Source organism: Enterobacter cloacae complex sp. HYC042_NIDB (genome assembly GCF_056673315.1).
The window spans coordinates 3,890,664-4,006,006 of the sequence record NZ_CP109650.1 but is presented as its reverse complement, the minus strand read 5'-3'; the positions used below and the strand labels follow the sequence as shown (position 1 = coordinate 4,006,006).

At 57.5% G+C, this 115,343-nt stretch carries 103 protein-coding genes and 3 tRNA genes (2 of these 106 cut by a window edge); 70 read left to right on the top strand and 36 right to left on the bottom strand.

Features of this window, described 5'->3' with window-relative positions; genetic code table 11:
- On the top strand, positions 1–811 hold the 3' portion of the coding sequence (gene lplT, locus OKF39_RS19125) for a lysophospholipid transporter LplT (RefSeq protein ID WP_041908380.1). The gene continues 383 nt to the left of window position 1, outside the view; the window shows 811 of its 1,194 coding nt (coding positions 384–1,194); its start codon lies off the left edge, out of view; it ends in the stop codon at positions 809–811.
- A gap of 45 nt (positions 812–856) precedes the next feature.
- On the opposite strand, the gene OKF39_RS19120 is transcribed toward lplT, so the two are convergent.
- From OKF39_RS19120 to mutH, 3 genes are all read right to left on the bottom strand, one after another.
- Positions 857–1,897, bottom strand: coding sequence for an NADP(H)-dependent aldo-keto reductase (locus tag OKF39_RS19120; protein WP_028014287.1), 1,041 nt, complete (start codon positions 1,895–1,897; stop codon positions 857–859).
- 131 nt (positions 1,898–2,028) lie between these two features.
- Positions 2,029–2,247 carry a YgdI/YgdR family lipoprotein gene (locus OKF39_RS19115; RefSeq protein WP_014885085.1) on the bottom strand — a complete coding sequence of 73 codons (219 nt, stop codon included), beginning with the start codon at positions 2,245–2,247 and terminating at the stop codon, positions 2,029–2,031.
- A 128-nt stretch (positions 2,248–2,375) separates the two neighbouring features.
- Entirely contained in the window at positions 2,376–3,068 is a 693-nt protein-coding gene (gene mutH / locus OKF39_RS19110) for a DNA mismatch repair endonuclease MutH (RefSeq protein WP_028014286.1), read from the bottom strand.
- 683 nt (positions 3,069–3,751) lie between these two features.
- On the opposite strand from mutH, the gene rppH reads away from it, so the two are divergent.
- The 12 genes from rppH to recD all read left to right on the top strand — a co-directional run bounded on the left by rppH (position 3,752) and on the right by recD (position 22,205).
- Positions 3,752–4,282, top strand: coding sequence for an RNA pyrophosphohydrolase (gene rppH / locus OKF39_RS19105; RefSeq protein WP_097534618.1), 531 nt, complete (start codon positions 3,752–3,754; stop codon positions 4,280–4,282).
- Between the two features lie 12 nt (positions 4,283–4,294).
- The gene (gene ptsP / locus OKF39_RS19100; protein WP_479983259.1) at positions 4,295–6,541 is read left to right on the top strand and encodes a phosphoenolpyruvate--protein phosphotransferase; all 2,247 of its coding nucleotides are present in this window, start codon (positions 4,295–4,297) and stop codon (positions 6,539–6,541) included.
- Positions 6,542–6,733: 192 nt separating this feature from the next.
- Positions 6,734–7,609: a prolipoprotein diacylglyceryl transferase gene (lgt, locus tag OKF39_RS19095; RefSeq protein ID WP_028014284.1), complete on the top strand. Its 876-nt coding sequence runs from the start codon at positions 6,734–6,736 to the stop codon at positions 7,607–7,609.
- 6 nt (positions 7,610–7,615) lie between these two features.
- Positions 7,616–8,410: a thymidylate synthase gene (thyA, locus tag OKF39_RS19090; protein ID WP_047367463.1), complete on the top strand. Its 795-nt coding sequence runs from the start codon at positions 7,616–7,618 to the stop codon at positions 8,408–8,410.
- Between the two features lie 184 nt (positions 8,411–8,594).
- Complete coding sequence (locus OKF39_RS19085; protein ID WP_069732751.1) at positions 8,595–9,059, top strand: prepilin peptidase-dependent protein; 465 nt, start codon at positions 8,595–8,597, stop codon at positions 9,057–9,059.
- Positions 9,050–9,610: a prepilin peptidase-dependent protein gene (locus tag OKF39_RS19080; protein WP_479983258.1), complete on the top strand. Its 561-nt coding sequence runs from the start codon at positions 9,050–9,052 to the stop codon at positions 9,608–9,610. Before OKF39_RS19085 ends, OKF39_RS19080 begins: the two co-directional genes overlap by 10 nt.
- Entirely contained in the window at positions 9,607–10,008 is a 402-nt protein-coding gene (locus tag OKF39_RS19075; RefSeq protein WP_047367465.1) for a DUF2509 family protein, read from the top strand. Before OKF39_RS19080 ends, OKF39_RS19075 begins: the two co-directional genes overlap by 4 nt.
- Positions 9,993–10,316: a prepilin-type N-terminal cleavage/methylation domain-containing protein gene (locus OKF39_RS19070; RefSeq protein WP_048960720.1), complete on the top strand. Its 324-nt coding sequence runs from the start codon at positions 9,993–9,995 to the stop codon at positions 10,314–10,316. The genes OKF39_RS19075 and OKF39_RS19070 overlap by 16 nt, the downstream gene beginning before the upstream one ends.
- A 12-nt stretch (positions 10,317–10,328) precedes the next feature.
- Positions 10,329–13,703: an exodeoxyribonuclease V subunit gamma gene (gene recC / locus OKF39_RS19065; RefSeq protein WP_479983257.1), complete on the top strand. Its 3,375-nt coding sequence runs from the start codon at positions 10,329–10,331 to the stop codon at positions 13,701–13,703.
- A gap of 263 nt (positions 13,704–13,966) precedes the next feature.
- Positions 13,967–16,849, top strand: coding sequence for a pitrilysin (gene ptrA, locus OKF39_RS19060; protein WP_041908387.1), 2,883 nt, complete (start codon positions 13,967–13,969; stop codon positions 16,847–16,849).
- A complete protein-coding gene (gene recB / locus OKF39_RS19055; protein WP_479983256.1) occupies positions 16,846–20,388 on the top strand; it encodes an exodeoxyribonuclease V subunit beta in 3,543 nt (1,180 codons plus the stop codon). The genes ptrA and recB overlap by 4 nt, the downstream gene beginning before the upstream one ends.
- Positions 20,385–22,205, top strand: coding sequence for an exodeoxyribonuclease V subunit alpha (gene recD / locus OKF39_RS19050; RefSeq protein WP_045260899.1), 1,821 nt, complete (start codon positions 20,385–20,387; stop codon positions 22,203–22,205). Before recB ends, recD begins: the two co-directional genes overlap by 4 nt.
- A gap of 21 nt (positions 22,206–22,226) precedes the next feature.
- On the opposite strand, the gene argA is transcribed toward recD, so the two are convergent.
- A complete protein-coding gene (gene argA / locus OKF39_RS19045; RefSeq protein WP_014885072.1) occupies positions 22,227–23,558 on the bottom strand; it encodes an amino-acid N-acetyltransferase in 1,332 nt (443 codons plus the stop codon).
- 226 nt (positions 23,559–23,784) lie between these two features.
- On the opposite strand from argA, the gene amiC reads away from it, so the two are divergent.
- Positions 23,785–25,038: an N-acetylmuramoyl-L-alanine amidase AmiC gene (amiC, locus tag OKF39_RS19040; RefSeq protein WP_014885071.1), complete on the top strand. Its 1,254-nt coding sequence runs from the start codon at positions 23,785–23,787 to the stop codon at positions 25,036–25,038.
- A gap of 88 nt (positions 25,039–25,126) precedes the next feature.
- Here amiC and OKF39_RS19035 read toward each other — a convergent pair.
- From OKF39_RS19035 to OKF39_RS19025, 3 genes are all read right to left on the bottom strand, one after another.
- Positions 25,127–25,203, bottom strand: a tRNA-Met gene (locus tag OKF39_RS19035).
- A gap of 33 nt (positions 25,204–25,236) precedes the next feature.
- Positions 25,237–25,313: transfer RNA gene (locus OKF39_RS19030), tRNA-Met, on the bottom strand.
- A gap of 34 nt (positions 25,314–25,347) precedes the next feature.
- Positions 25,348–25,424: transfer RNA gene (locus OKF39_RS19025), tRNA-Met, on the bottom strand.
- A 209-nt stretch (positions 25,425–25,633) separates the two neighbouring features.
- Between OKF39_RS19025 and mltA the strand changes: the two genes are divergently transcribed.
- Both mltA and tcdA read left to right on the top strand, forming a co-directional pair.
- On the top strand, positions 25,634–26,731 hold the full coding sequence (mltA, locus tag OKF39_RS19020) for a murein transglycosylase A (RefSeq protein ID WP_028014275.1): 1,098 nt from the start codon (positions 25,634–25,636) through the stop codon (positions 26,729–26,731).
- A gap of 75 nt (positions 26,732–26,806) precedes the next feature.
- Positions 26,807–27,613: a tRNA cyclic N6-threonylcarbamoyladenosine(37) synthase TcdA gene (gene tcdA, locus OKF39_RS19015; protein WP_006811804.1), complete on the top strand. Its 807-nt coding sequence runs from the start codon at positions 26,807–26,809 to the stop codon at positions 27,611–27,613.
- Here the strand turns inward: tcdA and csdE are convergent.
- Both csdE and csdA read right to left on the bottom strand, forming a co-directional pair.
- Complete coding sequence (gene csdE, locus OKF39_RS19010) at positions 27,604–28,050, bottom strand: cysteine desulfurase sulfur acceptor subunit CsdE (RefSeq protein ID WP_248187023.1); 447 nt, start codon at positions 28,048–28,050, stop codon at positions 27,604–27,606. The genes tcdA and csdE overlap by 10 nt on opposite strands.
- Positions 28,050–29,255 carry a cysteine desulfurase CsdA gene (gene csdA, locus OKF39_RS19005; protein ID WP_248187025.1) on the bottom strand — a complete coding sequence of 402 codons (1,206 nt, stop codon included), beginning with the start codon at positions 29,253–29,255 and terminating at the stop codon, positions 28,050–28,052. The genes csdE and csdA overlap by 1 nt, the downstream gene beginning before the upstream one ends.
- A gap of 192 nt (positions 29,256–29,447) precedes the next feature.
- Between csdA and OKF39_RS19000 the strand changes: the two genes are divergently transcribed.
- The 4 genes from OKF39_RS19000 to rlmM all read left to right on the top strand — a co-directional run bounded on the left by OKF39_RS19000 (position 29,448) and on the right by rlmM (position 32,470).
- Positions 29,448–29,675, top strand: a complete 228-nt coding sequence (locus OKF39_RS19000) for a YgdI/YgdR family lipoprotein (protein WP_008499648.1) — start codon at positions 29,448–29,450, stop codon at positions 29,673–29,675.
- A gap of 349 nt (positions 29,676–30,024) precedes the next feature.
- On the top strand, positions 30,025–30,942 hold the full coding sequence (gene gcvA / locus OKF39_RS18995) for a glycine cleavage system transcriptional regulator GcvA (protein WP_014885066.1): 918 nt from the start codon (positions 30,025–30,027) through the stop codon (positions 30,940–30,942).
- Between the two features lie 39 nt (positions 30,943–30,981).
- A complete protein-coding gene (locus OKF39_RS18990; protein ID WP_028014272.1) occupies positions 30,982–31,377 on the top strand; it encodes a DUF423 domain-containing protein in 396 nt (131 codons plus the stop codon).
- Complete coding sequence (rlmM, locus tag OKF39_RS18985; protein ID WP_028014271.1) at positions 31,370–32,470, top strand: 23S rRNA (cytidine(2498)-2'-O)-methyltransferase RlmM; 1,101 nt, start codon at positions 31,370–31,372, stop codon at positions 32,468–32,470. Before OKF39_RS18990 ends, rlmM begins: the two co-directional genes overlap by 8 nt.
- Before the next feature lie 62 nt (positions 32,471–32,532).
- Here the strand turns inward: rlmM and xni are convergent, their stop codons facing one another.
- The 5 genes from xni to queF all read right to left on the bottom strand — a co-directional run bounded on the left by xni (position 32,533) and on the right by queF (position 38,965).
- A complete protein-coding gene (xni, locus tag OKF39_RS18980; RefSeq protein WP_028014270.1) occupies positions 32,533–33,288 on the bottom strand; it encodes a flap endonuclease Xni in 756 nt (251 codons plus the stop codon).
- 112 nt (positions 33,289–33,400) lie between these two features.
- Positions 33,401–34,768, bottom strand: coding sequence for an L-serine ammonia-lyase II (gene sdaB / locus OKF39_RS18975; protein ID WP_479983255.1), 1,368 nt, complete (start codon positions 34,766–34,768; stop codon positions 33,401–33,403).
- 65 nt (positions 34,769–34,833) lie between these two features.
- Entirely contained in the window at positions 34,834–36,129 is a 1,296-nt protein-coding gene (locus tag OKF39_RS18970; RefSeq protein ID WP_028014268.1) for an HAAAP family serine/threonine permease, read from the bottom strand.
- A gap of 514 nt (positions 36,130–36,643) precedes the next feature.
- Positions 36,644–38,008, bottom strand: a complete 1,365-nt coding sequence (gene ppnN, locus OKF39_RS18965) for a nucleotide 5'-monophosphate nucleosidase PpnN (RefSeq protein ID WP_023309027.1) — start codon at positions 38,006–38,008, stop codon at positions 36,644–36,646.
- 114 nt (positions 38,009–38,122) lie between these two features.
- Entirely contained in the window at positions 38,123–38,965 is an 843-nt protein-coding gene (queF, locus tag OKF39_RS18960) for an NADPH-dependent 7-cyano-7-deazaguanine reductase QueF (RefSeq protein ID WP_028014267.1), read from the bottom strand.
- A gap of 69 nt (positions 38,966–39,034) precedes the next feature.
- On the opposite strand from queF, the gene syd reads away from it, so the two are divergent.
- From syd to OKF39_RS18920, 8 genes are all read left to right on the top strand, one after another.
- Positions 39,035–39,580: a SecY-interacting protein gene (syd, locus tag OKF39_RS18955; RefSeq protein ID WP_063437504.1), complete on the top strand. Its 546-nt coding sequence runs from the start codon at positions 39,035–39,037 to the stop codon at positions 39,578–39,580.
- Between the two features lie 630 nt (positions 39,581–40,210).
- Positions 40,211–40,540, top strand: a complete 330-nt coding sequence (locus OKF39_RS18950; protein WP_028014265.1) for a YqcC family protein — start codon at positions 40,211–40,213, stop codon at positions 40,538–40,540.
- Positions 40,537–41,313, top strand: coding sequence for a tRNA pseudouridine(65) synthase TruC (gene truC / locus OKF39_RS18945; protein WP_028014264.1), 777 nt, complete (start codon positions 40,537–40,539; stop codon positions 41,311–41,313). The genes OKF39_RS18950 and truC overlap by 4 nt, the downstream gene beginning before the upstream one ends.
- 24 nt (positions 41,314–41,337) lie before the next feature.
- Positions 41,338–41,787, top strand: a complete 450-nt coding sequence (locus tag OKF39_RS18940; RefSeq protein WP_028014263.1) for a flavodoxin — start codon at positions 41,338–41,340, stop codon at positions 41,785–41,787.
- Between the two features lie 292 nt (positions 41,788–42,079).
- Complete coding sequence (gudP, locus tag OKF39_RS18935; RefSeq protein ID WP_041908405.1) at positions 42,080–43,435, top strand: galactarate/glucarate/glycerate transporter GudP; 1,356 nt, start codon at positions 42,080–42,082, stop codon at positions 43,433–43,435.
- Positions 43,435–44,775 (top strand): enolase C-terminal domain-like protein, encoded by a 1,341-nt coding sequence (locus tag OKF39_RS18930; protein WP_063155170.1) that lies wholly within the window; start codon positions 43,435–43,437, stop codon positions 44,773–44,775. The genes gudP and OKF39_RS18930 overlap by 1 nt, the downstream gene beginning before the upstream one ends.
- Positions 44,776–44,790: 15 nt before the next feature.
- Positions 44,791–46,128, top strand: coding sequence for a glucarate dehydratase (gudD, locus tag OKF39_RS18925; protein WP_219259964.1), 1,338 nt, complete (start codon positions 44,791–44,793; stop codon positions 46,126–46,128).
- 77 nt (positions 46,129–46,205) lie between these two features.
- Entirely contained in the window at positions 46,206–47,345 is a 1,140-nt protein-coding gene (locus tag OKF39_RS18920; protein WP_028014259.1) for a glycerate kinase, read from the top strand.
- 89 nt (positions 47,346–47,434) lie between these two features.
- On the opposite strand, the gene barA is transcribed toward OKF39_RS18920, so the two are convergent.
- Positions 47,435–50,194 carry a two-component sensor histidine kinase BarA gene (gene barA / locus OKF39_RS18915; protein WP_048998526.1) on the bottom strand — a complete coding sequence of 920 codons (2,760 nt, stop codon included), beginning with the start codon at positions 50,192–50,194 and terminating at the stop codon, positions 47,435–47,437.
- A gap of 57 nt (positions 50,195–50,251) precedes the next feature.
- Between barA and rlmD the strand changes: the two genes are divergently transcribed.
- The 5 genes from rlmD (at position 50,252) to eno (ending at position 57,932) form a co-directional block, all read left to right on the top strand.
- Positions 50,252–51,550 (top strand): 23S rRNA (uracil(1939)-C(5))-methyltransferase RlmD, encoded by a 1,299-nt coding sequence (gene rlmD / locus OKF39_RS18910; RefSeq protein ID WP_100170803.1) that lies wholly within the window; start codon positions 50,252–50,254, stop codon positions 51,548–51,550.
- Positions 51,551–51,601: 51 nt separating this feature from the next.
- Complete coding sequence (gene relA, locus OKF39_RS18905) at positions 51,602–53,833, top strand: GTP diphosphokinase (RefSeq protein WP_028014256.1); 2,232 nt, start codon at positions 51,602–51,604, stop codon at positions 53,831–53,833.
- Between the two features lie 66 nt (positions 53,834–53,899).
- Entirely contained in the window at positions 53,900–54,691 is a 792-nt protein-coding gene (mazG, locus tag OKF39_RS18900) for a nucleoside triphosphate pyrophosphohydrolase (RefSeq protein WP_045261274.1), read from the top strand.
- Between the two features lie 223 nt (positions 54,692–54,914).
- The gene (gene pyrG, locus OKF39_RS18895; protein WP_028014254.1) at positions 54,915–56,552 is read left to right on the top strand and encodes a glutamine hydrolyzing CTP synthase; all 1,638 of its coding nucleotides are present in this window, start codon (positions 54,915–54,917) and stop codon (positions 56,550–56,552) included.
- An 81-nt stretch (positions 56,553–56,633) separates the two neighbouring features.
- The gene (gene eno, locus OKF39_RS18890) at positions 56,634–57,932 is read left to right on the top strand and encodes a phosphopyruvate hydratase (RefSeq protein ID WP_006811784.1); all 1,299 of its coding nucleotides are present in this window, start codon (positions 56,634–56,636) and stop codon (positions 57,930–57,932) included.
- Positions 57,933–57,985: 53 nt separating this feature from the next.
- Here the strand turns inward: eno and OKF39_RS18885 are convergent, their stop codons facing one another.
- Together OKF39_RS18885 and OKF39_RS18880 are read right to left on the bottom strand one after the other, a co-directional pair.
- Positions 57,986–59,095, bottom strand: coding sequence for an SDR family oxidoreductase (locus OKF39_RS18885; protein ID WP_063155097.1), 1,110 nt, complete (start codon positions 59,093–59,095; stop codon positions 57,986–57,988).
- A 357-nt stretch (positions 59,096–59,452) separates the two neighbouring features.
- On the bottom strand, positions 59,453–60,277 hold the full coding sequence (locus OKF39_RS18880) for a MurR/RpiR family transcriptional regulator (RefSeq protein ID WP_028014252.1): 825 nt from the start codon (positions 60,275–60,277) through the stop codon (positions 59,453–59,455).
- Positions 60,278–60,442: 165 nt separating this feature from the next.
- On the opposite strand from OKF39_RS18880, the gene OKF39_RS18875 reads away from it, so the two are divergent.
- From OKF39_RS18875 to queE, 3 genes are read left to right on the top strand one after another with little or no spacing between them, the layout of a single operon-like run.
- The gene (locus OKF39_RS18875) at positions 60,443–62,002 is read left to right on the top strand and encodes a maltose/glucose-specific PTS transporter subunit IIC (RefSeq protein WP_069732761.1); all 1,560 of its coding nucleotides are present in this window, start codon (positions 60,443–60,445) and stop codon (positions 62,000–62,002) included.
- Positions 62,002–62,709, top strand: a complete 708-nt coding sequence (locus tag OKF39_RS18870) for an N-acetylmannosamine-6-phosphate 2-epimerase (protein WP_479983254.1) — start codon at positions 62,002–62,004, stop codon at positions 62,707–62,709. The genes OKF39_RS18875 and OKF39_RS18870 overlap by 1 nt, the downstream gene beginning before the upstream one ends.
- 54 nt (positions 62,710–62,763) lie before the next feature.
- Entirely contained in the window at positions 62,764–63,435 is a 672-nt protein-coding gene (queE, locus tag OKF39_RS18865) for a 7-carboxy-7-deazaguanine synthase QueE (RefSeq protein ID WP_028014249.1), read from the top strand.
- A 29-nt stretch (positions 63,436–63,464) separates the two neighbouring features.
- Here the strand turns inward: queE and queD are convergent, their stop codons facing one another.
- Positions 63,465–63,827, bottom strand: coding sequence for a 6-carboxytetrahydropterin synthase QueD (queD, locus tag OKF39_RS18860; RefSeq protein ID WP_003862700.1), 363 nt, complete (start codon positions 63,825–63,827; stop codon positions 63,465–63,467).
- A 306-nt stretch (positions 63,828–64,133) separates the two neighbouring features.
- On the opposite strand from queD, the gene cysJ reads away from it, so the two are divergent.
- From cysJ to cysH, 3 genes are read left to right on the top strand one after another with little or no spacing between them, the layout of a single operon-like run.
- Positions 64,134–65,939 (top strand): NADPH-dependent assimilatory sulfite reductase flavoprotein subunit, encoded by a 1,806-nt coding sequence (gene cysJ / locus OKF39_RS18855; RefSeq protein ID WP_041908421.1) that lies wholly within the window; start codon positions 64,134–64,136, stop codon positions 65,937–65,939.
- Positions 65,939–67,651 carry an assimilatory sulfite reductase (NADPH) hemoprotein subunit gene (cysI, locus tag OKF39_RS18850; protein ID WP_045261277.1) on the top strand — a complete coding sequence of 571 codons (1,713 nt, stop codon included), beginning with the start codon at positions 65,939–65,941 and terminating at the stop codon, positions 67,649–67,651. The genes cysJ and cysI overlap by 1 nt, the downstream gene beginning before the upstream one ends.
- 15 nt (positions 67,652–67,666) lie before the next feature.
- A complete protein-coding gene (gene cysH, locus OKF39_RS18845; protein WP_008499616.1) occupies positions 67,667–68,401 on the top strand; it encodes a phosphoadenosine phosphosulfate reductase in 735 nt (244 codons plus the stop codon).
- 44 nt (positions 68,402–68,445) lie between these two features.
- Here the strand turns inward: cysH and OKF39_RS18840 are convergent, their stop codons facing one another.
- On the bottom strand, positions 68,446–69,489 hold the full coding sequence (locus tag OKF39_RS18840; protein ID WP_028014245.1) for an aminopeptidase: 1,044 nt from the start codon (positions 69,487–69,489) through the stop codon (positions 68,446–68,448).
- 246 nt (positions 69,490–69,735) lie between these two features.
- Here OKF39_RS18840 and cysG point away from each other — a divergent pair, with 246 nt between their 5' ends.
- The 13 genes from cysG (at position 69,736) to rpoS (ending at position 80,728) form a co-directional block, all read left to right on the top strand.
- A complete protein-coding gene (gene cysG, locus OKF39_RS18835; RefSeq protein ID WP_479983819.1) occupies positions 69,736–71,085 on the top strand; it encodes a siroheme synthase CysG in 1,350 nt (449 codons plus the stop codon).
- Positions 71,086–71,094: 9 nt separating this feature from the next.
- Complete coding sequence (gene cysD / locus OKF39_RS18830; protein ID WP_008499613.1) at positions 71,095–72,003, top strand: sulfate adenylyltransferase subunit CysD; 909 nt, start codon at positions 71,095–71,097, stop codon at positions 72,001–72,003.
- A gap of 9 nt (positions 72,004–72,012) precedes the next feature.
- Positions 72,013–73,437, top strand: a complete 1,425-nt coding sequence (gene cysN, locus OKF39_RS18825) for a sulfate adenylyltransferase subunit CysN (RefSeq protein ID WP_479983253.1) — start codon at positions 72,013–72,015, stop codon at positions 73,435–73,437.
- A complete protein-coding gene (cysC, locus tag OKF39_RS18820; RefSeq protein ID WP_028014242.1) occupies positions 73,437–74,042 on the top strand; it encodes an adenylyl-sulfate kinase in 606 nt (201 codons plus the stop codon). Before cysN ends, cysC begins: the two co-directional genes overlap by 1 nt.
- A gap of 58 nt (positions 74,043–74,100) precedes the next feature.
- Positions 74,101–74,427, top strand: coding sequence for a DUF3561 family protein (locus OKF39_RS18815; RefSeq protein ID WP_028014241.1), 327 nt, complete (start codon positions 74,101–74,103; stop codon positions 74,425–74,427).
- Positions 74,428–74,506: 79 nt separating this feature from the next.
- On the top strand, positions 74,507–74,818 hold the full coding sequence (ftsB, locus tag OKF39_RS18810) for a cell division protein FtsB (protein WP_003862095.1): 312 nt from the start codon (positions 74,507–74,509) through the stop codon (positions 74,816–74,818).
- A 19-nt stretch (positions 74,819–74,837) separates the two neighbouring features.
- Entirely contained in the window at positions 74,838–75,548 is a 711-nt protein-coding gene (ispD, locus tag OKF39_RS18805) for a 2-C-methyl-D-erythritol 4-phosphate cytidylyltransferase (RefSeq protein WP_063155094.1), read from the top strand.
- On the top strand, positions 75,548–76,027 hold the full coding sequence (gene ispF / locus OKF39_RS18800; protein WP_006811766.1) for a 2-C-methyl-D-erythritol 2,4-cyclodiphosphate synthase: 480 nt from the start codon (positions 75,548–75,550) through the stop codon (positions 76,025–76,027). The genes ispD and ispF overlap by 1 nt, the downstream gene beginning before the upstream one ends.
- Entirely contained in the window at positions 76,024–77,073 is a 1,050-nt protein-coding gene (truD, locus tag OKF39_RS18795; RefSeq protein WP_479983252.1) for a tRNA pseudouridine(13) synthase TruD, read from the top strand. Before ispF ends, truD begins: the two co-directional genes overlap by 4 nt.
- Positions 77,054–77,815, top strand: coding sequence for a 5'/3'-nucleotidase SurE (gene surE, locus OKF39_RS18790; protein WP_041908434.1), 762 nt, complete (start codon positions 77,054–77,056; stop codon positions 77,813–77,815). Before truD ends, surE begins: the two co-directional genes overlap by 20 nt.
- Positions 77,809–78,435 carry a protein-L-isoaspartate(D-aspartate) O-methyltransferase gene (locus OKF39_RS18785; RefSeq protein WP_028014237.1) on the top strand — a complete coding sequence of 209 codons (627 nt, stop codon included), beginning with the start codon at positions 77,809–77,811 and terminating at the stop codon, positions 78,433–78,435. The genes surE and OKF39_RS18785 overlap by 7 nt, the downstream gene beginning before the upstream one ends.
- A gap of 116 nt (positions 78,436–78,551) precedes the next feature.
- Entirely contained in the window at positions 78,552–79,676 is a 1,125-nt protein-coding gene (gene nlpD, locus OKF39_RS18780; RefSeq protein WP_041908436.1) for a murein hydrolase activator NlpD, read from the top strand.
- Positions 79,677–79,735: 59 nt separating this feature from the next.
- Complete coding sequence (gene rpoS, locus OKF39_RS18775; RefSeq protein WP_013098493.1) at positions 79,736–80,728, top strand: RNA polymerase sigma factor RpoS; 993 nt, start codon at positions 79,736–79,738, stop codon at positions 80,726–80,728.
- Between the two features lie 52 nt (positions 80,729–80,780).
- Here the strand turns inward: rpoS and OKF39_RS18770 are convergent, their stop codons facing one another.
- Positions 80,781–81,158 (bottom strand): DUF4440 domain-containing protein, encoded by a 378-nt coding sequence (locus tag OKF39_RS18770; RefSeq protein ID WP_479983251.1) that lies wholly within the window; start codon positions 81,156–81,158, stop codon positions 80,781–80,783.
- Entirely contained in the window at positions 81,155–82,357 is a 1,203-nt protein-coding gene (locus OKF39_RS18765; RefSeq protein WP_248188807.1) for an MFS transporter, read from the bottom strand. Before OKF39_RS18765 ends, OKF39_RS18770 begins: the two co-directional genes overlap by 4 nt.
- Positions 82,358–82,465: 108 nt before the next feature.
- On the opposite strand from OKF39_RS18765, the gene OKF39_RS18760 reads away from it, so the two are divergent.
- Entirely contained in the window at positions 82,466–83,353 is an 888-nt protein-coding gene (locus OKF39_RS18760; RefSeq protein WP_236328040.1) for a LysR family transcriptional regulator, read from the top strand.
- Here OKF39_RS18760 and OKF39_RS18755 read toward each other — a convergent pair.
- The gene (locus tag OKF39_RS18755) at positions 83,350–83,757 is read right to left on the bottom strand and encodes a MarR family winged helix-turn-helix transcriptional regulator (protein WP_028014232.1); all 408 of its coding nucleotides are present in this window, start codon (positions 83,755–83,757) and stop codon (positions 83,350–83,352) included. The genes OKF39_RS18760 and OKF39_RS18755 overlap by 4 nt on opposite strands.
- Positions 83,758–83,930: 173 nt before the next feature.
- Between OKF39_RS18755 and OKF39_RS18750 the strand changes: the two genes are divergently transcribed.
- Genes OKF39_RS18750 through OKF39_RS18740 form a run of 3 tightly spaced genes read left to right on the top strand, consistent with a single transcriptional unit; the run spans position 83,931 to position 86,182 of the window.
- Positions 83,931–84,533: a non-oxidative hydroxyarylic acid decarboxylases subunit B gene (locus tag OKF39_RS18750; protein WP_479983250.1), complete on the top strand. Its 603-nt coding sequence runs from the start codon at positions 83,931–83,933 to the stop codon at positions 84,531–84,533.
- A complete protein-coding gene (locus OKF39_RS18745) occupies positions 84,523–85,950 on the top strand; it encodes a non-oxidative hydroxyarylic acid decarboxylases subunit C (RefSeq protein ID WP_041908445.1) in 1,428 nt (475 codons plus the stop codon). The genes OKF39_RS18750 and OKF39_RS18745 overlap by 11 nt, the downstream gene beginning before the upstream one ends.
- 10 nt (positions 85,951–85,960) lie before the next feature.
- A complete protein-coding gene (locus OKF39_RS18740; protein ID WP_479983249.1) occupies positions 85,961–86,182 on the top strand; it encodes a non-oxidative hydroxyarylic acid decarboxylases subunit D in 222 nt (73 codons plus the stop codon).
- 93 nt (positions 86,183–86,275) lie between these two features.
- Here OKF39_RS18740 and mutS read toward each other — a convergent pair whose 3' ends face one another.
- The gene (gene mutS, locus OKF39_RS18735) at positions 86,276–88,837 is read right to left on the bottom strand and encodes a DNA mismatch repair protein MutS (RefSeq protein ID WP_479983248.1); all 2,562 of its coding nucleotides are present in this window, start codon (positions 88,835–88,837) and stop codon (positions 86,276–86,278) included.
- A 113-nt stretch (positions 88,838–88,950) separates the two neighbouring features.
- On the bottom strand, positions 88,951–89,181 hold the full coding sequence (locus tag OKF39_RS18730) for a SymE family type I addiction module toxin (protein WP_041908449.1): 231 nt from the start codon (positions 89,179–89,181) through the stop codon (positions 88,951–88,953).
- Between the two features lie 175 nt (positions 89,182–89,356).
- Here OKF39_RS18730 and OKF39_RS18725 point away from each other — a divergent pair, with 175 nt between their 5' ends.
- The gene (locus tag OKF39_RS18725) at positions 89,357–89,701 is read left to right on the top strand and encodes a nitrous oxide-stimulated promoter family protein (protein ID WP_248071129.1); all 345 of its coding nucleotides are present in this window, start codon (positions 89,357–89,359) and stop codon (positions 89,699–89,701) included.
- A gap of 5 nt (positions 89,702–89,706) precedes the next feature.
- Here the strand turns inward: OKF39_RS18725 and OKF39_RS18720 are convergent, their stop codons facing one another.
- The 10 genes from OKF39_RS18720 to hypA form a co-directional block, all read right to left on the bottom strand.
- On the bottom strand, positions 89,707–90,927 hold the full coding sequence (locus OKF39_RS18720; protein ID WP_479983247.1) for an MDR family MFS transporter: 1,221 nt from the start codon (positions 90,925–90,927) through the stop codon (positions 89,707–89,709).
- 16 nt (positions 90,928–90,943) lie between these two features.
- Complete coding sequence (eitC, locus tag OKF39_RS18715) at positions 90,944–91,705, bottom strand: siderophore ABC transporter ATP-binding protein EitC (protein ID WP_479983246.1); 762 nt, start codon at positions 91,703–91,705, stop codon at positions 90,944–90,946.
- Positions 91,705–92,742, bottom strand: a complete 1,038-nt coding sequence (locus tag OKF39_RS18710) for a FecCD family ABC transporter permease (RefSeq protein ID WP_028014224.1) — start codon at positions 92,740–92,742, stop codon at positions 91,705–91,707. Before OKF39_RS18710 ends, eitC begins: the two co-directional genes overlap by 1 nt.
- On the bottom strand, positions 92,742–93,740 hold the full coding sequence (eitA, locus tag OKF39_RS18705) for a siderophore ABC transporter substrate-binding protein EitA (RefSeq protein WP_028014223.1): 999 nt from the start codon (positions 93,738–93,740) through the stop codon (positions 92,742–92,744). The genes OKF39_RS18710 and eitA overlap by 1 nt, the downstream gene beginning before the upstream one ends.
- Positions 93,741–93,891: 151 nt before the next feature.
- Entirely contained in the window at positions 93,892–95,964 is a 2,073-nt protein-coding gene (flhA, locus tag OKF39_RS18700; RefSeq protein ID WP_479983245.1) for a formate hydrogenlyase transcriptional activator FlhA, read from the bottom strand.
- Positions 95,965–96,027: 63 nt separating this feature from the next.
- Positions 96,028–97,038 (bottom strand): hydrogenase expression/formation protein HypE, encoded by a 1,011-nt coding sequence (gene hypE, locus OKF39_RS18695; RefSeq protein WP_479983244.1) that lies wholly within the window; start codon positions 97,036–97,038, stop codon positions 96,028–96,030.
- Entirely contained in the window at positions 97,035–98,156 is a 1,122-nt protein-coding gene (gene hypD, locus OKF39_RS18690) for a hydrogenase formation protein HypD (protein WP_048960097.1), read from the bottom strand. The genes hypE and hypD overlap by 4 nt, the downstream gene beginning before the upstream one ends.
- 3 nt (positions 98,157–98,159) lie before the next feature.
- On the bottom strand, positions 98,160–98,432 hold the full coding sequence (locus tag OKF39_RS18685) for a HypC/HybG/HupF family hydrogenase formation chaperone (protein WP_028014219.1): 273 nt from the start codon (positions 98,430–98,432) through the stop codon (positions 98,160–98,162).
- On the bottom strand, positions 98,423–99,286 hold the full coding sequence (hypB, locus tag OKF39_RS18680) for a hydrogenase nickel incorporation protein HypB (protein WP_479983243.1): 864 nt from the start codon (positions 99,284–99,286) through the stop codon (positions 98,423–98,425). The genes OKF39_RS18685 and hypB overlap by 10 nt, the downstream gene beginning before the upstream one ends.
- Before the next feature lie 3 nt (positions 99,287–99,289).
- Positions 99,290–99,640, bottom strand: coding sequence for a hydrogenase maturation nickel metallochaperone HypA (hypA, locus tag OKF39_RS18675; RefSeq protein WP_150144985.1), 351 nt, complete (start codon positions 99,638–99,640; stop codon positions 99,290–99,292).
- 211 nt (positions 99,641–99,851) lie between these two features.
- Between hypA and hycA the strand changes: the two genes are divergently transcribed.
- The 9 genes from hycA to hycI all read left to right on the top strand — a co-directional run bounded on the left by hycA (position 99,852) and on the right by hycI (position 107,633).
- Positions 99,852–100,316 (top strand): formate hydrogenlyase regulator HycA, encoded by a 465-nt coding sequence (hycA, locus tag OKF39_RS18670; protein ID WP_041908468.1) that lies wholly within the window; start codon positions 99,852–99,854, stop codon positions 100,314–100,316.
- 73 nt (positions 100,317–100,389) lie between these two features.
- Entirely contained in the window at positions 100,390–100,998 is a 609-nt protein-coding gene (locus OKF39_RS18665; RefSeq protein WP_150144984.1) for a 4Fe-4S dicluster domain-containing protein, read from the top strand.
- Complete coding sequence (gene hycC, locus OKF39_RS18660) at positions 100,995–102,809, top strand: formate hydrogenlyase subunit 3 (RefSeq protein WP_479983242.1); 1,815 nt, start codon at positions 100,995–100,997, stop codon at positions 102,807–102,809. Before OKF39_RS18665 ends, hycC begins: the two co-directional genes overlap by 4 nt.
- A gap of 1 nt (position 102,810) precedes the next feature.
- The gene (locus tag OKF39_RS18655; RefSeq protein WP_479983241.1) at positions 102,811–103,734 is read left to right on the top strand and encodes a respiratory chain complex I subunit 1 family protein; all 924 of its coding nucleotides are present in this window, start codon (positions 102,811–102,813) and stop codon (positions 103,732–103,734) included.
- A gap of 15 nt (positions 103,735–103,749) precedes the next feature.
- Positions 103,750–105,459 carry a formate hydrogenlyase subunit HycE gene (gene hycE, locus OKF39_RS18650; protein WP_041908476.1) on the top strand — a complete coding sequence of 570 codons (1,710 nt, stop codon included), beginning with the start codon at positions 103,750–103,752 and terminating at the stop codon, positions 105,457–105,459.
- A 9-nt stretch (positions 105,460–105,468) separates the two neighbouring features.
- A complete protein-coding gene (locus OKF39_RS18645; protein ID WP_041908477.1) occupies positions 105,469–106,011 on the top strand; it encodes a formate hydrogenlyase complex iron-sulfur subunit in 543 nt (180 codons plus the stop codon).
- Entirely contained in the window at positions 106,011–106,778 is a 768-nt protein-coding gene (locus OKF39_RS18640) for an NADH-quinone oxidoreductase subunit B family protein (RefSeq protein WP_028014210.1), read from the top strand. Before OKF39_RS18645 ends, OKF39_RS18640 begins: the two co-directional genes overlap by 1 nt.
- Complete coding sequence (locus OKF39_RS18635; protein ID WP_479983240.1) at positions 106,775–107,185, top strand: formate hydrogenlyase maturation HycH family protein; 411 nt, start codon at positions 106,775–106,777, stop codon at positions 107,183–107,185. The genes OKF39_RS18640 and OKF39_RS18635 overlap by 4 nt, the downstream gene beginning before the upstream one ends.
- The gene (hycI, locus tag OKF39_RS18630; protein WP_041908481.1) at positions 107,178–107,633 is read left to right on the top strand and encodes a hydrogenase maturation peptidase HycI; all 456 of its coding nucleotides are present in this window, start codon (positions 107,178–107,180) and stop codon (positions 107,631–107,633) included. The genes OKF39_RS18635 and hycI overlap by 8 nt, the downstream gene beginning before the upstream one ends.
- Positions 107,634–107,712: 79 nt before the next feature.
- On the opposite strand, the gene OKF39_RS18625 is transcribed toward hycI, so the two are convergent.
- Positions 107,713–109,137, bottom strand: a complete 1,425-nt coding sequence (locus OKF39_RS18625; RefSeq protein ID WP_045261255.1) for a 6-phospho-beta-glucosidase — start codon at positions 109,135–109,137, stop codon at positions 107,713–107,715.
- 18 nt (positions 109,138–109,155) lie between these two features.
- On the bottom strand, positions 109,156–110,607 hold the full coding sequence (ascF, locus tag OKF39_RS18620; RefSeq protein WP_479983239.1) for a PTS cellobiose/arbutin/salicin transporter subunit IIBC: 1,452 nt from the start codon (positions 110,605–110,607) through the stop codon (positions 109,156–109,158).
- A 213-nt stretch (positions 110,608–110,820) separates the two neighbouring features.
- On the opposite strand from ascF, the gene OKF39_RS18615 reads away from it, so the two are divergent.
- The 4 genes from OKF39_RS18615 to OKF39_RS18600 all read left to right on the top strand — a co-directional run.
- The gene (locus OKF39_RS18615; protein ID WP_032644912.1) at positions 110,821–111,834 is read left to right on the top strand and encodes a LacI family DNA-binding transcriptional regulator; all 1,014 of its coding nucleotides are present in this window, start codon (positions 110,821–110,823) and stop codon (positions 111,832–111,834) included.
- A gap of 133 nt (positions 111,835–111,967) precedes the next feature.
- Positions 111,968–112,513 carry an electron transport protein HydN gene (gene hydN / locus OKF39_RS18610; protein WP_008499565.1) on the top strand — a complete coding sequence of 182 codons (546 nt, stop codon included), beginning with the start codon at positions 111,968–111,970 and terminating at the stop codon, positions 112,511–112,513.
- Between the two features lie 6 nt (positions 112,514–112,519).
- Positions 112,520–114,736 carry a carbamoyltransferase HypF gene (gene hypF, locus OKF39_RS18605; protein WP_479983238.1) on the top strand — a complete coding sequence of 739 codons (2,217 nt, stop codon included), beginning with the start codon at positions 112,520–112,522 and terminating at the stop codon, positions 114,734–114,736.
- A 1-nt stretch (position 114,737) separates the two neighbouring features.
- On the top strand, positions 114,738–115,343 hold the 5' portion of the coding sequence (locus OKF39_RS18600; RefSeq protein ID WP_045261259.1) for a HoxN/HupN/NixA family nickel/cobalt transporter. Its footprint extends 417 nt past the window's final position; only the first 606 of its 1,023 coding nucleotides appear in the window; it begins with the start codon at positions 114,738–114,740; its stop codon lies beyond the right edge, outside the window.

Here is a 115,343-nt window from a genome sequence, read left to right as displayed (position 1 = left end):
CACGGGCGATAAACTGGTGAAAGCCAACGGCCTGATGGAGTCGTCAACGATTGCCGCTATCCTCCTCGGCTCCGTCGCGGGTGGCGTGCTGGCCGACTGGCATGTTCTGGCGGCCCTGGGCGTGTGTGCAGTGGTGTATGGTGGGGCGGTCGTGGCTAACCTGTTTATTCCGAAGCTGCCGGTGGCTCGCCCGGGCCAGTCCTGGCGCTTTAAACCAATGACCGGCAGTTTCTTTAACGCGTGCCGCGTGCTCTGGCGTAACGGGGAAACGCGTTTCTCCCTGATGGGAACCAGTATGTTCTGGGGGGCGGGCGTCACGCTGCGCTTCCTGCTGGTTCTGTGGGTACCGGTGGCGCTGGGGATTACGGACAATGCGACGCCGACCTATCTTAATGCGATGGTGGCGATCGGCATTGTGGCTGGGGCGGGCGCGGCGGCGAAGCTGGTGACGCTTGAAACGGTCGCACGCTGCATGCCAGCGGGGATCCTGATTGGCCTCGTGGTGCTTATTTTCTCGCTGCAACATGCGTTATTGCCCGCTTATGCTCTGTTGATCCTGATTGGTATTCTGGGGGGCTTCTTTGTGGTACCGCTGAATGCGTTACTCCAGGAGCGTGGCAAGCAGACCGTCGGGGCGGGGAATGCCATTGCGGTTCAAAATCTCGGTGAAAACCTGGCCATGCTGTTAATGCTGGGGCTCTACTCGCTGGCGGTAAAAGTGGGTGTCCCGGTGGTGGCGATTGGCGTTGGATTTGGTGGGCTGTTCGCGGCGGCGATTGCGGGATTGTGGATCTGGCAGCGTCGCCGTTAATAAGTAGCCGGGTGGCGGCTTCGCCTTACCCGGCAAAAGCATCAGCTACGGCGCAGGATAGGTATAAACCTGATGCACCGCTTCAATCTCCGCTAGCACCTCTTCACTCAGGTTCAGATGGAAACTCTCAATGTTAGTTTTCAGCTGTTCCATGGTCGTCGCGCCAAGCAGGGTACTGGCAACAAACGGCTGACGGCGCACGAAGGCCAGCGCCATCTGCGCCGGATCCAGGCCGTGGCGCTTCGCGATATCCACATAGGCAGCAACGGCTTTTTGCGTCTGCTCGCCGCTGTAGCGGGTAAAGCGGCTAAAGAGGGTATTACGCGCCCCGGCCGGTTTCGCACCGTTCAGGTATTTCCCCGTCAGGGTGCCGAAACCGAGGCATGAATAGGCGAGCAGTTCCACTTCCTCATATTGCGTCACTTCGGCCAGCCCCACCTCGTAGCTGCGGTTAAGCAGGCTGTACGGGTTCTGGATGGTGACGATGCGCGGCAGATCGTGTTTATCCGCCAGGTGCAGATAGCGCATTACGCCAAAGGCCGTTTCGTTGGACACGCCAATGTAGCGGATTTTTCCCGCGCGCTGGCATTCGGTCAGCGCCTCCAGCGTTTCCAGCAGCGTAACGGCGGGGGCGCTCTCGTTCCAGCTGTAGCCGAGCTTGCCAAAACAGTTGGTTGGACGCTGCGGCCAGTGGACCTGGTAAAGGTCGAGATAGTCGGTTTGCAGGCGCTTCAGGCTCGCGTCCAGCGCGGCGCGGATATTTTTGCGATCGAGGATCTGGTTTGGGCGGATCCCGGCATCGTTGTTTCGCGCGGGGCCACTCACTTTCGAGGCGATAACCAACTTTTCACGGTTACCGCGTTTTGCCAGCCAGTTACCGACATAGGTTTCGGTAAGTCCCTGCGTTTCAGGGCGTGGAGGCACAGGGTACATCTCTGCAACATCAATCAGGTTAATCCCCTGGCTGACGGCATAATCGAGTTGTGCATGGGCATCGGCTTCGCTGTTTTGTTCACCAAATGTCATCGTGCCCAACCCCAGTTGACTTATCTCCAGAGCGCTGTGGGGGATACGGTGATAATGCATAGCCGGCTTCCTTCAATAGACATGTAGACCGCGTCAGGAACCTCCCGACAAAGGAATATAAACATGGCAGAGGGGAAGCAAAAGGGGAAGAAAAAAATCAAAAAGGCCAGTAGGCTACTGACCTCCGACTGTTATCGCTCAATAATTTGCGAGACTTCGTCGCGATTGATCTGCATTTTATTGCCTGCCTGGTCGTGGTAGCTGACCAGACCGGTATCATCGTCGACTTCAGGTTTACCGTCAGTCAGGATCATCCGGCCGTCTTTCGTCGCCATGACGTAATCACTGCTGCAGCCCGAAACGGCAAACGCCAACCCGACTGCTGAAATTAACACCGCCCATTTTTTCATCGTTATCGTCCTCATCTGGCTCGTATCAAATCATAGTGTAGTATTAACCCGTTATAGCAACAGGGTGAAGCGGTAAAATCTTAAAAACCAGGCGATTATGTTTGTGAGCTCGCAAAATAAGTAAAAAACTATGTTTTAAGTAAGAAATGACGAGCAAGCAGCGCGCCGGTGAAATTTTTTTTGAGATAAAAGCCGCGCGGCAGCGTCAGTATGGGTTCGCCCATCGCGCCGATCGCCTCGGTAAGCGCTTTGCTGTTTGCCGCTTTCGGGCGCAGCTGTAACACTTCTCCGTGCCGGGCGGTAATTCGCTCGACCTGACCGAGCACAATCATGTCCATCAGTTCTTCCCAGTCCAGGCGCAACTGATGCTCCTCTTCTTCATCCGGGCTCCAGAGCAGCGGCGCGCCAACGCGGCGTTCAGCTAACGGGATCTGCCGTTCGCCTTCAACCGGAACCCAAAGCACGCGATTCAGCTTATGGCGCACGTGGCTGGTTTCCCACGTTACGCCGGTATTGCCGGTTAAGGGCGCAACGCAGACAAAGGTAGTCTCCAGGGGCCGACCCTGGCGGTCGATAGGAATAGTTTTTAACTCTACGCCAAGGGCCGCGAAATCTTGCTCTGGCTTGCTCCCGGCGCTTGCCCCCAGCCACAGCTCCAGAAGCATGCCGATCCAGCCCTTATCTCGTTTCAGATCCTTCGGGATCTGTAGCCCTGCCATCGCCGCCAGTTCGCCCAGCGAGAAGCCTGCAAGGCGCTGAGCCTGCTGTAGCAACTGGCTTTCGCTCGAAGGCGGTGAGAGCAAGGGTGAAAGCGGATGCATGACGATAACCTTTTGATTAAAAAATAAACGAAGAAACAGTCCCCTGTGGATAGAGTTTAACTTTTTCCGTACCAATATTCCATGTGCATGATTTATAGGTTTTTTTATGAATTTTTCACGGTTTCATCAGGGACGCAAAACGGGTTGTTCAAATCTGGTCACTGACAATAAACAGGATCTTACACCATGTTATCCACAGAAAAATGGGATAACTGGGCATAACCCTGACTACTGTTTCAATTTACAGCCTTGACGTGCGACGAAAATCCAAATTTCAGACAAATTGTGCCTAACTTATTGGCACAATCTGTGGATAAAACCGACGCTGTTCGATCTTTCATCAGCACGACGATCCCTACTGTGACGATCGTCACGCTATTCTGCATTTTGTTTGTCGATATGAATATAAAATAATGAAAAATATGGCTTTATGTTGAAGGCGAGAAATGGGAGGGCAGAGGCCATTTCAGGTTGTTCATCGGTAATCAGACACTTCTTCACAACTATATCCACAGAAAAGGTGAATAAAATTGCCCTCAAGACCGCACATCTGTTTATAACTCTGAGCTTATTTGTGAGTTATTCAAATGTTATTAGGTTGCAGGCCTGTAAGAGAGTGGTTTACCGCCTCACTGTAGTGTGAAACAATCATTCATATATAAGGTTTAGTTTGGGGTAGTCCGGTGATTGATGACGATGGCTACCGCCCGAACGTAGGAATAGTAATTTGTAATCGTCAGGGCCAGGTCATGTGGGCCCGTCGATATGGTCAGCACTCCTGGCAGTTCCCGCAAGGCGGGATCAATCCGGGAGAGTCCCCAGAACAAGCGATGTACCGGGAGCTTTTTGAAGAGGTCGGTTTAAGCCGAAAAGATGTTCGCATCCTTGCCTCGACCCGCAACTGGTTGCGTTACAAGTTACCGAAACGTTTGGTGCGTTGGGACACAAAGCCGGTTTGTATCGGCCAGAAACAGAAGTGGTTTCTTCTGCAGTTGATGGGCAACGATTCGGACATCAATATGCAAACCAGCAGTACGCCGGAGTTCGATGGCTGGCGCTGGGTGAGCTATTGGTATCCTGTTCGTCAGGTCGTGTCATTTAAGCGCGATGTTTACCGTAGGGTGATGAAAGAGTTTGCAAGTGTGGTGATGCAGCTTCAGGAGATCCCGCCTAAGCCGCAGAGCGCACCTGCCTGGCGACGTAAAAGAGGTTAAGCTACGCAAATCATGCTCACCCGCTTGCGAGAAATAGTCGAGAAGGTGGCCAGCGCTCCGCGCCTCAACGAGGCGCTGAATATTTTGGTCACTGACATCTGTCTTGCGATGGAGACCGAGGTCTGTTCGGTGTATCTGGCCGACCACGATCGGCGCTGCTATTACCTGATGGCGACCCGCGGTTTGAAAAAGCCGCGGGGGCGCACCGTAACGCTCGCATTTGATGAAGGTATCGTCGGTCTGGTTGGGCGGCTGGCTGAACCTATCAACCTTGCCGACGCGCAAAAACACCCCAGCTTTAAATACATCCCTTCCGTAAAAGAAGAACGCTTCCGCGCGTTTCTGGGTGTGCCGATTATTCAGCGTCGTCAGCTACTCGGTGTGCTGGTCGTCCAGCAGCGCGAGCTGCGTCAGTATGATGAAAGCGAAGAGTCCTTCCTCGTCACGCTGGCGACACAGATGGCGGCGATCCTCTCTCAGTCTCAGCTTGCTGCGCTCTTTGGTCAGTACCGCCATACGCGCATTCGCGCCCTTCCGGCATCGCCAGGGGTGGCGATTGCGGAAGGCTGGATGGACGCCACGCTGCCATTGATGGAGCAGGTCTACGAAGCCTCTACGCTTGATGAAGCGCTGGAGCGCGAGCGTCTTACTGCCGCGCTGGAAGAGGCGGCCAATGAGTTCCGTCGCTACAGCAAGCGCTTTGCCGCTGGTGCGCAAAAAGAGACGGCGGCCATCTTCGACCTCTACTCGCACCTGCTTTCCGACGCGCGTCTGCGCCGTGAGCTTTTTGCTGAGGTTGATAAAGGCGCAGTCGCGGAGTGGGCGGTTAAAAAGGTCATCGAAAAATTTGCCGAGCAGTTCGCTGACCTGACCGACGGTTATCTGAAAGAGCGGGCGGGAGATCTCCGCGCGCTGGGACAGCGCCTGCTGTTCCACCTTGATGATACCATTCAGGGGCCGAATGCCTGGCCAAAACGGTTTGTGCTGGTGGCCGATGAACTTTCGGCAACAACACTGGCCGAGCTGCCGCAGGACAGACTCGCCGGGGTTGTCGTACGTGATGGTGCAGCGAACTCCCATGCCGCCATTATGGTGCGCGCGCTCGGTATCCCTACCGTTATGGGGGCGGATATTCAGCCATCGGTGCTGCACCGCCGCACGCTGGTGGTTGATGGTTACCGCGGTGAACTGCTGGTCGATCCTGAGCCGGTTCTGCTCCAGGAATATCAGCGTCTCATCAGCGAAGAGAATGAATTAAGCAAGCTGGCGGAAGATGACGTTAACCTGCCCGCGCAGCTGAAAAGCGGAGAGCGGATCAAAGTCATGCTCAACGCCGGCTTAAGCCCCGAGCACGAAGAGAAGCTTGGCAGCCGCATCGACGGGATCGGTTTATACCGCACTGAAATCCCCTTCATGCTGCAGAGCGGTTTCCCCTCCGAAGAGGAGCAGGTGGCGCAGTATCAGGGGATGTTGCAGATGTTCAACGACAAGCCTGTCACCCTGCGAACCCTGGATGTCGGTGCGGATAAACAGCTGCCGTATATGCCCATCAGCGAAGAGAACCCGTGTCTGGGCTGGCGCGGGATCCGCATTACGCTCGATCAGCCGGAGATCTTCCTGATCCAGGTGCGCGCGATGCTGCGCGCCAACGCCGCGACGGGCAATCTCAGTATCCTGCTGCCGATGGTCACCAGCATAGATGAAATCGACGAAGCGCGGCGCCTGATCGAACGTGCTGGTCGTGAAGTGGAAGAGATGATTGGCTATGCGATCCCGAAACCACGGATCGGCGTCATGCTCGAAGTGCCATCTATGGTCTTTATGCTGCCGCAACTGGCAAATCGCGTTGATTTTATCTCGGTTGGTACCAACGACCTGACGCAATATATTCTGGCCGTCGACCGGAACAACACCCGCGTCGCCAGTATCTACGATAGCCTGCACCCGGCGATCATTCGCGCGCTGGCGATGATCGCCCGTGAGGCTGAACAGTACGGTATTGATCTCCGCCTGTGCGGTGAAATGGCCGGAGACTCGATGTGCGTCGCGATCCTGATTGGTCTGGGGTATCGTCATCTGTCAATGAACGGCCGCGCAGTAGCGCGCGTGAAGTATTTGTTGCGGCATATCGACATCAATGATGCCCGCGAGCTGGCTGAGCGCAGCCTTGAGGCGCAGCTGGCCGCAGAGGTTCGTCACCAGGTGGCGGCATTTATGGAGCGGCGCGGTATGGGCGGCCTGATCCGCGGTGGTCGCTAATCGTCTTTCGTCCTCTCCTTGTGGAGAGGGCGCCAGTGCGCACAAAAACCTATACACATCTTTTACATCTCTGGCGCATCCTCCGCGCCCGCCTTATGCTATGATTCGCAACTTTGGAGCCTCTGCTTAAGGCAGAATCGCATATCTACCGCTGTCCACTTTCAGCGGAATAACAACATCTTGTGGTGACAGATGAACAGTGGTTATCTGCATTTTCCGGAGTTTGATCCGGTCATTTTCTCAGTAGGACCTGTTTCGCTTCACTGGTACGGTCTGATGTACCTGGTGGGGTTTATTTTTGCCATGTGGCTCGCGGGCCGTCGCGCCAGCCGTCCTGGCAGCGGCTGGACCAAAAACGAAGTTGAAAACCTGCTGTACGCGGGCTTCCTCGGCGTGTTCCTCGGTGGCCGTATTGGGTATGTACTGTTCTATAACTTCCCGGTGTTCCTGAACGATCCCCTCTACCTGTTCCGCGTCTGGGACGGCGGCATGTCCTTCCACGGCGGCCTGATTGGGGTGATCCTGGTGATGGTGATTTTTGCCAAACGCACCAAACGCAACTTCTTCCAGGTGTCAGATTTTATCGCACCGCTGATCCCGTTTGGTCTGGGGGCGGGTCGTCTGGGCAACTTTATTAACGGTGAGCTGTGGGGCCGCGTTGACCCAAGCGTGCCGTACACGATGCTCTTCCCGGGCTCCCGCGCGGAAGATATCGCGCTGCTGCCGTCGCACCCGGAGTGGCAGTCCATTTTCGATACCTACGGCGTGCTGCCGCGTCATATGTCCCAGCTGTATGAACTGGCGCTGGAAGGCGTGGTGCTGTTTATCATCCTCAACCTGTTTATTCGCAAGCCGCGCCCGATGGGAGCTGTTTCCGGACTGTTCCTGATTGGCTATGGCGCGTTCCGCATCATCGTTGAATTCTTCCGCCAGCCGGATGCGCAGTTTACCGGCGAATGGGTACAGTACATCAGCATGGGGCAGATCCTCTCCATTCCGATGATTGTCGCGGGTGCCATTATGATGATTTGGGCGTATCGTCGTCGTCCACAGCAACAACTTTCCTGAGGAACCATGAAACAGTATCTTGAATTGATGAAAAAAGTGCTCGATGAGGGCACGCCGAAAAACGACCGTACCGGTACCGGTACGCTCTCCATTTTTGGCCACCAGATGCGCTTCAATCTGCAAGAAGGCTTCCCTCTGGTGACGACGAAGCGCTGCCACCTGCGCTCGATCATTCATGAACTGCTCTGGTTCCTGCAAGGCGACACCAACGTTGCGTATCTGCACGAAAATAACGTCTCTATCTGGGACGAATGGGCAGATGAAAACGGCAACCTGGGCCCGGTTTACGGCAAGCAGTGGCGCGCATGGCCAACGCCTGATGGCCGCCATATTGACCAGATCACCACCGTGATGAACCAGCTGAAAAACGATCCGGACTCGCGCCGAATCATCGTTTCCGCCTGGAACGTGGGCGAGCTGGATAAAATGGCGCTGGCTCCGTGCCACGCGTTCTTCCAGTTCTATGTCGCAGACGGCAAGCTCTCCTGCCAGCTCTACCAGCGCTCCTGTGACGTGTTCCTCGGCCTGCCGTTTAACATTGCCAGCTATGCGCTGTTAGTCCACATGATGGCGCAGCAGTGCGACCTGGAAGTGGGTGATTTCGTCTGGACAGGTGGGGACACCCATCTTTACAGCAATCATATGGAACAGACGCATCTCCAGCTCACTCGTGAACCGCGCGCGCTGCCGAAGCTGATTATCAAACGCAAACCGGAATCGATCTTCGATTACCGCTTTGATGATTTTGAGATTGAGGGGTACGACCCGTACCCTGGCATCAAAGCGCCTGTCGCTATCTGATGCGGTAAAGCGTGACATAACCGGTGCTGTTTAGCGCCGGTTTTTTTTCGTCTTTATTCCATTTTCCGAGGCGTTATCCAGAAAACGTGCAACGCGCTGCAACTCTCCTGATACTTCGGATAACGCCTCGTAAAACCATTATTCACCGCTCGCCACGCCCACGGCGAATCGCCACACTTCCCGCATGAAAAAAGAGAACGGCTTTACGCTTATCGAAACGCTGGTGGCAGTCTCGCTGGTTGTCATACTCAGCGCCTCAGGTCTGTACGGCTGGGACAGCTGGCAGCGGCAGCAGCGGCTGTGGCAAACCGCCAGCCAGGTGCGCGACTATCTGGTGTTTCTGCGCAACCATGCCAACCGCTACAACCGCGACCATCAAATTAGCCTTCAGCGGTTGGGGGAGACAGAGTGTCTGGTGAGCTCTCCCGTGCAAGGCTGTGAGAAAGGCAGCCCCTTTGTTCTGATTCCACTCTGGCCAGAGGTCGCGGTGAGCGAGGTCACACCGTCATTAGGGTTCTATGGGTTAAGGGATACGGCATGGGCAGGGCGGATACGCCTGCAAAGCCGTGCCGGAGAATGGCTTATCCTGGTCTCAGACGGAGGGCGCATCAGAATGTGTAAGGTCTCACAAGGAGGTTCATGTCGATGAGACAACGCGGTTTCTCGCTGACAGAAGTTCTGATTGCTACGGCCATCAGTAGCCTGTTGTTGATTGGCGCATCGCGCTTTCTACCCGGATTGCAGCAGGCGGTATTACTGCAATCCGGCCAGAGAGAGCTGGAAGAAGAGGTCTGGCAGCGCCTGTTTGCTCTCGGCAAACAGCTTCAGCGTGCGGGTTACTGTGCGGGGAACTGCCAGGGGCAAGGGCTGGCGATCGCAAGGCAGGGCAGCTGCGTCATTGTTCGGTGGGATGCCAACAGTAACGGTCGCTGGGATCGCAATGCATCAGAAAACGACAGCACCGGTTTTCGTCTGGAATCGGGCGCGCTGGAAACGCTTCGTGGGGCAACCTCGTGTGAAGGTCAGGGATGGGAAAAGCTCACGGACCCGGACAGGCTCGCCATCGCGCATTTTGTGGTGAGGAAAGTAACACACACCGGGTTTGCGCCGGAGCTGAATATCGAACTGTCCGCCCTGCGCAACGGCGATCAAGGAGAGCCTTATCAGGCTTTGTATACGGTCACGGGGTATAACCTGTGAACCGTCAACGCGGTATGTCTTCGCTGGCGCTGGTTCTACTTTTACTGGTGCTTGGTACGCTTATCCTCACCGGCCTTAACCAGCAGCTGACAACGTTCAGCGCGCTCGTTGGCGGTGAGAGCCGTTCGCTGCAGCAGCAGGCTTCTGTACAGTCAGCGCTTGAGTGGGGACGCGTTCAGAGCTGGTCACCCGATCCTGAAGTCCAGTGCAAAAAGGCACCCGCCTGGCAAGTGTGTTTGCGGCGGCTGAGTGAGACCACTGTTTTACTGATTGCCGGAGTCAACGACCTGCTGCTCTGGCGTTCAGGAGAGATTATTGACGGTAATATTCGCTTTTCGCCTCACGGCTGGAGTGATTTTTGCCCGCTAAAGGAACGTTCGCTATGCCAGCTGCCGTAAGCAAAGAAAAAGGATTTAGCATGGTTGAGGTTCTGCTGGCGATGATGCTGCTGGTCATCATCGTCACGGCACTGGCCGGCTATCATCGGGCGCTGGCGGCGCGGTTTACGCTGTTTAACCAGTATCGTCAGCTCTGGCACCACGCCTGGAATCAGGCTCAGCTCTCAACAAATGTTCTGCCCGCAGGCTGGCAGGCCAGTCGGGTGCAGACAACGCACGCAGGATGTGTCAGCATCACGGTTACACTTATTTCTCCTCTGGGGCGACGCGGTGAAATAACGCGTCTGCATTGCCCGGTTAGCCAGTAGTCGGGAGCGTCTATGTTAAGGGTCTACCACTCAAATCGTCTGGATGTGCTGGAAGCACTTATGGAATTTATCGTTGAGCGCGAGCGGCTCGACGATCCTTTTGAGCCTGAAATGGTGCTGGTGCAGAGCACCGGTATGGCACAGTGGCTGCAAATGTCGCTTTCCCGTAAGTTTGGCATTGCCGCGAATATTGATTTCCCGCTGCCCGCGAGCTTTATCTGGGAGATGTTTGTTCGCGTGTTACCGGACATCCCCGAGCAGAGCGCCTTCAACAAGCAGGGCATGAGCTGGAAGCTGATGGCGCTGCTGCCGGAGATGCTCCAGCATGATGAATTCGCCATGCTGCGCCACTACCTCAATGACGATACCGATAAGCGCAAGCTGTTCCAGCTGGCGTCGCGCACCGCCGATCTCTACGACCAATATCTTGTTTACCGTTCTGACTGGTTAATTCGCTGGGAAGCGGGCGAACTGGTTGAAGGGTTACCGGAGGCGCAAATATGGCAGGCACCGCTTTGGAAAGCGCTGGTCGAGCATACGGAGAAACTTGGGCAGCCTAAGTGGCATCGTGCCAACCTGTACGATCGGTTTATCTCAATACTCGAAAATGCGTCGGCGCGTCCAGCCCGACTGCCGTCACGCGTTTTTATCTGTGGGATATCCGCATTACCGCCTGTTTATCTGAAAGCGTTGAATGCGCTGGGTAAACATATCGATATTCATATTTTGTTCACCAACCCTTGCCGACAGTATTGGGGGGATATCCTCGACGAACGTTGGCTTGCGCGGCTGGTGACTCGCCAGCGAAAGCGCCTTTTTGAAGAACGATCCGTCCCGCTGTTTAAAGACGGCTCGACTGCCGGGCAGCTTTTTGATGAAGACGGCATCCAGAACCTGCCCAATCCACTGCTTGCCTCATGGGGGAAGCTGGGGCGTGATTATATTCACATGCTCTCCGATATTACGTCATCAGGCGAAGGTGACGTTGACGCCTTTGTCGAGATCGCCCCGGATAGTCTGCTGCATAATATTCAGTTAGATATTCTGGATCTGGAGAACCGCGCCGTCATGGGCGTGACGGCGAAAGAGTTTGAGCGCAGCGACAGCAAGCGGAAGCTGGATGCTGAGGATCGCAGTATCACGATCCATGTTTGTCATAGCCCGCAGCGTGAGGTCGAAGTGCTTCACGATCGGCTGCTGGCGATGCTGCAGGACGACCCTGAACTGACGCCGCGCGATATCGTGGTGATGGTGGCGGACATCGACAGCTACAGTCCCTTTATTCAGGCCGTCTTCGGCAGTGCGACGGGTGAGCGATATCTGCCTTACGCCATCTCTGACCGTCGTGCCCGTCAGTCTCACCCGGCATTGCAGGCATTTATCACCCTGCTTTCACTGCCGGATAGCCGGTTTATCTCCGAAGATGTTCTGGCGTTACTGGATGTTCCCGTGCTGGCAGCCCGCTTCAACATCAATGAAGAAGGGCTGCGCTACCTTCGCCAGTGGGTAAACGAATCAGGCGTTCGCTGGGGCATCGATGACGATAACGTCCAGGAATTCGAGCTTCCCCCAACCGGCCAGCATACCTGGCGGTTTGGCCTGACGCGTATGCTGCTGGGCTACGCCATGGAGAGCAGCCAGGGCGAGTGGAACGAAGTGTTGCCTTACGATGAGTCCAGCGGTTTGATTGCTGACCTGGTAGGGCATTTAGCTTCTCTGCTGATGCAGCTTAACCGCTGGCGCCGTGAGCTAATGCAGCCGCGTCCGCTTGAAGAGTGGCTCCCGGTGTGCAGGGCGTTACTTAATGATTTCTTCCTGCCAGACAACGACACCGAAGCGGCGATGGCGCTCATTGAAACGCAGTGGCAGGCTATCGTTGACGAGGGCGTGAATTCCCACTATCGCGAAGCGATTCCTTTGTCGCTGCTGAGAGATGAGTTGACGCAGCGCCTTGACCAGGAGCGAATCAGCCAGCGTTTCCTGGCAGGCCCCATCAATATCTGTACCCTGATGCCAATGCGCTCAATTCCCTTTAAGGTGGTCTGCCTGCTCGGCATGAACGACGGTATTTATCCTCGGGCCCTGGCACCGCTGGGGTTCGATTTGATGAACGCAGATCCAAAGCGGGGGGACCGTAGCCGTCGTGATGATGACCGCTATCTCTTCCTTGAAGCGCTCATCTCCGCTCAAAGTAAGCTCTATATCAGCTATATCGGTCGCTCCATTCAGGACAACAGCGAGCGCTTCCCCTCCGTTCTGGTGCAGGAACTGGTGGACTATATCGGCCAGAGCCACTATCTGGCTGGGGATGAGGCGCTTAACTGCGATGAAAGCGAGCAGCGGGTGAAGGCGCACATTACCTGTATCCACAGCCGCATGCCGTTTGACCCGGTAAACTATATTGTCAGCGAACAGCAGAGCTATGCCCGCGAATGGCTGCCAGCAGCGAAAAAAGAGGGGAGAGCCCATACGGATTTTATTCAGCCGCTTGATCCGCTGCCCATTAATACTCTGACTTTCGAACAGCTTCAGCGGTTTTGGGCGCATCCGGTGCGCGCCTTCTTCCAGCAGCGATTACAGGTCAACTTCCGCTCTGAAGAGAGCGAAATTCCTGATGCAGAACCCTTTACTCTGGAAGGGCTGGAGCGCTATCAGCTAAACCTCCAGCTGCTTAATGCGCTGGTTGAAGAGGAAGATGCAGACAAACTTTACCGCCGCTACCGTGCCGCAGGACAACTACCTTACGGTGCGTTTGGGGAAATCGTCTGGGAGGCGCAGTGCCAGGAGATGACCGCTCTGGCGGAGCGCGTCAGGGAGCACCGCCAGCCCGGATACAGCATCGAAATCGATCTCAGCTGCAAGGGCATACAGCTCACGGGCTGGCTAACCCAGGTTCAGCCAGATGGGCTACTGCGCTGGCGGCCTTCTCTGCTCAGCGTTTCACAAGGATTGCAACTCTGGCTGGAACATCTTGTCTACAGTGCGGGTGGGAATAAAGGTGAAAGCCGGATCTTCGTGCGCAAAGAGGGCGAATGGCGCTTCCCACCTATGGAGGCAGAACAGGCGTTACGCTATCTGTCCTTGTATATTGAGGGCTATCTTCAGGGAATGAACAAACCCCTCCTGTTACTGCCCGAAAGTGGCGGAGCGTGGATAAAAGCCTGTTATGACGCGCAGAATGATGCGATGTTAACGGATGAGGCTTCGCTGCAGAAAGCGCGCAGTAAATTTATGCAGGCCTATGAAGGAAACATGATGGTACGCGGTGAAGGTGAGGATGTCTGGTATCAACGTCTATGGCGAACGCTTGAGCCAGAATACTTCGAAGCTATTACGGAAGAGGCACAGCGCTACCTGTTACCGTTGTTTAAGTTTAATCAGTCCTGAGCGCTGTATAAAAATTGCGCAGTATGGGGTGTTCATTTATGATGCACTTCTTATCACGGACTGATGTACCTAAATAAAGAGATGTTGGCGTGTCCAGCACGCAGTTTGTTAATGATGTTTGCCCTAAATAATTCGAGTTGCAGGAAGGCGGCAAGGGCGTGAATCTCCGGGAGCTTACATGAGTAAGTGACTGGGGTGAACGCATGCAGCCGACGCACATGCAACTTGAAGTATGACGGGATAGCCGTGATAAAGAGGTCGTAATGCCAGGCAGCACCTTGTTCAAAGCATTTGTTTTGTTTGTCGCCCTTTGGGCTCCCGTCACTCAGGCAGACTCCGGTTGGCAACCCGTTCAGGAAACTATCCGTAAGAGCGAAAAAGATACCCGACAGTATCAGGCTATCCGCCTTGATAACGGTATGACCGTGCTGCTGGTTTCCGATCCGCAGGCGGTGAAATCCCTCTCGGCGTTAGTGGTGCCGGTTGGATCGCTGGAAGATCCTGAGGCGCATCCGGGGCTGGCGCATTACCTCGAACACATGACGCTGATGGGCTCTAAAAAATATCCGCAGCCGGATAGCCTTTCTGAATTCCTGAAAATGCACGGCGGCAGCCACAACGCCAGCACGGCACCGTACCGCACGGCCTTTTATCTCGAAGTCGAAAATGACGCGCTGGCAGGGGCGGTTGATCGTCTTGCCGATGCTATCGCCGCGCCGCTGCTGGATAAAAAATACGCCGACCGCGAGCGCAATGCCGTCAATGCGGAGCTGACCATGGCCCGTACCCGGGACGGTATGCGTATGGCGCAGGTCAGCGCCGAGACCATCAACCCGGCGCATCCGGGCTCACGTTTCTCGGGCGGTAACCTGGAGACGCTGAGCGATAAACCGGGAAGCCCGGTCATTGACGCCCTGCATGCGTTTCGTGACAAATACTACTCCGCCAACCTGATGAAGGCGGTTATTTACAGCAACAAACCGTTGCCGGAGCTTGCCGGACTGGCGGCACAAACGTTTGGCCGGGTGCCGAATAAAAATATTGACCTGCCGAAGATAGACGTACCGGTTGTCACGGACGCGCAAAAAGGGATCGTCATCCACTACGTCCCTGCCATGCCCCGCAAAGTGCTGCGCGTTGAGTTCCGCATTGATAACAACACAGCCCAGTTTCGCAGTAAAACCGACGAGCTGGTGACCTACCTGATTGGTAACCGCAGCCCGGGAACCTTATCTGACTGGCTGCAAAAACAGGGGCTGGTGGAAGGGATCCGCGCCGATTCCGATCCCGTGGTAAACGGCAATAGCGGCGTGCTGGCGATCTCCGCCACCCTGACCGACAAAGGTCAGGCCAACCGTGATGAAGTGGTGGCGGCTATCTTTAGCTACCTCTCTTTACTGCGCGAGAAAGGCGTCGATAAGCGCTATTTTGATGAACTCGCGCACGTACTGGATCTCGATTTCCGTTACCCGTCCATTACCCGCGATATGGATTACGTGGAGTGGCTGGCGGATACCATGATCCGCGTGCCGGTGGCGCACACGCTCGACGCGGTCAATATTGCCGATCGTTATGATGCCGAGGCGGTAAAAGCGCGCCTGGCAATGATGACGCCGCAAAATGCCCGCATCTGGTACATCAGCCCGAACGAACCGCATAACAAGACGGCATACTTTGTTGATGCCCCTTATCAGGTAGACAAAATCAGCGACCAGACCTTCGCCGACTGGCAGAAGAAGGCCGGTGAGATTGCGTTGAAGTTGCCGGAGCTGAACCCCTATATCCCGGATGATTTCTCGCTGATCAAAACGACTAAGGATTATCCGCACCCGGAGCTCATTATTGATGAACCGACGCTGCGCGTGGTGTATACCCCAAGCCGTTATTTTGCGAGCGAGCCAAAGGCCGATGTCAGCGTGGTCCTGCGTAACCCGAAAGCGATGAACAGCGCCAAAAATCAGGTGATGTTCGCGCTCAATGACTATCTGGCCGGTATCGCGCTCGATCAGCTCAGCAACCAGGCGGCCGTGGGCGGGATCAGCTTCTCCACCAACGCCAACAACGGTTTGATGCTTAATGCAAATGGCTATACTCAGCGTCTGCCTCAGCTTTTCAAGGCACTGCTCGAGGGTTACTTCAGCTACACGCCAACGGAAGAGCAGCTTGAGCAGGCTAAATCCTGGTATGCGCAGATGATGGATTCTGCAGAAAAGGGCAAAGCTTACGATCAGGCGCTTATGCCGGCGCAAATGCTGTCGCAAATACCTTATTTCCAGCGTGAAGAACGCCGTGCCTTGCTGCCATCAATCTCATTAAAAGAGGTGCTGGCTTACCGTGACTCGCTAAAAACCAACACGCGCCCGGAGTTTCTTATCGTCGGCAACATGAGCGAAGATCAGGCCAAAACGCTGGCAGAAAATGTTCGCACGCAGCTCGGTTCGAAAGGGGACGAGTGGTGCCGTAACCAGGACGTGCTGGTTGAGAAAAAACAGAATGTGATCTTTGAAAAAGCGGGGAGCAGCACCGATTCCGCGCTGGCCGCGGTGTTTGTGCCAACGGGCTATGATGAATTCGCAAGCTCTGCGCAGAGCGCCGTTCTGGGTCAGATTATTCAGCCGTGGTTCTATAACCAGCTGCGCACAGAAGAGCAGCTTGGCTATGCGGTATTTGCTTTCTCAATGAACGTGGGGCGTCAATGGGGGCTGGGCTTCCTGCTGCAAAGCAGCGACAAACAGCCGGCCTATCTCTGGCACCGCTATCAGGCGTTCTTCCCGCAGGTGGAAGCAAAACTGCGGGCCATGAAGCCGGAAGAGTTTGCTCAGATCCAGCAGGCCGTCATCGCGCAGGTGATGCAGCCGCCGCAGACGCTGGGCGAAGAGGCGTCACAGCTGAGCAAAGATTTCGATCGCGGTAATCTGAAATTTGATTCGCGTGATAAAGTAGTGGCCGAGATAAAACAGCTGACGCCGCAGAAGGCTGCCGATTTCTTCCATCAGGCCGTGATTAAGCCGCAGGGCATCACTATCCTGTCTCAGGTATCCGGTAGCCAGAACGGGAAAACGGACTACGTGAACCCGAAAGGCTGGAAAGTCTGGAAGAGCGTCAGCGCGTTGCAGCAATCTATGCCCTGGAGTAAGAAAGAATGACCGATACCGCTGAGTCCCTTGATCCCTTACGTTTACCTCTGCAGGGTGAACGATTGATTGAAGCCTCAGCGGGAACGGGAAAAACCTTCACCATCGCCGCGCTCTATCTGCGCCTGCTGTTAGGGCTTGGCGGTAACGCCGCTTTTCCTCGTCCTTTGAGCGTTGAAGAGCTACTGGTTGTTACCTTTACCGAGGCCGCCACCGCTGAGCTGCGCGGCCGTATTCGGACCAATATCCACGAACTGCGCATCGCCTGTCTGCGCCAGAGCACGGATAACCCTCTTTACGCGAGCCTTCTGAAAGAGATTGCCGATAAGCAACAGGCAGCCCAGTGGCTGCTCCTCGCAGAAAGGCAGATGGACGAAGCGTCCGTCTTCACCATTCACGGTTTTTGCCAGCGCATGCTGAGCCTGAATGCGTTTGAATCCGGCATGCTGTTTGAGCAACAGCTTATTGAAGATGAATCCGTGCTTCGCTATCAGGCCTGCGCGGATTTCTGGCGTCGCCACTGCTATCCGTTACAGCGGGATATTGCGGAAGCGGTACATGCGTTGTGGAAGGGGCCCGAAGCACTGCTGCGCGCCATCGATCGTTATCTTCAGGGGGAAGCGCCGGTCATCAAATCTCCGCCCCCGGCGGATGAAACCCTGGCCTCACGCCATGAAAAAATCATCGCTAAAATTGCCGACATCAAACAAAAATGGATTGAGTCAGTCGGTGAGATTGACGCGATCATCGAGAATTCCGGGATCGATCGACGTAAGTTCAATCGCGGCAACCAGGGCAAATGGATCGAGAAGATCAGCGCGTGGGCGCAGGAAGAGACGCGGGGCTACCAGCTCCCGGACGCGCTGGAGAAATTCTCCCAACGTTTCCTGGCTGAGCGGACCAAAGCCGACGGCATTGTGCCTGAGCATCCCCTGTTTGTAGCGATCGAAACCCTGCTAGCGGAGCCCCTCACGCTCAACGATCTGATGATCGTCCGCGCCATGACCGAAATTCGTGAAGCCGTGGCGCGCGAGAAACGCCGCCGGGGGGAACTGGGTTTCGACGATATGCTGAGCCGGCTTGATGCGGCGCTGTGCAGTGAAAATGGCGAAGCGCTTGCCGCTGCGATTCGCACCCGCTTCCCGGTGGCAATGATTGACGAATTTCAGGATACCGACCCTCAGCAGTACCGCATTTTCCGCCGTATCTGGCGCCAGCAGCCCGGCACCGCGCTGTTGTTAATCGGCGATCCTAAGCAGGCCATTTACGCCTTCCGCGGTGCGGATATTTTCACCTACATGAAAGCCCGCAGCGAGGTTGACGCACACTACACGCTCGACACCAACTGGCGCTCTTCTCCCGGCATGGTGGAAAGCGTCAATGCGCTCTTCAGCCGCATGGATACGGCGTTTATGTTCCGGGAGATCCCTTTCCAGCCGGTCAAGTTCGCCCCTAAAAATACCGCGTTGCGCTTCGAGGTTAATGGCGAAACTCAGCCAGCCATGAACTTCTGGCTACTTGACGGGGAAGGCTGGGGCGTCGCGGACTATCAAAATGCTATGGCCCAGCACTGTGCGGCGCAAATTAGGGACTGGCTCAGCGCAGGCGCGCGCGGCGATGCGCTGCTGTGGAAGGAGGATAAACCAGCCCCGGTAAAGGCATCTGATATCACGGTGCTGGTGCGCAGCCGTCAGGAGGCCGCGCTTATCCGCGACGCCCTGACGCTACTGAATATACCGTCCGTCTACCTCTCCAACCGCGACAGCGTTTTTGAAACGCTGGAAGCCCTCGAGATGCTATGGCTGCTGCAGGCTGTGCTGGCCCCGGAGCGTGAAAGCACGCTCCGCAGCGCCTTAGCGAGCGCGATGCTCGGGCTGAACGCGCGTGACATTGATGCGCTTAATACTGACGAATCCGCGTGGGATGCTGTGGTAGAAGAGTTTGTGCGCTACCGTGAAAAATGGCAGAAGCGCGGCGTGATGGCGATGGTGCGCGAGCTCATGGCACATCGTCACATTGCGGAAAACATGCTGGCGACAGCGGGCGGCGAGCGCCGTCTGACCGATATTTTGCACATCAGCGAGCTGCTCCAGGAAGCGGGTACGCAGCTGGAGAGCGAGCATGCTCTGGTGCGCTGGCTGGCCCAGCAGATTGCCGACCCTAACAGCAATTCTTCCAGCCAACAGATGCGCCTCGAGAGCGATAAACATCTGGTGCAGATCGTCACCATTCACAAGTCGAAAGGCCTGGAGTATCCGCTGGTCTGGCTGCCGTTTATCGCCAATTATCGCGTACAGGACCAGGCTTTTTACCACGATCGCGAGTCGTTCGAAGCGGTACTCGACCTCAGCAACGCGGAGTCCAGCGTCGAGCTGGCCGAAGCCGAGCGTCTCGCGGAAGACCTGCGCCTGCTATATGTGGCGCTGACCCGTTCGGTCTGGCACTGTTCCCTGGGCGTCGCGCCGCTGTTCCGTCGCCGTGGCGAAAAGAGCGGCGAGAGTGATTTTCATCTGAGCGCGCTGGGGCGGCTTATTCAGCGCGGCGAGCCTAAAGATGCCGCAGGGCTGCGCCAGTGCATCGAATCACTTTGCTCAGAGCATGTTGCCCTGCATATTCCCTCCCAGCCCGACAGCAGCCGCTGGCAGACGCCGGAGCAGGGAGAGTCAGCGCTGCATGCCCGCGAGGTGGCTCGCACAATCGCTGACGACTGGCGCGTCACCAGTTACTCCGGTTTACAGCAGCACGGACAGAGTATTGCGCAGGATCTGATGCCAAAACTGGACGTGGATGCCGCTGGGGCCGGGAGCGTGCCCGTCGAGCCGGCGCTCACGCCGCATCAGTTTCCGCGCGGCGCCTCGCCGGGCACGTTTTTGCACAGCCTGTTTGAAGAGCTGGATTTTACCCAACCGGTATCAGAAGAGTGGGTGCTGAAGATGTTACAGAGCGGAGGCTACGACGCACAGTGGCAGCCGGTTCTCACTGAATGGATCCGCGCTGTTCTGCACGCGCCGCTCACGGCGCAGGGGATCTCGCTGAGCCAGCTGACCGCCAAAGATAAGCAGGTGGAGATGGAGTTTTACCTCCCCATCGCCAGCCCGCTCAGGGCCGAGGCGCTTGATGCGCTGATCCGCGAGTACGATCCGTTATCCGCCGGGTGTCCGCCGCTGAATTTTCGCCAGGTGCAGGGGATGCTGAAAGGCTTTATCGACCTGGTTTTCCGCCACGAAGGGCGCTACTACCTGCTGGATTACAAATCGAACTGGCTGGGGGCAAACAGCGAAGCCTATACCCAGCAGGCGATGGCCTCAGCGATGCAAATGCATCGCTACGATCTGCAATATCAGCTTTACACCCTGGCGCTGCACCGTTACCTGCGCCATCGCATGGCCGATTATCGCTATGAAGATCATTTTGGCGGCGTCATTTACCTGTTTCTGCGCGGCGTGGATGCTAACAACCCGCGTTCGGGTATCTTCAGCACCCGTCCGGCTGCGGAGTTGATTGAAAAGATGGATAACCTGTTTGCTGCAAGCACGGAGGAAGTAGCATGACGATGCAGGCGCTACTGCTGGACGCAATTGAACAACGTGCACTTCGCCACCTGGACGTACAATTTGCCATGATGGTGGCGGGCGAAGAGCCTGCCGTCATGCTTGCCGCGGCGATCCTGAGTAAAGATGCGGGAGAAGGGCATGTCTGTCTGCCGCTTTCACGTCTGGTGGTGGATGAGAAAATGCCGCCGGCTTTACAGGCGTGTTTCGCGCTTCTGGGTGAGGCAGTGGACTGGCAAGAAATATTACTCCGCTCGCCCGCCGTCAGCAGTGCCGATACCGGTACGCCAATGATTTTGACGGGTGAGCGTTTGTATCTGAACCGGCTGTGGCGTAACGAACTGACGGTGGCACGCTTTTTCAGCGAGACCAATGCTCCGCTCCCGTGCGATGAAGCACTGCTCCGGCAAACGCTGGATACGCTGTTTACCTCTGACGACGAGACAGACTGGCAGAAAGTGGCGGCAGCAGTGGCGTTAACGCGGCGGATATCGGTGATTTCGGGCGGGCCGGGCACCGGTAAAACGACCACCGTGGCTAAGCTGCTTGCCGCGCTGATTCAGTTATCGGGTGAGCAAAAGTGTCGTATCCGCCTGGCGGCACCCACCGGTAAAGCGGCTGCACGTCTGACGGAGTCGTTAGGCGGCGCGCTGCAAAAACTGCCGCTCACCGGGGAGCGGCTTGCGCTTTTCCCTAACGAAGCCAGCACGCTGCACCGCTTGCTCGGCGCGCAGCCGGGTAGCCAGCGTCTGCGCTACCATGCCGGTAACCCGCTGCATCTGGACGTGCTGGTTGTGGATGAAGCGTCGATGATTGACCTGACGATGATGTCGCGTTTGATTGATGCGTTACCGCCGCACGCGCGCGTCATTTTCCTCGGCGACCGCGATCAGCTTGCCTCCGTGGAGGCCGGGGCCGTGCTGGGCGATATCTGCACCTATGCCAGCCTGGGGTATACTGCAGAACGCGCTGAGGAGCTGGCGCGCCTGACCGGATGTTCGCTCGCGGCTGAAAACCATTTACTTGCGGGGGCGCTGCGCGACAGCCTGTGTCTGCTGCAAAAAAGCTACCGTTTTGGCAGCGACTCCGGCATTGGTCAGCTTGCGGCGGCGGTGAACCGGGGCGACCGGCACGCTACCTGTGCGGTATTTGACGGTACCTTTACCGATATTGAGAAAAAATCGCTGCAAACCGGGGAAGAGTATCAGGCGATGCTGGATGACGCCCTGCTGGGGTACCAACATTTTCTGACGGGCGTACAGCAGCAAAGCACGCCGGAGCAGGTCATTGCCGCGTTTGGCGAATACCAGCTGCTCTGCGCGTTGAGGGAAGGGCCCTTTGGCGTCAGCGGCCTGAACGACAGGCTGGAACAGCTGCTGGCGCAAAAGCGTAAAATCAACCGTACTCCGCACTCGCGCTGGTATGAAGGCCGGCCGGTGATGATCTCCCGCAACGACAGCGCGCTGGGGTTGTTTAACGGGGATATCGGGATTGCGCTCGATCGTGGGCAGGGGCTCCGCGTCTGGTTCCAGATGCCGGACGGTAGCGTGAAGTCCTTCCAGCCGAGCCGTTTGCCCGAGCATGAAACTGCCTGGGCGATGACGGTGCATAAATCCCAGGGTTCTGAGTTTAACCATGCGGCACTTATCCTGCCCACACAGCTTTCCCCCGTCGTTACCCGCGAGCTGATCTATACCGCCATTACGCGCGCGCGTCAGCGCCTGTCGCTGTATACCGATGAACGGGTGCTGGTACAGGCGATTGCCACCCGCACGGAACGCCGAAGCGGGCTGAGCGCGATATTTGACTCCCTCTGAACGACGCCGGCAAAGGAAGGATTACCCCAGGTCGGCCATCAGCACTTTCGAACGGCGCTGATAGTTGTACATCTCTTTCTTCGTTTCCGGCAGAGAATCAATATCCACCGGCGTGAACCCGCGCTCCTGGAACCAGTGAATGCTGCGCGTCGTCAGGACGAACAGCTTGCTCAGCCCCATCTGACGCGCCTGTGCCGCCACGCGCTCAAGCAGCATTTCGCCGCGTGAAGAGCTGCGGTAATCCGGGTGCACCGCCACGCAGGCCATTTCTCCGATTTTCTCTTCCGGGAACGGATAGAGGGCGGCGCAGGCAATGGTCAGGTTATCGCGCTGGATAATGGTGAATTTGTCGATCTCCATCTCCAGCTGCTCGCGGGAGCGACGAACCAGAATACCCTGCTGTTCCAGCGGACGGATCAGCTCCAGAATGCCGCCGATATCGTTGATGGTCGCGCGGCGAATCTGCTCCGCACTTTCCATCACAATCTGGGTGCCAATACCGTCGCGGGAGAACAGCTCCTGCAGCAGAGCTCCATCTTCCTGATAGCTGATCAGGTGACTACGGCGCACGCCGCTGCGGCAGGCTTTCACGGCGCCACGCAGGAAGCGGACGGTGCCGGAGTGGTAATCCCCTTCGGCTTCCAGCGCTTCAACGCGGGCCTGCGCTTCATTCGGGAAGAGTTCCGGCACAATCACCCCTTCATCGTTTACGACGCCCTGGGAGGAGCAAAACCCAATCATTTTTTCCGCCTTCAGCTTGATCGCCAGCTGGGTGGCAATCTCTTCGGACGTCAGGTTAAAGCTTTCACCGGTTACGGAAACCGCCACTGGCCCCATCAGGACAATGGCACCGCTGTCGAGCTGACGGTGAATGGCCTCTTCATCAATACGACGAATGCGGCCGCTGTGGCAGTAATCCACGCCATCGTCCACGCCGAGCGGCTGGGCAATGATAAAGTTCCCGCTCACGACGTTGATATGCGCGCCCTGTAGCGGCGTGTTGTTCAGGCTCATCGACAGGCGAGCGGTGATATCCAATTGCAGCAGACCCGCCGCCTGCTTCACCAGCTCCAGGGTTTTGGCATCCGTGACGCGGGTATGTTTGTGGTAAATCGGCTCGTGGTGGTGAGCGGCCAGGTTGGCGTCGATCTGCGGGCGCGCGCCATAGACCACTACCAGGCGGATCCCGAGGCTGTGCAGCAGGCCAATGTCATTGACGATGCTGGAAAAATTTTCATGCTCAATGGCTTCGCCGCCCAGCATGATGACAAACGTTTTTCCCCGGTGGGCGTTGATATAGGGAACAGAATGGCGGAATCCCTGGACCAGTTCGGTTCTACGTTCCTTCACCATGGCACAACCCTTAATGAATGTTTATTCGTAATTTATGTATTTTTATTCGATTGTGGGCGCGTGTGCAAGTGCAAATTTTCTGCGACCTACAGAAATTAATAAGTAATCCGTGCGTTAACGTATGATTGTTTACCCTTTTATAGATGACAGTTTATGCGTCATTCGTTAAAGTTTTCGGTCAATCTGCACTTTTGTATATCAGTTTGTTTTCTTGCTCGGGAGAAGCATGTCGGGATCCAATTCAGCAATAAGCCGCCGCCGTTTGTTAAAAGGGGCCGGGGCAATGTGGTTGCTTAGCGTCAGCCAGGTCGGTCTTGCCGCCACGAGTCAGGTGGTGGCGGTGCGCGTCTGGCCGTCGTCGACCTATACGCGCGTGACGGTTGAATCCAATCGCGTGCTGAAATATAAGCAATTTGCCCTCAGCAACCCTGAACGCGTGGTGGTGGATCTCGAAGGGGTGAACCTCAACTCCGTGCTGAAAGGCATGGCGGCGCAGATCCGCGGGGACGATCCGTTTATTAAATCGGCGCGCGTCGGTCAGTTTGATCCGCAAACCGTGCGCATGGTGTTTGAGCTTAAGCAGAACGTTAAGCCGCAGCTGTTCGCCCTGGCGCCCGTCGCGACGTTTAAAGAGCGTCTGGTGATGGATCTTTACCCGGCGAATGCGACGGATATTCAGGATCCGCTTCTCGCCCTGCTGGAGGATTACAACAAAGGCGATCTTCAGCGTCAGGTGCCGCCTGCGCAAAGCGGCCCGCAGCCGGGGAAAGCAGGGCGCGATCGTCCGATTGTGATCATGCTCGATCCCGGCCACGGCGGCGAAGACTCCGGTGCGGTGGGGAAATACCATACGCGTGAAAAAGATGTGGTGCTGCAAATTGCCCGTCGTCTGAAGGCGTTAATTGATAAAGAGGGCAATATGCGCGCCTACATGACGCGCAATGAGGATGTCTTTATCCCGCTGAAGGTGAGGGTGGCGAAAGCGCAGAAGCAGCGTGCCGATCTGTTCGTCTCGATCCATGCGGATGCCTTTACCAGCCGCCAGCCGAGCGGCTCGTCGGTGTTTGCGCTCTCAACCAAGGGCGCGACCAGTACCGCGGCGCGATACCTTGCGGACACCCAGAACGCCTCGGACCTGATCGGTGGCGTGAGCAAAAGCGGCGACCGCTACGTCGACCACACCATGTTCGACATGGTGCAGTCCCTGACCATTAACGACAGCCTGAAGTTTGGTAAAGCGGTGCTGGGCAAGCTGGGGAACATCAATAAGCTGCACAAAAACAGCGTTGAGCAGGCCGGGTTTGCGGTGCTGAAGGCACCGGATATCCCGTCCATTCTGGTAGAAACCGCGTTTATCAGTAACGTTGAAGAAGAGCGTAAGCTCAAGACGGCAAAGTTCCAGCAGGAGGTGGCGGAGTCGATTCTGGCGGGGATACGGGCGTATTTCTCAGACGGGGCGACGCTGGCGCGGCGCGGGTAGGTTTTTAGCCGGGTGAAATGCCCGGCAAATTCACAAACGGCAGATACAAAAAAACACCCTTAAGGGTGTTTATTGTTTTTAGAAGTGTTGGTTGCGGGGGCCGGATTTGAACCGACGACCTTCGGGTTATGAGCCCGACGAGCTACCAGGCTGCTCCACCCCGCGGCACCGTACTTCTTATCTTTTCTAAAATTTGATTGGTTGCGGGGGCCGGATTTGAACCGACGACCTTCGGGTTATGAGCCCGACGAGCTACCAGGCTGCTCCACCCCGCGTCACCGTACTGCTTATACTTCATCAAATTTTAATTGGTTGCGGGGGCCGGATTTGAACCGACGACCTTCGGGTTATGAGCCCGACGAGCTACCAGGCTGCTCCACCCCGCGTCCGTGGAAGCGCACTATACTCGGATAGGTTTGTGATGCAACCCCTTTTTCACATAAATCATTAACTTTGTATGTAAAGTGAACGGCATTGCGACATTTAGACTATTTTTTGCTCTGAATTTGCCAAAGGGCATGCGATCGCATTTCATTCGCTTTGTCGGTTTGTTATCTTCATCACGCGGAAATGGGCAACTTAAAGACGAGATATAATGAAAGGACGTTGGGCGAAGTATCTGATGGCGGGCGCAATGGTAGCGATTCTTGCGGCCTGTTCTTCCAAACCGACCGATCGCGGTCAGCAGTATAAAGACGGGAAGTTATCCCAGCCTTTCTCTTTAGTTAATCAGCCTGACGCCGTTGGCGCGCCGATCAACGCCGGTGATTTCTCCGAGCAGGTCTACCAGATCCGCAATGCGTCGCCGCGTCTGTATAGCTCACAGAACAATGTTTATAGCGCGGTACAGGACTGGCTGAAGGCGGGCGGCGATACGCGCAACATGCGCCAGTTTGGTATTGATGCCTGGCAAATGGAAGGGGCGGATAACTACGGCAACGTCCAGTTCACCGGCTATTACACGCCCGTGGTTCAGGCGCGACACACGCGCCAGGGCGAGTTCCAGTACCCTATCTACCGTATGCCGCCAAAACGCGGCCGTCTGCCGTCCCGTGCCGAAATCTACGCCGGTGCGCTGAGCGAAAACTACGTCCTGGCCTACAGCAACTCCCTGATGGATAATTTCATCATGGACGTGCAGGGCAGCGGCTACATTGATTTTGGCGACGGTTCACCGCTTAACTTCTTCAGCTATGCCGGGAAAAACGGCCATGCCTACCGCAGCATCGGTAAGGTGCTGATTGACCGCGGCGAAGTGAAAAAAGAAGATATGTCGATGCAGGCGATCCGCGAGTGGGGCGAAAAGCACAGTGAAGCCGAGGTACGCGAGCTGCTGGAGCAGAACCCATCGTTCGTCTTCTTCAAGCCGCAAAACTTCGCCCCGGTGAAAGGGGCCAGCGCCGTGCCGCTGATTGGCCGCGCGTCGGTGGCATCGGATCGTTCTATCATTCCTGCGGGTACCACGCTGCTGGCGGAAGTCCCTCTGCTCGACAACAACGGCAAGTTCAACGGCAAATATGAGCTGCGTCTGATGGTAGCCCTGGATGTGGGCGGAGCGATTAAGGGACAGCACTTTGATATCTATCAGGGCATTGGCCCGGATGCTGGTCACCGTGCAGGCTGGTATAACCACTACGGACGCGTATGGGTGCTGAAGGCCGCGCCGGGCACCGGAAACGTATTCAGCGGCTGATTGTGATATTCTGAGCGCAATACGGATTACTGTTCAGGGTGAGGAAAACCTCACCCTTTTTACATCTGAGGTTTTATGTCTGTGGTAATCAGCGATGCCTGGCGCCAGCGTTTTGGCGGCACGGCACGTCTCTATGGTGAAAAAGCCCTGCAGCTGTTTGCGGATGCGCACGTCTGCGTCGTGGGCATTGGCGGTGTCGGCTCCTGGGCGGCGGAAGCGCTGGCGAGAACCGGGATTGGCGCAATCACGCTGATTGATATGGATGACGTTTGTGTGACCAACACTAACCGTCAGATCCACGCCCTGCGTGATAACGTCGGCCTGGCGAAGTCCGAGGTGATGGCGGAGCGCATTCGCCTCATCAATCCGGAGTGTCGGGTGACGGTGATCGACGACTTTGTGACGGCAGATAATGTCGCGGAGTACATGAGCAAAGGCTACAGCTATGTGATTGATGCCATCGACAGCGTGCGGCCTAAAGCGGCGCTGATCGCATACTGCCGTCGTTACAAGGTGCCGCTGGTCACGACCGGCGGCGCGGGCGGGCAAATCGATCCCACGCAGATCCAGGTTGCCGATCTGGCGAAAACCATTCAGGATCCGCTGGCTGCCAAGCTGCGTGAACGCCTGAAGAGCGACTTCAATGTGGTAAAGAACAGCAAGGGCAAGCTGGGCGTCGACTGCGTGTTCTCCACCGAAGCGCTGGTCTACCCGCAGGCGGATGGTTCAGTTTGTGCGATGAAAAGCACGGCGGAAGGGCCAAAACGCATGGACTGCGCGTCAGGCTTTGGGGCGGCCACCATGGTAACCGCCTCTTTTGGCTTTGTGGCGGTCTCTCACGCCCTGAAGAAAATGATGGCGAAGGCGGAACGTCAGGCCTGAACCTGACGTGCGGCGTCCAGCACCGCGTCGCTGAGCGCGATCAGGCCCTGACCGCGCGAGGCGCTAAGCTGCGCGCGCAGCCCCAGTTCGTCGAACAGCGCCAGCGGCGAGTGCGTTAACAATTCCGCCGCGCTTTTCCCCTCAATGGCGGTTAACAGGACCGCCAGCAGGCCCCGGACGATGCGCCCTTCGCTGTCGCCGAAGAAATGCAGCTTCTCGCCGGAGACGCTCACGCCCAGCCAGACGCGGTTTTCACAGCCCGCAATCTCTTTCGCCTGCGCTTTAAGATCGTCGGAAAGAGCTGGGAGCTGTTTACCCAGCAGGATCAGCTGACGATATTTATCTTCCCACTGCTGGAGCGGGGCGAAGGTCTGTTTTAAGGTCTCTTCAGTGATGACCGTGCCAAACGGATGTCCGGCTAAAGCAGCGCTAGTCATTAATCCACCAGTATTTCAAGGGCGCGGTCAACGGCACTAACCAGCGCGTCGACATCGCTTTGGGTATTATAGGGCGCAAACGAGGCGCGCAGCGTACCGCTGACGCCGAGCGCCGCCAGCAGCGGCTGGGCGCAGTGCTGTCCTGCGCGCAGGGCAATGCCGTATCCGGCCAGCAGCGTCACCATATCGCTATGATGCACGCCAGCAAAATCAAAGGCGAGCAGGCTGGAATCCTGAACGCGGAACGAGCGGAAACCCGGGCGTTTTTTCAGTTCTTCCTCAGCCAGCGTCGCCAGCCCTCGGCTCCAGCTTTCCGCCTGAACCGCGTCCGTTTCCGCCAGCCATTCAAGTGCGGCGCTGAGGCCGATGACCCCGGCCACGTTCGGCGTGCCCGCTTCCAGACGGTAAGGCACCTCCTGCGTTTTAAAACCGTCGAAGGTCACTTCGGTAATCATTTTGCCGCCGCCGAGCCACGGCGTCATTTTTGCCAGCAGTTCCGGTTTACCGTACAGCGCGCCAATCCCGGTTGGCCCGTAGAGTTTGTGCCCGGAGAAGGCGTAGAAGTCGATATCCAGCGCCTGCACATCAGCGGGGAAATGAACCACGCCCTGAGCACCGTCGACCATCACCACCACGCCGCTGGCATGGGCAATCTCAATGGCGCGAGCCAGATCCGGACAGCCGCCGGTGACGTTGGACATCTGCCCCAGCGCCAGAATACGGCTGCGGGGGGTAATCAGCTCAGGGAGACGGGCCACGTCAGGCAGAAAGTCTGCACTCAACGGGAGCTTAATAACGCGCGCGCCCGTTTGCTCAGCCACCATCAGCCACGGCACCAGGTTAGCGTGGTGCTCTGCTTCGCTGACAATGATCTCGTCCCCTGGCTGCAGCAGCGGGCGGGCATAGCACTGGGCCACCATATTGATGGCTTCAGTCGTACCGCGCGTCCAGACGATATTTTTCCCGCTTTCGGCATTGATCAGGCGTGCAACCTGATCGCGTGCGGCTTCATAGCGCGCGGTCAGGCGCTGCGCTTCGGCAAACTGGCTGCGATGTACGTTGCCGGCGCTCAGGCTGTAGAACTGCTGCGTGGCCTCGATCACCGCCAGGGGCTTCAGGGCCGTGGCGGCGCTATCAAGATAAATACCGGCATCGGCCAGCGCCGGAAACTGTGCGCGAAACTGCGCAGGACTGAAAGCGTTCATGGAATTCCTCGTGTCGATAGAGAGATCGTCGCGCAATTTCAGCGGCAGGGCAAGGAGGTTGATATCTATCAGATTTGTCTGCTTATCCTGGCGACCTCGAAAAAGCAGGTTATGCTAAATAGTGTTAGGCGGATGTTTTAGCCTGTTATAAATCGAGGTTTGAATAGCATTAATTGCTAAAGGAGAATAATCATGAATAAGACAGCTGCAATCATTTCTGCCTGTGCGTTTACTTTTGCCCTGAGCGCCTGTTCTGGTAACAACTACGTGATGCACACAAACGATGGTCGTTCTATCGTTTCGGAAGGGAAACCGACTACCGATAACGATACCGGGATGATTTCGTACAAAGATGCTAACGGGAACAAGCAGCAGATCAACCGCACGGACGTGAAAGAGATGAAAGAGATCGAGCATTAACCGATCGCAGGCGAAAAAAAAGCACCGCAAATTGGCGGTGCTACATTAATCACTATGGACAGACAGGGTAAATGTACAGGAAGTGAAAAATTGGTAGCGTTGCTACCGTGGTCTGAATCGCAGACCAATTGCAAACACAACAACACAACATCACAACCGTAAGCCAAAAGCCCTTCAGAACACGCATTCCGAAAAAAGCTCTTCGTTCCGGCTCAGGAAGTGCCGCCACTATAGGTATTTGCTGGTAGTTCCTCAACGGACAAATTATAATGGCTCAGATAAAAAAAACTAATAGGTTAAACGTTGTTTCCTGTTTGTTAAATTCCGTTAACATCTAAGCCAGATAACCATGTCAAAGCGATTGCCACCCCTTAATGCATTACGCGTTTTTGATGCAGCAGCACGTCACCTGAGCTTCACCCGTGCGGCAGATGAGCTTTTTGTGACACAGGCCGCAGTAAGTCACCAAATCAAGTCCCTGGAGGATTTCCTGGGCCTTAAGCTGTTCCGCCGACGCAATCGTTCCTTGCTGTTGACCGAAGAGGGGCAGAGCTATTTTCAGGATATTAAAGAGATTTTTTCCCAGCTCACGGAAGCCACGCGTAAGCTGCAGGCCCGCAGTGCAAAAGGTGCCCTGACTGTTAGTTTATTGCCCAGTTTTGCCATTCAGTGGTTGGTGCCAAGACTCTCAAGCTTTAACTCAGCTTATCCGGGGATCGACGTTCGAATCCAGGCGGTGGATCGTCAGGAAGACAAGCTGGCCGATGATGTGGATGTCGCCATTTTTTATGGTCGCGGCAACTGGCCGGGCTTGCGTGTCGAGAAATTATACGCAGAATATCTGCTGCCGGTCTGTTCGCCTCTGCTTTTAACAGGCGACAAGGCGCTGAAAACGCCCGCTGACCTGGCGCAGCATACGCTTTTACATGATGCCTCTCGCCGCGACTGGCAAACTTATACCCGTCAATTAGGTCTTAGTCATATAAACGTGCAGCAGGGCCCCATTTTTAGCCATAGTGCGATGGTGCTACAGGCAGCCATTCACGGACAGGGCGTGGCGTTGGCGAACAACGTGATGGCGCAGTCCGAAATTGAGGCAGGCCGTCTGGTTTGCCCTTTTAATGATGTACTGGTCAGCAAGAATGCATTTTATCTGGTTTGTCATGACAGTCAGGCAGAACTGGGTAAAATAGCCGCCTTCCGGCAGTGGATACTGGCGAAAGCGGCAAGCGAGCAAGAAAAATTCCGCTTCAGGTATGAACAATAACGTTTGTGTGCCGGGCACGCATTAATTCAGGACTTAAACATGACCAGCCGATTCATGCTGATTTTTGCCGCGGTGAGTGGCTTTATTTTTGTTGCACTGGGCGCCTTTGGCGCGCACGTATTGAGCAAGTCTTTGGGCGCCGTCGAGATGGGCTGGATCCAGACCGGCCTTGAATACCAGGCGTTTCATACGCTGGCTATTTTTGGGCTGGCGGTAGCGATGCAGCGCCGGATAAGCATCTGGTTTTACTGGAGTAGCGTATTTATGGCGCTGGGTACCGTGCTGTTTAGCGGCAGCCTTTACTGTCTGGCCCTCTCGCATTTGCGCCTGTGGGCGTTTGTTACACCTGTCGGCGGCGTGAGCTTCCTGGCGGGTTGGGTATTAATGTTTATCGGAGCTATCCGTCTGAAACGCAAGGGCGTTGTTCATGAATAAGGTTGTTTTATATTGTCGCCCGGGGTTTGAGAAAGAGTGCGCCGCGGAAATTACCGATAAAGCGGCGAAGCGCGAAGTCTTCGGCTTTGCTCGCGTAAAAGAAAATGCGGGCTATGTGGTATTCGAATGTTATCAGCCTGAAGACGCCGACAAGCTGGCACGCGAGCTGCCGTTCAGCTCGCTGATCTTCGCCCGCCAGATGTTCGTCGCGGGTGAGTTGCTGAAAGATCTTCCGCCGGAAGATCGCATCACGCCGATTGTGGGCATGCTGCAGGGCGTGGTGGAGAAGGGCGGCGACCTGCGCGTTGAGGTTGCCGATACCAACGAAAGCAAAGAGCTGATGAAGTTTTGCCGTAAGTTCACCGTGCCGCTGCGCGCAGCGCTGCGTGACGCGGGCATACTGACAAACTACGAAACGCCGAAGCGTCCGGTGGTGCATATCTTCTTTATCGCACCTGGCTGCTGCTATGCGGGCTATTCGTACACCAATAACAATTCGCCATTCTTTATGGGCATCCCGCGCCTGAAGTTCCCGGCAGATGCGCCGAGCCGTTCAACCCTGAAGCTGGAAGAGGCGTTTCACGTCTTTATCCCGGCAGATGAGTGGGACGAGCGTCTGGCTAACGGCATGTATGCCGTCGACCTTGGCGCGTGCCCGGGCGGCTGGACCTATCAGCTGGTGAAACGCAACATGTGGGTGTCGTCTGTGGATAACGGCCCAATGGCGCAAAGCCTGATGGACACAGGACAGGTCACCTGGCTGCGAGAAGACGGTTTCCGCTATCGCCCAACCCGCAACAACATCTCGTGGATGGTGTGCGACATGGTTGAGAAGCCGGCAAAAGTGGCCGCGCTGATGGCCTCCTGGCTGGTGAACGGCTGGTGCCGTGAGACCATTTTCAACCTCAAGCTGCCGATGAAAAAGCGCTACGAGGAGGTATCCCAGAACCTGGCCTATATTCAGGCACAGCTGGATGAGCACGGTATTAACGTGGAGATCCAGGCGCGTCAGTTGTACCACGACCGCGAAGAGGTGACGGTACACATCCGTCGCTGGTGGGCGGCTGTAGGCGGACGTCGCGACGAGCGATAGTGCGTGCTTTGTTTTGCCCGGTGGCGCTGCGCTTACCGGGCCTACAAAACCATGTTGACGTTTTAACGTTCTAACCGCAACTGCTGTAAATTCCCGTCCAGCTGTAAATCCGTCTGTAGCGTCGCCACCTCGCGGCAGATAAACGCCATCTCTTTATGCGCCTCCAGCTTCTTGCGCCACTTTTCTGGCACCTCATCCAGACGGGCGTAAATCCCTTCCAGACTCTGAAAATCGGTCAGCAACTGGGCGGCGCTCTTTGGTCCAATACCGGCGACACCCGGAACCTTAGAGCTGCTGATGCCTGCCAGACCCCAATAATCCGGCAGTTGCTCAGGCAAAACGCCGAACTCGCTGGCAATAAACGGCGCGTCCAGCCAGCGTTTTTGAAAATAGTCGCGAATGCGGATCGTGGGGGAGAGCAGCTGGCAGTAGCCTTTGTCAGTTGAAACGATAGTGGCCTGATGCCCGGCACTTGCCACTTTTACGGCCAGGGTGGCCGCGAGATCGTCGGCTTCATTGCCCTGTGCACCCCAGCAGGGGACGCCACGCTGCTCAAAGGCGGCACGCAGGGCGGGCATTTCGGCATGCAGATCGTCCGGCATCGGCGCGCGTCCGGCCTTGTAGTCGGGCAGGCGCTGATGTCGCCAGCCGCTGTTGCGCGCTTCGTCATCAAACACGGCCACGACGTGCGTCGGCTCGCTGTGGCGAATAAGCTGCTCCAGCGCGTGCAGGCAGGTGTCCTTGCAGGGCGTGCCTTGTACCGCATGGATTCGGCGAATCAGATTGAGCGCGTCGACGATAAGCAAATGAACAGCCACAGATATTCTCCCTTAAATCTAATGGGTAAAGGGTATCACTGTCGGCAGGATGAAACGAATAGCGTGAGGGAAAACAGGAAGAAGCCTCGCAAAACGAGGCTTCCTGAGAGGATTAATCGCAGGTTACGATCTTCATCGCCAGGCCGCCGCGAGAGGTTTCGCGGTATTTGGCGTTCATATCTTTACCGGTTTCGTACATGGTTTCGATAACTTTATCGAGACAAACGCGCGGCTCACTGGTGCGGCGCAGCGCCATACGCGCCGCGTTCACCGCTTTGACGGAGGCGATGGCGTTACGCTCGATGCACGGCACCTGTACCTGTCCGGCAACCGGATCGCAGGTTAGCCCCAGGTTATGTTCCATGCCGATTTCCGCAGCGATGCAGACCTGCGCCGGGCTTGCACCCAACAGTTCCGCCAGGCCCGCTGCCGCCATGGAGCATGCCACGCCGACTTCGCCCTGACAGCCTACTTCCGCACCGGAAATGGAGGCGTTCATTTTATACAGAGAACCAATCGCGCTGGCGACCAGCAGGTAGCGCGCCAGGGAGTTAGCGTTCACTTCACGGATAAACTTGTCGTAGTACGCCAGCACGGCCGGAACGATACCGCAGGCACCGTTGGTTGGCGCCGTGACGACGCGGCCCCCTGCGGCGTTCTCTTCGTTCACCGCCAGGGCGAACATGTTGATCCAGTCGACGACGGCCATCGGGTCCGTTGTCGTTTTGTCGGTGCTCACCAGCATACGACGCAGCGCCGCTGCACGACGCGGTACGCGAAGCTTGCCCGGCAGAACGCCTTCGGTGGTGATCCCGCGCTCAATGCCGCCGCGCATCACTTCCCAGACGCTAGCGAAGTGCTGTTCCAGCTCCTCTTTGCTGTGAAGGGCCAGCTCGTTTTTCATCATCAGGCCAGAGAGGGAAAGCCCCGTCTCCTGGCAGTGGCGCTGGAGGTCCGCCGCGGTTTTGTACGGATACGGCACCTCAACAGAAGAGGTGTTGGTTTGACCAAAGTGGTCTTCGTCGACGATAAAGCCGCCGCCGATGGAGTAATACGTCTGGCTGTAAACCGCTTTGTCGCCGGCCAGCGCGGTAATGCGCATGCCGTTTTCGTGCAGCGACAGGTTGTCCGCATGGAAATTCATGCAGTGGTCAACCGGGAATTCAACCTCATGCTCACCGTTTGCCAGCAGCAAACGACCGTGGGTGTTCACGTCCTGGATGAAGCCAGGGATCGCGTCAATATCAACGGTATCCGGCAGATTTCCCGCCAGGCCCATGATAATGGCGATATCGGTATGGTGGCCTTTCCCGGTCAGGGAAAGCGAGCCGTACACATCGACAACCACGCGGGTGATGTCGTGCAGAATGCCGCGTGCAATCAAGTCATCCGTGAACTGCTTACCGGCTTTCATTGGTCCGACGGTGTGAGAGCTGGAAGGACCAATACCGATTTTGAAAATATCGAATACGCTAATCATGATGCGTCCATTGCTTTCAGTCAGAGGGGGAGGAGTGCGCCGCCCGAAGGCGGCGCGGGCGTTCATCAGAACATGGTGTACAGGGAGTAGAAGATCGCAGAGATAGCGATAAGGCCCATGATAACCACAAACACGTTGCTGACCTGGCCGCTGTACTTGCGCATGGCAGGCACTTTCTGAATCGCGTACATCGGCATCAGGAACAGAATCATCGCGATAACCGGGCCACCCAGGGTTTCAATCATGCCCAGGATGCTTGGGTTCAGGGTCGCTACCGCCCAGGTGGTGAGCAGCATGAACAGTGCAGTGATTTTGTTCAGCTTGTTGATTTCAATGCTCTTGCCTTTACCGCGCAGAGATTTAATCACCATACCGTTGAAGCCTTCACGCGCACCCAGGTAGTGGCCCAGGAAGGATTTGGTGATGGCGATCATCGCGATGATCGGTGCCATCCACGCAATCAGCGGTGCGTTAAAGTGGTTCGCCAGGTAAGACAGAATAGAGATGTTCTGTTCTTTCGCTGCCGCCAGGTCCGCCGGGGAGAGGCTCAGTACGCAGCTGAAGACGAAGAACATCACGGTCAGCACCATCATCACGTGAGCGCGGGCCAGGATGCTGGAGCACTTCTTCTCTGCACCATTACCGTACTCTTCGCGTTTCGCCACGGCGAAAGAGGAGATGATTGGGGAGTGGTTGAAGGAGAAGACCATTACCGGGATCGCCAGCCACAGGGTCATCAGCAGGCCGTTACCGGTCGCAGACGCGCTGCTCAGGGACAGGGTTTCCAGCGCTGCACCGTTCCACTGTGGGATCAGGTAGCAGGCCAGCAGCATCAGCGCAGCCACAAACGGGAAGACCAGCACGCTCATGGCCTTAACAATCATCTGCTCGCCGAAGCGCACGATGGTCATCATGCCGACGATCAGGATCAGAGACAGAATGGCACGCGGTGGCGGCGTCATGTGCAGCTGGTGCGTCATGAAGCTTTCAACGGTGTTGGTGATCGCCACGCTGTAGACGAGCAGGATTGGGTAAATCGCGAAGAAGTAGAGCAGGGTAATCAGTTTACCTGCGCCAACGCCGAAATGTTCTTCAACCACTTCGGTGATGTCTTCGCCCGGGTTTTTACCGGACAGCACGAAGCGGGTCAGACCGCGGTGTGCGAAGTAGGTCATCGGGAAGGCGATGATGGCCATGATGATCAGCGGAATCAGACCGCCGACGCCTGCGTTGATAGGAAGGAACAGTACACCAGCGCCGATTGCCGTGCCGTAAAGGCCCAGCATCCACATGGTATCCGTTTTGCGCCAACCACTTCGGGATTCAATCGAAGCAACGGTGCTGGTTTGAGTGGTTTCCATCTGTATCTCCTGGAGGAAGCAAATTGTCAGGTTTTTAGTCAAATCCGATGAAAAAGTGCCTGACGGTAATATGAAATTCGTTCAGTGACGGTTTTTTAATAATTTTCGCCCGTAACTATTGGCGGGCGGAAAGATACATTCTCGTTATGAATCTATCAGTGATCGCGATCCCAAATGCAATAATCCACTTATGATGTGGGCATCTTTAGACCATTTATCTGTTAAAAAAACATCAAATAGAATTTACGGGCGCGAAGGCTACCACCAACGACATGTGGGCTAAAAGAGCGGCCTGCAATATAGGTGTCTTCCGCTGTAAAGATATGGGTTTTTAGGATTTTCTTGCGGGTAATTTAGTTTAAGGCTGATAAATTACGGTTGTTAAATGGAGGTAATCGATTGCGTTTGCCGTAAGTTTGTTAAAGTTATAAGTGAGGCCTATGAATTGATTCGCTAATAAAAAAGCCGGGACCCGCTACAGGGTGCCCCGGCTTTGAGGAGAAGAAACTGAGCGTTACGTGCAGATTTCGTAGCACGGAATGTAGGCTGAACCCGGCAACTTCATGCGGTGTTGAGCCACAAAGCCCTGAAGCATGTCGTCCATACGGCGCATCATCTCCGGGTCGCCGTGGATCTTGTACGGACCATACTGCTCAATCGCGCGGATGCCCATCTCCTTCACGTTGCCCGCCACAATCCCGGAGAAGGCGCGACGCAGGTCGGCGGCCAGCACTTCCACCGGCTGGTCCGGGTAGAGTTTCAGGTTCGCCATATTTTCATGGGTCGGCTCGAACGGGATCTGCAGGTCAGGCGCAATACGGATTGACCAGTTAAAGCTGTACGCATCACCGGTATCACGACGATTCTCTTTCACCAGCGGCATCGCTTTTTTCATCTGGCGCGCCACTTCCGCCGCGTCATCAATGATGATGCGATAGTGACGACGCGCGGCTTCTCCCAGCGTATGCACGATAAACTCGTCCAGCACGCGGAAGTAGTCGGCGCTCTCTTTCGGACCGGTCAGGATCAGTGGCAGTACCTGATCTTTGTTGGCCGGGTTCATCAGAATCCCCAGCAGATAGAGCAGCTCTTCCGCCGTTCCCACGCCGCCCGGGAAGATGATAATCCCGTGAGCGATACGAACAAACGCCTCAAGACGCTTCTCGATATCCGGCATGATAATCAGCTCATTGACCAGCGGGTTAGGCGGCTCAGCGGCGATGATTGACGGCTCGGTCATGCCGATAAACCGCCCCTCTTTGTAACGCTGCTGCGCATGACCCACGGCTGCACCTTTCATTGGTGCTTCCATTGCACCCGGACCACAGCCGGTACAGATATTCAGCTCGCGCAGGCCAAGCTGCGTTCCGACCCGACGGGCATAGAGATATTCGGTTTCGTTAATCGAGTGGCCGCCCCAGCAGACGACCATGTTTGGTGCTTCGCCAACGTGCAGGGCGCGGGCGTTGCGCAGAATAGAGAACACCAGGTTGGTGATATGAACGGAGCTTTCCAGGTCGAGATGCTGGAAGCGGCCCGCGTTGTGAATCTGCCCGTTAACAAACAGGATGTCGCGCAGGACGGCAAACAGGTTGGCCTGAAGGGAACGAATGATACGTCCGTCGACAAAGGCCTCTTCCGGCGGGTTGATCACTTCCAGTTTCACGCCACGCTCGCGGCGCAGCACGTTAATATCAAAGCTTTCGAAGCGGGACAGCAGTTCTTTACTGTTATCTGTCAGGCTTCCGGAGTTCAGTACGGCAAGTGAACAGTTACGAAACAGTTGATAAAGATCGCTGCTGGCCGTGCGTTTAAGCATGTCCACTTCCAGCTGCGACAACATATCCATTGAGCCAAGCGGGCTAATATGTGTAATCAAGTGAGCTCCTTATGGGACGATTATCGTCATTCCCTTTGATTACAATAGCCCTGGCACGTGACGTTTCACAACACTTCGGCGGAATACCGCACGCATATTGTGAAAATATTTATATTATTGACGCACCAGCCGGCCCGTTGCTGGCACAAAATCGGTGTTAGTGCGCCACGGGTTAATGTCCAGCCCGCCACGGCGGGTATAGCGCGCGTAAACGCTCAGTTTCTCCGGCTGGCAGAAACGCTGAATATCGTTAAAAATACGCTCCACGCACTGCTCGTGAAATTCGTTGTGATGGCGGAACGACACCAGATAGCGCAGCAGTTTTTCCCGGTCAATTTTCGGGCCTCGGTACTGGATCTGCACCGAACCCCAGTCCGGCTGGTGGGTAATCAGGCAGTTGGACTTCAGCAAATGGCTGACCAGCGTCTCTTCAACCACTTTTCCGCTCGCCGCGTTTTCGAGGTAATCGGCGCTGAATTCATAATTCTCCACCTCGATGTCCTGCTCGTCGATGCAGGTTCCGTGGAAATGGGCAATGGGCTGTCCTTCCAGCTCGTGCAGGCGATATAACGAGACGGACACGTTCCCCTGCGCGCAGGCGGCTAAATCCCGCTCCAGCGTTTGCTGAACCTCGTCCCAGCTGTTGAATCGGGTCTGGTTGAAGCTGTTGAGATAGAGCTTAAAGCTTTTGGATTCCACCAGGTTCACGCTGGCATAGTCCAGCTCAACGTGGCCCACGGCCACCTGCGGCAAACCGCGCGCGTTAAGCCAGGAGAGTTCGTACAGCGTCCAGATATCGCCGCCGACAAACGGCAACGCGTCCGCATGCAGTCCAAGAGGATCGCGGTTCAGGCTGCGCGGCACGCCCTGCAGCAGGCTTGCATCGTAGGTATCGCGGTAATCGGTCGATTTACCCAGCGTTAGGCCGGTTAACGCCTGATGATTTTCGTAAGACATGTTTCATAGCCACTTTACAGGTACACTTATGGGCAGAGTTTATCCTGTCTTACAAGAAGAGAGAAATCGGTGGACATCGAAACTGCAAATGCCCTTACTACCTTCACAACCCGCTATTGCGACGCGTGGCATGAAAAGCACGGAACATGGCCGCAAAGCGCTGATTTATATGGCGTGCCGTCGCCGTGCATTATCTCTTCGCAGGATGACTATGTTATCTGGCAGCCGAAGCCCAATACCGCTGAGCAAAATGTAAATGCGGTTGAACGGGCTATGGACCTTGTGGTACAACCAGCGGTTCACGCGTTTTATGCCACGCAGTTTGCAGGGGATATGCCCGCGCGCTTGGGTGATTTGACGCTGACGCTGTTGCAGACCTGGAGCGAAGACGATCTGCAGCGTGTTCAGGAAAACCTGATTGGTCATCTGGTCACGCAAAAACGCCTTAAGCTTTCTCCGACGCTCTTTATTGCCACGCTGGACAGCGAACTGGATGTGATATCCGTCTGCAACCTGTCCGGGGAAGTGATTAAAGAGACCATCGGTACCCGCAATCGCGAAACGCTCGCCCCCTCTCTTGCGGATTTCCTTACCTGGCTTGAGCCACTTCTGTAATCCATGATGCTACGACGCGTGTGAGAGATCTCTTACAAGGTTTGTGAGAGATCGCTGGATCATTCAGTATTGCCTTATTTAATTCAGATTAATATCACTCTGTTTTTCAAAGAATTAGTTGTTCATCGCATCTTTTTTAGGGATTTCTTACGGCTTACAGTGCTGCAAGGGTGGGTTGTAAGACGAAGCGGAATAGCGGATTCTATCTCTGTCGACAGGACGCCGACACGAGAAACGAACATCAGGATGATGGCGTTTCTTACTCAGGACACGTCAGGATGGCGCTGCAGGAAGGCTTCAGGATGAAGCAAAAGGATAACGCAGGACGCGTAAGGGACACCTCCAGGAAGGAGAACGAGAACCGAACAGGATGGTCGGTGGGTCAGGAAGGCCAGGACGTTTCAGGATGAAACAAACACGTCAGGAAGATGTGTGCAGGATGCAAAAGGTATAAGGATGACCAGGCCTTCGGGCATCAGGAAAAGTTGTCACGGAAGAGCAGGGAGCACGAATTGTAGCTGGAATGCTGCGAAACGAACCGGGAGCACTGTTTTTACAGTGCTCCCTTTTTTATTTCTGTCTTCCGCAATGCTATGCTGCGCGCCGTTCACTTTTTCAGTTGAGGTTACTATGACGCAACACGATAGCGTTCGTGCTCAGTTGCACGCCATCGAAGCCCTTTTGCGCCAGCATCAGCTGTGGCAGGAGACCGCGCCGAATCCGGAAGCGTTTGCCAGTACCCAGCCATTCTGCCTGGATACGCTGGCACCGTTCGAGTGGCTCCAGTGGGTATTAATTCCGCGCATGCACGCGCTGCTGGAAGGCGGCCACCCTTTGCCGCAGGCGTTCGCCGTTTCTCCCTACTATGAAATGGCGCTTGAGGCGACGCACCCTGCGCGCGATGTGATGCTGGTTGAGCTGGAAAAACTGGACGCCCTGTTTGCCGGTGAAGAGGCATGACGCTGGAAATCCTCTATCAGGACGAGTGGCTGGTGGCGGTGAATAAACCGTCTGGCTGGCTGGTGCACCGCAGCTGGCTGGATCGCGATGAGAAAGTGGTGGTGATGCAAACCGTGCGCGACCAGATTGGTCAGCATGTGTTTACCGCGCACCGCCTCGACAGACCGACTTCCGGCGTGCTGCTGATGGGGCTTTCCAGCGAGGCGGGCCGCCTGCTGGCGCAGCAGTTCGAACAGCACCAGATCCAGAAGCGCTACCACGCGATCGTTCGTGGCTGGCTGACCGAATCCGCCACGCTGGACTATCCGCTGGTGGAGGAGCTGGACAAAATCGCCGATAAATTTGCCCGCGATGACAAAGGCCCGCAGCCCGCGGTGACGGATTATCGCGGCATGGCGACAACGGAAATGCCGGTAGCAACCAGCAAATTCCCCACCACACGCTACAGCCTGGTTGAGCTTTTGCCCAAAACCGGACGCAAGCACCAGCTTCGCCGTCATCTTGCGCACCTGCGCCACCCGATTATTGGCGACAGCAAGCACGGCGATCTGCGCCAGAACCGCAGCGCGGCAGAGCATTTTGGCTGTAACAGACTGATGCTGCACGCCAGCGAGCTTAGCCTGACTCACCCGTTTACCGGTGAACCACTGATTATTCGTGCCGGGCTGGACGACGTCTGGATGCAGGCGCTGTCACAGTTTGGCTGGCGGGGACAACTCCCCGAAAATGAAAGGGTTGAGTTTGTATCAGGCAACGTTCAGGATGAACGGTAAGCGCAATAATTACGGGAGCAAAGCATGGCTGAAGTAGGCATTTTTGTCGGCACAATGTACGGCAACTCGCTGCTGGTAGCAGAAGAGGCTGAGGCGATTTTGACAAGCCAGGGCCATAAAGCCACGGTCTATGAAGACCCGGAGCTGGCGGACTGGGAAAAGTATAAAGATAAATACATTCTGGTAGTGACCTCCACCACCGGTCAGGGCGATCTCCCGGACAGTATCGTGCCGCTTTTCCAGGGCATTAAAGATCGGCTTGGCTACCAGCCGGACGTTCACTACGGCATTATTGCCCTTGGCGATAGCTCTTACGCCAACTTCTGCGGCGGCGGCAAGCAGTTCGATGCGCTTCTTCAGGAACAGAGCGCCCAGCGCGTCGGCGAGATGCTGCTGATTGATGCCGGTGAGCATCCTGAACCCGAAAGCGAGTCGAACCCGTGGGTTGAACACTGGGCAACGCTTCTTAAATAGTTTCGTAGGCCGGGTAAGGCGTAGCCGCCACCCGGCAACAAAGCCGCATCAAATCCTCAATTCCGTGAAGTATCTTCCACTGCTTTGGGCTTATGCCTCAAACCACGTTCCCCACACTCCTCAATGTTGTGTTTCTGCACGGTGAGCGAACCTGTCACTCCTTCATATACTTTTCCGGTCACAATAAAACGGCTTCAGGCCGTACTAAAACGACAAAACTTATCTCATTCTGATTACCCTACCGGTGCTGTACAGAATGAACAGGCGAAAGCTATGTTTCAGGAGTGCAACAATGAGTACATTAAGCCACGCAGCGAGCAGCGCTGAAAAGCGCACTAACGCCCGCTACTGGATAGTGGTGATGCTGTTTATCGTCACGTCCTTTAACTATGGTGACCGCGCCACGCTGTCGATTGCCGGCTCGGAAATGGCAAAAGACATCGGCCTTGATCCGGTGGGCATGGGTTACGTTTTCTCTGCATTCTCGTGGGCCTACGTCATTGGCCAAATTCCTGGCGGCTGGCTGCTGGACCGTTTTGGCTCTAAACGCGTCTATTTCTGGTCCATCTTTATCTGGTCTGCTTTTACCCTTTTGCAGGGTTTCGTCGATATCTTCAGCGGCTTTGGCATTATCGTGGCGCTCTTTACGCTGCGCTTTCTGGTAGGCCTGGCGGAAGCCCCTTCCTTCCCGGGCAACAGCCGCATTGTCGCGGCCTGGTTTCCTGCGCAGGAGAGGGGAACAGCGGTGGCAATTTTTAACTCCGCCCAGTATTTCGCAACGGTGATCTTTGCGCCCATTATGGGCTGGCTGACGCATGAGGTGGGCTGGTCGCACGTCTTCTTCTTTATGGGCGGGCTTGGGATCGTCATCAGCTTTATCTGGCTGAAAGTGATCCACGAACCGAATCAGCACCCTGGCGTGAACAAGAAGGAGCTGGAATACATTGCTGAGGGCGGGGCGCTGATCAATATGGATCAGAAATCTGACAAAGCAAAAGTCCCCTTCAGCCAGAAATGGGCGCAGATCAAGCAGCTCGTCGGCTCGCGCATGATGATCGGTATCTATCTCGGCCAGTACTGTATCAACGCTTTAACCTACTTCTTTATCACCTGGTTCCCGGTTTATCTGGTGCAGGCGCGCGGCATGTCGATCCTCAAAGCGGGGTTTGTTGCCTCGGTCCCGGCAATCTGCGGCTTCATCGGCGGCGTGCTTGGCGGGGTCATTTCCGACTGGCTGATGCGCCGCACGGGTTCGCTGAACATCGCGCGTAAAACGCCGATTGTGCTCGGCATGCTGCTCTCCATGACCATGGTGTTCTGTAACTACGTCAGTGCCGAGTGGATGATTATCGGCTTTATGGCGATGGCCTTCTTCGGCAAAGGGATTGGCGCGCTGGGCTGGGCGGTGATGGCGGATACGGCACCGAAAGAGATCAGCGGCCTGAGCGGCGGTCTGTTCAATATGTTCGGCAACGTTTCCGGGATTGTTACACCTATCGCTATCGGCTACATCGTCGGCACCACGGGGTCTTTCAACGGCGCGCTAATCTACGTTGGTGTGCATGCCCTGGTGGCGGTGCTGAGTTACCTGGTGCTGGTGGGCGATATTAAACGCGTCGAACTTAAACCTGTTGTGGAGCGCGGATGATGACAACACAATCAAGCCCTATCGTCACGGAAATGAAAGTTATCCCGGTGGCCGGTCAGGACAGCATGCTGCTCAATATTGGCGGCGCGCATAACGCATGGTTTACCCGCAATATCGTGGTGCTGACCGATAGTGCAGGCAATACCGGGGTAGGGGAAGCCCCCGGCGGGGAAGTGATCTACCAGACCCTGGTAGAGGCTATTCCACAGGTCGTGGGTCAGGAAGTGGCTCGTCTGAACAAGGTGGTTCAGCGGGTGCATAAGGGCAATCAGTCGGCGGACTTTGATACCTTCGGCAAGGGCGCGTGGACGTTTGAACTGCGCGTCAATGCGGTCGCCGCCCTGGAAGCGGCGCTGCTGGATTTACTCGGTAAAGCCCTTAACGTTCCGGTCTGTGAACTGCTGGGGCCAGGCAAACAGCGCGATGCGGTCACCGTGCTGGGCTATCTGTTCTACGTTGGCGATCGCAATAAAACCGATCTCCCCTATCTGGCTCGCTCACCGGGCGACCACGACTGGTATCAGCTGCGCCATCAGGAAGCGCTCTCCAGCGAGACGGTTGTGCGCCTGGCTGAAGCTGCGCAGGATCGCTACGGCTTTAAGGATTTCAAGCTGAAAGGCGGCGTGCTGCCCGGCGAGCAGGAGATTGAAACGGCCCGGGCGCTGAAAAAACGCTTCCCGGAGGCGCGCATCACCGTTGACCCGAACGGCGCCTGGCTGCTGGATGAGGCGATTAGCCTGTGTAAAGGTCTCGGTGACGTGCTGACCTACGCGGAAGACCCGTGCGGCGCGGAGCAGGGCTTCTCTGGCCGCGAGGTGATGGCGGAATTCCGCCGCGCCACTGGACTGCCGGTCGCAACCAACATGATCGCCACCAACTGGCGCGAAATGGGCCACGCGGTGATGCTGAACGCCGTCGACATTCCGCTGGCAGACCCGCACTTCTGGACGCTCTCCGGCGCGGTGCGCGTGGCGCAGCTGTGCGATGACTGGGGCCTGACCTGGGGCTGCCACTCCAACAACCATTTCGATATCTCGCTGGCAATGTTTACCCACGTTGGCGCGGCGGCGCCGGGTAACCCGACCGCCATCGACACCCACTGGATTTGGCAGGAAGGCGAAGCTCGCCTGACGAAAAATCCGCTGGAGATCAAAAACGGTAAAATTGCCGTACCCGATGCGCCGGGGCTGGGCGTGGAGCTTGACTGGGATCAGGTTCATCAAGCCCATGAGGCGTATAAAAAGCTACCGGGCGGCGCGCGTAACGACGCGGGCCCGATGCAGTACCTTATCCCCGGCTGGACATTTGACCGTAAGCGCCCTGTTTTTGGACGTCACTGATAAAAGGATTACACGATGAGTACTTTTACGACCCCTGTCGTCACCTCCATGCAAATCATTCCGGTCGCAGGTCATGACAGCATGCTGATGAACCTGAGCGGGGCGCATGCGCCGTTCTTCACGCGCAATATTGTCATTATCAAAGACAATGCCGGCCATACCGGCGTGGGGGAAATTCCGGGCGGGGAGAAGATCCGCAAAACGCTGGAGGATGCCATTCCGCTGGTGGTGGGCAAAACGCTGGGTGAGTACAAAAATGTCCTCAACACCGTGCGCAATACCTTTGCCGACCGCGATGCCGGCGGCCGCGGCCTGCAAACCTTCGATTTGCGCACCACTATCCACGTGGTGACCGGCATTGAAGCCGCGATGCTGGATCTGCTGGGCCAGCACCTGGGCGTTAACGTCGCGTCGCTGCTGGGCGAGGGCCAGCAGCGCAGTGAAGTGGAGATGCTCGGCTATCTGTTCTTTGTCGGCGACCGCAAGCTGACGCCGCTGCCGTATCAGAGCCAGCCAGATGACCAATGCGACTGGTACCGCGTTCGTCACGAAGAAGCGATGACCCCGGATGCGGTGGTGCGGCTGGCAGAAGCCGCCTATGAAAAATATGGCTTCAATGATTTCAAACTGAAAGGCGGCGTGCTGGCGGGGGAAGAGGAGGCGGAAGCCATTACCGCGCTGGCAAAACGTTTCCCGCAGGCGCGCGTGACGCTGGATCCGAACGGCGCGTGGTCGCTTGATGAAGCGATCGATATTGGCAAGCAGCTGAAAGGCGTGCTGGCGTACGCGGAAGATCCGTGCGGGGCTGAGCAAGGCTTTTCGGGCCGCGAAGTCATGGCGGAATTCCGTCGCGCTACGGGGCTACCGACCGCGACCAATATGATCGCCACCGACTGGCGTCAGATGGGGCACACGCTCTCTCTGCAATCGGTGGATATCCCACTGGCGGACCCGCACTTCTGGACAATGCAGGGCTCGGTGCGCGTGGCGCAGATGTGCCACGAGTTTGGCCTGACCTGGGGTTCGCACTCCAACAACCACTTCGATATCTCGCTGGCGATGTTCACCCACGTCGCCGCCGCCGCGCCGGGCACCATTACCGCTATCGATACGCACTGGATCTGGCAGGAGGGTAACCAGCGCCTCACCAAAGAGCCGTTTGAGATCAAAGGTGGCATGGTGCAGGTGCCGTCCACGCCGGGGTTGGGAGTTGAGCTGGATATGGATCAGGTAATGAAAGCACACGAGCTGTATCAGAAACACGGTCTGGGCGCGCGCGACGACGCGATGGCGATGCAGTACCTGATCCCTGACTGGACATTCGACAATAAACGTCCGTGCATGGTACGATAAACGCATTGGGACCGCTCCCATGAGCGGTTTCCTACGTGGTGTATGCTTAACGTAACGACTATGCGTAAGGATGGCTTATGAAAATTGTTATCGCACCGGACTCGTATAAGGAAAGTTTGAGTGCGCTTGAGGTTGCGACAGCGATCGAGCGCGGTTTTCGCGAGATTTTCCCTGAGGCGGAGTACGTCAAACTGCCGGTCGCTGATGGCGGTGAAGGCACGGTTGAGGCGATGATCGCGGCAACCCGGGGACGCATTGTGCACGTTCCGGTGACCGGTCCGCTGGGCGAGCGCGTGGACGGGTTTTATGGGATATCCGGTGACGAGCAGAGCGCCTTTATCGAAATGGCGGCGGCAAGCGGTCTGGAACTGGTAGCCCCTTCACTGCGTGACCCTCTGAAAACGACCTCCTGGGGCACGGGGGAACTTATCCGCCACGCGCTGGATGCGGGCGTTAAGCATATCATCATCGGTATCGGCGGCAGCGCCACCAATGACGGCGGCGCCGGGATGGTGCAGGCGCTGGGGGCGAAGCTGCTGGACGACAATGAACAGCCGCTGGGGCAGGGCGGGGGCGAGCTGGATAAGCTTGCGCGGATCGACCTGAGCGGCCTCGATCAGCGTCTGGCGGAGTGCCGGATAGAAGTCGCCTGCGATGTGACGAATCCGCTCACCGGTAAGGATGGCGCGTCAGCGGTATTTGGCCCGCAAAAGGGCGCCACACCCGAGATGATCGTCACCCTGGACAACGCGCTTGCGCACTATGCGAGAGTCATTGCCCGGGATCTGGACATTGATGTGCTCAACCTTGCTGGCGGCGGTGCGGCGGGTGGCATGGGTGCGGCGCTGTACGCTTTTTGTGGTGCACAGCTGCGCCAGGGCATTGAGATTGTGACCGATGCGCTACACCTGGCCGACCAGGTGGCCGATGCGGATCTGGTGATCACCGGGGAAGGCCGCATCGACAGCCAGACGATCCACGGCAAAGTGCCGGTAGGGGTGGCGAAAGTGGCGAAACGCTTTAATAAGCCCGTTATCGGTATTGCAGGCAGCCTGACGGCGGATGTTGGCGTGGTACACGATCACGGCTTAGACGCGGTGTTTAGCGTGATCTACACCATCTGCTCGCTGGAGGACGCGCTGGAAAATGCCAGCGCGAATGTACAGATGGCCGCAAGGAATATCGCGGCGGTGCTGAAAGTAGGGCAGGCATTTTAACTGTGATTGCCGGGTGGTGGCTTCGCCTTACCCGGCCTACGTTAGCGCACTTGTAGGCCCGGTAAGCGTAGCGCCGCCGGGCTTTTACCTCAGCTCCCCAACACCTTCATCGCTTCCCGCGTCACGTTATCCATCTCATCCAGCAGTTCCAGGAACTCCGGTTCAAGCTCCGATTCCGGCGTACCCGCGCGCAGCTGCTGTTCCAGCAGCTGGCAGAGGTTTTTCAGCCGCGGTACGCCGCTGTAGCCGCAGCTGCCGTGCAGCTTGTGGATCGCTTCCAGCAGCTCTTCCGGGTTCTCGCCCACCAGCTGTTCTTCAACCTTATTACGGATCTCCGGCAGAAACGCGACCAGCATTTGCAGCATCTCGCGTGCTAAATCGGGTTTCCCTGCCGCCTGGCGCAGCGCCAGCTGCCAGTCAAAGGTCGCATTTTGATTAACGCTTACCTCAACCGGCTCGCTGAAAACCGTATATGTTCCGCCAATGTGCCCCGGCTTATAGCGTAACAGCAGGTTATGAAGCTTCTCTTCGTCGATAGGTTTCGCCAGGTAATCATTCATCCCGGCGCTCAGCAGCTTCTCTTTCTGACCGGCCATCGCATGCGCGGTGACCGCAATCACCGGGGTTTGCTGCTGATGCGGGAGCTGGTGGATCAGCTCGCAGGCACGAATGCCATCCATGCCCGGCATCTGAATATCCATCAGAATTAAGTCGAACTGCATCTGTTTAGCCAGTTCAACCGCCTGGGCGCCGCTGGTACACAGCTCAACATGCTGAACCTGGTCTTCCAGCAATACGCCGATTAGCTTCAGGTTTGCCGGATTATCATCCACCGCCATCACGCTCATGGGCAGTTTTTGCTCGTCGTTAATCAACGGCAGTGCGTGCTGGCTAAGACGACAATACTCCGTAAGGGCGGGCAGCAGGCGGGTTGCGGTGAGTGGTTTAAGCAGGCACGCGGCCGCACCGTCGTTTTTCAACTCTTCCGCATTAAGCTGGGCGTGGCAGGGCAGCGCCAGCAGCAGATAGTCGGTCATCGACGCGGCTTTCGCCAGCCGCTCCTGCTGCATGGTCAGCTCGCCGGTGAAGGTCACCGGGATCCCCATCAGCAAAATGTCGTAATGATCAACGGCCAGGGCTGAGAAGGTTGGACTGTAAACCACCTCCAGCGGCGTGGTGCTTAAGATATCCAACGCGCACTGCGCCGCTGCCGCGTTAGGCTCGACGTAGGCCAGGCGCTTACCTTTCAGACAGTCCGTCACCGGGCCGTCGGTCAGCACGTTCGGATTGAGGTCGAGGTTAATATGGAACCAGAAGGTTGAGCCGCGGTTTGGCTGGCTGTGGAAAGAGATATCGCCGCCCATTTCGTTCACCAGACGCTGGGTGATCACCAGCCCCAGACCGGTGCCGCCATGGCGGCGGGAGATGCTGGCGTCTGCCTGGCGGAAGGCCTGGAACAGACGCGACTGATCCCGCTCCGGAATGCCGATACCGGTATCGCGGATTTGAACCTCAATCTGCACCTTGTTATTACTGATGGCGCGTTTTTCTACCAGGATGTCGATGTTGCCGCTTTCGGTGAATTTAATGGCATTCCCGACAAGATTGGTAATGACCTGCTGCAGGCGCAGCGGATCGCCAATAACGTTGTCCGGCACGTCGTTTTTAATATTGAGCGTTAGCTCAAGGCCCTTGTCGTGCGACGAGTGCGCGAGTAGCGTCACCACTTCATCGAGCGTACTGCGCAGCGGGAACGGGATGCTCTCCAGAATCAGTTTACCCGCCTCCAGCTTGGAGAAGTCCAGCACGTCGTTAATGATCGCCAGCAGGTTATTGGCCGAACGTTCAATGGTGTGCAGGTGATCCCGCTGAGTAGGATTCAGCTCGCTTTTCAGGGTCAGGCGGGTAAAGCCGATCACGCCATTCAGCGGCGTACGCAGCTCGTGCGACATATTGGCCAGAAACTCAGACTTGATACGCGCCGCTTCCTGAGCGCGCTTTTTCGCCAGATCCAGCTCAACGTTCTGGATCTCCATCTGCTCCAGCGTTTCGCGCAGGTCAGAGGTGGCCTGGTCAACGTTATGCTGCATCTCTTCGTGATAGGCCGCCAGCGACATCGCCATCGAGTTAATGCCGTTTTTCAGCATATCCAGCTCGCCCAGCATAAACCCTTCCACGCGGCTGTCGAGCTGTCCCCGGCGGATGCGGTCAACGGTATTAACCATGTTGCGGATGGGGCCCGTGACGTCACGCATCAGACGCCAGCCGAAGATCAGCGCAATACCAATGCAGAACAGCATCATCACGCCGGAGATAAAAATTTCTTTGTACTGCTGCAGCCGTACCGACTTGAGATCCAGCTCAAGCGCTACATATCCCAGCATGTTATTGCTGGATTTGGCATCGGATTGCGCAGACTCATCGGGTGAATAGCTTTCCGACACGATCGGCGTGCGCAGGATCATGATGTCGCCGCGCCGCAGTACGGTGAGGTGGCGCGGGAATGGCGTTCCGTCCGGGATTTTCAGGGCCGCCGGATCGAGATGAAAGTTTGAGGTGACAAACAGGCGGTTATGTTCGTCGTAGACGGAAATGGCACGGACGATATCCGAGTGGCGGCGGTGGAGCACGCTGATTAACTGCCCAATGGATTCGCGGTTTTGCAGGTTCATGCCGTACTCGCTGGAGACAGCAAGCGGTTCGATAATGCTGGCGCCCGCGTCCTCCAGCTGTCGCTGCAAATCGTTATAGCGGTGCACCACAAAGAAGATACTCAGCAGCAAACCGATGAGAACGGTGGGGGCGAGGATCAAAATCATCATGCGCGCGCGCAGGCTGTAGTTGGTCATGGCGTTCCGTTATGGGACAATTAAGATAATTATGTTTATGTGAGAAAAATCTCGGCGATGGCGCAATTCTACTCTGCAAAGCGACGCGTGACGACGCGTCAAATCATTACTGTTGAAGCCACGGACCTTGATCCGTTTGGTCAGGGAGTGGCTCGTCACAACGGTAAGACTCTGTTTATAACAGGTTTGCTGCCAGGAGAACGAGCAGAAATTACGCTGACGGAAGACAAGCGTCAGTACGCGCGCGGACAGGTGAAGCGTCGCCTCAACGCGAGCCCGGAGCGCGTGGAGCCCCGCTGTCCACATTTTGGCGTGTGCGGAGGCTGCCAGCAACAGCATGCGAGCACAGAATTACAGCAAAAAAGTAAAAGCCGCGCGCTGGCGCGCCTCCTTAAACACGAAGTTGACGAGATTATCGCCGATGAGCCCTGGGGCTATCGCCGCCGCGCGCGCCTGAGCCTGAGCTATCAGCCCAAAACGGAGCGGCTGGAGATGGGTTTTCGCAAAGCGGCCTCCAGCGATATTGTTGACGTGAAGCGGTGCCCCATTTTGGTGCCCCATCTTGAGGCGTTACTTCCGGACGTGCACCGCTGTCTTGCATCGCTCGACGGGGTGCGTTCATTGGGCCACGTTGAACTGGTGCTGGCGAACAACGGCCCGCTGATGGTGCTGCGCCACACTGCGCCGCTGTCGAAAAAAGATCGCGAAAAACTGGAACGCTTTTCGCATTCTCATGAGCTTGCGCTTTTCCTCGCGCCGCAAAGCGAGATACTTGAACAGGTATCGGGCGAAGCTCCCTGGTATGCGTCAGACGGGCTACGCTTAACGTTCAGTCCGCGTGATTTTATCCAGGTCAACGACGGCATAAACCAGCAAATGGTGGCGAAGGCCCTGGAATGGCTTGACGTACAGCCCACTGACCGTGTGCTCGATCTGTTCTGCGGCATGGGTAACTTTACCCTGCCGCTGGCGCGCAGAGCGGCAAGCGTGGTCGGGGTGGAAGGCGTTGAGGCGCTGGTGGTCAAAGGCCAGGAAAACGCAGAGCAGAACGGCTTGCAAAATGTGACATTTTTTCATCAAAATCTTGAGGAAGATGTCACTCAACAGCCGTGGGCAAAGCAGGGTTTCGACAAAATCCTGCTCGACCCGGCGCGTGCAGGTGCCCCAGGCGTCATGGCGCATATTATTAAACTCGCGCCCAGGCGTGTGGTCTATGTTTCCTGTAACCCGGCAACGCTTGCCCGTGACAGTGAGGCGTTAAACAGCGCGGGTTACCAGATTCGGCGTCTGGCAATGCTGGACATGTTCCCGCACACTGGACATCTGGAATCGATGGCGTTGTTCGAGCACATCTAATTTGTTTGGCTTGTCGACTTCGACAGGCCCTGGTCCCTAAAGGAGAGGACAATGGTTGCGGTAAGAAGTGCACATCTCAATAAAGCTGGGGAGTTTGACCCACAAAAATGGATCGCAAGTCTGGGAATTTCCAGCCAGCAGTCGTGTGAACGCTTAACCGAAACCTGGGCCTACTGTCTGCGCACCACGCAGGGGCATCCCGACGCCGATCTTCTCCTGTGGCGCGGCGTGGAGATGGTTGAAATCTTGTCCATGCTGAACATGGACATCGAAACGCTGCAGGCCGCGCTGCTCTTCCCCCTCGCGGATGCGGATGTGGTCAGCGAAGACGTGCTGCGCGACAGCGTCGGCAAATCCGTCGTTGCGCTGATCCACGGCGTGCGCGATATGGCGGCCATTCGCCAGCTAAAAGCCGCGCATACCGATTCTGTCTCCTCTGAGCAGGTTGATAACGTCCGTCGGATGCTGCTGGCCATGGTGGATGATTTTCGCTGCGTGGTCATCAAGCTGGCCGAGCGTATTGCCCACCTGCGTGAAGTGAAAGATGCGCCGGAAGACGAGCGCGTGCTGGCCGCCAAAGAGTGTACGAACATCTATGCGCCGCTGGCGAACCGCTTAGGTATTGGTCAGCTGAAATGGGAGCTGGAAGATTACTGCTTCCGCTATCTGCATCCGGCAGAATACAAGCGCATTGCCAAACTCCTGCATGAGCGCCGTATCGATCGTGAGCACTACATCGACGAGTTTGTCAGCGGGCTGCGCCAGGCCATGAAAGAAGAGAATGTGCGTGCCGAAGTTTACGGCCGGCCTAAGCACATCTACAGCATCTGGCGCAAAATGCAGAAGAAACACCTCGCCTTTGACGAGCTGTTTGACGTGCGCGCCGTGCGTATCGTGGCGGAGCGTCTGCAGGACTGCTACGCCGCGCTGGGGATAGTACATACTCACTTCCGCCACCTGCCGGATGAATTTGACGACTATGTCGCGAACCCAAAACCGAACGGCTACCAGTCCATTCATACCGTGGTGCTTGGCCCCGGCGGCAAAACGGTCGAGATTCAAATCCGCACCAAACAGATGCACGAAGACGCCGAGCTGGGCGTAGCCGCGCACTGGAAGTACAAAGAGGGCACTTCTGGCGGGGCACGCTCCGGCCACGAAGACCGCATCGCCTGGCTGCGCAAGCTGATTGCGTGGCAGGAGGAGATGGCCGACTCCGGCGAAATGCTCGACGAGGTGCGCAGCCAGGTCTTTGATGACCGTGTCTACGTCTTTACCCCGAAAGGGGACGTTGTCGACCTGCCGGCTGGCTCCACGCCGCTCGATTTTGCCTACCACATTCACAGCGACGTGGGGCACCGCTGCATCGGGGCGAAGATCGGCGGACGTATCGTGCCGTTTACCTATCAGCTGCAGATGGGCGACCAGATTGAAATCATTACCCAGAAGCAGCCAAACCCGAGCCGCGACTGGCTTAACCCGAACCTCGGTTACGTCACCACCAGCCGCGGGCGCTCCAAAATTCACGCCTGGTTCCGCAAGCAGGATCGTGACAAAAACATTCTTGCCGGTCGCCAGATCCTTGACGACGAGCTGGAGCATATCGGGATCAGCCTGAAAGAAGCAGAGAAATTCCTGCTGCCGCGCTACAACTTCAACGAGCTGGACGAGCTGCTGGCGGCGATTGGCGGCGGTGATATCCGTCTGAATCAGATGGTCAACTTCCTGCAGGCCCAGTTCAACAAGCCTAGCGCGGAAGAGCAGGACGCGGCGGCGCTGAAGCAGCTGCAGCAGAAAACCTATGCCCCGCAGCAGCGCAGCAAAGACAACGGCCGCGTGGTGGTCGAGGGTGTGGGCAACCTGATGCACCACATTGCCCGCTGCTGCCAGCCGATTCCGGGGGACGATATCGTCGGCTTTATCACCCAGGGGCGCGGGATCTCGATCCACCGCTCCGACTGCGACCAGCTTGCCGAACTGCAGTCCCACGCGCCGGAGCGTATCGTGGAAGCGGTCTGGGGTGAGAGCTATTCCGCCGGTTACTCGCTGGTGGTGCGCGTCACCGCCAACGATCGCAGCGGGCTGCTGCGCGACATCACCACCATTCTCGCCAACGAGAAGGTCAACGTGCTGGGCGTTGCCAGCCGCAGCGATACCCGCGAGCAGCTTGCCACCATCGATATGACCATCGAAATCTACAACCTGCAGGTGCTCGGCCGCGTGCTGGGCAAACTGAACCAGGTGCCGGATGTGATTGACGCGCGTCGTCTGCACGGCGGCTAAACATCCTCTTCCGTAGGCCGGGTAAGGCAACGCCGCCACCCGGCATTTTTTCATCAGGACAGAACTATGACTCAAATCGACCGCCTGCTCGGCATCATGAAACGCCTGCGCGACCCGGAAAACGGCTGCCCGTGGGACAAGGAGCAGACTTTCGCGACCATCGCACCTTATACCCTCGAAGAGACCTATGAGGTGCTGGACGCCATTTCACGCGAGGATTTCGATGACCTGCGCGGTGAACTCGGCGACCTGCTGTTCCAGGTAGTGTTCTACGCCCAGATGGCGCAGGAGGAAGGGCGCTTTAACTTTGACGATATCTGTGCCGCTATCAGCGACAAGCTGGAGCGCCGCCATCCGCATATCTTTGGCGATGCCACCGCAGGAAACAGCGCAGAGGTGCTGGCCCGCTGGGAGCAGATTAAAAGCGCCGAGCGCGCTGAAAAGTCCCAACACTCTGCGCTGGACGACATCCCGCTGAGCCTGCCCGCGCTGATGCGTGCCCACAAAATTCAAAAGCGCTGCTCGGCGGTAGGATTTGACTGGGATTCCCTGGGACCCGTGCTGGATAAAGTGCATGAAGAGATCGACGAAGTGATGCACGAAGCGCAGCAGGCGGTGGTCGATGAAGCAAAGCTGGAGGAAGAGATGGGCGACCTGCTGTTCGCCACCGTTAATCTTTCTCGCCATCTAGGGGTAAAAGCGGAAACCGCGCTGCAAAAAGCCAACCTGAAATTCGAACGACGCTTTCGTGAAGTCGAGCGGATTGTGGCCTCGCGCGGCCTGGAAATGACCGGAATTGACCTCGACGCGATGGAAGAAGTCTGGCAGGAAGTAAAACGCCAGGAATCTGATCTCTAACGGAATTTTGCGATCAAGCGCAATTTGTGTGATTTTTTAAATGACAAGCGCTTGATTTGCGTCAAAAACATTTACCCAAAAGGGGCTATTTTCTCACTCCTTATGTTTGTCATGGCCTGGAATGGAGACGGAGAATGAAAGTTTGTGGCGCTCGCCGTGTTCGGGTATACTACTTTCCCGTCCTGGTTATTCCATCGTTTCACCCTAACTTCTCAGGTTCAGCATGACAACGAACTATATTTTTGTGACCGGCGGGGTCGTATCCTCTCTGGGTAAAGGCATTGCCGCAGCCTCCCTCGCAGCCATTCTTGAAGCCCGTGGCCTCAATGTGACCATGATGAAACTGGATCCGTATATCAACGTCGATCCTGGCACCATGAGCCCAACCCAACACGGGGAAGTGTTCGTTACTGAAGACGGCGCTGAAACCGATCTGGATCTTGGCCACTACGAGCGTTTCATTCGTACCAAAATGACCCGTCGTAACAACTTTACGACTGGCCGCATCTACTCTGACGTTCTGCGTAAAGAGCGCCGCGGTGACTACCTGGGCGCGACCGTGCAGGTTATCCCACACATCACTAACGCCATCAAAGAGCGTGTTCTTGCCGGTGGCGAAGGGCATGACGTTGTGCTGGTTGAAATCGGCGGTACCGTGGGTGATATCGAATCCTTGCCGTTCCTCGAAGCGATTCGTCAGCTGGCGGTAGACATTGGTCGTGAACACGCGCTGTTCATGCACCTGACGCTGGTGCCTTACATGGCGGCTGCAGGTGAAGTGAAAACCAAACCGACTCAGCACTCCGTTAAAGAACTGCTCTCTATCGGGATTCAGCCTGACATCCTGGTTTGCCGTTCCGATCGTGCCATTCCAGCGAACGAACGTGCGAAAATTGCATTGTTCTGTAACGTGCCTGAAAAAGCCGTTATTTCAATGAAAGACGTCGATTCCATTTATAAAATCCCGGGCCTGTTGAAATCACAGGGTCTGGACGATTATATTTGTAAACGATTCAGCTTGAACTGTCCGGAAGCTAACCTGTCTGAATGGGAACAGGTTATTTATGAAGAAGCGAACCCGGCAGGCGAAGTGACTATCGGTATGGTCGGCAAGTACATCGAACTGCCGGACGCCTATAAGTCCGTTATCGAAGCGCTGAAGCACGGTGGTCTGAAGAACCGCGTCTCCGTGAACATCAAGCTGATTGATTCGCAGGATGTTGAAACACGTGGCGTTGAAATTCTGAAAGATCTGGATGCTATCCTCATCCCTGGCGGCTTCGGCTACCGTGGTGTTGAAGGCAAGATCGCCACTGCACGCTATGCGCGTGAAAACAATATTCCATACCTCGGCATCTGCCTGGGTATGCAGGTTGCGCTGATCGAATTTGCGCGCAACGTAGCGGGAATGGAAAACGCGAACTCTACGGAATTTGTGCCAGACTGTAAGTACCCTGTCGTGGCGCTGATTACGGAATGGCGCGACGAAGACGGTAACGTCGAAGTCCGTACCGAGAAGAGCGATCTGGGTGGCACTATGCGTCTTGGCGCGCAGGCCTGCCAGCTGTCCGACGATAGCGTGGTTCGCAAGCTGTACGGCGAGCCGGTCATCACCGAGCGCCATCGTCACCGCTATGAAGTCAACAATATGTTGTTGAAACAAATTGAAGCCGCGGGCCTGCGTGTCGCGGGTCGCTCCGGGGACGATCAGTTAGTCGAGATCATCGAGGTGCCAAACCATCCGTGGTTTGTTGCCTGCCAGTTCCACCCGGAATTTACTTCAACGCCGCGTGATGGACATCCGCTGTTTGCAGGCTTCGTGAAAGCCGCCAGCGAGTACCAGAAGCGTCAGGCGAAGTAAAAAAGTTAGAACGGCAACGCGTACCAACGGTACGCGTTGTTTGTCTGGAGTTTTAGTTTAACTTGTACTGAGGAAAATCTAATGTCCAAAATCGTTAAAGTCATCGGTCGTGAAATCATCGACTCCCGTGGTAACCCGACCGTTGAAGCCGAAGTTCATCTGGAAGGTGGTTTCGTCGGTATGGCAGCTGCTCCATCAGGTGCTTCTACGGGTTCCCGTGAAGCGCTGGAACTGCGTGATGGCGACAAATCCCGTTTCATGGGCAAAGGCGTACTGAAAGCGGTTGGCGCTGTTAACGGTCCTATTGCTCAGGCTATCGTTGGCAAAGATGCCAAAGATCAGGCTGGCATCGACAAGATCATGATCGATCTGGACGGTACTGAAAACAAATCTAACTTCGGTGCGAACGCAATCCTGGCCGTTTCCCTGGCGAACGCCAAAGCAGCAGCCGCTGCTAAAGGTATGCCACTGTTCGAGCACATCGCTGAACTGAACGGCACCCCAGGCAAATACTCTATGCCTGTACCAATGATGAACATCATCAACGGTGGTGAGCACGCAGACAACAACGTTGATATTCAGGAATTCATGATTCAGCCAGTTGGCGCGAAAACCCTGAAAGAAGCGGTTCGTATGGGTTCTGAAGTGTTCCACAACCTGGCTAAAGTTCTGAAAGCTAAAGGTATGAACACTGCTGTTGGTGACGAAGGTGGCTACGCGCCAAACCTGGGTTCTAACGCAGAAGCACTGGCTGTTATCGCTGAAGCGGTTAAAGCAGCAGGCTACGAGCTGGGCAAAGACATCACCCTGGCGATGGACTGTGCAGCATCTGAATTCTACAAAGACGGTAAATACGTTCTGGCTGGCGAAGGCAACAAAGCGTTCACCTCCGAAGAGTTCACTCACTTCCTGGAAGACCTGACCAAACAGTACCCAATCGTTTCTATCGAAGACGGTCTGGACGAGTCTGACTGGGATGGTTTCGCATACCAGACCAAAGTACTGGGCGACAAAATCCAGCTGGTTGGTGACGATCTGTTCGTAACCAACACTAAGATCCTGAAAGAAGGCATCGAGAAAGGCATCGTTAACTCCATCCTGATCAAATTCAACCAGATCGGTTCTCTGACCGAAACGCTGGCTGCGATCAAAATGGCGAAAGACGCTGGCTACACCGCTGTTATCTCTCACCGTTCTGGCGAAACTGAAGACGCGACCATTGCCGACCTGGCTGTTGGTACCGCTGCTGGCCAGATCAAAACCGGTTCTATGAGCCGTTCTGACCGTGTTGCTAAATACAACCAGCTGATTCGTATCGAAGAAGCACTGGGTGAAAAAGCACCTTACAACGGTCGTAAAGAGATCAAAGGCCAGGCATAATTGCTTAAGCCTTAACATGAAAATGCCAGTCGAATGACTGGCATTTTTTTTGGTTATTTAAAATCGACCGCCATCTGCTCGGGAATGGTTAGTCCCCGGGTGGTTTGCACGCAGCGGGCGATATAATCCGTAAAACGAGGTGGCTTCGGCATCCCCATGCTGAGCAGCTTATCGTTGCTGAAGCGCACGTTCAGCGTGGCAAAGGCACCGTATAAGCGCATCGCTCTCAGCATCAGACGTTCGTTGCACGGACCAAAAATGGTTTTCAGTTCACGGCGCATTTTGACCAGCGTTTCGTAGCTGACCTGCGCGTACTTATCGCCAACGGGCGCTTTCTCCAGCGCCTGCGCCATTGCCCGATCGATATCCGCAAAGCGAACGCTGTTCTCTTCCCCGGCAGAAATGTGTACCACTTCCCCCGGACGCGCGTTGCTGCTCAGCAGCATTAACATTGCGTCGGCGCAATAATCTACCGGGACAACGTCGATCCGGTCTTCCATCGAGCACATAAACTTCTGCAGCATCAGGCCCATGCTGAAGACCCAAAAGATACTGCTCGACGGCGTGCAGCCGTGGCGGGTATGGCCGACGACGATGGACGGACGGGCGATGAGCAGCGGCAGGTTAGGACATTCCTGGCGCATCAGCTGTTCGATGGTTGACTTCGAATACGTATATTCCACCAGGTGCTCAGCGTTTTCTCTGAATTCCGCACTTTCGGCGACCAGCGAATCCTGCTCCGGCGTGCATGACATTGCGGTGCCTACATGCAGGAAACGCTGCAGCCCTGCGACCTGCTCCATGCGGCGCGCCAGCGCTAGCGTACCCTCTACGTTCACCTTCCAGATCAGCGGGTTATTGCCAAAAGACGCAACTGCCGCGCAGTTAACGACATGCGTAACCTGGTCCAGACGGGGATCGTTCAGAAAGCCTTCCGGCTGGCTGAGGTCGCCGATGAGGATATTATCCACGCTCAGGGAGGCCAGTTTCTCCTCAGAAATGTTGAACTTACGCATGTTCTCCTGCACGCGCGCCAGCCCGCTTTGCGGATCGCCGGCACGGGCAAGCAAAAGGAGTTTTACGGATTGATCGCTGGTCAGGATTTTTTCAAGTACTGCACCGCCCAGAAACCCGGTCACGCCTGTAATTAATAACATCTTCATTATTACCGTCTCATTATGATTGATGAGGCGGATTGTAGGCGCGCAAAAGTAAACGGCGTTTAAATAATAAAACGCCGGGACCGACAGCGTCTTAAGCTTATTTTAAGGAAAGGAAATCAGGTGAAAATATTGGACATTGCAGAAAGCGGAAAAATTCAATTTATTCATGTTTTTATTTTAACTTAATGATTTTAATCTGTTTTTGTCTCTGGGGTGGCGCGAGGTAAATAATTCAAACTGTAATAAACAAAATAATTTGTTACACCAAACATTTATCATATAAATGAATTGAGCCCTGCTTAAGTAAAATTGAGAAAAATAAAACGCAGGCTATTATATTTAGCCTGCGAAGGGTTTTCAGAGCAGAAGAGGAAGCGTGGCGCTGGCCGTTTGCTGGCTGACGTCAGCGTAATGACCATCCAGCGCAATCATGGATGTCGTAAGTAATTCGACCAGCAGCATCACCCCAACTTTGGCATTGAGCGCGCCCGCGCTAAGAGGGCCTTCTGGCTTGGCGGCCACCAGCAGCATATCGCTAAGAGACGCCAGCGGGCTGCGGGGCGTGTTGCTGAGCGCCAGAACCTTCACCCCGCGCTTGCGGGCAAGTTTCACCACGTGAAGTAAATCTCGCGTTGAACCGGAGCTGGAGATCGCCACCACCAGCGTCTCTGCCGAAAGCGTGGTCGCATTCATGGCTGCGCGGTGCATATCGCTAAAAAGCTGTGCGGATTTACCCAGCCTTAATAACTTGTAATGGAGATACTCCCCGAGGATCGCGCTGGCCGCGACGCCATAAATCTGCACGGACTGCGCCTGATGCAGCGCCAGTGCGGCTTTTTCAAGCAGCGCGCGGTCGAGGAGTCTCGCGGTATCCTGCAAAGCCTGCACCGATTCATCCACCACGCTGTCAATCTCATCCCCCGCCTGACGCGCGGGCTGTCCCTGCTGAATATCCAGCGCCAGCGCCATTTTGAATTCGTTATACCCCTTGCACCCCAGCGTCCGGCAAAGACGCGTCACGCTGGCCTCGCTGGTGTGGCTCTCTCGCGCCAGTTCGGTGATGGTCAGGTAGAGCACCCGGGCAGGGTCGCTGAGGACAAACTCACCGAGTTTTTGTTGCGTTGGGCTGTACCCGGAAGCCTCCTGGCGGAGCTTCAGCAGCAGGTTTTCATGGTCCGACATGCCACGTCCTTAATGTGTTTCACTGCGACTAGTGTGGCGGAAAGCGGGGGAAAGATGCCAGTCATTTTAAAAAAGTATGATCGGCCTCCTGGTTTGTGATGATAATTTTCACTATAAAATATTTATATGGTAAAAATTTTCATCTTTTAATGGGGGGATGAAAAAATGATGCAAATATTCAGTGGCGCTTCGTCGGGTGGATGGTTTGAAAAAGCGCAGCGCTTTGGCAAATCCTTTATGTTGCCTATCGCCGTATTGCCCGCGGCGGGTCTGCTGCTCGGTATCGGCGGGGCGTTATCGAACCCTAATACGCTGGCGGCCTATCCGTTTTTAGATGTGGGCTGGCTGCAGGCCATTTTCACCATCATGAGCAGTGCGGGTTCGATTGTGTTTGCGAACCTCTCGGTGCTGTTTGCGGTTGGGGTGGCCGTCGGGCTGGCAAAAAACGATAAGGGCACGGCGGGGCTGGCAGCGCTACTCGCGTTTCTGGTGATGAATGCCACCATCAACGCGCTGCTGATCCTCACCGGCAAACTGGCGCACGAGAACCCGGGCGCTGTAGGGCAGGGCATGACGCTGGGTATTCAGACGCTGGAAACCGGGGTGTTTGGCGGCGTGGTGATTGGTCTCGTGACCTGCGCGCTGCATCATCGGTTTAACAAGATAGCGCTTCCGCAGTTCCTGGGCTTTTTTGGCGGCTCGCGCTTTGTCCCGATTATCAGCTCGCTGGCGGCGATACTCGTTGGCGCGATCATGACCGTGGTCTGGCCGCATTTCCAGAAGCTTATTTTTGGTCTGGGCGGGCTGGTGGATGCCACCGGTTATCTTGGCACGCTGCTGTACGGCTTTATTTTGCGCATGCTTGGCCCGTTTGGTCTGCACCATATCTTCTATCTGCCGTTCTGGACCACCGCGCTCGGCGGCAGCGAGATCGTCAACGGCCACCTGGTTGAGGGCACGCAGCGGATCTTCTTCGCTCAGCTCGCCGACCCGAACACGCAGCATTTCTATGAAGGCACGTCACGCTTCATGTCCGGGCGCTTTATCACGATGATGTTTGGCCTGCTTGGTGCCTGCCTGGCGATGTACCACACGGCGAAACCGGAGAACAAAAAGCGCGTTGCCGGGCTGCTGCTCTCCGCGGCGTTAACTTCATTCCTGACGGGAATTACCGAGCCCATCGAGTTCTCCTTCCTGTTCATTGCCCCGGTGCTCTACGTCATTCACGCGCTGTTTGACGGGCTGGCGTTTATGCTCGCGCACATGCTGCACATCACCATCGGGCAGACCTTCTCCGGCGGTTTTATTGACTTCGTGCTGTTTGGCATTTTGCAGGGGGAGGCCAAAACCAACTGGATGTTCGTTCCGCTGGTCGGCGTGCCGTGGTTCTTCCTCTACTACTTCACTTTCCGCTACCTGATTAACCGCTTTGATTTCGCCACGCCGGGCCGTGAAAAGGAGGCGATGGTTGATGACGTCAGCCTGCCGCAAAGCGAGCGCGCTGCGGCGGTGATCGCCGGGTTGGGCGGAAAAGACAATCTGGAAGAGGTGGACTGCTGCGCCACGCGCCTTCGCGTGACGGTCAAAGACGGCAGCAAAGTGAATGACGCGGCGCTCAAAGCCACCGGCGCGCGAGGCGTTATCGTGCGCGGTAACGGTGTACAGGTCATTTATGGCCCGCACGTCACAATTATCAAAAACGAAGTGGAAGAGATCTTATCGTAATGAAAAATGTACTGGATAACCTGAAGGGAAAACTGGTCGTCTCCTGTCAGGCGCTGGAAAACGAACCGCTGCACAGCCCGTTTATCATGTCGCGAATGGCGCTGGCGGCGGCACAGGGTGGAGCCTTCGCCATTCGCGCCAACAGCGTGGTAGATATCGAGGCCATTAAACAGCAGGTGTCTTTACCGGTTATCGGCATCATCAAACGGGACTATCCAGGGAGCGAAGTATTTATCACCGCTACGATGAAAGAGGTGGATGAGCTCATGGCCGTCTCTCCGGAAATCATTGCCCTTGATGCGACGGCGCGGGAACGTCCTGGCGGTGAATCCCTGGAAACACTGGTCACGGCCATCCGCTCACGTTACCCCTCGGTACTGCTGATGGCAGATATTTCCACCGTAGACGAAGCCGTGACGGCGCAGATGCTTGGCTTTGACTGCGTCGGTACCACGCTGTACGGCTATACGGCGGAAACGGCAGGCCATACGCTTCCGGAGAATGACTGTGCGTTCCTGAAAGCGGTGCTGGCGGCCGTGACGGTCCCCGTGGTTGCCGAAGGCAACGTGGATACGCCCGAGCGCGCGGCCCGGAGTCTGGCGCTGGGCGCGCATACGGTCGTTGTCGGCGGGGCGATCACCCGCCCACAGCAAATTACCGCGCGCTTTATGGCGGCGATTAGCGCGCAAAGCACCGATGGAGCATGACCATCCGACGGGGATCTGCGATACTTATCGTTTATCCCCTTTACTGAGATGACTATGCAGTACCCGATTAACGAGATGTTCCAGACCCTGCAAGGCGAGGGTTACTTTACCGGCGTTCCCGCTATCTTTATTCGTTTACAGGGATGCCCGGTTGGCTGTGCCTGGTGTGATACCAAACATACGTGGGATAAGCTCGCAGATCGGGAAGTGTCGCTGTTTAGCATTCTGGCGAAAACCAAAGAGAGCGATAAGTGGGGCGCGGGCAGTGCAGAAGACCTGCTGGCCATAATTGGTCGCCAGGGCTGGACGGCTCGCCACGTCGTCATCACCGGCGGCGAACCCTGCATTCACGATCTGACGCCGCTGACCGAGCTGCTCGAAAAGAACGGCTACAGCTGCCAGATTGAGACCAGCGGCACCCATGAAGTGCGCTGCTCGCACACCACCTGGGTGACGGTATCGCCAAAAGTGAATATGCGTGGCGGGTATGACGTGCTGTCTCAGGCGCTGGAGCGCGCGGATGAAATTAAGCATCCGGTAGGACGCGTACGTGATATCGAAGCGCTGGATGAACTGCTGGCAACGCTGACGGATGAGAAGCAGCGGGTAATCGCCCTGCAGCCGATCAGCCAGAAAGAGGATGCGACGCGCCTGTGCATTGAAACCTGCATTGCGCGCAACTGGCGCCTGTCGATGCAGACGCACAAGTATCTGAATATTGCCTAGAAAAAAGCCCGGTTTTGCCGGGCTTTTTTTTACTCTCCGCGATACACGCAGCCTGCCGTGCAGGTTTCTTTGATCATCACCGCGCTCAGCAGCGGTACCAGCGGCTTCATCTGATCCCAGATCCATTTTGCCAGCACTTCGCTGGTCGGGTTTTCCAGACCCGGAATATCGTTGAGATAGTAGTGATCCAGACGATCGTAGGTCGGCTTAAACGCGGCCTTTAGCTCGGCAAAGTCCATGATCCAACCGGTATGCGGATCAACTTCACCGGTGATCTCAAGACGCACCATAAACGAATGCCCGTGCAGGCGGCCGCATTTATGTCCTGCAGGAACGTGCGGAAGGTGGTGGGCGGCTTCGAAGGTGAAATCTTTAAACAGTGTGGTGGACATGATCGCTCTCAGTAATGCGGAAAAAACCGCCGCATAGTACCGGAAAGCACAATTTTTAGCATTAACTAAAACGGCTCTGAACGGTGAACGCCCGGTATTCAGGGTGATTATTGGTTTTTATTCTTTTATTTCAAATGGTTATTCAATCGTTTTTATCGCTAAGAACGATAACTAAAACAGGTTAGTCCATTTGGTTATTTATTATTTCCATCCCTTCTTTAATTGTTATTATCCACGCCGTTAACCTTATCTTCAGTTTGGATTTATTCGCTTAAAGTCCGCTTGGCTACTGGAACATAACGACGCATGACAACACAGGCCCCACCTTCAAATTTGCTTCCCCTTAACCCGGAGCAACTGGCGCGCCTTCAGGCTGCCACCTCTGATTTTTCTCCCACTCAGCTTGCCTGGGTCTCCGGTTATTTCTGGGGAATGCTCAACCAGCAGCCTGGCGCGGTGGCTGGCGCACCGGCAACGGCCGTGGAAATTCCTGCCATTACGCTGATTAGCGCCTCGCAGACGGGCAACGCCCGCCGCGTGGCCGAAGCGCTGCGTGATGATCTGCTGGCCGCCAAACTGAACGTGAACCTGGTCAACGCCGGGGATTATAAATTCAAACAAATCGCGTCAGAAAAACTGCTGGTGATGGTCGCCTCGACCCAGGGGGAAGGTGAACCCGCTGAAGAAGCGGTGGCGCTGCATAAGTTCCTGTTCTCGAAAAAAGCGCCGAAGCTGAACGGCACGGCGTTTGCCGTCTTTGGCCTGGGCGATACCTCCTATGAATTCTTCTGCCAGTCCGGTAAAGATTTCGACAGCAAGCTGGCGGAGCTGGGCGCGGAGCGCCTGCTGGACCGCGTGGACGCGGATGTGGAATACCAGACTGCCGCCGCTGAATGGCGTGCGCGCATCGTTGAGGTATTGAAAGCCCGCGTCCCGAAAGAGACGCCAGCACAGGCCGCGGTGACCGCTGCGGGCACCGTCAATGAGATCCACACCAGCCCGTATACCAAAGAGTCGCCGCTGACGGCGAGCCTGTCGGTGAACCAGAAAATTACGGGCCGCGACTCGGAAAAAGACGTGCGCCATATTGAAATCGATCTTGGCGACTCCGGCCTGCGCTATCAGCCTGGCGATGCGCTGGGCGTCTGGTATCAGAACGATCCGGCGCTGGTGAAAGAGCTGGTGGAACTGCTGTGGCTGAAGGGTGACGAGCCCGTCACCGTTGACGGCAAAACCCAGCCACTTTCAGAGGCGCTGCAGTGGCATTTCGAGCTGACGGTGAACACTCCGAATATCGTCGAGAATTATGCCACCCTAACGCGCAGCGAATCCCTGCTGCCGCTGGTGGGCGACAAAGCGAAGCTGCAGCATTACGCCGCGACGACGCCGATTGTCGATATGGTGCGTTTCTCTCCGGCACAGCTGGATGCCGATGCGCTGATCGGTCTGCTGCGTCCGCTGACCCCACGCCTGTACTCTATCGCCTCTTCCCAGGCGGAAGTGGAAAGCGAAGTTCACGTTACCGTCGGCGTGGTGCGCTACGACATCGAAGGCCGCGCCCGCGCGGGTGGAGCATCAAGCTTCCTGGCGGACCGCGTGGAAGAAGAGGGCGAGGTGCGCGTCTTTATCGAGCACAACGACAACTTCCGCCTGCCGGCGAACCCGGAGACCCCAGTGATCATGATTGGCCCGGGCACCGGCATCGCGCCGTTCCGCGCCTTTATGCAGCAGCGTGCCGCGGACGACGCGCCGGGTAAAAACTGGCTGTTCTTTGGCAACCCGCACTTTACCGAAGATTTCCTCTACCAGGTTGAGTGGCAGCGCTACGTCAAAGAGGGCGTACTGACCCGCATCGATCTGGCCTGGTCCCGCGATCAGAAAGAAAAAGTATACGTACAAGACAAGCTGCGCGAACAGGGCGCAGAGCTGTGGCGCTGGATCAATGACGGTGCCCACATTTATGTCTGCGGCGACGCCAATCGCATGGCGAAAGACGTTGAGCAGGCACTGCTGGAAGTGATTGCCGAATTCGGCGGTATGGATGCCGAAGCGGCGGATGAATTTTTAAGTGAGCTGCGCGTTGAGCGCCGTTATCAGCGAGATGTCTACTAATGAGCGAAAAACATCCAGGGCCACTGGTGGTCGAAGGTAAACTGACAGACGCCGAGCGCATGAAGCTGGAAAGCAACTATCTGCGCGGCACCATTGCTGAAGATCTGAATGACGGCCTGACCGGCGGTTTCAAAGGCGACAACTTCCTGCTGATCCGTTTCCACGGCATGTATCAGCAGGACGACCGCGATATCCGCGCCGAGCGCGCAGAACAGAAGCTGGAGCCGCGCCACGCGATGCTGCTGCGCTGCCGCCTGCCGGGTGGAGTGATCACCACCAAACAGTGGCAGGCGATCGACAAATTTGCGGGTGAGAACACGATTTATGGCAGCATCCGCCTGACCAACCGTCAGACCTTCCAGTTCCACGGGATTCTGAAGAAGAACGTGAAGCCGGTGCACCAGATGCTGCACTCCGTGGGTCTGGACGCGCTGGCGACCGCCAACGACATGAACCGTAACGTGCTCTGCACCTCGAACCCGTACGAGTCCGAGCTGCACGCCGAAGCGTATGAGTGGGCGAAGAAAATTTCCGAGCACCTGCTGCCGCGTACCCGCGCCTATGCGGAGATCTGGCTCGATCAGGAAAAAGTCGCGACCACTGACGAAGAACCGATCCTCGGTCAGACCTACCTGCCGCGTAAGTTCAAAACCACGGTGGTGATCCCGCCGCAGAACGACATCGATCTGCACGCCAACGACATGAACTTCGTGGCGATTGCCGAAAACGGCAAGCTGATTGGCTTTAACCTGCTGGTGGGCGGCGGCCTGTCTATTGAGCACGGTAACAAGAAAACCTACGCCCGCACCGCGAGCGAGTTCGGCTTCCTGCCGCTGGAGCACACGCTGGCCGTGGCGGAAGCGGTAGTGACCACCCAGCGCGACTGGGGCAACCGTACCGACCGTAAAAACGCGAAAACCAAGTACACTCTGGAGCGCGTGGGCGTTGAAACGTTCAAAGAGGAAGTGGAGCGTCGTGCGGGGATCAAATTTGAGCCGATCCGCCCTTACGAATTCACCGGTCGCGGCGATCGCATCGGCTGGGTGAAAGGCATCGACAATAACTGGCACCTGACGCTGTTCATTGAAAATGGCCGTATTCTGGATTATCCGGGCCGCCCGCTGAAAACCGGTCTGCTGGAAATCGCGAAGATCCACAAAGGCGAGTTCCGTATCACCGCTAACCAGAACCTGATCGTCGCCAGCGTGCCGGAAAGCGAAAAGGCGAAAATTGAGGAGCTGGCGCGCGAGCACGGGTTGATGAATGCGGTGAAGCCACAGCGTGAAAACTCCATGGCCTGCGTGTCGTTCCCGACCTGTCCGCTGGCGATGGCCGAAGCCGAGCGTTTCCTGCCGTCATTTACTGACAAAGTGGAAGCGATTCTGGAAAAACACGGTATTCCGGACGAGCATATTGTTATGCGCGTGACGGGCTGCCCGAACGGCTGCGGTCGTGCGATGCTGGCCGAGCTGGGGCTGGTGGGGAAAGCGCCGGGTCGTTATAACCTGCACCTGGGCGGTAACCGTATCGGCACGCGTATTCCACGTATGTTCCGCGAGAACATCACCGAGCCGGAAATTCTTGATTCCATCGACGAGCTTGTCGGGCGCTGGGCGAAAGAGCGCGAAGCGGGTGAAGGCTTCGGCGACTTTACGGTGCGTGCGGGCATCATTCGCCCGGTGCTCGATCCCGCCAGGGATTTCTGGGAGTAACCACGAGAGGTAATTATGTCCGTACTCGATCTAAACGCCCTTAATGACCTGCCAAAAGTCGAACGCATTCTGGCCCTGGCAGAAACTAACGCTCACCTTGAAAAGCTGGACGCCGAAGGGCGCGTGGCGTGGGCGCTGGAAAACCTGCCGGGAGAGTATGTGCTCTCGTCGAGCTTTGGTATTCAGGCGGCTGTGAGCCTGCATCTGGTGAATCAGATCCGTCCGGACATACCGGTGATCCTCACCGATACCGGCTACCTGTTCCCGGAAACCTACCAGTTTATCGACGAGCTGACGGACAAGCTCAGGCTGAACCTCAAAGTCTACCGCGCAACGGAAAGCGCGGCCTGGCAGGAGGCGCGCTACGGCAAGCTGTGGGAGCAGGGCGTTGAGGGCATTGAGAAATACAATGAGATCAACAAAGTTGAGCCGATGAACCGGGCGCTGAAAGAGCTGAACGCCCAAACGTGGTTTGCCGGCCTGCGCCGCGAGCAGTCCGGGAGCCGCGCAACCTTACCGGTACTGGCGGTACAGCGCGGCGTGTTCAAAGTGCTGCCGATTATCGACTGGGATAACCGCACGGTGTATCAGTACCTGCAAAAACACGGGCTCAAGTACCATCCGCTGTGGGACCAGGGCTACCTGTCCGTGGGCGACACCCACACCACGCGCAAATGGGAGCCGGGAATGGCGGAAGAAGAGACGCGATTCTTCGGGCTGAAGCGCGAGTGCGGGCTGCACGAAGGGTAATGTTTTTTCGCCCGGTGGCGCTGCGCTTACCGGGCTTAACGACATCAGGCTTTGCCCGCTTTCGCCAGCTCCTTCACCAGCGGCAGCATCACTTTCACGACATCCCGGCTGCGGTGCTCAATCCGCTGCGGCAGCGTTTTATCAATGTGCTGCTGATTATCCAGCCGCACATCATGCCAGCTGGTCCCGTCCGGGAACGCTTTCGATTTAGCGCGCTGCTGATAGCCATCCTTTTTGCCCAGCGCCCAGTTCGTCGCCTCGACGTACAACACCGGAATGCCTGCCTTATCAAACACTTCTCCGTCGTTACAACAGCCAGTGCCTTTTGGATAATCTGGGTTACCGCCTGGGTTTGTTGCGGCATAGACGCCATGCGTACGGGCAAGCGCCAGCGCGCGGTCGCGGGTGAGTTTACGCACGCTGCTCGGCGTGCTCTGTCCACTATTAAAATAGAGCTTATCGCCCACGATCAGGTTATCGAGGTTAATCACCAGCAGCGTATTTTTCTTCTCCTCAGCGCTCATCCGTTTAAGGAGATTCTCAGCGCCGAGTTTTCCTTCTTCTTCGCCGCTGGTCGCCACAAAGCGAATACCGTATTTCGTCGGAATATTTTTAAGGCGTTCAGCCAGTTCAAGCATCACACCGAGACCCGCTGCGTTATCGTCCATGCCCTGCAGCGTCAGTCCCCCGAGGTTATTATCAATATCGGCGTCGCTCATTGGCGCATAGGTATCCAGGTGCGCCATGATAATAATCTGCTCAGCCGCTTTCCCCTCATGCGCCGCAATCACCGTGCTGCCGGTCACGTTATGCCAGTTTTGCGTTTTATTGCGTGAGGTATAGATGTAGCGGCTGTGAAACGAGCGTATGTCACTCTGGTAGCCCATCTGTGCAAACTGCTGGCGAATATAGTCGGCGGAGAGCATCTCCGCGGGTGAACCGGTCATGCGGCCAGGGAAAACCGTCGCAATATGTCGCGCCTGCATAGTGGCGATTTCACCATAAGGTTGATTTTTTGCCTGAGCCGGAAGGATAAAGCAAACGCCGAGCGCCAGGGCAGCAATACGGTGGCGCGTTGCGGAAAACATAGTGAGTCCTTAAAAACAGAGCAAAATAATAACGTGCATAGTATGAAACTGTGATCGTCCATACACAATTTGAATCGCTCTTAAATGCCCGAAATTTCGCGTGTTAAGCATTTTTTGGTATTTGCTTTTTCACGGCGTTATTCCATTGAGTAACTACTCATTCCAATTCGTAATTTCATTCGATCTAAGCCGCCCCCTATAGTCCCTCTATTCCTCGTTGTTAGAGAGTTGTTGCCAGTGGACTATCTGCCCCTTTTTGCCGCCTTAAAAGACCGACCGGTACTGGTTGTCGGCACGGGAGAAATTGCCGATCGCAAAATCGCGTTTTTGCAGCGCGCAGGGGCACAGGTGCGGGTTGTTGAAGAGGCGGATTTCGACGAGTCACAGATCGACAGCGTGGTGCTGGTGATTGCGGCGACTGAAAATCGGGAACTTAACCGGCGGGTCTCCGACGCGGCCCAGGCCCGTTACCGTCTGGTGAACGTGGTGGACGACCAGCCTTTATGCTCGTTTATCTTCCCGTCGATCGTTGATCGCTCGCCGCTGCTGGTGGCGATCTCCTCCGGCGGCACCGCGCCAGTGCTGGCGCGCGTGCTGCGGGAAAAGATCGAAGCGCTGCTGCCGACCAGCCTCGGGCGCATGGCGGAGAAAGCCAGCTACTGGCGCAACCATTTAAAAAACCGCCTGACCAGCGTGACGGAACGCCGTCGCTTCTGGGAGCGCGTATTTCGCGGCCGCTTTGCCAGCCTGATGCTGGCGGGCAATGAGACGGCGGCGCAGAAAATTCTCGAAGACGAACTGGATAACCCCGGCAGTACGGGCGGGGAAATTATTCTGGTGGGAGCCGGGCCGGGCGATGCCGGTTTGCTGACGCTGCGCGGCCTGCAGGTGCTGCAGGATGCGGACGTGGTGTTCTACGACCACCTGGTCACCGACGGTGTGCGCGAGCTGATCCGTCGCGATGCGGAGCAAATCTGCGTCGGCAAACGGGCGGGGGAACACTCCGTGCCGCAGCACGATACCAACCAGATGCTGATTGACGCCGCGAAAGCGGGCAAAACCGTGGTCCGCCTGAAAGGGGGCGACCCGTTCATTTTCGGTCGCGGCGGTGAAGAACTGCAGGCGGCAGCCGAGGCGGGCGTACCGTTCCAGGTGGTGCCCGGCATCACGGCGGCCTCTGCGGTGACGGCCTACGCCGGGATCCCGCTCACCCATCGCGATTACGCCCAGAGCGTCACCTTTGTGACCGGGCACTACAAAGCCGACAGCACGCCGTTTGACTGGTCGCACCTCGCCCAGAGCCGACAAACGCTGGCGATATACATGGGCACGATGAAGGCTGCGGACATCAGCGAACAACTTATTCAGCACGGTCGCGAGGCGACGACGCCCGTTGCCGTCATTTCTCGCGGTACGCGCGTCGATCAGCATGTCGCTATCGGCACATTACAAGACCTTGCAACCCTGGCGAAAGACGCCCCGATGCCTGCCCTGATCGTGGTGGGAGAGGTGGTGCAGCTGCACAGCACCCTCGCCTGGTTCCAACACACAACCGATACAGAAGGCTTTGGTTCTTCTGTTGTAAATTTGGCTTAAGGAACGGTTATGGACCAAAAACGACTTACTCACCTGCGGCAGCTCGAAGCGGAAAGTATCCATATTATCCGCGAAGTGGCCGCCGAGTTCTCTAACCCGGTGATGATGTACTCCATCGGTAAAGATTCCAGCGTCATGCTGCACCTGGCGCGTAAAGCGTTTTATCCGGGCACGTTGCCGTTCCCGCTGCTGCACGTGGATACCGGCTGGAAATTCCGCGAAATGTACGAATTCCGCGACCGTACCGCCAAAGCCTACGGCTGCGAGCTGCTGGTGCACAAAAATCCGGAAGGGGTGGCGATGGGCATTAACCCGTTCGTCCACGGCAGCGCCAAGCATACCGACATCATGAAAACCGAAGGGCTGAAGCAGGCGCTGAACAAGTACGGTTTTGACGCGGCCTTCGGCGGCGCGCGGCGTGACGAAGAAAAATCCCGCGCCAAAGAGCGTATCTACTCCTTCCGCGACCGCTTCCATCGCTGGGATCCGAAAAACCAGCGCCCGGAGCTGTGGCACAACTACAACGGCCAGATCAACAAGGGCGAAAGCATTCGCGTCTTCCCGCTCTCTAACTGGACCGAGCTGGATATCTGGCAGTACATCTATCTGGAAAACATCGAGATTGTTCCGCTGTACCTGGCCGCCGAGCGCCCGGTGCTGGAGCGCGACGGCATGCTGATGATGATTGACGACGATCGTATCGACCTGCAGCCGGGTGAAGTGATCAAAAAACAGATGGTCCGTTTCCGTACCCTCGGCTGCTGGCCGCTGACCGGCGCGGTGGAATCGAACGCGCAGACGCTGCCGGAGATCATCGAAGAGATGCTGGTGTCCACCACCAGCGAGCGACAGGGGCGCGTGATTGACCGCGACCAGGCAGGCTCCATGGAGCTGAAGAAACGTCAGGGTTATTTCTAAGGAGCCGCCATGAACACCACTATTGCTCAACAAATTGCCAACGAAGGCGGCGTGGAAGCGTATCTGCACGCCCAACAACATAAAAGCCTGCTGCGCTTTCTGACCTGCGGCAGCGTGGATGACGGGAAAAGTACCCTGATTGGCCGCCTGCTGCACGACACGCGCCAGATTTATGAAGATCAGCTCTCTTCCCTGCATAACGACAGCAAGCGTCACGGCACCCAGGGCGAAAAACTTGACCTGGCGCTGCTGGTGGACGGCCTGCAGGCGGAGCGCGAGCAGGGCATCACTATTGACGTGGCCTATCGCTATTTCTCCACCGAGAAGCGCAAGTTTATTATCGCCGACACCCCGGGGCACGAGCAGTACACCCGCAATATGGCGACCGGCGCATCCACCTGCGATCTGGCGATCCTGCTGATGGACGCCCGTAAAGGCGTGCTGGATCAAACCCGTCGCCACAGCTTTATCTCCACTTTGCTGGGGATCAAGAACCTGGTGGTGGCGGTCAACAAGATGGATCTGGTGAACTTCAGCGAAGAAAAATTCGAGGAGATCCGCCAGAGCTACCTGACCTTTGCCGAACAGCTGCCGGGCAACCTGGATATTCGCTTTGTGCCGCTCTCGGCGCTGGAAGGGGATAACGTCGCCTCCCAGAGCGCGAACATGCCGTGGTACAGCGGCCCGACGCTGCTGGAAGTGCTGGAGACCGTTGAAATTCATCGCGTGGTCGACACTCAGCCAATGCGCTTCCCGGTGCAGTACGTGAACCGTCCAAACCTCGATTTCCGCGGCTTCTCCGGCACTATTGCTTCCGGTTCCGTGAAGGTGGGGCAGCGCGTGAAGGTGTTGCCATCCGGCGTGGAGTCAGCAATTGCGCGTATCGTGACCTTCGACGGCGACCTGCAGGAAGCCGGGGCAGGGGAAGCGGTCACGCTGGTGTTGAAAGACGAAATTGATATCAGCCGCGGTGACCTGCTGGTCGACGCGCAGGAGACGCTGGCGGCGGTGCAGGGCGCTTCCGTGGACGTGGTGTGGATGGCCGAACAGCCGCTGACCGCAGGCCAGAGCTACGACATCAAAATTGCGGGCAAGAAAACCCGCGCCCGCGTGGACGGCATTCAGTTCCAGGTGGACATCAACAACCTGACCCACCGTGACGTGAGCGAGCTGCCGCTGAACGGTATTGGCCTGGTCGATCTGACCTTCGACGAGCCGCTGGTGCTGGATCCGTATCAGCAGAACCCGGTGACGGGCGGGCTGATCTTTATTGACCGCCTGACCAACGTTACCGTCGGCGCGGGCATGGTGCGCGAGCCTAACGCGCAGGCGAGCGTGACCTCTGAGTTCAGCGCCTTCGAGCTGGAGCTGAACGCGCTGGTGCGTAAGCACTTCCCGCACTGGGGCGCCCGCGATCTGCTGGGAGGCAAGTAATGGCCGCCCATGATGAGAACGTCGTCTGGCATCCTCATCCGGTCACCGTCGCCCAGCGCGAACAGCTTCACGGCCACCGTGGGGTGGTGCTGTGGTTTACCGGGCTGTCTGGCTCCGGTAAATCCACGGTGGCGGGCGCGCTGGAAGAGGCGCTGCATCAGCAGGGAGTAAGTACCTACCTGCTGGATGGCGACAACGTGCGTCACGGCCTGTGCAGCGATTTGGGGTTCAGCGACGACGACCGCAAAGAGAACATTCGCCGGGTAGGTGAAGTCGCCAGCCTGATGGCTGACGCCGGGCTGGTGGTGCTGACGGCGTTTATCTCGCCGCACCGCGCCGAGCGCCAGATGGTGCGCGAGCGCGTGGGTCAGGATCGCTTTATCGAAGTGTTTGTCGATACGCCGCTGGAGATCTGCGAAGCGCGCGATCCGAAAGGGTTGTACAAAAAAGCGCGTGCCGGCGAGCTGCGAAACTTCACCGGAATTGACTCGGTTTACGAAGCGCCTGAATCGCCTGAGATTCACCTGGAAGGTCAACAATTGGTAACAAATTTAGTAAGCCAATTATTAGACCTGCTCAGACGGGACGATATTATCAGATCCTGAGGCGGTATCGTTCGGGAGCTGTCTTCCCGAACGATGAGTCACGGTCACAGGATTAGCTATGCGCAACAGTGAAAACTACATTATCACCACCGGGTCGGAACCGTTAACCACCGACAATGAGACGACCTGGTCCTTCCCTGGGGCGATAGTCGGCTTTGCGTCGTGGTTACTGGCGCTGGGTATTCCATTTTTGATCTACGGTGGTAACACCCTTTTCTTCTTTCTCTACACCTGGCCCTTCTTCCTGGCGCTGATGCCCGTTGCGGTCGTTGTCGGGGTTGCGCTGCACTCCCTTTTCAACGGCAAGCTCCTGTACAGTACGGTTATCACGATTGCCACCGTTGTCGTCATCTTTGGCCTGCTGTTTTTATGGCTGATGGGCTAACTTGCGACATAATTAAAACCCCGCAGTAGAGTCGAACGGAAAGTTATGGGATGATGATGCCGTTTTTTCAGGGGGCAGGATGGGTAAACTAACGCTGCTGTTGCTGGCTTTGCTGGTCTGGCTGCAATATTCGTTGTGGTTCGGTAAGAACGGGCTGCACGACTACAGCCGGGTGAGCGATGACGTCGCGGCTCAGCAGGCAACAAATGCCAAACTTAAGGCGCGTAACGATCAACTCTTTGCTGAAATTGATGACCTCAATGGCGGCCAGGAGGCGATTGAGGAGCGCGCACGCAATGAACTCAGTATGACTAAGCCGGGCGAAACCTTTTATCGTCTGGTTCCGGATGCGTCTAAACGCAATCAGGGCTCAGCACAAAACAATCGATAATCAGGCCCAGGATTACGACATGGCAGCAACTTTTTCGGACGTATGTGCCGTGGTGCCGGCCGCAGGTTTTGGCCGGCGCATGCAGACAGAATGTCCCAAGCAGTACCTCTCAATTGGCGATAAAACGATCCTTGAGCACGCCGTGGCGGCGCTGCTGGCGCACCCGCGGGTGACGCACGTGGTCATCGCCATCAGTCCCGGCGATGCCCGCTTTGCGCAGCTGCCGCTGGCAAAACACCCACAGATTACCGTAGTTGATGGCGGCGCCGAGCGCGCCGATTCCGTGCTGGCGGGCATTCAGGCTGCCGGAAGCGCCCAGTGGGTGCTGGTCCATGACGCGGCACGTCCGTGCCTGCATCAGGACGACCTGGCACGCCTGCTGGCGCTGAGCGAAACCAGTAAAGTGGGCGGTATTCTGGCCGCGCCGGTGCGCGACACCATGAAGCGTGCCGAGCCGGGCAAGCGTGCTATCGCCCACACCGTTGAGCGCGTCGACTTATGGCACGCGCTGACGCCGCAATTTTTCCCCCGCGAACTGCTCCACGACTGCTTAACGCGTGCCCTTAATGAAGGCGCGACCATCACGGACGAAGCCTCCGCGCTGGAGTATTGCGGTTTTCACCCCACGCTTGTTGAAGGGCGCGCTGATAATATAAAAGTGACGCGCCCGGAAGATTTACAGCTCGCGGAATTTTATCTTACCCGTTCGACCCATCAGGAGAAGGCATAATGCGAATTGGACACGGTTTTGATGTACACGCCTTTGGCGGAGAAGGCCCAATTATCATTGGCGGCGTACGTATTCCTTACGAAAAAGGGCTGCTGGCGCATTCTGATGGCGACGTGGCGCTGCATGCGCTGACCGACGCGCTGCTCGGCGCTGCCGCGCTGGGTGATATCGGCAAGCTGTTCCCGGACACCGACCCGGCCTTTAAAGGGGCGGACAGCCGCGAATTGCTGCGCGAAGCGTGGCGCCGTATTCAGGCGAAAGGTTACACCCTCGGCAACGTCGACGTGACGATTATTGCCCAGGCCCCGAAAATGCTGCCGCACATTCCGCAGATGCGCGTATTTATTGCTGAAGATCTGGGCTGCCATATGGATGACGTCAACGTCAAAGCCACCACCACGGAGAAGCTGGGCTTTACCGGTCGTGGCGAAGGGATTGCCTGTGAAGCCGTGGCGCTGCTGGTGAAGGCGGCAAAATGACGGACTTCGATAACCTGACATACCTGCACGGCAAGCCGCAGGGGAACGGGGTGCTGAAAGCCAGCCCGGAAGATTTCCTCGTGGTGGAGGATCTGGGCTTTGAGCCCGATGGCGAAGGCGAACATATCCTGGTGCGTATTCTGAAAAACGGCTGCAACACCCGCTTTGTGGCCGACGCGCTGGCAAAATTCCTCAAAATTCACGCCCGGGAAGTGAGCTTTGCCGGGCAGAAAGATAAACATGCCGTCACCGAGCAGTGGCTCTGCGCCCGCGTGCCCGGCAATGCGATGCCTGATTTAAGCAAATTTGAGCTTGAAGGCTGTAAGGTGCTGGAGTATGCCCGCCACAAGCGCAAGCTGCGCCTGGGGGCGTTGAAAGGCAACGCGTTTACGCTGGTGCTGCGCGAAGTGACTAACCGTGAAGACGTTGAAAAACGTCTCAACGCCATTAATGAACGCGGCGTTCCGAACTACTTTGGCGCGCAGCGCTTTGGCATTGGCGGCAGCAACCTGCAGGGCGCGCTGCGCTGGGCGCAAAGCGATGCGCCGGTGCGCGACAGGAATAAACGCAGTTTTTGGTTGTCGGCGGCCCGCAGCGCGTTGTTTAATCAGATTGTGAGCGAAAGGCTGAAAAAACCGGACGCGAATCAAGTTGTTGTTGGCGATGCGCTACAATTAGCGGGACGCGGAAGCTGGTTTGTGGCAACGGCCGAAGAAATGGCCGATGTGCAGTCGCGCGTGGAAGCCAAAGCGCTGATGATTACCGCAGCTTTGCCGGGCTCAGGCGACTGGGGCACCCAGGGCGACGCGTTGAGCGCTGAGCAGTCCGCTGTGGCGGATGCGCCGGAATTACAATCCTTGCTGGTGCGGGAAAAAGTCGAAGCAGCGCGCCGCGCGATGCTGCTCTATCCGCAGCAGTTAAGCTGGAACTGGTGGGATGACGTGACCGTCGAGTTACGCTTCTGGCTGCCGGCAGGTAGCTTTGCCACCAGTGTTGTCAGGGAACTAATCAACACCTCGGGTGATTATGCGAATATTGCTGAGTAACGATGACGGGATCCACGCGCCGGGCATTCAGACCCTGGCGAAGCACCTCCGTGAATTTGCGGATGTGCAGGTTGTGGCCCCCGATCGTAACCGCAGTGGAGCGTCTAACTCACTGACGCTGGAGTCGTCGCTTCGCACCTTTACCTTTGAAAATGGCGATATTGCCGTGCAGATGGGCACGCCGACGGACTGCGTGTTTCTGGGCGTGAACGCGCTGATGCGCCCGCGTCCGGATATCGTCGTCTCCGGCATTAACGCCGGGCCGAACCTCGGCGATGACGTGATTTACTCCGGAACGGTAGCGGCGGCAATGGAAGGGCGCCATCTGGGGTTCCCGGCGCTGGCGGTCTCGTTAAACGGCCACACGCACTACGATACCGCCGCCGCGGTGACCTGCTCGATCCTGCGGGCGCTAGGCCGCGAGCCGCTGCGTACCGGGCGCATTCTCAACATCAACGTGCCGGATCTTCCTCTCAATGAAATTAAGGGCATTCGCGTTACGCGCTGCGGAAGCCGGCATCCGGCCGATCAGGTGATCCCGCAGCAGGATCCTCGCGGCAACACGCTTTACTGGATCGGGCCTCCTGGCGATAAGTGCGATGCGGGTCCGGACACCGACTTTGCCGCCGTGGATGATGGCTATGTCTCGGTCACTCCGCTGCACGTAGATTTAACCGCGTATAGCGCGCATGATGTGGTATCGGGCTGGCTGGATCGCGCAGGAGTGAACGCGCAATGGTAAGCAAACGTGTACAAACTCTTCTGGAACAACTTCGCGCACAGGGGATCCGCGACGAGCACGTGCTTGAAGCGCTCGCTCAGGTCCCGCGTGAGAAATTTGTAGACGAGGCGTTTGAACACAAAGCGTGGGAAAACGTAGCGCTGCCCATCGGGCAAGGCCAGACGATTTCGCAGCCTTATATGGTGGCGCGGATGACGGAGCTGCTGGAACTCACGCCCGACTCACGCGTGCTGGAGATTGGCACCGGGTCGGGGTATCAGACCGCCATCCTGGCGCATCTGGTACACCATGTCTGTTCCGTAGAGCGGATCAAAGGTTTGCAATGGCAGGCGCGTCGTCGCCTGAAACAACTTGATTTACATAATGTTTCGACACGACACGGTGATGGATGGCAGGGTTGGCAGGCTCGCGCCCCGTTTGACGCTATCATCGTGACGGCGGCTCCGCCTGAAATTCCCGCTGCGCTCTTGTCGCAGCTGGATGAGGGGGGCATTCTTGTTCTGCCCGTCGGGGACGAGCAGCAGCTATTGAAGCGCGTTCGTCGGCGCGGCGGCGAGTATATTATCGACACCGTGGAAGCCGTGCGCTTTGTGCCTCTGGTAAAGGGGGAGTTGGCCTGAGACTCGGATTTATCCAGGGTTATTAAGGCAAATTCAGCGTATGGTGTGGCGCGAAAGATTCGTGTCATCACGGTAAATTTTAAGTCACTGGTAGTTAACACATTCCTGGGGGATAAATGAGCGCGGGAAGCCCTAAATTCACCATCAGCCGTGTTGCGGCATTATCACTGGTTTCGCTCTGGCTGGCAGGCTGTACAAGTTCCAACAACGCGCCTGCGCCCGTCAGTTCCGTCGGGGGAAACAGCGGCTCCGGTAACACGTCCAGCGGAATGTTGATCACGCCTCCGCCTAAAATGGGTACTGCTGCGCCGCAGCAAACACCACAAATTCAGCCTGTGCAACATCCTGTTACACAGCCAACGCAGATTCAGCCAGTTGAACAGCCTGTTCAGACCCAAAATGGCCGCATAGTCTATAACCGCCAGTATGGGAACATTCCGAAAGGCAGCTATACCGGCGGCAGCACCTATACCGTGAAGCGCGGCGATACGCTGTTCTACATTGCCTGGATCACCGGGAACGATTTCCGTGACCTCGCGCAGCGCAATAACGTCCAGGCCCCGTATGCTCTGGAAGTTGGCCAAACGCTCCAGGTGGGCAACGCAACGGGTACGCCACTGACGCCTGGCAATACGGTTTCAGCGGCCGATGTGACGGCTCAAAATAACAGCGTTAAGCCTGCACAAAAATCCACCACGGTGGTTGCTTCACAACCTGTAATTACGTATTCTGAGGATTCAGGTGATCAGACTGCTAACAAAATGTTGCCGAATAATAAAGGGACTGCGACTGTTGTCACAGCACCGACCACGGCACCTGTGGTTAGCTCTACTGAACCGACTGCAAGCAGTCAGAATGCCAGTTCGTCCATCACCGCATGGCGCTGGCCAACCGACGGCAAGATTATCGAGAACTTCGCAACCTCTGAGGGTGGGAACAAAGGGATCGATATCGCAGGCAGTAAAGGACAGGCTATCATCGCGACCGCAGACGGACGCGTTGTGTATGCCGGTAACGCGCTGCGCGGTTACGGTAATCTGATTATCATCAAACATAACGATGATTACCTGAGTGCCTACGCCCATAACGACACAATGCTGGTCCGGGAACAACAAGAAGTTAAGGCGGGGCAAAAAATCGCTACCATGGGTAGCACCGGAACCAGTTCTACACGCTTGCATTTTGAAATTCGTTACAAGGGGAAATCCGTAAACCCGCTGCAGTACTTGCCGCAGCGATAAATTGACGGGGCATGCCAGCCAGGGTGTCTCGTTCAGGGATCACGGGTAGGAGCCACCTTATGAGTCAGAATACGCTGAAAGTTCATGATTTAAATGAAGACGCGGAATTTGATGAGAACGGAGCAGAGGCTTTTGACGAAAAAGCCTTAGTAGAAGAGGAACCCAGTGATAACGATTTGGCTGAAGAAGAGCTGTTATCGCAGGGCGCCACACAGCGTGTACTGGACGCGACTCAGCTTTACCTTGGGGAGATTGGTTACTCCCCACTGCTAACGGCCGAAGAAGAAGTCTATTTCGCACGTCGTGCTTTGCGTGGTGATGTTGCCTCGCGTCGTCGCATGATCGAAAGTAACCTGCGACTGGTCGTGAAAATTGCCCGCCGTTACGGCAATCGTGGTCTGGCTCTGCTGGATCTGATTGAAGAGGGCAACTTAGGTCTCATCCGCGCAGTTGAGAAGTTTGACCCGGAACGCGGGTTCCGTTTCTCAACCTACGCGACCTGGTGGATTCGTCAGACCATCGAACGGGCTATTATGAACCAGACCCGTACGATCCGACTGCCGATCCACATCGTCAAAGAGTTGAACGTCTATCTGCGTACCGCGCGCGAGTTGTCCCATAAACTGGACCACGAGCCAAGCGCAGAAGAAATTGCCGAACAACTCGACAAACCGGTTGATGACGTAAGCCGTATGCTGCGTCTCAACGAGCGCATTACCTCGGTTGACACCCCGCTGGGTGGCGACTCCGAAAAAGCGCTGCTGGACATCCTGGCCGATGAAAAAGACAACGGCCCGGAAGACACCACGCAGGACGATGACATGAAGCAGAGCATCGTCAAATGGCTGTTCGAACTGAACGCCAAACAGCGTGAAGTGCTGGCACGTCGTTTCGGTTTACTTGGGTATGAAGCTGCGACACTGGAAGACGTCGGCCGCGAAATTGGCCTGACCCGTGAACGTGTTCGTCAGATTCAGGTAGAAGGTCTGCGCCGCCTGCGTGAAATCCTGCAGGGGCAAGGGCTGAATATCGAAGCGCTGTTCCGCGAATAAGCAACCTTTCGTCAAAAAAGGCCCGTCGTGAGACGGGCCTTTTTCTTTTGTGCTACAGCTGGGCCGTTTCGTGCAGCAGACGCCATGTAATCCCGCCGCCTTCCTGATTAAGCACCGCGGTTGACCAGCGCACGTTGACGGGCAGGTCCGGCCGGGTTTGCGTCTCCCGGTAGTGCAGTACCGCGCCACGATCCCAGCGCTCGATCGTGGATAATTCGTCAATGGCGATCTTCAGTCCGGGGCGGCTTCCTCGCTGACTGTGCAGAAAGTCCACAAGGCCGTGATAGTCGATATGAACGCCTCCCGGTGGGATCATCAGAAAATCTGGCCGGAAACGGGCGAGCAGGGCGTCGGAGTCGCCTTCGCCTTTGCCTAACCAGTTTTCAAGCGCAATGTGGAGGTCGATAATGTCGTGTTCAAAAGGCGTCATGAATTCTCCTGTCGCAGCTGGTCGAGCACCTGCGTATTGTTAAGTCGGAAAACGTACAGTACAGGCAATAGGGTCATGCCTGCGGCAAAAAGAAACATTCCGTGCCAGGCGGCGAGCGGCGCCAGATAACTCTGCGCCAGACTCAGCACCTCTGCCAGCAGCAGGGCACCGGCAAAAAAGCTCAACTGACGATTGAGATTCCACAGCGCGCTGGCATCCGGCATCTCTTCCCGGCGCGTTGTCAGAAAAGCGCTGCTCTGAGCGGTACTGCTGCACAGGCTTCCCCCCGCGCCCATCAGGGTAAACGCAACGACAGGAAGCAGCGTAGCCGAACTGACGTTAAGCAAAAGCAGAATGCCCGTCGCCTGCAGCAGGCAGCCGATAACAATCAGCGGCTGTGGGCCGAAACGGTTAAAATAGCGTCCCGTCGCCGTGATGGCGATAAACGATGCCACGGACCACGGTAGCATGAGCATACCCGTTGTGGCTGGGCTCATGTTCGCCTCGTGCTGAAGATAAAACATGCCCGTAACGTTCACCCCGATAAATACGCCAGGAACGCATACATAGACAAGCATGGCAAAACGCAAAAGCGGGTCCGCGAGCAACCGCAGGTTGAGCAGCCTGGCCGCTTTCATCGCGGGTATTTCATGTTTAAGCCACAGGCAGGCCAACACAAAGGTCACGATGGCCACCGGAAGCGTCGCGAAAAATATCCACCGCCAGCTTAGCATCTGCACCAGCAGGCCCCCGATAGCGGGGGAGCAGGCGGGAGCAAGCAGCGCGACCAGCATGACCGCCGAGGAGAGTCTGGCTCGCTCGTGAGGCTGAAACAGTTGCCAGGTCAGCGCCTGTCCAACGGGGATCAGTAAGCCACCGCCCACGCCCTGCAGCACGCGCCAGGCGATCAGACTTTCCAGCGTTGCAGACAGGCCTGCCGCAGCAGAAGCCGCGCTGAACAGAAAAAGCGAGAGCAGGATGACCCGTTTTGGTCCGAAGCGGCGCGTGAGCATGCTGCTAAACGGGATCGCCAGCGTCAGGCCGACAATGTACCCGTTACTGACCCAGGCAAGCGCTGAAGGCGTGGCGTTAAGGGCTTGCGCCATCGCCGGAAAAGCGACGCTGGCAATAAACATGTTGATCAAATCAAGAAAAAAGCCCAGCAGATAGACAGCGGCGACTTTGCTGCGATACGTCATGGTGGATCCTCCCGTGAGGTGGCGTATCGTATCGACCCCGGAAGCACGGATAAACCTGACAAAGCGCGATATACTGTCAAAAAAATTTTGACGGTAAAAGGCGTAATGATGATTAACCTACAGCGGACGCAGATGTTTGTTGCGGTGGCCGATACCGGCAGCTTTACTGCCGCAGCGGATGCGCTGGGCCTGACAAAAGCCGTGGTCAGCTTCAATATTCGCCAGCTCGAAGCCGAGCTGGGGGTAACGCTGCTGCTGCGCTCCACCCGCCGCCTGACGTTAACCGAGGCGGGAGCGCTTTTTCATCAGCGCAGCGTGGCGCTTCTGAAGGACGCAGAACGGCTGCAGGATGATGTTCGCGCGAATCATGCAGGACTCACGGGGGAATTGCGGATCACCACCACGCCTGAGTATGGTTCGCGGGTCGTGGTACCGTTGCTGGCAAGGTTTAGCCAGCTGCACCCGGAGCTTCGCGTGCGTCATGTTTCGTCTTCACTCCATGCCGACCTGATCTCAGAGCGCTTTGACGTGGCTATTCGGTTGGGAACGCTTACCGACTCGCGCTACCACGCCGCATTGATTTCACATTTTTCCATCCTGCCCGTCGCGACGCCGGAATGGCGGATGAATCATCCGGTTGAATCGCTTGCGCAGCTGGCGCAAGCCGACTGGATTATTCACGAGCGCTTAGCGTCGCCGCTGTGCTGGCAGGTGAAAGATGCCAGCGGTGCGCCTGAAATGCTTGAAATAAAAAAAGCGCCGCGCCTGTTTGCCGACAGCGCGCAGGCGCTTATGGCCTTTGCGCTTGCGGGAAGTGGCGTGGCGTTACTGCCGGAATGGCTGGTGCGCGATGCGCTTGATGCGGGAAAACTGGTCCCGGTTTTACCGGAATATACCTTCGCGCGGCAGGGCATCCACGCGGTTTATCCGGATGCCCGGCACGTGCCTGCGAAAGTGCGCACCTTTATTGATTTTATGCGCGCCAGCGTGAATTAATCGTGCATCATCTTTTTGATGAGCGCAGAGAACTGCTCCCGTTCGGCCTTATTAAGACGCCCTAAAAACGCCTCATCCACCTCGTTGCCGACCGGCTGGCAGTCTGCAAGCAGGGCTTCGCCTTCCGGCGTCAGGAAGACAAACCGGCGGCGCTTATCTGCGGGATCGTGCTCGCGTTTGACCAGCCCGCGCGCCTCCATTCGGCTGAGCATCTCCGCCAGAGTCGCCTTCGTGCTGACCGCCACTTCGGTCAATGCCACCTGCTCAATGCCCGGGTGCTCGGCAATGGAGCGCATAACCGCATACTGCGGCTTGGTCAGTTCCGGCAGGGAATGTTGCCACTTAGCGGTATGCTGTTGAAAAAGCTGACGTAACAGGTGGAACGCCTCTTGTCTTAGTTCCATGAACACTCCGACAGAAAAAATCACCCCCTATGATAGCCGCTAAAGCCCGGGATGATAACGCGGGATTTTTTAGCAATTAATGTGATCGTGTGCGAACGATCTTGTCAGTAGAGCGATCCGGGAGTAGTTTATCTATAAATGTTCGTACACGAACAAATTGATTGAGGTGATGAATGAGATTGATCGTGGGAATGACAGGAGCAACGGGGGCTCCGCTGGGCGTGGCGCTGCTGCTGGCGCTGAGGGAAATGCCGGAGGTAGAGACCCATCTGGTCATGTCGAAGTGGGCAAAAACAACCATTGAGCTGGAAACGCCTTACAGCGTGCAGGACGTTGCTGCGCTGGCTGACGTTGTTCACAGCCCGGCTGACCAGGCCGCCACCATCTCCTCCGGCTCGTTTCGCACCGACGGCATGATCGTCATTCCCTGCAGCATGAAAACGCTGGCGGGGATCCGCGCGGGCTACGCCGAAGGGCTGGTGGGCCGTGCGGCAGATGTGGTGCTGAAAGAGGGCCGCAAGCTGGTGCTCGTTCCCCGCGAAACGCCGCTCAGCACCATTCATCTGGAGAACATGCTGGCGCTTTCCCGCATGGGCGTGGCGATGGTGCCGCCCATGCCTGCGTATTACAACCACCCGCAAACCGCCGATGACATCACCCAGCATATCGTCACCCGTGTGCTCGACCAGTTTGGTCTGGAGCACAACAAGGCGCGCCGATGGAACGGGTTGCGGGAGGCGAAACATATTTCACAGGAGAACAAAGATGGCATTTGATGATTTGAGAAGCTTCCTGCAGGCGCTCGATGAGCAAGGGCAACTGCTGAAAATTGAGGAAGAGGTGAATGCGGAGCCGGACCTGGCGGCGGCAGCCAACGCCACAGGCCGTATTGGCGACGGCGCGCCCGCGCTGTGGTTCGACAATATTCGTGGCTTTACCGATGCCCGCGTGGTGATGAACACCATCGGCTCGTGGCAAAACCACGCCATATCGATGGGGCTGCCAGCGAATACCCCGGTAAAAAAACAGATCGACGAGTTTATTCGCCGCTGGGATAAATTCCCCGTTACGCCGGAGCGCCGCGCTAACCCGGCCTGGGCGCAAAATACGGTCGACGGTGAAGACATTAACCTATTCGATATCCTGCCGCTGTTTCGCCTGAACGACGGTGACGGCGGTTTTTATCTCGATAAAGCGTGCGTTGTCTCGCGCGATCCGCTCGACCCGGACCATTTCGGCAAGCAGAACGTCGGGATCTACCGCATGGAGGTCAAGGGCAAGCGCAAGCTCGGCCTGCAGCCGGTACCGATGCACGATATCGCCCTCCATCTGCACAAAGCGGAAGAGCGCGGGCAAGATCTGCCGATCGCGATTACTCTCGGCAACGACCCGATTATCACCCTGATGGGCGCCACGCCGCTGAAATACGATCAGTCTGAGTATGAAATGGCCGGCGCGCTGCGCGAAAGCCCGTACCCGATTGCCACCGCGCCGCTGACCGGCTTCGACGTGCCGTGGGGGTCTGAAGTGATCCTGGAAGGGGTGATTGAAGGCCGCAAACGTGAAATCGAAGGGCCGTTCGGCGAGTTTACCGGACACTATTCCGGTGGCCGTAATATGACAGTGGTCCGTATCGACAAAGTTTCTTACCGCACCAAACCGATCTTCGAATCCCTTTACCTCGGCATGCCGTGGACCGAGATTGACTATCTGATGGGACCAGCCACCTGCGTGCCGCTTTACCAGCAGCTGAAGGCAGAATTCCCGGAAGTGCAGGCGGTGAACGCGATGTACACCCACGGTCTGCTGGCAATTATCTCCACCAAAAAACGCTACGGTGGTTTTGCCCGCGCGGTCGGTTTACGCGCCATGACCACACCGCACGGTCTGGGCTACGTGAAGATGGTGATTATGGTGGATGAGGATGTCGATCCGTTCAACCTCCCGCAGGTGATGTGGGCGCTCTCATCGAAGGTCAATCCTGCAGGGGATCTGGTGCAGCTGCCGAACATGTCAGTGCTTGAACTCGACCCTGGCTCCAGCCCGGCGGGCATTACCGACAAACTGATTATTGATGCCACCACGCCTGTTGCACCGGACACCCGTGGCCACTACAGCCAGCCGGTACAGGATCTGCCTGAAACTAAAGCCTGGGCTGAAAAACTGACCGCGATGCTGGCAGCACGCCAATAAGGAGGAAAAGATGATTTGTCCACGTTGTGCCGATGAGCATATTGAAGTGATGGCGACGTCACCGGTGAAAGGGGTCTGGACCGTTTATCAGTGCCTGCATTGTCTTTATACCTGGCGCGATACCGAACCGCTGCGTCGTACCAGCCGCGAGCATTACCCGGAAGCGTTCCGCATGACGCAGAAGGATATTGATGAAGCACCGCAGGTGCCGACGATCCCGCCGCTGTTGTAAAAATAAGCCCGGTAGCGCTGCGCTTACCGGGCCTAAGGGTTTTGTAGGTCGGGTAAGGCGAAGCCGCCACCCGACAAAACAGACCGCAGAAAACTAAACCAGACTCTTCAACCGATAAATCCACTCCAGCGCCTGACGTGGCGTCAGTGAATCCGGGTCGAGGTTCTCCAGCGCTTCCACAGCAGGCGACGTTTCTTCAGCTGGCGCCAACAGCGACATCTGGGTGCCATCAATCTGCGTCGCCGCCGCATTCGGCGAGAGGCTTTCCAGCTCACGCAGCTTCTGGCGAGCGCGCTTGATCACCTCTTTTGGTACACCTGCCAGCGCCGCAACGGCCAGGCCATAGCTCTTGCTCGCCGCGCCATCCTGCACCGTGTGCATAAAGGCAATGGTATCGCCGTGCTCCAGCGCATCAAGATGAACGTTAGCCACGCCTTCCATTTTCTCCGGCAGCTGCGTCAGCTCGAAGTAGTGGGTGGCGAACAGCGTCATGGCCTTGATTTTATTCGCGAGGCTTTCAGCACAGGCCCAGGCCAGAGACAGGCCGTCATAGGTTGAGGTTCCGCGTCCCACTTCGTCCATCAGCACCAGGCTGTGCTCCGTCGCGTTATGCAGAATATTAGCCGTTTCGGTCATCTCGACCATGAAGGTTGAGCGACCGCTCGCCAGATCGTCCGCTGCCCCAACGCGGGTGAAGATACGATCGATGGGGCCAATCTCCACTTTTTGCGCCGGGACGTAGCTGCCGATATAGGCGAGCAAAGCAATCAGCGCCGTCTGGCGCATATAGGTACTCTTACCACCCATGTTCGGGCCGGTAATGATCAGCATTCTTCTCTGCGGCGACAGGCTCAGCGGGTTGGCGATGAACGGTTCGTTCAGCACCTGCTCAACGACCGGGTGACGGCCTTCCGTAATGCGAATGCCGGGCTTGTCGGTAAAGGTCGGGCAGGTATAGTTCAGCGTTTCAGCCCGTTCAGCCAGGTTCACCAGCACGTCCAGCTCCGCCAGCGCGCTGGCGCTGAGCTGCAGGTCAGCAAGGTGCGGCATCAGCATGTCGAACAGCTCGTCATACAGCTGTTTTTCCAGCGCCAGGGCTTTACCTTTCGAGGTGAGTACTTTGTCCTCGTACTCTTTCAGCTCGGGAATGATGTAACGCTCGGCGTTTTTCAAGGTCTGACGACGTACGTAGTGAATCGGCGCCAGATGGCTTTGCCCGCGGCTGATCTGAATGTAGTAACCGTGTACCGCGTTATATCCCACTTTCAGCGTGTCGAGCCCAAGACGCTCGCGCTCGCGGATTTCCAGCTTATCCAGGTAGTCCGTCGCACCATCAGCCAGCGCGCGCCATTCATCCAGCTCCTCGTTGTAGCCTGGGGCAATCACGCCGCCGTCGCGCACCAGAACCGGAGGGGCATCAATAATGGCGCGCTCCAGCAGCTCGCGAAGCTCGGTGAATTCGCCCATCGTTTCGCGGAGTTTCTGTACCGGCGCGCTGTCAACGTCACTCAGCTGCGCACGCAGTTCCGGCAACTGCTGGAAAGCATGTCGCATCCGCGCGAGGTCGCGTGGTCGCGCGGTGCGCAGAGCCAGACGGGCCAGGATACGCTCCAGATCGCCCACCTGGCGCAGGACCGGCTGCAGCTCGGTATAGCGATCCTGCAACGCAGCAATCGTCTGCTGGCGGCAAACCAGCGTATCGGTATCGCGAATCGGCATATGCATCCAGCGTTTCAGCATGCGACTTCCCATTGGCGTCACCGTGCTGTCGAGCACCGACGCGAGCGTGTTTTCAACGCCACCTGCCAGGTTTTGGGTGATCTCCAGGTTACGGCGCGTGGCGGCATCCATAATGATGCTGTCCTGCTGGCGCTCCATGGTGATAGAGCGGATATGCGGCAGGGCGGTGCGCTGGGTGTCTTTCACGTACTGCAGCAGGCAACCAGCGGCACACAGCCCGCGCGGAGCATTTTCCACGCCAAAGCCAATCAGATCGCGGGTACCGAACTGCAGGTTCAGTTGCTGGCGCGCGGTATCAATTTCGAATTCCCACAGCGGGCGACGGCGCAATCCGCGACGGCCTTCAATCAGCGCCATTTCGGCGAAGTCTTCGGCGTAGAGCAATTCTGCCGGGTTGGTGCGCTGCAGTTCGGCAGCCATCGTTTCGCGGTCAGCCGGCTCACTCAGGCGAAAACGCCCGGAGCTGATGTCCAGCGTGGCGTAGCCAAACCCTTTGCCGTCCTGCCACAGCGCCGCCAGCAGGTTATCCTGGCGCTCCTGAAGCAGGGCTTCATCACTGATGGTGCCTGGCGTGACGATGCGCACGACTTTGCGCTCAACCGGGCCTTTCGAGGTTGCCGGATCGCCGATTTGTTCGCAGATGGCAACGGACTCACCCTGATTCACCAGCTTGGCCAAGTAGTTTTCAACCGCGTGGTGCGGGATACCGGCCATCGGGATGGGCTCGCCTGCGGATGCGCCACGTTTGGTTAGCGAGATGTCGAGCAACTGCGACGCACGTTTAGCATCGTCATAAAACAGCTCGTAAAAATCGCCCATGCGGTAAAACAGCAGGATTTCCGGATGCTGTGCCTTCAGCTTCAGGTACTGCTGCATCATCGGCGTATGTGCGTCGAAATTGTCGATTGTGCTCATGGAGTTATGATGTCCATTTCTTTGAAAATAAACCGTTTTGAGCGGCTCAGTGGCCGTTTGTTCGTTCTATTGTCGCATGAAAAAAAGGTACGGCGCAGAAAAATGTGGCGGCTTTACGAGGCACCTTCAGACATTAACTCAATGACGATTTTTCCATGCTCAACGCCCACCCTGACCTGGGAGTTGGTGGTAAAGCCCGCCTTTTCAAGCCAGTCTCCTTTTAAGCTCAGCGCCGCATGCACGCTGTATCGCTTTGGTATCTTCGTTTTTCGATCCTCGTGACGTTTTCTGAAATATCCCACTTTTAAATGGCGGTAGGGTTTGCCGATCGCGATCTCTTTCATAGGGTCTCCAGACTATACGGACAACGGTCATTCCTGATGCCTGTATAAAATACCAGTGATTTTCAGGAGGTGCAGGGTTAATAGTGGAATCAGGCTTCAGAAAACGGAATGCAACACCTGAAATCCACAGTTTTAAAGTGTATTATTGATGCATCTTATTATTTGGTAAGTCGCTATGACCGGTAAACGCATATCACGTGAAAAAGAGACCATCGCGAAAATGATCGCGTTGTACGCAAAGCAGTGTCCACAGGCTTCTCAGGAAGTGGGGCATTATCAGGCGCTCAACGCGTATGCTGATAAGCGCCTGGATAAGTGCGTTTTTGGTGAAGAAAAGCCCGCCTGTAAACAATGCCCGGTGCACTGCTACCAGCCTGCCAGACGTGAAGAGATGAAGCAGATTATGCGCTGGGCAGGCCCGCGTATGTTATGGCGTCACCCCATTCTGACCGTCCGCCATCTGATGGATGACCGTCGTCCGGTGCCGGAACTGCCGGAGAAGTATCGCCCGAAAAAGTGAACCGATCAGCTTCGTAGCGGGCGGCAAATCACGTTCAGGGCCAGCGCGCTGCAGAGTGGAAAGAGCGCCAGCAGCAGCCACGGATAAATCGCCTGCGTTGAAGGCACCAGCGCGCGATCCAGCAGGCTGCCAAATAACAAATTTCCAGCCAGTACCGCAATACCTCCGGCGGTGGAGAGTGCGCCATAGTGCGCGCCCAGCGTGGATTCATCGGCGAACCGCGGAATGAGATCTTTTGCCGAGGGCACCAGCAGCATCTGCCCCAGCGTCAGCAGCGTGACAAACGAGACCGAGGGCAGAAGCCGCAGCCAGCCCTCAGGCGGTTCTGTTGCCGCAAACATTGCCACGCTCGCAAAGGCGGCGGAAAGCAGCAAAAAGCCCACCGGAAGAATGTTCACCGCGCCCACGCGTCGGGCGAAACGCGCCAGCGGCAGCTGTAAGGTAATGATCAGAACGGAGGCCAGCATAAAAAGCGGGCCGAGATCTTTCTCGTTACCGCCGGAGCGCTGGATCTCCACCGGCAGCGCCAGATAGAGCTGGTTGTAGCTTAACAGCCAGGAGCTGTAGGCAATGATAAAGGCGACAAAGCGCGGCTGGCGGAACGTCGTCCACCAGGGCACTATTTTTATCTTCTGTGAACGTTGCCCGGCAGCAGGCAGACAGAAGTAAAGCACCGCTAGCGCAATGATAAAGACGCCTGCCCCCGCCAGCGCCACCTGGCGGAAGCCAAGCCCCGTTAGCAGAGCGCCAGCAACCGGGCCCAGTACCGCGCCGAGCTCCCCGCAGACGGCAAAGAGCGCAAACCACTCCGCCCGGCTTCGTTTCCCTTTCGCCTCGCTGTGGGTACCCGCTTTCGCCAGCAGAGCCTCAATTGAGGGAGAAAATAGCGCGCCGCCGACGCCCGTCAGACACGCGCCCAGAATAATCGGCCACAGCGATCCCCCGAAGGCCAGCAGCAGATAGCCTGAAACACGAACTATACAGCCGCTGAGGATGATGACTTTCGCGCCAAACCGGTCCGAGAGCGCACCGCCAACGATAAACATCCCCTGCTGCGAGAACGTGCGCAGGCCCAGGATCAGCCCGATGAGCCCGCCGGAGAGCAGCATGTCGTCGCGCAGAAATATCGCCAGGAAGGGAACGACGGCGTAAAACCCAATGTTAAAAACAAACTGGCTACCCAGTAAAACGGGCGGCCAGAGCGTGGTGGCGTGGCGAAGGGACATTGTCGATCACTCGTCCCTAAACGATAAAGTGAATGTGCTTTTTGCCATGAAACGGCGAGATCTCAATTTTGGTTTTGACCCGAAAGACATCCCAGAGCAACGACTCGGATAAGATGTCCTGCGGCGTTCCGGTCGCCACAATTTGCCCTTTCTGCATCACAATCAGCGAGTCGCAGAACATTGAAGCGTGGTTGAGATCGTGGATGGCGACGATACTGGTAACGGGTAATTGGCTGATCAACTGCATCAGCTGCATCTGATGATGGATATCCAGGTGGTTGGTCGGTTCATCCAGCAGGATTTCGGTTGGCGTTTGTGCCAGCGCGCGGGCAATATGCACCCGCTGACGCTCGCCGCCGGACAGGCTCAGCCAGCCCTGCTCGCTGCGGTCCAGCATATCGACACGCTGCAGAGCCGAGGTGACGGTGTCGTCATCCTGCGCGCTCCAGTTAGAAAAAGGGGAGTGGTGCGGAATACGTCCAAGTTTAACCACGTCGCGCACGCGCATATTGGCGTCGGTCATCCCGTGCTGCTCAACGAACGCCACCCGGCGGGCAAGCTGCTTTTTGGCGATGCGGGAAATGTCCTGCCCGTCCAGGGTCACGCTGCCCGAATCCGGGCGACGCAGGCCTGCCAGGATACGCAAAAGGGACGATTTGCCGCAGCCGTTAGGACCAAGCAAACCCACCGTTTCGCCGCGTGAAACCTTCAGCGAGACACCATTGACGATAACTTTTTTGCCTACCTTCCAGGTAATATTTTCAGCGCAGATACTCATCACTTATTCCTTGAGCGGTAGATAATCACGGCAAAGAAAGGTACGCCCACCAGCGCGGTGACCACGCCGACGGGCAGGCTCTGCGGGGCAATCAGCATGCGCGAGGCGATATCGGCCAGCACCATCAGGATCGCCCCCGCCAGCGCGCTGGCAATCAGCAGCGTGCGGTGCAGCGGCCCGAACAGGAAGCGCATGACGTGCGGCACCACCAGCCCTACAAAGCCGATTGAGCCCGCCATGCTGACGATGGTCGCGGTGATCAGTGCCGTGGTGGTAAACAGGGCAAGACGCACCCAGGGCACGGCAATGCCTAAGGAGGCTGCCGCGTCATCACCAAAGGTAAAGGCGTCCAGCGCCCGGGAATAGTAGAGGCAGACGGCAAGGCCCGCCAGCACGACAACCAGCGCCAGCTGGAATTCCGGCCAACGCACGCCGCTAAAGCTGCCCAGCAGCCAGAACATCACGTCGCGCGCCTGCTGCGCGCTGGCGGAGGTGCTGATGGTGTAGGCGGTAATGGCGTTGAAAAGCTGAGATGCAGCAACGCCTGCCAGAATGGTGCGTTCATTGCCGCCGCGCGCGCCGTTCGTCAGAAAGGCGACAAACGCAAAGGCGGCGAACGCCCCGGCAAACGCGCCCGCAGAGAGCGACACCGCGCCGGTGCCGATGCCCAGGACGACGACCGACACCGCCCCGGTTGAGGCACCCGCCGACACGCCGAGCACGTAAGGTTCCGCCAGCGCGTTCTTCAGCAGGCTTTGCAGCACGGCACCGCAGATGGCTAAACCGGCCCCGCAGCAGGCCGCCACCAGCGCGCGGCTCAGGCGAAAGTCCCAGATCACGCTCTCATAGATGCGGTTGAGCGGAACGTCGGTCAGCCCCAGCTTATTACCAATAGCGTAAAAGACGTTGGACAGCGGAATCGACAGCTCGCCGACGCTGACACCAAGAGCAATCACTAAAAACAGCAGGACAACGGCAAGCAGAGCGGAAGTGGTCAGGATCAGGCCCTGGCGGGCCTGAAGTACGGCTGCCGTCATCAGTTCAGCCCCAGTTTTCTGAGCTGTTCACCCACCTGTTCAGCACCGTAAATCGTACGAATCGTCGGGTTCATCGCCTGACCGTCCATCACCACGATATGGCCTTTTTTGACGGCATCAAGCTGGCTCACGGCAGGATCGCTTTTCAGGAATTTGATTTTCTCATCCGCGTTATCCAGCGCCCAGCGGTTGCGGTCCAGACTGGAGACGACAATCACATCAGGGTTCGCGGCAATAATACTTTCCCAGCCGACGGTCGGCCATTCGGTCTCAGCGGTAATGGCGTTATGGCCACCCAGCACGTTAGCAATAAAACCGGAGGCGCTGTTTTTCCCGCCGACATAGGCATCTGCCGAAGGCGAGGCGCTTGAGAACCAGAAAACAAACGAGAGATCTTTTTTGTTTTTACCAAATTCCTGACGCAGGTCGGCCTCACGTTTTTTGAAATCAGCGATAACGGCCTGGCCGCGCGCTTCAACGTTGAAAATCTTCGCGAAATCTTCAATCTCTTTATAAAGGTACGTCATATCCCACAGCGTCTGGCGGCTGCCGTACATATCGCCTGCCGCTTTTTTGGTGGCGCACATGCCTGGAGATAAATAGCTGTTCACGCCGACGGTAGCCAGATCTTCACGTTTTGCGACCTTACTTTCCGGCCCAAGCAGCAGGGGCAGCTGTGCAGGAACAAAATCGGGGTTTTGCGCAAGGATGGATTCAAGAGTCGGAATTTCGACGGTCAGGGTTTTGATTTTTGCATTCTGCTCAGCCAGCTGCGGCAGCACTTTGGTCGGCCAGAAGGCACTGGCTTTGACCTTATCTTCCAGCCCCAGCAGGAGCAAAATTTCCACGGTGTTCTGACCGAGGGCCACGACGCGTTCCGGCGCTTTAGTGAATGTCTCTTTATAGCCACAGTTTTCAATCGTCAGAGGATATGTGGTTGCCAGAGCAGAACTGACCGACGCAATCGCCAGGCCTAACGCGCAGATGACCTTCTTCATGAAACGCTACCCTTCATTAATATTATTTTTGATGCAAATGAAACGCATTATTAAGGCGGAATTTTATACAGAGGAAAATATATTGTGTCAATGAGGGACAATTGCGCAGGGTGACGAAAAGCGGCGCCATAAGCGGCGCCGGAATGACGGGTTAAAGCAGGCTCTCTTTATCGATTCCCAGACGCTTCATGCGAGAGAGCAGGGTAGTGCGTTTCAGTCCCAGCCGCTGAGCTGCGCCCTTCGGTCCGGCTACCACGCCGTTGGTCTCTTTCAGTACGCGCATAATGAGCTGATATTCATCTTCGCCTTCCTGCGCGACTTCTGCCGAAAGCGTGGGGGCTTCCTGAAGGGAGACTTCAGGCAAAGAGAGCTGAAGGACGTTCCCGCGCGTCAGCAGCACCGCGCGCTCAATGACGTTTTCCAGCTCGCGCACGTTGCCGGGCCACTCCATCGACGAGAGGGTACGTAGCGTTTCGGCAGGAATACTGTCGATATTCCTCCCCATCCGGCGGGCAATCTTCGCGGTAAAGGCCTTCACCAGCAGCGGAATATCTTCCGGGCGCTCGCGCAGCGGCGGCAGGCAGATCGGAAAGACGTTCAGGCGATAGTAGAGATCGCTGCGAAACTCGCGGTCGGCGACCATCTTTTTCAGGTCGCGGTTGGTGGCGGCAATCAGCCTCACGTCGGTCTGGATCAGCTTGTTGCTGCCGAGGCGCTCAAACTCCTGCTCCTGCAAAACGCGCAGCAGCTTGGGCTGCAGCTCCAGCGGCATATCGCCCACTTCGTCGAGGAACAGCGAGCTTTTATCCGCCAGTTCGAAACGGCCCAGCCGCTGGCTGCTGGCCCCGGTAAACGCGCCGCGCTCGTGGCCGAAGAGGTCACTTTCCAGCAGACCCGCGGGCATCGCCGCGCAGTTCATCTTCACCATCCGCCGGCTGTTGCGGTTGCTCAGGTTATGAATGGCGCGCGCTATCAGCTCTTTACCGGTGCCGGTTTCACCGAGGATCAGCACCGTGCTGTCGCTCTGGGCCACCATCTCCACCTGCTTGAGGACGCTGTACATGGCATCGCTGCGCCCGATGATTTCGCCAAACTCGCTGTCCACGTTGTTGAGCTGTTCGGTCAGCGCCAGGTTTTCGTCCACCAGCCGCTCTTTCAGGCGGTGGATCTCCTGATAGGCGAGGGCGTTATCCAGCGCGATGGAAATACGCTCGGCGATCTGGCGCAGCAGCTTCAGGTTGGCGGTGGTAAACACGGCTTCATCGCACTGCGCCAGTTTGAGCACCCCAAGCATGGTGCTGCCGGACATCAGCGGCAGCAGGCACAGGGTCTGAATTTTATTGCCCCAGGTGTTAAACAGCATCCGCTCGTACGGCGCCACCGGGTCCTGCTCGCTGAGATTCAGCAGCAGGATCTCTTTGCTTTTAAATACCCGCTCAGAAAGGGTGCCCGCTTCGTCCACCTCGCTCTGCTCGTGCGCCGGGTTGGCCTCATCAAGATAGTGGGTGGAGTAGATGTTCAGCTTGCCTTTGCGGTTCCCGCGTAGCGCGATGCTAATGGCGTCGATCCTGAAATAGTGGTGGATCTCCTTGGCGACTTCGCTGACCAGCTCGTCCATGTCGAGTCTTGAGAGTACGGCGTTGGTGATGGCGACCAGAATGCGGAAGTTATCGCGCTCGCGGCTCAGCAGGTCGTAATCCACGTTATTGGTGACGCGGCTTTGGATCTGCTCCGCGACGACGGCCACAATCTGCGTGAAGGTGTGCAGCCGCTCGTACTCCGCCTCGCTCCAGGGCTGGTCGGTATTGCGGATAAACTCGCAGCCGCCAAAAATATGGCCCTCTGCCGCCAGCGGCAGCATGCCGTAATGACCGAAAGGCTGATAGAGATTGCTCTCTGCCAGCCGCGGCCATGCCATCCGAAACTCTTCAAAATTGCTGTGCAGCACTTCAGGCCGGGAGAGAATGCGGCGCACCGGGCCGTGCGCGAGGTACGTTTCGTCTTCGTATTCAAACGTTTTGCCATTCTCGCGCGTGGAATAGTAGCTCGCGCGGTGCGTTCCGCTATGCCAGAGCACAATCGCCGCGCTGTCCGCCAGCGCTGATTGCCTGACCAGCCGCGTCAGGGCATCGCTCAGCGCGCCGAGATCGGGCTGTTGTAAAAGTGTGCGCGTGATGTCAAACAGGCCCTGCTGTCCAAGATCGCTCATCGGTGTATACGGCATTATTGCTTTCCAATAGAAACTGGCAAAAAAGAGACTTCACTGCTGACCGCTTATGGCGCGGTTCTAGCAAATTCGGGGTAACGGCTCAGCGTGCGGCAGATCCAGCGTGCGCTTCACGCCGTAAAGTCCGGTCAGGCGCACCCCTTTGCGCTCAACCACGTCGCCAATGATGGCCGCATCTTTCCCTAAGGGATGCGCTCTCAGTTGTTCAAGTACGGCTTCCGCCGCCGAACGTTCGACGCCGATCGCCAGCTTGCCCTCGTTGGCAAAGTTTAGCGGGTCAAGCCCTAAAAGCTCACACAGCCCCCGCACGGCAGGCTTAACGGGCAGGTCGCGCTCGCTCAGTTCAATCCCGCACCCGCTGCTTGCGGCGAACTCGTGGACAACGGCATTCACCCCGCCCCGGGTGGCGTCGCGCAGGGCTTTGACGCCCGGCATGTCGCGCAGCGTCTGGATAAGCGGGGTGAGCACCGCGCAGTCGCTGCGAAGCTCGCCGTCCAGCCCCAGGCCTTCGCGCAGGTTCAGGATGGTTGCCCCGTGGCAGCCCAGCGTGCCGGTCACCAGCAGCACGTCGCCCGCGCTAAGGCGTTGCGCGCCCCAGTGAACGTCGGCGGGGATCGCCCCCATGCCGGCGGTGTTGATGAAGAGCTTATCCGCCGCGCCGCGCTGGACCACTTTGGTATCGCCGGTGACGATAGCGATCCCCGCCTCGCGGGCGGTGTGCGCCATGCTGTTGACCACTGCCGCAAGCGTCTCCATCGGTAATCCTTCTTCGAGGATAAATCCACAGGAGAGGTAGCGCGGAATGGCGCCGCTGACGGCCACGTCGTTGGCCGTACCGCAGACGGCGAGCTTGCCAATATCGCCGCCCGGGAAGAATAGCGGGTCAATCACGTAGCTGTCGGTGGAGAACGCCAGCCGGTCGCCGTGTGCGGTGAGGGTTGAGAGCGTGATGCGCGCCTGATCCTCCTGCTCGGCGAGCCAGGGGTTATTAAAGGCCTCCATGAACAGCCGGTTAATCAGCTGCTGCATCGCCTGTCCACCGCTTCCGTGCGCCATTTCCACCGTGTTCATGCTTCACACTCCTGGTTGCGATACTGATACCACGCGGCGCAAGCCCCTTCAGAGGAGACCATCAGCGCGCCAAACGCGGTTTGCGGGTTACAGGTGTTGCCAAATAGCGGGCAGTGATGAGGTTTGCATTTGCCGGTAAGCACCTCGCCGCAGCGGGCCCGGGGATCGTCGCACACCTGCTGCGGCTGAGGGCGGAAGTGCGCTTCGGCATCAAATTCGCGATAGGCAGGCGTCAGGCGCACGCCGGATTCCGCAATCAGCCCCAGCCCGCGCCACTCGCTGTCGCCCTCAACGCTAAACACGTCAGCTATCGCCTGCTGCGCCCGTTCATTTCCCGCATCGGGCACCACGCGGCGGTACTGGTTTTCGACCGCGCTCAGGGACGCTATTTTCTGCTCAACCAGCATGGCTACGCCTTGCAGTAGATCAAGCGGTTCGAAACCAGCCACCACTAACGGACGATTGTGCTGATCAGCGATAAAACCGTAGGCGTCTGTGCCAATCACCATGCTGACGTGGCCCGGCGCCAGAAACGCGTCGATGCCGTTGTCTGGCTCTTCGAGCAGGCTGCGCAGCGTGGGAATGAGCGTAATATGCTGGCAGAAAAAGAAAAAGTTAGTGACGTTGCGCGCTTTCGCCTGCTGCAGCGTGATGGCCGTAGCGGGCATGGTGGTTTCAAAACCCAGCCCGAAAAAGACGACCTTGCGCTCAGGGTTAGCCTCTGCCAGCGTCAGGGCATCCATCGGCGAGTAAACGATCCGCACGTCCGCGCCGCGTGCCTTCGCCTGCAGCAGCGAGCCGTTTTTCCCCGGCACACGCATCGCGTCGCCAAAGGTGCAGAAAATGACGTCGGGCTGGCCGGCAATTTCGATGCAGCTGTCGATACGCCCCATCGGCAAAACGCACACCGGGCAGCCGGGGCCGTGAATAAACTCGATGTTCTCCGGCAGCAGCTGGTCGAGGCCAAACTTGAAGATGGCGTGCGTGTGCCCTCCGCACACCTCCATGATCCGCAGCGGCCTTTCGTTCGTGTAGTCCAGCAGCGCCGCGCGCGTTTTCAGATGTCCGATAAGCTGCATCACCTGTTCTGGCGCGCGGTATTCATCAACGTAACGCATGTGCTATCGCTCCTCGCCGTACAGCAGCGCGCCCACGTCCGGCTCCACGTCAAACATGTTTTGCAGCGCGTCCAGCGTGTCGCGGGCTTCCGCTTCGTTAATCACGCTCATCGCAAACCCCACGTGGACCAGCACCCACTGGCCGAGGCGCGACGCGCCCGTCTCATCGGTGCTGCCCACCAGCGTCAGGTCGACGTCGCGCAGGATGCCGCAAACCTCCACTTTAGCCTGATTGCCGTCGAGGGAATGGATTTGTCCCGGTACGCCTATGCACATCGTTCGCTCTCCAGCCAGTCCAGCCATGCGTCCATGCCGTCGCCGCGCGTGGCGGAAACCAGCAGGATGTGAATGTCCGGGTTCACCTCGCGGGCATAGGCAAGGCACTTATCCACGTCGAAGTTCAGGTACGGCAGCAGATCGACTTTGTTCAGCAGCATGAGGGAGGCGGCGGCGAACATGTGCGGGTACTTCAGCGGCTTGTCCTCCCCTTCGGTCACGGAGAGCACCGCCACTTTATGCCGTTCGCCGAGGTCGAAGCTTGCCGGGCATACCAGGTTGCCGACGTTTTCGATAAACAGGATGCCGTTATCCGCCAGCGGCAGGCGAGGGGCGGCGTCGGCAATCATCTGCGCATCCAGGTGGCAGCCCTTGCCGGTGTTAACCTGGATGGCGGGCGTCCCGGTTTCGCGGATGCGCGCCGCGTCGTTAACGGTTTGCTGATCGCCTTCGATCACCGCGCAGGAGACGCGTTCGTTCAGGCGCTTGAGCGTTTCGGTCAGCATCGTGGTTTTACCGGAGCCGGGGCTGGAGACCAGGTTGAGCACCAGCTGTTGACGGGCCGCAAAGCGGGCGCGGTTGCGGGCGGCAAGCTGGTTATTTTTGTCCAGCACGTCGATCTCCACCTCCAGCATCTGGCGCTGGCTCATGCCCGGCGCGTGGGTGCCCGCTTCGCCGTGGCCGTAATGCAGGTCGCCCGCGTCGGAACGCTGCGGCGCAAAGGTGATGCCGGTCAGGGCCGCCGCAGGACGCGGGGCAGGGGAAAAGGGCGCGGAGCGAAACGCGGAGTGGGGACGGTGTTCATCCCCTTCTATATACAGGTTGCCTTCGGCGCAACCGCAGGTGCTACACATACATTACTCCTTCTCAATTTCGAGGCGTTGGATCTGCATACCGTCATCCGCCACGATGCGAAGACCCGTGCTCTGACACTGCGGGCAGCGCTGAACCTTTGATGAGAGCAGGGTGACGTACTGCTGACACTGCTCGCACCAGCACTCTGCCTGCTGCTCTTCAATATGCAGCGCGCAGCCTTCCGCCAGCGTGCCGCGGCACACCAGCTCAAAACAAAAGTTCAGGGCGCTGGTCTCGACGCAGGAAAACGCCCCGACCTTCAGCCAGACGCCGGTGACGCGCTTCGCGTGGTTTTGCACTGCCTGCTGTTCGATAAGTTCCAGAGCCCGCTGGCAGAGGGTGATTTCGTGCATGACGCCTCCTCAATGATTTGCGCCAGTAAATGCAATAACGGTGCCAGCTTGATTTGCGTTACGGCGTGACGATGTCAGCGCTGTCGAAATGACACGTCGACACGGCGGCGTTGACAGTGTCTTTTTTGATAAAAATCATTCAAATCAACACATTAAAAACTGGCACGGAATCTGCTTAACAGCCGCTATCTCCATTAACCGGATACCTTCTATGACTATTTGGGAAATTAGCGAAAAAGCGGATTACATTGCGCAGCGCCACCAGCAGCTTCAGGATCAGTGGCACCTCTACTGTAACTCTCTGGTTCAGGGGATCACCCTGTCAAAAGCCCGACTGCATCATGCAATGAGCTGTGCAGCGCAGGGGGATATGCGCTTTGTCCTGTTCGGTCATTTCACGGTCTTTGTGACCCTGGCAGACAGCTTTAACAGCCACACCATCGAGTACTACGTTGAGAATAAAGAGGGTGAAAAACAACGTATTGCGCAGGCGCAGCTGATGGCCGATGGCATGGTCGACGGCTACGTCAGCAACCGCGATCGCCAGCAGGTGCTTGAGCACTATCTGGAGAAAATCGCGCCGGTTTACAACGGTCTCTACGCCGCGGTTGAGCACGACTTGCCGGTCGACCTCAAACAGCTCGTCGTGGGAAAGGCCCCCGCAAATCTTGCCTGATAACCGAATGTCGAAAAGTGTCGATGAGACAGTTTTTCGTCGTCAAAAATGACCATCACCAGAGGATTGCCCGGTGAACCGTTTTGTAATTGCTGACTCGACGGTCTGTATTGGCTGTCGGACCTGTGAGGCGGCGTGTTCGGAAACGCACCGCCTGCACGGGCTGCAGTCCATGCCGCGCCTGCGCGTCATGCGTAATGAGAAAGAGTCTGCCCCGCAGCTCTGCCACCACTGTGAAGATGCCCCTTGCGCGGGCGTCTGTCCCGTCAATGCCATCACCCGCGTCGATGGCGCGGTCCAGCTGAACGAAAGCCTGTGCGTGAGCTGCAAGCTGTGCGGCATCGCCTGCCCGTTCGGTGCCATTGAATTCTCCGGCAGCCGCCCGCTGCATATCCCGGCGAACGCCAATACCCCGAAAGCGCCGCCTGCGCCACCGGCTCCGGCACGCGTGAGCACGCTGCTGGACTGGGTGCCCGGCATCCGCGCTATTGCGGTGAAGTGCGACCTGTGCAGCTTTGACGAACAGGGCCCGGCCTGCGTGCGGACCTGCCCGACCAAAGCGCTGATCCTGGTTAACATCCGCGATATCGCCCGCACCAGCAGGCGCAAACGCGAGCTGACCATTAATACCGACGTCGGCGATCTTTCGCTTCTGCAGGTGCTAAACGAGGGGGCGAAATGAACGTGATATTTATGATTAACAGCGCCGTGGCGTACTTTGCCGCTGCCGCCGCGCTGGCGCTGGTGTTCTCTTTCCATAAAACCCTGAGCGGCTGGATAGCCGGTATCGGCGGGGCGGTCGGCAGCCTGATGACGCTGGCGGCGGGCGGTGTCGTCCTGCTCGGCGGACAATCTGTGGAAACACTCATGCCGCTGATTCGCCATACCGTGGCGATTACGCCGCTGAACGCCATCTGGCTGGTGACCTTTGGCCTGTGCGGGCTGTTTATCAGCCTGTTCAATATCGACTGGCACCGCCATCAGCAGACCAAAGCCAACGGCCTGCTGGTCAATCTGCTGATGGCCGCCGCGGTTTGCACGGTTATCGCCAGCAACCTTGGCGCGCTGGTGGTGATGGCGGAGATCATGGCGCTGTGTGGTGTGTTCCTGACCGGCTGCAGCGCCTCCGGCAAGCTGTGGTTTGCGCTCGGACGCCTCGGCACGCTGCTGCTGGCGCTGGCCTGCTGGCTGGTGTGGCAGCGTTTCGGCACCCTGGACTTTGCCGCGCTTAACGGCCAGCCGCTGGGGAACGACGTCTGGCTGCTGGGCGCAGTCGGCTTTGGCCTGCTGGCCGGGATTATCCCGCTGCACGGTTGGGTCCCGCAGGCGCACGCGAATGCCTCTGCGCCCGCCGCCGCGCTGTTTTCGACGGTGGTAATGAAGGTCGGTCTGTTCGGCATTTTGACGATTACCCTGACGGGCGGTCAGCCGCCGCTGTGGTGGGGGGTAGCGCTGCTGATTGCGGGGATGATCACCGCCTTTGTCGGCGGGCTGTACGCCCTGATGGAGCACAACATCCAGCGTCTGCTGGCGTACCACACCCTGGAAAACATCGGCATCATCCTGCTCGGCATGGGCGCGGGCGTCACCGGGCTGGCGCTCAACCAGCCGGCGCTGATTGCTGCCGGGTTTGTCGGCGGTCTGTATCACCTCGTCAACCATAGCCTGTTCAAGAGCACCCTGTTCCTCGGCGCGGGCAGCGTCTGGTTCCGCACCGGCCATCGCGATATCGAAAAGCTCGGTGGGATTGGCAAAAAGATGCCGATGATTTCACTCGCCATGCTGGTGGGGCTGATGGCGATGGCCGCGCTGCCGCCGCTGAACGGCTTTGCCGGGGAGTGGGTGATCTATCAGTCCTTCTTCGCGCTCGGCCAGAGCGACGCGTTTATCGCGCGGCTGCTCGGCCCGCTGCTGGCGGTGGGCCTGGCGATTACCGGGGCGCTGGCGGTGATGTGCATGGCGAAAGTCTACGGCGTCACCTTCCTCGGCGCGCCGCGCACCCGTGAAGCGGAGAACGCCTGCTGCGTCCCGGTATTGATGGCCACCAGCGTGGTCGCGCTGGCGCTGTGTTGCATTGCGGGCGGGGTTGCCGCGCCGTGGCTGCTGCCGCTGCTGGGCCACGCCGTTCCGCTGCCGCTGGCGACGGCGCATACCGTTGTCTCCCAGCCGATGATGGCGCTGCTGCTGATCGCCGGGCCGCTCCTGCCGTTCGTGCTGATGCTGTTCTTCAGACGCGACCGTCTCGCCTCCCGCTCTCGCGGCGCGGCGTGGGCCTGCGGCTACCAACACGAGCCGTCGATGGTCATTACCGCCCACGGTTTTGCCATGCCGGTGAAGGAGAACTTCGCCGCCGTGCTAAAGCTGCGCCAGTGGCTTAACCCGCAGGGCTGGGTGCCGGGCTGGCAGAGTGCTGCCGTGCCCCTGCTGTTCCGCCGACTGGCGCTGATCGAGCTGGCGGTGCTGGTGGTGATTGTGATTTCACGAGGAGCCTGACATGAGTCTTTTACTGGCAATTCTTCAGGCGCTGGTGCTGTTCGCCGCCGCGCCGCTGCTGTCGGGCATCACGCGCGTGGCGCGCGCCCGAATGCACAACCGTCGCGGGCCTGACGTGCTCCAGGAGTACCGCGATCTCTTCAAACTGCTCTCCCGCCAGAGCGTCGCGCCGGATGCCGCGGGCTGGGTGTTCCGCCTGACGCCGTTCGTGATGGTCGGCGTGATGCTCACCATCGCCACCGCGCTGCCGGTGGTCACGGTAGGCTCGCCGCTGCCGGTGCTCGGCGATCTGATTACGCTCATCTATCTCTTCGCCATCGCGCGCTTCTTCTTTGCGATTGCGGGCCTGGACACCGGCAGCCCGTTTACCGGCATCGGCGCCAGCCGCGAGGCGATGCTCGGCGTGCTGGTTGAGCCGATCCTGCTGCTGGGGCTGTGGGTAGCCGCGCAGGTTGCAGGTTCGACCCACATCAGTTTTATCACCGAAACCGTTTACCACTGGCCGGTGGCCCGCTCCATCCCGCTCGTGCTGGCACTCTGCGCCTGCGCGTTCGCCACGTTTATTGAGATGGGCAAGCTGCCGTTCGATCTCGCGGAAGCGGAGCAGGAGCTGCAGGAAGGGCCGCTTACCGAGTACAGCGGCTACGGCTTCGCGGTGCTGAAGTGGGGCATCAGCCTTAAGCAATTGGTGGTGTTGCAGATGTTTGTTGGCGTTTTCTTCCCGTGGGGGCAGATGACGCACTTCTCTGTGGGTGGCCTGCTGCTGGCCGTGGTGGTTGCCGCCCTCAAGCTGCTGGTCGGCGTGCTGGTCATCGCCCTGTTTGAAAACAGCATGGCACGCCTGCGTTTTGCGGCAACCTCGCGCATCACCTGGGCCGGTTTTGGTTTTGCATTTTTAGCGTTCGTCTCCTTGCTGGTGGCGTGATTAAAGAGAGTGTTTATGTCTGAAGAAAAGAAAGGTCAGCAGTATCTCGCCGCGTTGCATCAGGCTTTCCCGGGCGTGGTGCTGGAGGAGTCCTGGCAAACCAAGGATCAGATCACCATTACCGTGAAGGTGAACTACCTGCCGGAAGTGGTGGAGTTTCTCTATTACCAGCAGGGCGGCTGGCTGTCGGTGCTGTTCGGTAACGACGAGCGCCAGCTGTGCGGTAACTACGCGGTGTACTACGTGATGTCGATGGAGCAGGGCGAGAAGTGCTGGCTCACCGTGCGCGTCGAGGTCGACCCGAATAAGCCGGAATACCCGTCCGTGACGCCGCGCGTTCCTGCCGCCGTCTGGGGTGAGCGCGAGGTGCGCGACATGTACGGCCTGGTGCCGGTCGGCCTGCCGGACGAGCGTCGTCTGGTGCTGCCGGACGACTGGCCGGATGAACTCTATCCGCTGCGCAAGGACAGCATGGATTACCGCCAGCGTCCGGCCCCGACCACCGACAGCGAAACCTACGAGTTCATCAACGAGCTGGGCAGCAAGAAGAACAACGTGGTGCCGATCGGCCCGCTGCACGTCACCTCCGACGAACCGGGCCACTTCCGCCTGTTCGTCGACGGCGAAAATATCATCGACGCTGACTACCGCCTGTTCTACGTCCACCGCGGCATGGAGAAGCTGGCGGAAACCCGCATGGGCTACAACGAGGTCACTTTCCTCTCTGACCGCGTGTGCGGCATCTGCGGCTTCGCCCACAGCACCGCCTACACCACCTCGGTGGAGAACGGCATGGGGATCGTGGTGCCGGAGCGCGCGCAGATGATCCGCGCTATTTTGCTGGAGGTGGAGCGCCTGCACTCGCACCTGCTGAACCTCGGCCTGGCCTGCCACTTCGTCGGTTTTGACTCCGGGTTTATGCAGTTCTTCCGCGTGCGCGAAGCGTCGATGAAGATGGCGGAAATTCTCACCGGGGCGCGTAAAACCTACGGCCTGAATCTGATCGGCGGGATCCGCCGCGACCTGCTGAAAGACGACATGATCAAGACCCGCCAGCTGGCGCAGCAGATGCGCCGGGACGTGCAGGAGCTGGTGGACATGCTGCTCAGCACGCCAAACATCGAGCAGCGCACCGTCGGGATTGGTCGCCTCGATCCGGAAATTGCCCGCGACTTCAGCAATGTCGGCCCGATGGTGCGCGCCAGCGGCCACGCCCGCGACACCCGCGCCGATCACCCGTTCGTCGGCTACGGCCTGCTGCCGATGACCGTGCACAGCGAACAGGGCTGCGATGTTATTTCTCGCCTCAAGGTGCGTATCAACGAGGTCTACACCGCCCTGAACATGATCGACTTCGGGCTGGACAACCTGCCGGGCGGTCCGCTGATGGTGGAGGGCTTCACCTACATTCCAAACCGCTTTGCCCTCGGCTTTGCCGAAGCGCCGCGAGGGGATGATATCCACTGGAGCATGACCGGCGACAATCAGAAGCTCTACCGCTGGCGCTGTCGCGCGGCGACCTACGCCAACTGGCCTACCCTGCGCTATATGCTGCGCGGTAATACGGTCTCTGACGCGCCGCTGATCATCGGCAGCCTCGATCCGTGCTACTCCTGCACTGACCGCATGACGGTGGTGGACGTGCGCAAGAAGAAAAGCCAGGTAGTGCCGTACAAAGAGCTTGAGCGCTACAGCATCGAGCGCAAGAACTCGCCGCTGAAATAAGGACACGCCATGTTTACCTTTATCAAAAAAGTGATCAAAACCGGCGCGCAGACCAGCAGCTATCCGCTGGAGCCGATCCCGGTGGATAAAAACTTTCGCGGCAAGCCGGAGCACAACCCGCAGCAGTGCATCGGCTGCGCGGCCTGCGTCAACGCCTGCCCGTCGAACGCCTTAACGGTGGAAACGGATCTTAAAACCGGCGAGCTGGCCTGGCAGTTTAACCTCGGGCGCTGCATCTTCTGCGGCCGCTGCGAGGAGGTCTGCCCGACGGTCGCCATTCGACTTTCTCAGGAGTACGAACTGGCGGTGTGGAAAAAAGAGGATTTTCTCCAGCAGTCGCGCTTCGCGCTGTGCAATTGCCGCGTCTGCAAGCGTCCGTTCGCCGTGCAAAAAGAGATCGACTACGCCATCGCGCTGCTGCAGCACAACGGCGACGCCCGCGCGGAGCATCACCGCGAAAGCTTCGAAACCTGCCCGGAGTGCAAACGTCAGAAGTGCCTGCTGCCGTCCGACCGCATTGATATTACCCGCCATATGAGAGAGGCCAGCTGATGGAAAACTTACTCGGCCCGCGCGACGATAACGGCATTCCGGTGCCGCTGACGGTGGAGGAGTCCATCGCCAGCATGAAAGCGTCGCTACTGAAAAAAATCAAACGCTCGGCCTACGTCTACCGCGTGGACTGCGGCGGCTGCAACGGCTGTGAGATCGAGATCTTCGCCACCCTGTCGCCGCTGTTTGATGCCGAGCGCTTCGGCATCAAAGTGGTACCGTCCCCGCGTCATGCGGACATTCTGCTGTTTACCGGGGCGGTGACCCGCGCCATGCGATCGCCCGCGCTGCGCGCCTGGCAGTCCGCGCCGGATCCGAAAATCTGCATCTCCTACGGCGCCTGCGGCAACAGCGGCGGCATCTTCCACGATCTTTACTGCGTCTGGGGCGGCACCGACAAAATCGTGCCGGTGGATGTCTATATTCCGGGCTGCCCGCCGACGCCCGCCGCCACGCTGTACGGCTTTGCGATGGCGCTCGGCCTGCTGGAGCAGAAGATCCACGCCCGCGCACCTGGCGAGATCGACAACCAGCCCGCGGCCATTCTGCATCCGGACATGGTGCAGCCGCTGCGCGTGAAGGTGGATCGCACGGCGCGCAGGCTGGCGGGCTATCGCTACGGTCGCCAGATTGCCGACGATTACCTGCGCCTGCTGAGCCAGGGCGACCATCAGGTGGCGCGCTGGCTGGAGGCGGAAAACGATCCGCGTCTCAATGAGATCGTGGCAAACCTGAACAGCATTGTGGATGAGGCGCGTATCCGATGAGTGAAACGGTGGTGTTCAGCCAGCTGAGCCGTAAGTTTATTGATGAGAACGATGCCACGCCGGATGCGGCGCAGCAGGTGGTCTATTACAGCCTGGCGATTGGGCACCACCTCGGGGTGATCGACTGTCTGGAGGCGGCGCTAACCTGCCCGTGGACGGAATACCTGGCGTGGATCGCCACGCTGGAGGAGGGCAGCACCGCGCGGCGCAAGATGGAGGGCGTGCCGAAGTATGGCGAGATCGTCATCGACGCCAACCATATCACGATGCTCGCTAACGCCTTTGACGCGGCGCTCGGCAGGCAAACCCCGGCGCAGCAGGCGTGGAGCAAAACGCTGCTCGGCATGCTGCATGATATTCATCAGGAGAGCGCCATCTACCTGATTGTGAGGAGATTACGTGACTGACGTTTTACTGTGTGTCGGCAACAGCATGATGGGCGACGACGGCGCGGGCCCGCTGCTGGCGGAGATGTGCGCCGCAAAACCGCAGGGCGACTGGGTGGTGATTGACGGCGGCAGCGCGCCGGAAAACGATGTGGTCGCCATTCGCGAGCTGCGTCCGGAAAGGCTGTTGATTGTCGATGCCACCGATATGGGGCTGAACCCGGGCGAAATCCGCCTGATTGACCCGGACGACATCGCCGAGATGTTTATGATGACCACCCACAATATGCCGCTGAACTACCTGGTCGATCAGATTAAAGACGACGTGGGCGAGGTGCTGTTTTTGGGGATCCAGCCGGACATTGTCGGCTTTTATTACCCGATGACGCCGCCGGTGAAGGCGGCGGTGGAAGAGGTGTATTCGCGGCTGGCGGAGTGGGTTGGGGATGGAGGGTTTTCTCCGCTCTGAGCAGTGCCGGGTGGCGGCTACGCCTTACCGGGCCTACAAAACCGTAGGGTCGGTAAGCGTAGCGCCACCGGGCAACAGGCTACGCCAGATCCGCCCCGTTACTCGCAATCACCTTCTTATACCACCAGAACGACTTCTTGCGCTTGCGGTCCAGCGTGCCGTTCCCGGCGTCGTCGCGGTCAACGTACACAAACCCGTAGCGCTTGCTCATCTCGCCCGTTGAAGCCGACACCAGGTCGATGCAGCCCCAGGTGGTGTAGCCCATCAGCGGCACGCCGTCCTCAATCGCATCGCCCATCGCGCGGATATGCTCGCGCAGGTAGCTGATGCGGTAGTCGTCGTTGATCTCGCCATTTTCATCTATGACGTCCTTCGCGCCGAGGCCGTTTTCCACCAGGAACAGCGGCTTCTGGTAGCGGTCGTACATCATGTTCATGGTGATACGCAGGCCGAGCGGATCGATGCCCCAGCCCCACTCGCTTACCTGAATATGCGGGTTACGCAGGGACTTCACGATGTTCGCCGCGCTGGTGTTGCCCGCGTTCATGTCCGCCGACGCGCAGCGCGAGGCGTAATAGCTGAACGAGACAAAATCGACGGTGTTTTTCAGCAGTTCGTCGTCGCCTGGATCTTTCACAATCACAACGCCTTTTTCGCGGAAAACGCGGGCAGAGTAGGCCGGATAGCTGCCGCGCGCCTGCACGTCGATAAAGAACAGGTTCTCGCGGTCTTTTTCCAGCGCCATCCACACGTCTTCCGGCTTGCAGGAGTACGGGTAGAAGTTACCGCCAGCCAGCATGCAGCCGACCTGGTTTTCCGGGTTCACCTCGTGAGCGATTTTTGTCGCCAGCGCACTCGCCACCAGCTCGTGGTGCGCGGCCTGGTATTTCACCTGATCCTCGTTTTCACCTTCCTCAAACACCAGCCCCGCACCGGAAAACGGGCTGTGCAGCATGATGTTGATTTCGTTGAAGGTCAGCCAGTATTTCACCAGCCCGTTAAATTCCTCGAAGCAGGTGCGGGCGTAGCGGGCGAAGAAGTCGACCATCTTACGGTTGCGCCAGGAGCCGTACTCCGTCACCAGGTGCATCGGCACGTCGAAGTGGCAGAGCGTTACCAGCGGCTCAATGTTGTACTTTTTGCACTCCTCAAACACCGCGCGGTAGAAGGCGATGCCCTCTTTATTCGGCAGCGGCTCGTCGCCGTTCGGATAGAGGCGGCTCCAGGCGATCGAGGTGCGGAACACCGTAAAGCCCATCTCCGCCATCAGGGCGATGTCCTCTTTATAGCGATGGTAAAAATCAATCGCTTCATGGCTCGGGTAAAACTCATCGTCACGCAGCGAAAAACGCTTTTCCTTACCCAGCTTCACCGCCAGGCGGTTCGCGCCGTGGGGGATCATATCGACCGTCGTCAGTCCTTTGCCGCCTTCACGGTAAGCACCTTCACTCTGGTTGGCGGCAAGCGCGCCGCCCCATAAAAATCCTTGTGGAAAAACAGACATTCTTACCTCGCTTTCAATTTATGCTTTTGCTGCGTTGTTCTGTACCGGTGCGGTCTGCAGGGCGCGCGCTTTTTCAGCCTCGTCTTCGACCGGGATATCCTCAAACCCTAACAGCAGGGTCAGAACAAATGACAGCACCACGGCCAGCCCCATTACGCCAAACACCCAGACGATGGTCATCGGGTTGGCCGGGTCGAAGAACTGCACGCTGGTAAACAGCCCCGGCGCCGCCATCGAGTGGCTGGCAAGGCCTGCCATACCCGCCACCGCGCCGCAGATAAAGCCGCTGATCAGGCTCGCAATCAGCGGACGCTTCAGGCGTACCGCTACGCCGTACAGGGCCGGTTCAGAGATCCCCGCCATGATGGCGGAGGCCGCCGCGGCCAGCGCCGTCTGGCGCAGTTCCGGGTTTTTCGTTTTCCATGCCACCGCCAGCGACGAGCCGCCGAGCGACAGGTTGGCACCAATTTCTGACGGCATCACCATTCCTTCTTTGCCCGTTTCGGCAATGGTCTGAATGATGGTCGGCGTAAACACGCGGTGCATCCCGGTCATCACCAGCAGCGGCCACAGTGCGCCCATGATGGCGACGGAGAGCCAGCCCAGGTAGCCGTGAATGGTGTAAACCAGCGCGGAGATGGCGCTACCGATCCAGATCCCCAGCGGGCCAATCAGCACGATGGCGAGCGGGGCGGCAATCAGCACGATCAGCATCGGCTTGAGGAAGTTTTTGGTCACCGCCGGGGTGATGCGATCCACCCAGCGTTCGATATACGACAGGCACCAGGTCATGACCAGCGCCGGGATGACGGTATAGGTGTATTTCACCGCCGTCACCGGAATAAAGGCGAACTCAACGTGCTCGCCCTGCGCGGCTTTCGCCATCAGCTCGATAAAGCTCGGGTGCACCAGCACGCCCGCGATGGCAATCGCCAGCGACATGTTGGTTTTAAACTTCACCGCCGCCGAGGCCGCCACCATCAGCGGCAGGAAGAAGAACGCCCCGTCGCCAATGACCGTCAAAATGGTGAGCGTCGGCGCGCCTTTTTCCAGCACGCCAGTCATTTCGAGGATCATCGCCAGCAGCTTGACCATCGAGCCTCCGATGATCGCCGGGATCAGCGGTGACATGGTGCCGATCAGCGCGTCGAGGATCCCGGCACCAATGCGGCGTAACGTCAGCTTCTGCGGGCCTTCCGGTACCACGGGCTGCAGGTCAACGGGCAGCAGGCTCACTACTTCGCGGTACGCCTGTGAAACCGTGTTGCCAATAATCACCTGGCACTGGTTGTCGTTACGCACCACGCCAAGCACGCCGCTGATGCTTTTCAGGCGCGCAACGTCGCTAAGATTTTCGTCTTTCAGAACGAAACGCAGGCGCGTCATGCAGTGGGTGACGGCGACGATGTTCTCTTTGCCGCCCAGCGCGCTGATAACGTCGTTTGCCAGCGCAGCGTAGTTTTTGGCCATCGGATCTGTTCCTGTTATCGTTGTGTGAAATTTAGGAAACCGGTTCCACATAATCATCATGAGTTTCTTTTGTTGAAACAAGACCGCTTTTTGGACATTTTTTCTTTTCGTGATGAAGATCGCAGTGGGGTGTAGAAAGCGTGACGTCGTCGCTGCGACAATTTTTTCGCGGTGCAGTACACTGCCCGCATGAGTTTCGGATGGAAGAACAATATGACCACGATGCTGGAAGTGGCGAAGCGGGCAGGCGTGTCGAAAGCGACGGTTTCCCGGGTGTTGTCGGGCAACGGCTACGTTAGCCAGGAGACCAAAGACCGGGTTTTTCAGGCCATCGAAGAGAGCGGCTATCGCCCGAACTTGCTGGCGCGAAACCTGGCGACCAAACGCACCCAGACGCTTGGGCTGGTAGTGACCAACACCCTGTATCACGGCGTCTACTTTAGCGAGCTGCTGTTTAACGCCGCGCGGATGACGGAAGAAAAAGGGCGGCAGCTGATCCTCGCCGACGGCAAGCACAGCGCCGAAGAAGAGCGCGAGGCGATCCAGTATCTGCTGGATATGCGCTGCGATGCGGTAATTATCTACCCGCGTTTCCTGAGCGTGGAAGAGCTGGACGAGCTCGTCGAGAAATGCGAGCAGCCGATTATGGTGCTTAACCGCCGCCTGCGGAAAAACAGCAGCCACAGCGTCTGGTCCGATCATAAAGCCTCGTGTCAGGACGCGGTGTCGCAGCTGATTGCGAAAGGGCACCGGGAGATTGCCTTTATCACCGGTTCGCTGGATTCCCCCACCGGGGTTGAACGTCTTTCCGGTTACAGGGATGCGCTGGCGCAGCACGGTATTGCAGCGCGTGACGCGCTTATCGCCGAAGGGAAGTGGAACCCGGCCAGCGGCGCGGCGGCGGTCACTCAACTCCTCTCCCGCGGCGAACCGTTTACCGCGCTGGTGGCGAGCAACGACGATATGGCGATCGGCGCCATCAAGCAGCTGCACGACAGCGGCGTCGCCACGCCGGACGCGGTGTCCGTCATCGGCTTTGACGACGTGGCGATTGCGCCCTACATCGTGCCGTCGCTCTCCAGCGTGCGTATTCCGGTGACGGCGATGATCCAGGAGATCGTCAGTCGCCTGATTTTCATGCTCGACGGCGGAGAGTTCAAATATCAGCAAACCTTTTCTGGCGAGCTTGTCCTGCGCGACTCCGTTACCGATGGCCCGCACCGCTGACGTCGACATCTGTCATCGTCACTAATGACGATGACAGAAACGCTGCGTTTTTATTATTGTTAAAAATCAGTGGTTTAAATATTGGCACGGTTTATGAATAGCTTCGCGCATAACAGTTATGCCGGAGAAGCAGATGAACCGTTTTATTATGGCCGATGCCAGCAAGTGCATTGGTTGCCGTACCTGTGAAGTGGCGTGCGTTGTTTCCCACCAGGCGGAGCAGGATTGCGCCTCTCTCACTCCCGATACCTTCCTGCCGCGCATTCACGTCATTAAAGGTGTGAATATTTCCACCGCCGCCATCTGTCGCCAGTGCGAAGATGCGCCGTGCGCGAACGTCTGCCCGAACGGGGCGATTAAGCGCGAGAAGGGCTTTGTGCACGTGATGCAGGAGCGCTGCATCGGCTGCAAAACCTGCGTGGTGGCGTGTCCGTATGGCGCGATGGAGGTGGTTGTCCGCCCGGTGGTGCGCAACAGCGGCATGGGGCTGAGCGTGCGGGCGGAGAAAGCCGAAGCCAATAAATGCGATCTTTGCTATCACCGCGAAGCCGGCCCGGCCTGTATGGAGGCCTGCCCGACGCACGCGCTGGTCTGCGTGGATCGTGACAAGCTTGAGCAGATGAGCGCAGAAAAACGCCGTCGCGCGGCGTTCGACACCTCGTCATCGCTGCTGTTTTAAGCTGCGATGAGCGTTAACGGCGTACTGCTTCGGGTGCGCGGCAAAGTGCAGGGCGTGGGGTTTCGGCCCTTCGTCTGGCAGCTGGCGCACCGGCTGAAGCTTGTGGGCGATGTCTGCAACGACGGAGAGGGGGTCCTGGTGCGTCTCGCGGGTAATGGGGGGGACTTTACCGCGAGGCTGCATCAGGACTGCCCACCGCTGGCACGCATCGATCGCGTTGAAACGCAGCCGTTCACTTGGGCGGACATGCCTGAGGACTTTACCATCCGCCACAGCGATCGCGGGGCGATGGATACGCAAATCGTGCCGGATGCCGCCACCTGCCCGGCGTGTCTGGCTGAAATGCGCGATCCCCGCGAGCGCCGCTATCGTTACCCGTTTATCAACTGCACCCACTGCGGGCCGCGGTTTACCATTATCCGCGCCATGCCGTACGACCGTCCGGCCACGTCGATGGCCGCATTCCCGCTCTGCGCGCCGTGCGAATCCGAGTATCGCAACCCGGCCGACCGCCGCTTCCACGCCCAGCCGGTGGCCTGCCCGGACTGCGGGCCGCAGCTGGAATGGCGAGCCGGAGACACTATTGCCACTCGCGAATCGGCCTTAAACGAGGCGGTGAAGAGGCTGAAAAACGGCGGGATCGTGGCGGTTAAAGGGCTGGGGGGATTTCATCTGGTCTGCGACGCGCTTAACCCGCAGGCAGTGGCGACGCTGCGGGCACGCAAGCAGCGCCCGACGAAGCCGCTGGCGGTGATGCTACCGGATGCGGACGATCTGCCGGAGACGATACAGACGCTGTTACGCTCGCCCGCGGCACCGATCGTGCTGACGCCGAAAGCTTCGCTTCCCGCGTTTCCCGAGGAAATTGCCCCAGGGCTCGACTGCGTTGGCGTGATGCTGCCCGCGAACCCGCTCCAGCATCTTTTGCTGATGGACTGCCGGCGCCCGCTGGTGATGACCTCCGGCAACCTCAGTGGCAGGCCGCCTGCCGTCACCAACGCGCAGGCGCTGGAGGAGCTCGGCGGCATCGCGGACGGCTTCCTGCTGCACAACCGCGACATCCTGCAGCGCATGGATGATTCGGTGATGGATCGGGATGGCGCTATCCTGCGTCGTGCCCGGGGTTTTGTGCCCGATGCCGTCACGTTGCCCGCGGGTTTTGAGAATATCCCCGCCATGCTGTGTACCGGTGCAGAGATGAAAAACACCTTCTGCCTGGTGCGCGGCAACCAGGCGGTGCTGAGCCAGCACTTTGGCGATCTGAGCGACGAGGGCGTAGAGGCGCAGTGGCGCAGCGCGCTCTCGACGATGCAGGACATCTACGCTTTCCAGCCTGATAAGCTGGTGTGCGATGCCCATCCGGGGTATCGCGCGCGCCGGTGGGCGCAGGAGCAGGCGCTGCCCGTCGAAACCGTGCTGCATCATCACGCTCACGCGGCGGCGTGCCTGGCGGAGAACGGCTGGCCGCTCGGCGGCGGAGACGCTATCGCTCTGACGCTGGACGGGATCGGCATGGGCGAGAACGGCGCGCTGTGGGGAGGAGAGTGCCTGCGGGTGAACTATCTCGACTGCGAACGGCTCGGCGGCCTGCCTGCCGTGGCGCTGCCGGGCGGCGATCTGGCGGCAAAGCAGCCGTGGCGTAATCTGCTCGCCCACTGCCTGGCGTTTGTCCCGGACTGGCAACGCTACCCGGAAACGCGAGCGGTTCAGCGCCACAGCTGGCCGATGCTGGCAACGGCGATCCAGCGTGGTATCAACGCGCCACAGGCGTCGTCATGCGGCCGTTTGTTTGACGCGGTCGCCTGCGCGCTGGGCATCGACGCGCAGCGCTACGAAGGCGAGGCAGCGTGCAGGCTGGAGGCGCTGGCATCGCAGTGCGCGGGAGTTGACCATCCGGTGATTCTGGAAGCGAATAACCTTGCGCTGTTCTGGCAGCAGTGGCTGAACTGGCAGGCGGAGCCCTGCGAGCGCGCGTGGGCGTTTCACGACGCGCTGGCAAAAGGGCTGGCTCAGCTCGCCGCGCGCCATGCCCGACGCTTATCGATTTCGACAATCTGCTTCAGCGGCGGCGTGTTGCACAACCGCCTGCTGCGCGCGCGCCTGCGTCATTATCTTTCTGACTTTACGCTTCTTTTTCCTTCGCGCCTGCCCGCAGGTGACGGAGCGATCTCCTTCGGGCAGGCGGTGGTTGCCGCTGCCCGGTCATGTTCAAAAAGGATTTAAAATGTTACGACTGTTACGCAACGAACCTCGCGCCGCGCTTCTGCTGCTGGCTCTGGTAATGGCAAACCTGCTGGCCTGGGGATGGGCATGGCACTCTTTTAGCGGCAGCACGGCGTTGATGGCCGCCAGCCTGCTGGCGTGGTGCTACGGGCTGCGCCATGCGGTGGATGCCGACCACATCGCGGCCATTGATACCGTGACGCGTAAGATGATGCAGCAGGGCAAACGCCCGTGCGGGGTGGGGGCGTGGTTCTCGCTGGGGCACTCCACCATCGTGGTGCTGGCCTCCATTGCCATCGCCGCCACCGCCACGGCGTTTCAGAAAAACATGGAATGGTTCCACGAAACCGGCAGCCTGATTGGCACTGCGGTATCCGCCACCTTCCTGCTGGCGATGGCGCTGGTGAATATGGTGATCCTGCGCGGCGTCTGGCGCAGTTTCCAGGCGCTGAAAAAGGGCCAGACGGTGCAGGGTGACGTCACGCTGCCTGCCCAGGGGGGCGTTATGAACTGGCTGTTCGGTAAAACCTTCCGCCTCGTCAATAAAAGCTGGCAGATGTATCTGGTGGGTTTCCTGTTTGGCCTCGGCTTCGACACGGCCACCGAA

Excerpts from the sequence above, each read along its gene's own strand:
- OKF39_RS19000 (WP_008499648.1), top strand. The coding sequence starts at position 29,448 with ATGAATAAGACAGCTGCAATCATTTCTGCCTGTGCGTTTACTTTTGCC.
- ispD (WP_063155094.1), top strand. The coding sequence starts at position 74,838 with ATGGCAGCAACTTTTTCGGACGTATGTGCCGTGGTGCCGGCCGCAGGT.
- recC (WP_479983257.1), top strand. The coding sequence starts at position 10,329 with ATGTTAAGGGTCTACCACTCAAATCGTCTGGATGTGCTGGAAGCACTT.
- OKF39_RS18725 (WP_248071129.1), top strand. The coding sequence starts at position 89,357 with ATGACCGGTAAACGCATATCACGTGAAAAAGAGACCATCGCGAAAATG.
- ptrA (WP_041908387.1), top strand. The coding sequence starts at position 13,967 with ATGCCAGGCAGCACCTTGTTCAAAGCATTTGTTTTGTTTGTCGCCCTT.
- cysD (WP_008499613.1), top strand. The coding sequence starts at position 71,095 with ATGGACCAAAAACGACTTACTCACCTGCGGCAGCTCGAAGCGGAAAGT.
- OKF39_RS18625 (WP_045261255.1), bottom strand. The coding sequence starts at position 109,137 with ATGTCTGTTTTTCCACAAGGATTTTTATGGGGCGGCGCGCTTGCCGCC.
- cysH (WP_008499616.1), top strand. The coding sequence starts at position 67,667 with ATGTCCGTACTCGATCTAAACGCCCTTAATGACCTGCCAAAAGTCGAA.
- rpoS (WP_013098493.1), top strand. The coding sequence starts at position 79,736 with ATGAGTCAGAATACGCTGAAAGTTCATGATTTAAATGAAGACGCGGAA.
- OKF39_RS18785 (WP_028014237.1), top strand. The coding sequence starts at position 77,809 with ATGGTAAGCAAACGTGTACAAACTCTTCTGGAACAACTTCGCGCACAG.
- OKF39_RS18770 (WP_479983251.1), bottom strand. The coding sequence starts at position 81,158 with ATGACGCCTTTTGAACACGACATTATCGACCTCCACATTGCGCTTGAA.
- OKF39_RS18990 (WP_028014272.1), top strand. The coding sequence starts at position 30,982 with ATGACCAGCCGATTCATGCTGATTTTTGCCGCGGTGAGTGGCTTTATT.
- OKF39_RS19080 (WP_479983258.1), top strand. The coding sequence starts at position 9,050 with ATGTCGATGAGACAACGCGGTTTCTCGCTGACAGAAGTTCTGATTGCT.
- OKF39_RS18930 (WP_063155170.1), top strand. The coding sequence starts at position 43,435 with ATGACAACACAATCAAGCCCTATCGTCACGGAAATGAAAGTTATCCCG.
- gcvA (WP_014885066.1), top strand. The coding sequence starts at position 30,025 with ATGTCAAAGCGATTGCCACCCCTTAATGCATTACGCGTTTTTGATGCA.
- hycC (WP_479983242.1), top strand. The coding sequence starts at position 100,995 with ATGAACGTGATATTTATGATTAACAGCGCCGTGGCGTACTTTGCCGCT.
- hycA (WP_041908468.1), top strand. The coding sequence starts at position 99,852 with ATGACTATTTGGGAAATTAGCGAAAAAGCGGATTACATTGCGCAGCGC.
- OKF39_RS18755 (WP_028014232.1), bottom strand. The coding sequence starts at position 83,757 with ATGGAACTAAGACAAGAGGCGTTCCACCTGTTACGTCAGCTTTTTCAA.
- OKF39_RS18745 (WP_041908445.1), top strand. The coding sequence starts at position 84,523 with ATGGCATTTGATGATTTGAGAAGCTTCCTGCAGGCGCTCGATGAGCAA.
- queF (WP_028014267.1), bottom strand. The coding sequence starts at position 38,965 with ATGTCTTACGAAAATCATCAGGCGTTAACCGGCCTAACGCTGGGTAAA.
- OKF39_RS18885 (WP_063155097.1), bottom strand. The coding sequence starts at position 59,095 with ATGAAGATGTTATTAATTACAGGCGTGACCGGGTTTCTGGGCGGTGCA.
- hydN (WP_008499565.1), top strand. The coding sequence starts at position 111,968 with ATGAACCGTTTTATTATGGCCGATGCCAGCAAGTGCATTGGTTGCCGT.
- OKF39_RS18840 (WP_028014245.1), bottom strand. The coding sequence starts at position 69,489 with ATGTTTTCCGCAACGCGCCACCGTATTGCTGCCCTGGCGCTCGGCGTT.
- OKF39_RS19070 (WP_048960720.1), top strand. The coding sequence starts at position 9,993 with ATGCCAGCTGCCGTAAGCAAAGAAAAAGGATTTAGCATGGTTGAGGTT.
- cysC (WP_028014242.1), top strand. The coding sequence starts at position 73,437 with ATGGCCGCCCATGATGAGAACGTCGTCTGGCATCCTCATCCGGTCACC.
- hypB (WP_479983243.1), bottom strand. The coding sequence starts at position 99,286 with ATGTGTAGCACCTGCGGTTGCGCCGAAGGCAACCTGTATATAGAAGGG.
- tcdA (WP_006811804.1), top strand. The coding sequence starts at position 26,807 with ATGTCTGTGGTAATCAGCGATGCCTGGCGCCAGCGTTTTGGCGGCACG.
- cysJ (WP_041908421.1), top strand. The coding sequence starts at position 64,134 with ATGACAACACAGGCCCCACCTTCAAATTTGCTTCCCCTTAACCCGGAG.
- mltA (WP_028014275.1), top strand. The coding sequence starts at position 25,634 with ATGAAAGGACGTTGGGCGAAGTATCTGATGGCGGGCGCAATGGTAGCG.
- gudP (WP_041908405.1), top strand. The coding sequence starts at position 42,080 with ATGAGTACATTAAGCCACGCAGCGAGCAGCGCTGAAAAGCGCACTAAC.
- rlmM (WP_028014271.1), top strand. The coding sequence starts at position 31,370 with ATGAATAAGGTTGTTTTATATTGTCGCCCGGGGTTTGAGAAAGAGTGC.
- OKF39_RS18880 (WP_028014252.1), bottom strand. The coding sequence starts at position 60,277 with ATGTCGGACCATGAAAACCTGCTGCTGAAGCTCCGCCAGGAGGCTTCC.
- OKF39_RS18950 (WP_028014265.1), top strand. The coding sequence starts at position 40,211 with ATGACGCAACACGATAGCGTTCGTGCTCAGTTGCACGCCATCGAAGCC.
- ispF (WP_006811766.1), top strand. The coding sequence starts at position 75,548 with ATGCGAATTGGACACGGTTTTGATGTACACGCCTTTGGCGGAGAAGGC.
- truD (WP_479983252.1), top strand. The coding sequence starts at position 76,024 with ATGACGGACTTCGATAACCTGACATACCTGCACGGCAAGCCGCAGGGG.
- hypF (WP_479983238.1), top strand. The coding sequence starts at position 112,520 with ATGAGCGTTAACGGCGTACTGCTTCGGGTGCGCGGCAAAGTGCAGGGC.
- relA (WP_028014256.1), top strand. The coding sequence starts at position 51,602 with ATGGTTGCGGTAAGAAGTGCACATCTCAATAAAGCTGGGGAGTTTGAC.
- mazG (WP_045261274.1), top strand. The coding sequence starts at position 53,900 with ATGACTCAAATCGACCGCCTGCTCGGCATCATGAAACGCCTGCGCGAC.
- nlpD (WP_041908436.1), top strand. The coding sequence starts at position 78,552 with ATGAGCGCGGGAAGCCCTAAATTCACCATCAGCCGTGTTGCGGCATTA.
- OKF39_RS18730 (WP_041908449.1), bottom strand. The coding sequence starts at position 89,181 with ATGAAAGAGATCGCGATCGGCAAACCCTACCGCCATTTAAAAGTGGGA.
- gudD (WP_219259964.1), top strand. The coding sequence starts at position 44,791 with ATGAGTACTTTTACGACCCCTGTCGTCACCTCCATGCAAATCATTCCG.
- eitA (WP_028014223.1), bottom strand. The coding sequence starts at position 93,740 with ATGAAGAAGGTCATCTGCGCGTTAGGCCTGGCGATTGCGTCGGTCAGT.
- OKF39_RS18940 (WP_028014263.1), top strand. The coding sequence starts at position 41,338 with ATGGCTGAAGTAGGCATTTTTGTCGGCACAATGTACGGCAACTCGCTG.
- eitC (WP_479983246.1), bottom strand. The coding sequence starts at position 91,705 with ATGAGTATCTGCGCTGAAAATATTACCTGGAAGGTAGGCAAAAAAGTT.
- lgt (WP_028014284.1), top strand. The coding sequence starts at position 6,734 with ATGAACAGTGGTTATCTGCATTTTCCGGAGTTTGATCCGGTCATTTTC.
- OKF39_RS18920 (WP_028014259.1), top strand. The coding sequence starts at position 46,206 with ATGAAAATTGTTATCGCACCGGACTCGTATAAGGAAAGTTTGAGTGCG.
- truC (WP_028014264.1), top strand. The coding sequence starts at position 40,537 with ATGACGCTGGAAATCCTCTATCAGGACGAGTGGCTGGTGGCGGTGAAT.
- cysI (WP_045261277.1), top strand. The coding sequence starts at position 65,939 with ATGAGCGAAAAACATCCAGGGCCACTGGTGGTCGAAGGTAAACTGACA.
- OKF39_RS18970 (WP_028014268.1), bottom strand. The coding sequence starts at position 36,129 with ATGGAAACCACTCAAACCAGCACCGTTGCTTCGATTGAATCCCGAAGT.
- thyA (WP_047367463.1), top strand. The coding sequence starts at position 7,616 with ATGAAACAGTATCTTGAATTGATGAAAAAAGTGCTCGATGAGGGCACG.
- OKF39_RS18765 (WP_248188807.1), bottom strand. The coding sequence starts at position 82,357 with ATGACGTATCGCAGCAAAGTCGCCGCTGTCTATCTGCTGGGCTTTTTT.
- hypE (WP_479983244.1), bottom strand. The coding sequence starts at position 97,038 with ATGAACACGGTGGAAATGGCGCACGGAAGCGGTGGACAGGCGATGCAG.
- flhA (WP_479983245.1), bottom strand. The coding sequence starts at position 95,964 with ATGCCGTATACACCGATGAGCGATCTTGGACAGCAGGGCCTGTTTGAC.
- OKF39_RS19120 (WP_028014287.1), bottom strand. The coding sequence starts at position 1,897 with ATGCATTATCACCGTATCCCCCACAGCGCTCTGGAGATAAGTCAACTG.
- OKF39_RS18685 (WP_028014219.1), bottom strand. The coding sequence starts at position 98,432 with ATGTGCATAGGCGTACCGGGACAAATCCATTCCCTCGACGGCAATCAG.
- amiC (WP_014885071.1), top strand. The coding sequence starts at position 23,785 with ATGTCGGGATCCAATTCAGCAATAAGCCGCCGCCGTTTGTTAAAAGGG.
- surE (WP_041908434.1), top strand. The coding sequence starts at position 77,054 with ATGCGAATATTGCTGAGTAACGATGACGGGATCCACGCGCCGGGCATT.
- OKF39_RS18875 (WP_069732761.1), top strand. The coding sequence starts at position 60,443 with ATGATGCAAATATTCAGTGGCGCTTCGTCGGGTGGATGGTTTGAAAAA.
- csdE (WP_248187023.1), bottom strand. The coding sequence starts at position 28,050 with ATGACTAGCGCTGCTTTAGCCGGACATCCGTTTGGCACGGTCATCACT.
- csdA (WP_248187025.1), bottom strand. The coding sequence starts at position 29,255 with ATGAACGCTTTCAGTCCTGCGCAGTTTCGCGCACAGTTTCCGGCGCTG.
- OKF39_RS18870 (WP_479983254.1), top strand. The coding sequence starts at position 62,002 with ATGAAAAATGTACTGGATAACCTGAAGGGAAAACTGGTCGTCTCCTGT.
- queD (WP_003862700.1), bottom strand. The coding sequence starts at position 63,827 with ATGTCCACCACACTGTTTAAAGATTTCACCTTCGAAGCCGCCCACCAC.
- sdaB (WP_479983255.1), bottom strand. The coding sequence starts at position 34,768 with ATGATTAGCGTATTCGATATTTTCAAAATCGGTATTGGTCCTTCCAGC.
- OKF39_RS18710 (WP_028014224.1), bottom strand. The coding sequence starts at position 92,742 with ATGACGGCAGCCGTACTTCAGGCCCGCCAGGGCCTGATCCTGACCACT.
- pyrG (WP_028014254.1), top strand. The coding sequence starts at position 54,915 with ATGACAACGAACTATATTTTTGTGACCGGCGGGGTCGTATCCTCTCTG.
- queE (WP_028014249.1), top strand. The coding sequence starts at position 62,764 with ATGCAGTACCCGATTAACGAGATGTTCCAGACCCTGCAAGGCGAGGGT.
- OKF39_RS18815 (WP_028014241.1), top strand. The coding sequence starts at position 74,101 with ATGCGCAACAGTGAAAACTACATTATCACCACCGGGTCGGAACCGTTA.
- rlmD (WP_100170803.1), top strand. The coding sequence starts at position 50,252 with ATGGCGCAATTCTACTCTGCAAAGCGACGCGTGACGACGCGTCAAATC.
- OKF39_RS18615 (WP_032644912.1), top strand. The coding sequence starts at position 110,821 with ATGACCACGATGCTGGAAGTGGCGAAGCGGGCAGGCGTGTCGAAAGCG.
- OKF39_RS18750 (WP_479983250.1), top strand. The coding sequence starts at position 83,931 with ATGAGATTGATCGTGGGAATGACAGGAGCAACGGGGGCTCCGCTGGGC.
- OKF39_RS19115 (WP_014885085.1), bottom strand. The coding sequence starts at position 2,247 with ATGAAAAAATGGGCGGTGTTAATTTCAGCAGTCGGGTTGGCGTTTGCC.
- eno (WP_006811784.1), top strand. The coding sequence starts at position 56,634 with ATGTCCAAAATCGTTAAAGTCATCGGTCGTGAAATCATCGACTCCCGT.
- ftsB (WP_003862095.1), top strand. The coding sequence starts at position 74,507 with ATGGGTAAACTAACGCTGCTGTTGCTGGCTTTGCTGGTCTGGCTGCAA.
- ascF (WP_479983239.1), bottom strand. The coding sequence starts at position 110,607 with ATGGCCAAAAACTACGCTGCGCTGGCAAACGACGTTATCAGCGCGCTG.
- mutS (WP_479983248.1), bottom strand. The coding sequence starts at position 88,837 with ATGAGCACAATCGACAATTTCGACGCACATACGCCGATGATGCAGCAG.
- OKF39_RS18720 (WP_479983247.1), bottom strand. The coding sequence starts at position 90,927 with ATGTCCCTTCGCCACGCCACCACGCTCTGGCCGCCCGTTTTACTGGGT.
- OKF39_RS18655 (WP_479983241.1), top strand. The coding sequence starts at position 102,811 with ATGAGTCTTTTACTGGCAATTCTTCAGGCGCTGGTGCTGTTCGCCGCC.
- OKF39_RS18640 (WP_028014210.1), top strand. The coding sequence starts at position 106,011 with ATGGAAAACTTACTCGGCCCGCGCGACGATAACGGCATTCCGGTGCCG.
- cysN (WP_479983253.1), top strand. The coding sequence starts at position 72,013 with ATGAACACCACTATTGCTCAACAAATTGCCAACGAAGGCGGCGTGGAA.
- recB (WP_479983256.1), top strand. The coding sequence starts at position 16,846 with ATGACCGATACCGCTGAGTCCCTTGATCCCTTACGTTTACCTCTGCAG.
- barA (WP_048998526.1), bottom strand. The coding sequence starts at position 50,194 with ATGACCAACTACAGCCTGCGCGCGCGCATGATGATTTTGATCCTCGCC.
- hypD (WP_048960097.1), bottom strand. The coding sequence starts at position 98,156 with ATGCGTTACGTTGATGAATACCGCGCGCCAGAACAGGTGATGCAGCTT.
- OKF39_RS19085 (WP_069732751.1), top strand. The coding sequence starts at position 8,595 with ATGAAAAAAGAGAACGGCTTTACGCTTATCGAAACGCTGGTGGCAGTC.
- OKF39_RS18645 (WP_041908477.1), top strand. The coding sequence starts at position 105,469 with ATGTTTACCTTTATCAAAAAAGTGATCAAAACCGGCGCGCAGACCAGC.
- mutH (WP_028014286.1), bottom strand. The coding sequence starts at position 3,068 with ATGCATCCGCTTTCACCCTTGCTCTCACCGCCTTCGAGCGAAAGCCAG.
- OKF39_RS18635 (WP_479983240.1), top strand. The coding sequence starts at position 106,775 with ATGAGTGAAACGGTGGTGTTCAGCCAGCTGAGCCGTAAGTTTATTGAT.
- argA (WP_014885072.1), bottom strand. The coding sequence starts at position 23,558 with ATGGTGAAGGAACGTAGAACCGAACTGGTCCAGGGATTCCGCCATTCT.
- hycE (WP_041908476.1), top strand. The coding sequence starts at position 103,750 with ATGTCTGAAGAAAAGAAAGGTCAGCAGTATCTCGCCGCGTTGCATCAG.
- ptsP (WP_479983259.1), top strand. The coding sequence starts at position 4,295 with ATGCTCACCCGCTTGCGAGAAATAGTCGAGAAGGTGGCCAGCGCTCCG.
- OKF39_RS18760 (WP_236328040.1), top strand. The coding sequence starts at position 82,466 with ATGATTAACCTACAGCGGACGCAGATGTTTGTTGCGGTGGCCGATACC.
- hypA (WP_150144985.1), bottom strand. The coding sequence starts at position 99,640 with ATGCACGAAATCACCCTCTGCCAGCGGGCTCTGGAACTTATCGAACAG.
- recD (WP_045260899.1), top strand. The coding sequence starts at position 20,385 with ATGACGATGCAGGCGCTACTGCTGGACGCAATTGAACAACGTGCACTT.
- OKF39_RS18740 (WP_479983249.1), top strand. The coding sequence starts at position 85,961 with ATGATTTGTCCACGTTGTGCCGATGAGCATATTGAAGTGATGGCGACG.